Consider the following 115,343-nt stretch of genomic DNA (forward strand, 5'->3'; position numbering starts at 1 on the left):
GTGACCGCATCACAAGGAAAACGAAACGTTGGCGTTACCCCGCATGCCTTTGCCGAACAGGGTATTGCCATGCTCAGCGACGTCCTTAATTCTGACAAAGCCATCAATATGCCCGCCCGGCCAACGCCAGTCGGACGGAAATATCGCCATTATGCGTGCCTTCGTAGAAATAAGAAGGGTTGTTTTACAGCAGAGTGACATAAAAGAGCAATTAAAACAAATACAGCAGCGCATTGGCGAGTACAATGGACAATTATCCGCCATTTATGATGCCATTGAAAATTTATTAGATGATAAGACTGCACAAAGGAAATGGGAAGAAAGAGAAAGAATAGGGTTTAAAAAACAAAAGAAAATGAATCCATACCAGCAACTCATAAAAGCCCTGCATGCCTATCCATCCAAAACATGGATAAACCGGTATTTTGATCTGCAGCGTAAATTGTTACAAACCCTGGAAATTGAAAACGATGATCCAAGGCTGGGCCTTTCGCTGAATAAGAATGGCAGCATGCCGGTAAACCTTGGTCAGCGTTATGTGCTGCGGCCTATCCCCAATGGTTCTATCGGCTGCATTGTGCCCATAGACTTTGATGTTGAATATATAGAAGGTTCTGTGGTTTTTGAATTCAGCAGCGGAAAAATGAAGGATGCCATGTTTTTGCAACTGAACTTTGAAAAACATAAACCATTGCCCGCAATGCTATGGCAGGCCTGCCTGTTGTGCTGTGAAGATATTTTGAGACATTGCCATAAATCGGGATACAGAAAATTCCACCAGCCATTGTTGTATGATTTTACCATGGAACCGGCGGTACGATATGAAATTTTAAGCGGAGTAAATATTATGGAATAATTCGTTGAAAGAAGTTTATGGGATTATTTTCCCGCTTACTCTCCAATCCCTTCCAGCCTGAACAAAAACGCATATTCCAGCGCTACATCTTTCAGGTAATCGAAGCGGCCGGAAGCGCCACCGTGCCCAAAATTCATATTGGTATGCAGCAACAGAACGTTATTGCCAGTTTTCATAGCCCTGAGCTTTGCTACCCACTTTGCCGGCTCAAAATATTGTACCTGGCTGTCGTGCAGCCCTGTAGTTACCAGCATATTGGGGTAGTCTTTTTTTTCAATATTCTCATAGGGTGAGTAAGATTTCATGTAGTCATAAGCCTCTTTGCTTTTTTCTGGATTGCCCCATTCATCATATTCATTGGTGGTTAAGGGAATGCTGGTATCAAGCATGGTATTTACCACATCTACAAAAGGCACCTGCGCAATAACCCCGTGCCACAGATCCGGCGCCATATTTACAACAGCGCCCATCAGTAAACCGCCTGCGCTACCGCCCTGTGCATATAAATGTGCTTTAGATGTAAATTTTTCCCTGATCAGAAATTCACCACAATCAATAAAGTCAGTGAATGTGTTTTTCTTTTTCATCATCTTCCCGTCTTCATACCACTGTCTTCCCATTTCCTCTCCCCCACGGATATGCGCTATGGCAAACACAAAACCACGGTTCAGCAAACTCAGCCGGCTGCTGTTGAAAGTGGCATTCATACTATTTCCATAAGCTCCATAGCCGTATAGTAATAAGGGAGCTTTACCGTTTTTCACCAACCCCTTTTTATATACAATGGAAACAGGGATATTAACACCATCTTTTGCCGTAGCGTATAATCTTTCCGTTACATAGTTCGTTGCATTATACCCACCCAATACTTCCTGCTGCTTCATCAGTTTCTTTTCCCTGTTGTTCATATTATAATCATACGTAGAATTGGGTGTTACCAAAGAGGTGTAGGTATAGCGTAGTGTTGAGGTGTTGAATTCGGGATTAGCGCCGGTGGCGGCACTGTAAGCCGGTTCGCCAAAATCAATATAATGCTCCTGTCCCGAAGGGATACTGCGTATACGCAATTGAATCAAGCCGTTTTTACGTTCGGTAACAACCAGGTAGTCTTTAAATACGTCAATATCTTCGATCAATACATCAGCGCGGTGGGGAATAACTTCCTTCCATGTACCGCTGTCTGTTTTGTTCAGCGGGCATTCCATTAACCTGAAATTTTTGGCATCCAGGTTGGTAACAATGTAAAACTTATCGCCCAGGTCGCTCACATCATACAGTACTTCTTTCATACGGGGCTGAAAAACTGTAAATTCCTTATCGGGTTCATCAGCCTTTATGAAACGCATTTCCGTGGAAAGTGTAGCCTGGGAAACAATAAATATGAATTTACCCGATTTTGTTTTTCCCACACCAATATAATTGGAAGGATCCTTTTCTTCATACACGGTTACATCCCTGCTTTCATCGGTATTTAACCTATGCCGCCGGATCTTTTCTGTGAGCAGGGTTTGGGGGTTTTTGAGCGTATAAAAAAGTGTTGCATTATCATTAGCCCATGCAGACCCACCGGTGGTTTCTTTTATAGTGTCTTTAAAGAGTTGCCCTGTTTCCAGGTTTTTTATGTAAATCGTGTATTGCCTCCGCGACACGGTATCTACGCCAAAAGCAAGCAGCTTATTATCTTCGCTTACATTAAATCCCGTAGCGGCGTAATAGGGATGGCCCTTTGCCAGGTCATCTACATCCAATAAAATTTCTTCCGGTGCATCAAGGCTTCCTTTTTTGCGGCAGTATTTGTAATATTGCTTCCCGTCTTCTGTTCTGATATAATAAAAGTACCCGTTTTTAAAAACAGGAACGGATTCATCTTTTTCTTTTATCCTGCCTTTCATCTCTTCGTATAGCTTTTCTCTAAAAACTTTTGAACCGCTCATCATGGTATCAAGATAGGCATTCTCTTCTTCCAGGTAGTTTACAATTTCTGTGCTGTCTGGCCCCTTCTTAAAATAATCAATCATCCAGTAATAATTATCCGTTACAGTATCACCATGTATTATACGCTGATGTTCCTTAATTTCCGCTACCGGCGGCTTAATATCTTTGTTCCACATATTGGCTTTTTTTTCGTCTTTTGTTTGTGTATTGCATGCGCCCGTAAAAACGAAGGCTGCTAAAATAAAGATGGACAGATGTATGTTCATAACCCCCTTTTTATACATGTTATTTATTACAAAAATGCAAACAACAGTCATTGGCGCCGAACAATCTATCCGGTATACCAATGAAAATTTTATTAGAGGGGATGGGTTTTAAAGGATCCTTTTTTTTGCAGGGGAGCGCTGGGTTTGGCTCATCATTTCCCTTACAGCAACCGCTATCGCCGCGGCATCATAACCGCATTCCTTTTGCAGTTCCTTAGGTGTGCCCTGCTCTATTACAAGATCGGGTATTCCTAATACTTTCACTTCCGCATGATATTGATGCACTGCCATAAACTCCAGCACCGCGCTTCCAAATCCTCCCTGCACAGTGCCATCTTCAATGGTGATGATTTTATTAAACTTACTGCATATTTCGTGTAATAAATTTTCATCCAGCGGTTTCGCAAAGCGCATGTCATAATGTGCAGGGTTCAGCTCTTCCGCTCTTAATTCCCGGATAGCAGCGGCTGCAAAATTCCCGGGATGACCAAAAGATAGCAGGGCAATCTCTTCTCCGTCTTTTAATTTTCTTCCGGTACCCGGTTTAATCGCCTTCATCTCCGTTTTCCATTCCGGCATTACGCCTTCGCCGCGGGGATAGCGGATAACGAAAGGATGGGTATTTTCGTCTAACTGTGCCGTATACATGAGATTGCGCAATTCACTTTCATTCATGGGTGCACTTACAATCATGTTAGGGATGCAGCGCATATAGGCTATGTCGTATGCGCCATGATGCGTGGCGCCATCTTCTCCCACCAGTCCCGCCCGGTCAAGGCAAAAAATAACAGGCAGATCCTGGATAGCTACATCATGCACTACCTGGTCGTACGCCCTTTGCATAAAAGATGAATAGATATTGCAGAACACTTTCATACCCTGGGTAGCCATGCCGGCGCTTAGTGTTACGGCATGCTGTTCGCAAATGCCTACATCAAAAGCGCGATCCGGCATTTTATCCATCATAAATTTTAATGATGAGCCCGATGGCATTGCCGGTGTAACGCCTAATATTTTACTGTTCTTTTCCGCCAGCTCTATTATGGTATGTCCAAAAACATCCTGGTATTTGGGCGGCTGCGGAAGGTCGAATTTCTTTTTATAGATTTCGCCGGTTATCTTATCGAACAAACCCGGCGCGTGCCATTTGGTCTGATCTTTTTCTGCCAGCGAATATCCCTTGCCCTTTACCGTTAGAATATGCAGCAGCTTGGGGCCCGGAATTTTTTTCAGATCCTGTAAAACATCCACCAGCTTATTAATATTATGCCCGTCTATAGGACCAAAATAACGGAGGTTCAGCGCCTCGAAAAGATTACTGCTCTTGCTTACAAATCCTTTAATACTGTATTCCAGCTTGCCGGCCATTTCCCTGGTAAAGCGTTTGCCTACCGGCAATTTGCCCAGGGCATTCCAGATATCGTCTTTTAACTTATTATAGGTTCGGGAAGTAGTAATGTCTGTAAGGTATTCTTTTAGCGCTCCCACGTTCTGATCAATGCTCATACAATTGTCGTTGAGAATGATCAGCATATCGGCATCGGCCACGCCGGCATGGTTCATACCTTCAAAAGCAATGCCGGCAGTCATTGCGCCATCTCCAATAATAGCCACAGATTTCCTGTCTTCGTGCTTGTATTTGGCCGCCATGGCCATACCCAGCGCGGCTGAAATTGAAGTGGAAGAATGCCCTACGCCAAAACTATCGTACCCGCTTTCGGCCCTGCGGGGAAAGCCGCTTAGCCCTTTGTACTTACGGTTGGTATAAAAAGCGTCTCTTCTGCCTGTTAAAATTTTATGTCCGTATGCCTGGTGCCCCACATCCCATACCAACTGGTCGTAGGGCGTATTCAGCACATAATGCAGGGCAACAGTAAGCTCTACCACACCCAAACTGGCACCAAAATGCCCGCCATGCACACTTACCACATCAATAATATATTGACGGAGCTCATTACATACCTGGTGGAGTTGCTCCCGGCTTAGTGTTTTAAGATCTTTTGGATCGTTAATTTGTTGTAAAAGCGGACCCGGCGTTATATCCATGTAAAACAGGTTAAGTCAATAACAAAAGTAAGCTATAAATGCTTTTTAAGTGAAGTAATTATCATTCCGGAGGCTGGGCATTATCGTCTGAAAGTCAGCAGGTAAATAAATATATCTCCATTCACCTCCGCCGTTAACCCGCATTTTTCACCATTAGTAACACAGTATTTCCGGCAAGAGAGAGAAATGTTTAGATTTGATTATGCTATCTAAAATATCAAGATACTGGTGCTGTCAGATTTGCGGCTGGGGGATGTTTGCACTCATTAATATCTTTTTTGCCTATACATATGATAAAACGATATCAGAAAAATTAATTATCCGTCTTTTGATTGCTTTGTCGCTGGGTATACCCATTACCCATATACTGCGCAATGTTATTATTAAACGCAACTGGTTAGTATTACCTATCGAAAAAATTGTTCCGCGGCTTTTTATCTGCATTATTATAGCCAGCTTTATTTACTCGCTTAGCCTGCTTACCTTTTTTGAACTGTTCAATTTATCGGAAACAGATCCCAAAAAGAAGGTGGCTTTTATTAACAAACTGGTACTTAGAACTTTCGACAGTTCTCTCATCTTAATGGTATGGGTGCTGATCTATTATGTATACCATTTTTTCCAAAAAAATAAAAAGCAGGAAGTAGATACATTCCGCCTGCAATCGCTGGTAAAAGAGCTGGAACTAAAAACCATTAAATCACATATCAACCCGCATTTTATTTTTAATTCCCTGAATAGTATCAGGGCTTTGGTAGATGAAAATCCCCAGCGGGCCAGGCGTGCCATTACGGAACTGAGCAACATTTTGCGCAGCAGCATGCAAACAGAAAAAATGGAGACGGTTCCCTTAGAACAGGAGCTGAATATAGTAAGAGACTACTTAGCGCTGGAACAAATGCGCTTTGAAGAGCGCTTAAAAGTGCAGTTTAATATTGATGAAGATACGCTGTGCCAGCCCATACCGCCAATGATGCTGCAAACCCTCGCGGAAAATGCCATCAAACATGGCATCAGCAAACAGGTAAATGGCGGTGTGGTTACTATTATTTCGGATTTTGTAGATGGTCATCATGAAATCATTATACGCAATAGCGGATTTTTAAATGGTCGTGCAGGACACATGGGCTTTGGGCTGCAAAGCACGCAGGACCGCCTGAATCTTTTATTTGGCACAAAAGCTACCTTTGAGATTAAAGATATACCGGGTAATATGGTAGAAGCCAAAGTGATCATGCCTGTAAACAACCGATAAGCTAAACTTTACAATATGACAAAAAGAGCTATTATTATTGATGATGAAAGACTGGCCAGGAGCGAATTGAAAAAACTGCTCCAGGATCATCCCGAAATAGAAGTGATAGCCGAAGCCGCTAATGCTAATGAAGGCATAGAAAAGATTGGGAATATGGCTCCCGATCTGATTTTTTTAGATATTCAAATGCCCGGCAAAACAGGTTTTGATTTGTTAACCGAATTAGACAGGTTACCGCAGGTTATATTTACTACAGCATACGATGAATATGCCCTGAAGGCCTTTGAAGTGAATGCGCTTGATTATTTGCTAAAACCTGTTGAGCCCCGGCGGCTTGCAGATGCCTTACACAAACTTGAGTATATTGAAGAAAAAGAAGCATTGGGAACTTCCTTAAGTCCGCAGACGGTAAACAGGGGTATTCTGGGTGAAAACGACCAGGTATTTGTAAAAGATGGCGAAAGGTGCTGGTTTGTAAAGTTGAATGAAATAAGATTATTTGAAAGCGTAGGTAATTACGCCAAAGTATTTTTCAGTACGCATAAACCACTGATATTAAAATCGCTGAATGCGCTGGAAGAACGCCTGGATGAAAAAGTTTTTTTTCGCGCCAACCGCAAGCATATTGTAAACCTGCGCATGATAGAAAGAGTGGAACCCTACTTCAACGGCGGATTGCTGCTTGAAATAAAAGGAGGTGAAAAAATTGAGGTGAGCCGCAGGCAGGCGGTGAAGTTTAAGGAAATGATGAGTTTGTAGAAAAGTTTATGGTTTGTCGTCAAATTTCGTTTCGGATTTCCAATTTTATTCTTCAGATTTCATGGTTCGTGGTTTGAGACCTGACTGCCATTAGGTTGGTTTACAATTTAAGATTACTATGAAACGTACATTTTATAGGGCTTGAATAAGCAATGCCCCCCAGCCCGTTTCATACACGCTAACTGAATAACCGGGGGAATAATTCAATTTATTTAATATTTTTAACGCATCCATAACCAGGCACAAGCCTCTGCTTGTGCCTGGTTAGATAATGACAAATGAGAAACGATAAAAATGAAGAGCAATAGAGACATAAATAAAATCAGGAAAAGCCGCCCGAGCGAAATCGGCCCTTTGATTACCGCGCTTAATTTCTTCCATCCGCTAAGCGAAGAAATGATCCGTTATTTTGAACAGAAACTGGTATTAATAAAATGTACAAAACAAACCTTGCTGTTGCAGTCAGGCGATATATGTAAGTATATATATTTTATAAAAAAAGGGCTTGTGAGAGGATTCATCAAAGAAGGAGGAAAGGATATCACAACCTGGATCACTGCAGATAATGAACTGGTAACATCTATCCATAGCCTTGACCTTGAAGTGCCGGCCCTTGAAAATATGCAGGCTATCGAGGATTGTGAATTTTTGGCCTTAAGCAGCAGGCACCTTAAGCAATTGTATATACAGTACCCGGACTTTAACATCACCGCAAGAAAATTATTGCAGCACTATTACCGTGACGCAGAAAGGAGGGCCTTGCTCATCAGGCATGCCAATGCTGTATTTAAATACCATTTCTTCCTTGAAAATTACTCCCATCTTTCCAACCGGGTTCCCATTAAATATATTTCCTCATTTCTTGGAATTGCGTTCGAGACTTTGAGTAGGGTACGCAAAAAAATGGCTACTTCAGCCAAATAATAATTTTGGATTCCGTAAAATTACTGTGTTTTAAATCCTGTATATTTCTCCGCATTTTAAATTCTTATTTTATTGAGCAGCGATCTGTTTTATCCGTGCAACGCTTTGCGGCAGTGCATTTCGCATAACAAATACGCCATTGCATCCATTTGACAATCGTCAACTATTTTGATCTTAAGTATTTACCCTTATAGACTCTGATTGTTCGCCTGGATACTTTTACAGTATAAGAATAATGATCTGCTGTCTGCTTCCCAGGCACTTTCAAATGAAACAAATTAACAATCCATCATGAAACCTCAACTGTTATCCTGCTTTCTGTTTTTTTTCATTTTTTCAGGATTTGCACAAACCACTTATACAGCCGGCAACGAAACCCAACTAAATACGGCCATTAGCAGCGCCGCATCCGGCGATGTTATTAATATTACCGGTAATATCGTTATCACTGGTGAAAAGCTGATTTCCGGAAAATCGCTTACAATTAACGGTAACGGGTACGCTATTTCGGTGCCGGTAACAGGGGTGGATGACCAGGGGAAATTCAATACATCGCCTTCCAACTTCCGGGTATTTAACCTGGCAGGATCGGGCGTTACTTACACGATAAACGACCTTATCATTAAGGGAGGATCGCTGAGCGCTGCCGGCACAGCGCCCTACCATGCATCCGGCGGCACTGTGCTGGTACAGCAAAATGTAACGCTGCACATGAACCGTTCTGTTATTTCAAACGGAAGATGCAATGCTACTACCCCTGGAACTGCTTTCTCCAATCTTTCCGCCGGAGGTGCTATTGCCGTTTGGGGTACCGTGTTTATGGAAGATTGTTTTGTGGTAAAAAATGCAGCCCACTTTGCAGGCGCCTTATTTGTGCAGGGTACTTCTGCCGCTTTATATATGAACAAATGTACCATCTCACAAAACCGTAATACGAATACAGGCGGCGGCGGCGGGGCTGCCGAAATTCAGGGGTATGCCTATTTCAATAATTCTACTTTTTCCAATAATATCGCCATGCAGGGAGGTGTATTGCAGTCGGGCGGCGCTGTGTCTCCGGGTTATGTATATGTGTTGAACAGTAGTTTTACAGGTAACGTGGTGCTGTTAACAGGCACGTTTAAATCAGCAGCCGTGGCCAGTTATGTTGCACCAAGCGCCATGTATGTGGCTAATAGTGTATTTGCCTATAATTATGCCGGAAATTCGCATACCAACCCCACCACCTATACGCTGAGTGATTTCGGTGGCTTATATCCGCAATATACCAGGGCTTATTATTGCATTGTACACCAAAGTACCTGGGCAGACGCGAGCATGAATGTTACGGGCAATATCACCTACACCGGGGCTATAAATGGTTCCGACAATAGTATTTTTTCCGGGGGTATTTTATCCAAAATTACAGATGGAAATGGCACTGAAATAGGAACAGCGCAGGTATACAGGCCGTTATTATATACCACCGGCGGTTATAGCGCACCCACCTTAAAAACAGCCAGCTTTTTATTAGATGCCGCACGACTGGGCGTGGCTACACGATATAACAACAACAATAATCTCAACCCGGTGGTCGCCTACAATTCATCGGGCAGTACATATACCGCCATCGGGTCGCTCGCCAACATAGGAACCAGTACGGATCAGGTACTTATTGATCAGGCTGGTAATACCCGCAACGTTCCGCCTATCAGAGGAGCTATAGATGCTGGTGGTGTAATAAGCAACCTTTATTATGTAAAAGTAAATGCAGCAAGTAATGGTACCGTTAATGGCGGAACTATATTCGGCGATACCTATGCTGCGGACACACAGGTAACACTAACGGCCATACCCAACAGCGGATATAGTTTTACCCGTTGGGATTATGTAACCGGCGGTACGGGGGTTGCCTCAGCCAGCAATCCATACAGCTTTACAGTAACCGGGAATGTTACCCTGGTGCCCGTATATACGGTGCTTGGTAGTGGCAACTATGCCATTACTTATGTAGGCAACGGACATACAGAAGGGACTGCGCCTTCAGGAGGCATTTTCTCCGCAGCTACTACTTTGCCAGGCGCCGGAACCATGGCCAAAGACGGTTATATTTTCAACGGCTGGAATACAAACGCCAATGGTTCAGGAACCAATTACGCCAGCGGCGCCAACTACAACGCAGGCGCTAACATTACGCTGTATACCAATTGGCAGGAAGTGTTGTGGATAGGGGGAAGTTCCACTGATGGCAGTGTGGCGGCAAACTGGTCTACCGGATTGGTTCCTGCTGCAAATACATCTTTTGCTATTGCAGGTAATGCTAACCAAAACCTGGTACTGACGCAAAACATGCTGGCAAAAAATATCCGCTTCAGGAATGCTGGTAAAAAAATTCAGTTGGGCGGTTATGAACTTTCAGTCAACTCCGTTGCAAATGCTGATGCCAACAACTACATTAACACCAATGGCGCCGGAAAGCTAAAAAAGAATATTACACCGGGAGGCACTTATACTTTCCCGGTAGGTAACGGCAGTTATACCCCTGTAAGTATTACTAACAACAGCGGCGCTACAGACAATTTCTTTGTGCGGGTGCTGGATGAAGTATACCAGGGAGGACTTTCCGGGCTGGTATCAACGGCCCAACGCATTACCAAAAGCTGGGATATCAGTAAAACCAATGCAAATGGGGCATCGGGGGTAGATATGCTGTTTGAGTGGCCGGCTGCGCAAAATAGCGGTGTCACCGCTCCCGGATTATATCACTATAATGGAAGTTCGTGGCAGGAATTGTCTTCTGCAAATGCCTCTTCACCTACCCAAACATCATTCAGATATGCAGGTTATACCGGTACTTTTTCGCCATTTGCAATAGCGCAAATAAATTCCACCTTGCCGCTCACCTGGCTCAATTTTACAGCGGTTGTTAAAGATGAAACCGCTGTACTGCACTGGCAAACAACGGGAGAACAAAATACAAAAGACTTTATTATACAGTACAGCAGGGATGCTATTAACTGGCAGAATATTGGTACCACATCCGCTGCCGGGTCCGCAACAGGTATAAAAACATATCATTTTGTACACAATACCCCAGCAGAAGGTGTGAACTACTACCGGATACTACAGCTTGATGTAGATGGGCAATATAGTTTTAGTAAAACAAATAGTCTTAGATACATAACTTCCAACCCGGCATTGGTAGTTTTTGCCAATCCTGTTTATGGCGGAATGATGCGCGTCAATTTAAAACAGGCAACGGAAGCAGCTTTATGGGGTCCAGATGGTAAAAACATGTGGCGTGGCAAGTTATCACAAGGCGAAAACGCTATTGACGTAAGCCGCATTGCAAATGGAGCATACCTGTTACAAACCCCGCAAAAAACTATAAAAATTATTATAGTAAGATAGTTTGTGTAAAAAGAAAACCAACTTCCACGCTACAAATACCTGTAATTGATTTCGTGGAAATACCATTATTCCGGTAAAGCCCGTGCTGTTTGTTCAACCCTGAATTGCCGGGAGGATAGAGCGCAGTAACAGAAAACATATTTGGTTAGTACTTTTGCATTTCTTCGTATTTCAAGATTCGTACTTCAATTTTTTATAGCGCCTTATTTGTATCTTCCCTCACAATTTTATACGCAATCTCACTTTAAAGCTAAAGAAAGTATGAAGCCTGTTTATGTATCCGTAATACTCATGTTCACTGTGCTGTACGTATCTGCCCAGAAGATGGACAGGATTATAACCGTTAAAAAAGTGGAGAAAATAGAAAAAATCTTATCGGCCGATGATATGGGCGGCCGTGGATTATTCACCCCGGGCATAGATAAAGCGGCAGCATTCATTGCTAAGGAATTCAGGAAGGCAGGACTGCAGCCGCTTCCGTCCTCAGCAAATTTTTTCCAGGAGTTTACACTGGTTGCAGCCCGGCAAATCAGCGCTAAGGGAACCATTAACGGGCAGGAAACCGGCAGCACGGATATTATTGCTTTTACTTCAAAGGAATCACTAATTGTAAATGAGCAGTCGGGATATGAAACGGTAAAAATTAATGCGGCAGACAGGTTTTTCAACACAGCCTATGGCTATATCATGTCTGGTAAGAATTACGTAGTATGGGTAGATACAGCCCACAGCAAATCATTTCCTAATTTGAACCAACTCAAAAGAGAGCGCTTCAGGGCAAACAACAGTGTAATATTTGTGTTAACCGGCCGGCACCCTTCTAACTATTCCTTCTCTGTTGAGCACGAAATAACAGAAAAGAAACTCAAAAATGTGGTGGGAGTGCTGCCTGGAAAAAGCCTGCCTGCCGGACAGACGGGTAAAAAAGAGGACTATGTAATATTCTCCGGGCACTACGATCACCTGGGAACGGGCAAGCCCGATGCAACCGGCGATTCTATTTATAATGGCGCCAACGATGATGCCGCAGGCATAACGGCGGTAATTATGCTGGCAAAATATTTTAAAAAAATAAAGAACAATGAACGCACCCTTGTATTTGCCGCATTTACCGCGGAAGAAACAGGTGGATTCGGGTCGCAGTATTTTTCCTTGCAGCTTGAGCCGGATAAGGTAACCGCGATGTTTAATATTGAAATGATTGGTACCGACAGTAAGTGGGGAAAGAATTCAGCCTATATAACCGGCTACGAAAAAACAGATATGGGCGAAATACTGGCAAAAAATCTGCAGGGTACCGCATTTACATTTCACCCGGACCCATACCCCGATCAGCAATTGTTTTACCGGTCGGATAATGCTACACTGGCCAGGCTTGGCGTTCCCGCACATACCATCTCTACTTCAAAAATGGATAGCGAACCCTATTATCATACCCCCGGTGATGAGTTTTCAACGCTTGACATAAAGAATATGACGGAAATTATTAAAGCGATAGCGCTAAGTTCGGCAAGCATAGTTAGTGGGGCAGATACCCCAACGAGGGTGGATACATTACAACTCAGGTAATTATGACAACTTTTGATACCATATTACTTTTGCCCAACCGGTACCAAAATAATTTTTCTTACATCCAGCAAAGCCTGCTTAGGATCAAAATCTTTATATGGCTTGAATATGATTTTTTGTTTTCCCGGTTTTAATTTCATGACGCCTATTTTTTCTGATGCAAAGGTTTCCCAGGAACCGCTTTTTCCAACTTCTCCTATTATCCTGTCTTTACTGCTTTCCAATATAAATGATTTCCCAGCGTCTTCATTGGATACCGACCATTCTAAAATTACGGCATACTCCTTTTCTTCCCGTGGGGCTATTTCCCACTCTATTCTGTCTTTGTTGCGGAACCAGCCAAATGCTTTCCATTCCGGCATATATTTTATATCCGGACCTATACCTTTACCTTTTTCCGCAGTTAATTCAAGTACCCCTGTTACACCAGGCACGATCAATGAAGGCCGGTTCACAGAAACCCGGTCTGCTGATATTTTAGTTCGCAATTCTCCCTGCAGGTAATTCATTACCCCTTCTATAACATCTGCTTCCGCTTCGGTAGTATATGGAGATACCGTTTCCACTTCATAACCCCCATATTTAAATTCATCAGCCGTTGGCAGGTAGCCTAACCATCCGTTCGTGTACCCATAATAGAAAGTATACGGGTAAGGAGATTTGTCGCGGATTTCATTGGATATTTCACAAAATAGTTCAACCGGCAGACTCCAGATGGCAATATCATGGTTGATTTTCAAAAAGCCAACAGGCAGCCTTACTACGTTTTTTCCATCTCCGATGTTGCGGGTATAACTGCCCAAATCGGATGGCCAGCCCAGGTCTGCTTTTCGAGGTGTTTCAATGATGAATTTGCCGGTAAACAATTGCACCTTACCTGTAGTTGCTGCTATACGTTTATTGGCTTCCAGAATTTTATCGCCGAGCAATACCCTGAATTGTGATAAGTGTGCAGCGCCGGGATTAGGATAGGTACTGTAAATGGGCGCAATATTTCCTGCTGCCCCGTTTATGAAAAGCATAGGCACTCCTAATTTTTCTTCCACATATTCCGAAACAATACCGGGCACATCGCCGCTGATTTTAAGGTTAGGAGCGCCCAATGCAGTGCCGTGAATAGCATAGTTGGATATCAACGCCAGGGGAGTTCCATCTTCTTTGTCTATCCTGATCAGGCCAATTTTTTTGTCTATAGCGCCATCAGGGTTCATTCCCAGCCCGGCTTTTCCGTTAACGTCAATGGCCCTCCGGTTCATATTGGCATTGGAATGTCCCCATCCTACGCCCAGTTTTGCTTTTACCAATTGCTTCCTGGCCTGTTTTATTCCTTCTATTATTTTTTGCTCTACAAAATGGGTATAGGCAGTATCTACCGGGTGCTTATATCTTTCTCCCATAAATACTTCGGGCAATCCCGGTAGGCCAACTTCAGGCGCAGAATGGGTATGCGTAAGCGTCCACCAGAAATTTTCAGGAGCAATACCCAATTGCTGGTAAAGTAATGATGCAAGATGATCGTACTCCGATGGAGAAATGACACAGATATCGGAAGACACCAGACAAAATTCTGTGGTTCCGTCATTTAAGATAACTATACGATGATAAATGCGATCGTGTACACCGGTGGATTGACGGGCATTATAGCCAAGCAACATCTTTGGCTGGTCGGGGGTGATATCTATCTTAACTACTGCCGCACGAAATATACCGGCATTATTTTGACCAGGCAGATTGCCAAATGGATGCGCAAAAGCAGCAGGCATTACGGAGCAACACAAAATGATCATAGCAATCGTATACACAACGGAGATGCGTTTGTATGGAGTTGCTGACGGATGTAGAAAGTAAATTCCTGACAGTTTCATATCTATTGTTTTCTTATTTCAAAAATACTTTTCTCTTTCTTTTTTGCCCCGATATAAAATCGGGACAGGCTTTTTCCCAAAAAAGAAACAAAAAAGACACACGAAAACGATTACTGCCCGTTTTCGTGATTGTTCCCTGTTCCACTCTTATACTATGTGGCTTCAACAGTCGAAACACTATTGCTGGCATCGCATTTAACCTACCGATAAATTGTCATCCTCTTAACAAATGAAGATACAATCAGCATCCCTAATTTTGCCGCAAATAAGCAATCAGATCCGCCATGGCTTCCTTGCTGATGTTTTTTTCTAATCCCACCGGCATAGCAGATACGCTAAGCGATTGCAAAGATTTAATATCCTGCCGGCTGATGGTTTTTTCAAAGTTGCCCATATTTTTAATGGTAATTGCTGAAGATGTTTCAGCCGCAATAATACCCTGCAAAGACTCTCCATTGTTTAAGTTAATCTCCCAAAGATCATATCCCGCCATGATAGAAAGATTGGGGTCAAGAATATTAGCCAGGATATCCTCTCTTTTCCAATTATGTATAGTAGCGAGATCAGGCCCGAAAGCAATTCCATTTTCACCTTTTACCTGATGACAAACTGCACAGCTTTGCATATATATTGCTTTCCCCTTTTCCGGATCTCCCGGTAATTCAAGCGCAGCCTGGTATTCTTTATTGATCTTTTTTGCTTCTTCCGTATTTTTGGTAAATACTGCCCTGGCACGTTCCCGTAATTTGTCATCAGCTATCTGCATCAGACTAATACCTGTCCAAAAACTTACATTATTGGCAGGAATCTTATTTGCTTCCATTGCGGTAATGAGTATTCTCATCCTGGCAGTATCATGCATAAATACACGAATGGCGGCATCTCTTATTTCTTTGGTAAGCCCCGGCCACAAATCCACAAGGTATTCACTCACAGCCGTTGATGGAATTACATTCAATACCCGCAGTGCGGCAAATTTTACAGCAGGTTGCTCCTGTGGAGTAAGTAAGCCCTGGAGTAGGGTAAGATAATCTGACGGGTTACCAAAGCTGAGAAAATCAATAGCATCTGCTCTTTTTGTATCTGAAACAGCGGTGTTCTGTGCAATAGATGCTGCCCTGGCAACTGATGAGATGCGTAAGGCATCATTACTGATTTTTGAAGCCTGTAAAAATTGTAAGGCCGATTTTCGTAACCCGTCTGAAGGGCTGTCAAAAAAAGTGTTGACCAGCAAACGCTGCTCAGCTTCACTGATGGAGAGCTTATTTTTCCGGTAACGCAGTCCCTGTGCCAGCCCTTGCAGCATTGCTGTCTGCGATTCCTGTTCACGCAGAGTTTGCGCTACAATAGCTTTTTGAATGAGATGATGAACCTTTTCCTCCTCTTCTGTTGCCGCAATGATACCTGTGAGTCTTTGCACCATAGAGCCGTAGGACGGTACATCAGCCCTGTATTTTGCCAGCATCAGGTTAAGCAGGGAATTTGCATTTAATGAAGCGGCAGACAAAGCAGCTACCTGGAACCACTTGTTCTCCATATCGCGAAACAACAGGCCATTACGTGCATCGGAGGCCGAAGCCGTGTTTACATACCCCAATGTTAGCAGCAGCTGAAAGCGCACCTTTATGTCTTTATCATTTTGTAAAGCCAGTAGTGTTGTGCCTAATGCAGGATTATCTTTCAAATGTAATTCTGCCAGTTTAATGGCATTTTCCCTTATTCCTGCAACTGTATCTTTTAATGCATTTTTAATAAGATCAGTCTGCATCGCGTTCATGCCTTGCAAAGTCCAGAGCGCATGCAGCCGCCCCATTGCAGATTCGGGGTTTGAAGCCATCTTCACGAGTGCCGGTACTGCATTTTTATCTGCTCTGTCAACTAATAAGCGTTGTGCATTGATGCGCCACCAACCATTGGTGTTAGCCAATTCTTTTGCCAATGCGTCAATAGAAGCATCACCAAGTTTCAATCCCTTCATCCAGTCTGCCTTTTTTCCGTCAACGGGTGTAATGCGGTAAATTCTTCCTTTATCAATACCATCATACAAACTTCCGGCGGCAATGGCTTCCTCCGACATCCATTCGGGAGATTCAATCACTCTTCTGTAATAATCCAGAATATACAAAGCACCATCAGGACCTACATACATATTCACCGGGCGCGACCAGGCATCAGTAGAAGAGAAAAATTCTTTATTAGGAAATACCCGGCTTGCTGCATAACTCAAGCCGCTGTCTTTTATTACATCAACATGCACCAGGTTACTTACCGGCTCGGCAATAAAGGTGGCATTATGATAGGGTGCAGGAAAATCATCGGCCAGGTATGCGGTAAGTCCGGAGCCGGAAGTCATGGTACCCACATCGGTAAATATCTGCCGGTCTGGGTTGAGCGTAGTAGGAAATACCTCTGGCGCATTCAGGTGATCCGACATAGAATGATTAGGATCTGTTGGCGGCAGTTGGGGATTACGTTTTAAATAGCGCTCTGCAATAATCTCCTGGTATCCCTGGTTAGAATTGTTGCAGCCAAACCAATGTCCCCATTGATCAAAAGTATGTCCAAACTGACAACGGCTTGCCAGCTCTTCCAGTTGATACTGTTCGGGGCGAAAACGAACGGAAAGGCCATCAGCATTTTTCGGCAGGCGCACAGCATCCGGTTTAGCCGGATAGTAAATCTCCGTTCCTTCATCACCAAACTCCTCCACATAATCTCTTGATTTTACCGTTCCTTCATGGGCGGCATAAATCCAGTTATCAATACCATAAATGGGATTATTTAAATTGTGCTGCGGATTGGTTAACGCAAAACCCGTCAGCAATGTATCCATAATATCGGCTTTACCATCATCATCCGAATCTTCTAAGTAATAGATATTGGGAGAGTCGGTTACAACAAATCCCTTCTTCCATCTAAGGATACCCGTGGGCAGCAGTAGTCCTTCTTTAAAAAGCGTTCTTTTGTCCATAATGCCATCTCCGTTGGTATCTGATAGCATCACAATATTTCCACTACCACTTTTATCTAATGGATAGCCGTGCATTTCCACTACAAACAGGCGTCCGTATTCATCTATCTCCATATCTACCGGAGAAGTGATCATCGGCTCGGCGGCGATCATTTCAATTTTAAATCCGTCCGCTACCTGCATGGTTGCCAGGGCATCTTCTGCTTTTACGCCACCGGATGTTCCTGTTGGGGAAGATGGCTGATTACAGCTTAGCAAAAAAATCAAGGATAATCGAAAAAAACATCTGATAGGGGAGTTGAAAAAATATAACATGTTATTATTCTGAGATTTTAAAATTTATAAATAGTCCCCAATTCCAGGTACAGAATAGCCATGTATAATAATACACCATACGTGTAATGGATTTATTCCGTAACCTTTGTTCAATATGTAGCCACCATTATCATATTCTGACGAAGAATAAAGACACACATCGGATGACAGAATTGGGTCTTGTCATCCTCTAAAGCAACAATCATTTGATAAATGCGATGCAGCACACCCGTGGATTTACGTTCCTGGCATCCTGGGTTACTTCTAATCTCTTTTTTATAAACTCCTGTCGTAATTCCTCCACCTCCTATACCAGTCATTCTTAAGAAACTCCTTCTGTTACGTTGATCATTCGTTTTTTCCAGTTTTACCAGGGTCTGACTGTTGTACACCCATCATATTTTCCTGGCACAGGATGATAATCGAAATATTTTGTCATCCCTATTTCTGATGATAAATAAGCGGATACAATAAGATTCTTAAGCGTTTTATAGCCCCCGTGACCTTCTTCCATTTTTGAAACTAATTTCAAACGCTCACTCTCTTTACATTTCAAGAAATCATCACCAAAGGATTCGTTACATATTTTATTAATATCTGCTAATGTTATATTAAATTCTTTCTTTTCTTTCTCTGAAAAGCAATCCCGAACAACCACCGTAATAAATTCACCCACCCGGGCTGCCTTTGCTCCTGGTGTATCCGTTATTGGAATTATTATTTCTCCAATTTCATTGATCATATTCACTTCTTCCAATGAAAACTCCCCGTTGAATACAGCAGGCTCATGTGATTGGCAACTATATATTCCCAGCACCCCAAGACCAATTGCCCCAATGCTTTTGCCACCTTTGATGATAAAGGCTCGTCTTTCCATTGATTTATTTTTAAATATTTCTACGATTTAATTCTTTAACTGCATAATCTACCGCTCTCGCTGTTAAAGCCATATAAGTAACTGATGGACCGGGAGTAGTGCCTGAAGAAGCCATAGCCGCCCCATCTGTGATAAAGATGTTAGGTACATCATGCATTTGATTCCAGCCATTCAAAACTGAAGTCTTAGGGTTATTACCCATTCGGGCAGTTCCGGTTTCATGGATACAGGAGCCTGGTATTTTATTCCAGTTGTATGTTTCCACATTTTTTAATCCTCCGGCTTCGAGAATTTCCGCGGCACTATTCATCATGTCATCAACCATTGCCTTCTCGTTTTCTTTGAATTCACAATCAACACAAATGACCGGCATTCCATACTTATCCTTCTTGTCTTCATGTAAAAACATTCTATTTTCATAATATGGTAAGTGTTCAGCCCAGGCCGTAATAGACATACTCCAATGGTCTGCAGGCTGACTCATATCGTTTTTAAAATCCCTGCCGAATCCGGTACCCCCCTTTCTCCCTCTTCCTGCTCCTCCCTGGTAAGTAAATCCACGCAAATAATCTTTGTGCTCTGTTGCCTTATTAATATTCCGAAAGCGCGGCACAAAAATACCAGTGGGGCGGTTTCCAAAAGTAAATTTGTCCTTAAATCCTTCAAACACACCCTGAGCTCCCATACCATAAGGCATGTCCATTAAATTATGTCCTATTTGCCCACTGCTATTTCCCAGTCCATTTGGAAAAACATCAGATTTAGAATTGAGCAAAATAGCAGCAGTGTTTAATGTTGACGCATTCAGAAAAATAATCTTTGCATAAAATTCATACTGCTTCATGGTTTCCGTATCTACAACCCGTACACCAGTTGCTCTTCTCGTCTCCTTGTCATAATATACTTCCTGAACAATAGAATAGGGCCTTAAAGTCATATTACCGGTTCGGGCGGCTGCCGGCAATGTGGCCGAATTACTTGAGAAGTATGCTCCAAAGGAACAGGCGTGCCCGGCGCCGCAACTTCCCTTGTATTGACACTGCCCTCGCCCTTCCCCTATATTTCGCGTATGGTTTGCCGTACGACCGTTAATGATCATTCGGCCATCGGAAAATTTACCCTTGATTCTTTGCGCAACCTCACTTTCTACACAATTCATAGGCATCGGCGGTTGAAATTTACCATCGGGGAGATGAGGCAGCCGTTCTATTGAGCCTGCGATTCCCACAAAAGGTTCCACATAGTCATACCAGGGTGCAATATCCTTATATCGTATAGGCCAATCCACACCAAAGCCATCTTTGGCATTAGCCTCAAAATCCAAATAGCTCCTTCGGTAACTTTGCCGACCCCAAATCAAACTTCGCCCTCCTACCTGATATCCTCTGGCCCATTCAAATGGTTTTAGCTGAATATAGGGATTGTCTAAGTCGTTGACGAAATATTTCTTCGACCTTTCATTATAATTATATACACCACTTTGAACCGGACTTTTTGTGCGATCCTCATTTGTAATCCTGCCACGGTGAGGAAGTTCCCAATTTGGCAGCATATCATCATAGTCCTTTATGTGTTCTACATTTCTACCCCGCTCTAGAACCAAAGTTTTCAAACCTTTTTCACATAATTCTTTTGCAGCCCATCCACCACTTATTCCGGTGCCAACTACTATTGCATCATATAGATTTTTATCCTTACCATTCATATTTGTTATGTTTTACATTGATCCCTACATTCACTACTTCGTGTCTTCTGTCTGCATAATTTACTTTGACTGCTTAATCTGATCTTAATAGCCTGAATTTTGTACGATTTTTGGGTTCCGGTCAATTACTTCCTGCGGGATAGGACAGAAATACATTTTATTGGTAAATACATGGCCCATAGCCAGTTCAAATTTTTCATATATCCACGCTCCACTGTTATTATCTGGTTTAGAGTTATATATTTTCATGCCCATAGTAGGTTGATTTAATCTTGCATCGGCTTCTTTCCACCGCCATATATCCAAAAGCCTTTTTTGCTCATAAGAGAGTTCTATTCTACGTTCACGATGAATAGCCTTTCGCATCTCCTCTTTTGATAATCCTCCTGTTAATTCAGGCAAATCGGTTCCCGGCCTGGTACGGATAGCATTAATTGCCTCATAAACAGAAGCATCCGGGCCAACAGCTTCATTCTGCGCCTCTGCATAATTCAAAAGCACTTCGGCATAACGGTAAAACACGTAATTCTGACCGCAATCAACCAAATTCCGTGGATCATATTTCGATAATTGTTTGGTGAACCAGTAGCCGGTTTGCGTTGCATCATTTGCCCCGCTTAAATCAATTTCATTGTTTCTCGGATTTACTTTATCAATTCGCATCCATACCGTATCCGGTTTGCTCATCCATTCCCTGTAATAAGGGGCCCCATCATAACAAATAAAATCATAAAACCTTTTTTCCCGTCCTGCATATGGATTTTGTGGATTATAACCTGAAGAAGGATCTGTAATACTTTTTCCATTAGCCATTTGAAAATCATCTATGATACTCTGCGTGGGTTGATATTCTCCCCAGTCAACATTAATAATACCATCGAGGTTACAAGGTCCGCCATAAGCGCCATAAAGGTTTGGCATGGTTACCGGAACAAATTGTCTGTCCCAAACTACTTCTGAATTATATTCATTTTCTTCTCTCCAGAAATTCACCATATTGGAGAACAACTGATAAGTGCCATCGCCTTTATGCCCCCATGAATCAATAAATTGTTTGTTTGTAGCAGCGGCCGCCGCCCATCGTGCCGGGTCTCCGGAGCTAAAATGCTGCAGGTTTCCAGGATCAGCAACTGCAGGTGAAGACGAATTATAAGCAGGGCTTGCTGCAAATAACTGAAGCCATCCTTTTAAAATTAAAGCCGCCCCTAATGTAGCTCTGCCTGCTTCGGCATCAGCACTTTCATATTTAACTGGTAAATTACCATTATGCAGTATTTCATCTAATTCGCCAATGATGAAATTAAATGTTTCTTCAAAAGTATTCCGGGGTCTTTGAAGTTCTTCTAAAGTTGAAGACGATCTGCTCAGGACTACTGTATCAATAACAACACCACCAACCCGCATAAACAACTCGCTGTAGAAATACGCTCTTAAAAACCTGGCTTCATCTATTCGCTTTGCAATATACTCTGCTGAAAGATTTTGAGAATTACTTCTTACGTTCTCAATAAATGAATTTAGGTTTCTAACATTAGCATATGTTTTTTGCCAGCTATTGTTTCCATTTGACGGACCCTGTGCCACCCAACTCCCACCGGGTCGTACTGAAATATCAATAGTACCTTCTTTCCAGGCATAAGACCCAAAATAAACTCTGGCATGTGCATCATCAGAAAAATTATCCATTTGAGTATCCGGCCAATCAGCGCCGGTGGGATAAAGTTCAGCATAGCAACCATTTAAAAAAATATCAGCATTCTTTTCACTGATCCACATCGTTCCATCATCAAGATTTGCTTTATTTGTTGTGTCAAGAAAACCATCTTTCTTACAGGAAAGAGCGCTTATCAACACTAAACCTGTTAATAGGATATTGCGAATGATATATTTGTGTTCCATTTTATGCAGTTTTGTATGATAGAAAACTTAAAAAGATAAACCCGCTCCAAAAATAAATTGCTTCATTGTGGGATACATACCTGCGCCGCCGCCAGATACAATATTAGATTCAGGATCAGAAAATTTTACTTTACTAAAAGTAATTAGGTTAGTAGCTGAGAAGTAGACCCTTATATTTGAAACTTTCAGGTTTTTCAGAATATGCTTTGGGATAGTATATCCTACTATAAAGTTTTTCAACCTAAGATAATCACCGCTTTCATACCAAAAATCAGAATTTACATTATTATTATTTGCATTAGGGCCTATATATGCTCTTGGATATCTTGCATTTTGACGTTCTGGTGTCCAATGATTATTATAAAATTCATAATCAGTACTGCTTTGGGTATTAAATAAGGATATGGTCTGGAAGCGTTGATTAATATTAAATGAATTTCTCGCTACGCCCTGGAAGAAAAGTGACAAATCAAATCCCTTCCATTCTACTACGGAAGTAAAACCATAAAAAATCTGAGGATAAGATGAATAACCAACGGCAACCTGATCATTAGCGTCTATTTTGTCATCATTATTAATATCTTCATATTTAATATCGCCCGGGTGTAATTCGCCGAATTGTACAACATCATATCCATCAGCAGCATCAATAACACCATCTCCATTTTTATCATCGGCTGTACTAAATAAACCTAATGAGCGATAACCAAACGGGGTATTGATAGGTCTACCCGTTCTTCTACGATTTGGATTGTTAAACGTAGATTCCGTCTCGAATACTTTTACCATTTTGTTTTTAGCATAGCTGAAATTCCCGTTCAATCCTAATTTTAACCCATTTTGGAACTGGTATTTGCTTCCAATTGTCAGCTCAATCCCATGATTATCCATTATCCCCTCATTTTCATCTGACAGACCAATACCATATTCAAAAGGTACGATCGTAGCGGGAGGTAATAACATGCCTTTCCTCTTTTCAAAAAAATAGTCTGCCTCAATAGAAAGTAAATTGTTCCATAAACTGGCTTCGATTCCAATATCAGATTTATTGGATGTTTCCCAGGTGATATTTGGATTTGGCTCATTATTAGGATAAGCTGCAGGAACCATATTATTTCCAAAAGCATATTGGTTTGGATAGAAACCATATCCAGCCAGATATTGATATGCACTACCTGCCAGATTTCCGGATTTCCCCCATGAACCTCTTATTTTCAGGTTATTGATGAAAGTAAGCTGTTGCATGAATTTTTCTTCAGACAATCTCCAACCTGCCGAAAAGGAAGGGAAAAGAGCAAAACGTTTGCCGGGCGCAAAATAGTAATGTCCATCGTATCGCCCTGCAACCTCAAGCATATACTTACTCTCGTATACATACCCGGCTCTGTAAACATACCCAACATGGATAGATTCCCTTGTACTTCCACCTAAGGTATAGTCACTCGGATTAGAGCTACCCAGGTCATATTCGTCAATCTCCAGCGGTAAATTTTTCATTGAAGTATTTAAGTTTCTGAAATTACCTTTCTGGAGCTCAGCAACTCCAAGAAAACTAATCTCATTGCCTCCAAAAGTTCTCTTAAAATTCATAAACCCCTGGTATGTAAATACCTGCGCTTTATTGTAGGTTTCATAAAGGGCTGCATAAGGGGGGGAATTTTGTTCCATATTTGAGACCTGCCTGGTATAGGTATAAGGTGTTGTAGTCATATCCTGTGTCCAGTAATATGCCGGCTTTGAAAAACCCTTCGTAAAATCATTATATAAGTCATAACTAAAGACACCTTTAATACTTAATCCCTTAATAAATGGAATCTCCTGATCAACAGTAAATGTACTTAGCATGCTTGTTCCGTCAGTCTTATTATAACTTCCGCTATTCAGACCTCCAACTAATGAAACATTATTAGAATTACCCCACTTGCCATCTGAAAAATATAATGAATGGGTAGGCTTAACGAAGTAGAGCCATCTCATCATATTAGCACTTGAGTACTCGGGTGAGAGTTCATTCTTTCTCGTAAACGAATTAATAAGGCCCACATTAACTTTTGTAGTCTTTGTAACTTTTGAATTGATGTTTGCATTAAAGTTATAGCGCCTGAAGTTGAATTGATCAAATAAGCCGTCTTCTTTAAAGTATCCTGCTCCTAAAAAATAACTGGTATTTCCCGCGCCCCCGCTAACCTTAACATTATAGTCCTGAACCGGTATTATTTTATTCAATAAATCCATGCTCCTGGCATCCGGGTATTTATCAGGATCTAAAGCATGATTTGCATTATAACTATTTATAAAATCGGACGTATAAGGTGGTGTAGCGCTACTACTTACATTAGTCGTTGCTTCATTTTGCAATTTCATATAATCAACTGCATTTAAGGGACTGGGTAACCATATTGCCTTTTGTACCCCTCTATATGCGTTGACTGTGAATACAGGATGATCAACTTTTCCTGTTTTTGTTGTAATGAGCAGCACACCATTAGCTCCACCTAACCCGTATGGAGCCACGGCTGCAGCATCCTTTAATACAGATACTGACTCAATAATTGTTGGATCAATATCAGCAATACTATTTCTAACAATTCCATCAATTACAATTAAAGGAGCCGAAGATCCCGTAGTTCCAATTCCTCTGATATGAATTACAGGATTAACACCAGGCTCTCCGCTCACCGGTACTATACTTATACCGGAAATTTTACCAGCCATGGTGTGAGAAATGTTTGAGGCACCCGCTCTTTCCACATCATCACCTTTTACTGAACTGACTGCACCTGTAAGTGTCGTTTTCTTCTGCGTTCCATACCCCACTACCACCACATCATCCAAGCCCGCAACAAACGCCTTCATGACAATATTGAATATAGTTTGTGTTCCAACTTTTATAGTTTGTGCTTCAAATCCTATAAAAGAAAAAACCAGTTCCACGTTATTGGCAGCAGGAACAGGCAACAGGAATCTTCCATCTGCATTGGTGGTGGTGCCGTTTTGGGTGCCTCTAACCGTTACACTTACCCCCTCTAAAGGCTCCTGTTGTTCGTTAGTTACCCTGCCGCTCAGATTGATATCGGCAGGAGGAGAGAGCGTGCCTGAAATAGATTCAAGTGGAGCGATCTGATAGATTTCCTTCTTCCATTTAATAAAAATGGTATTTCCCTCGATGGAATAATCCAATTGCTGGTTTCGGAACACTTCGTTTAAAAACTGCTCTAAGGACATGTTCTCTCCCTGAACAGTAACAGGTTTTGCCTTGCGAAGCTGGCCGGCTTTATAACTTACAAAATAGCCGGTTTGCTGCTTTATTACAGTAAACACTTTTTCGATGGGAACATCTTTTCCTGAAAAAGTAACGGTTTGAGTAAACCCGGTGGCTGCAGCCTGCAGGCAGAGCCCTAAAAGCAGTGCAGTAGTAAGTTGCATGATGCGCAAGGTTTTGGGTAAAATTCCACGAATGCCCCGGCACCGGTGGTTAAAAGCAATGAATTGCATACTTTTGCTCAGTTTTGGGTTAATGAATAAATTGTCTGTTGATCCGGCATTTATAAGGTTAGCCTGAAATTTTGCCGGGTTTCTGTTGCGAGCAGAGCCCGGTTTTTTTGGTTACAAGGTATATGCTCAAGTTACAGGGTTCAGAACACATCTCAAGTTTCAGGGCGCAAGTTTCAGGGAGGTTTCAATTCAGTACCCTGTACCTTTAGACCTGTAACTTGTAACCGGCAACTTGCACCCTGCAACTTGCAACCTGTAACCTGCTTTAATACACTGTCAGTATTTTCCCTTCTAATCTGAAATGTAAATCCTTGTCCTGTAATCCGTTTAAAACTTGTTGTAATGTTAGATTTCTGCCTATTTCTCCGCCTAATTCAATATGGTCAACACTGCCTTCATATTTTATTTCCACATCATACCACCTTGCAATCTGCCGCATAGCATGCTTCAGCTTTACCTGGTTAAAATTGAACACGCCGTTTTTCCATGCCAGGTCTTTGTCTACATTCGTACGGGTTATTTCACCCCCCATATATGCATTACCCGGTGTTAACAGCGTACCGTTCACCTGCACCAATCCTTCTACAAGCGAAGTTTTTACACCTGCTTCATCTTCATAACTGTTTACATTAAACGAAGTTCCTTTTACCGTAATCTCATCTTTATAAGTTCTTACCGTAAATGGTTTCGCCGGGTTTTTAGCTACTTCAAAATAAGCCTCCCCTGTAATCGTTACCTCGCGGGTGTTCCCCGGGAAAGCGGTGGGGTAAGTAATGCTGCTCGAAGCGTTCAGCCACACGGTGGTACCATCCGGCAACTTTAATTTGTATTGTCCTCCTTTGGGAGTGGTCATGGTGTTATATACTACCACGTCCGTTTTACTATATGCCAAAGCCCCATCGCTGATACGAATAGCTAAGTTCCCATCAGTAATCACCTGCTGCCCCTTGTCGTTCAATTCCACTTTCTTTCCATCGCTTAAGGTAAGCACCGCTTTGTTAGTGCCGGGAAGCACATCATTTGCATCCATTGCCTGTACGGGTGCCGTAACTGTTGTCTGTTGGGCAGGAACATCTTTTTTTATGTTATAGTAAAGTAAGCCTGCTCCTACGAACAGCACAGCAGCCGCAGCATAACGCATCCATGGGAACTTCAGGAAACGAATTTTTCCACCACCGCCTGTCGTATACTCTATAGCTTCATCCTCAGTTGCATGGACTGTCTCCGTTTTCTGATCGCTTTCTTTCAAAACAAATGGATCTATTGATCCGGCATCATTGGTTACAATGATCCGTATCATTTCTTTCAGCTTTGCTTCATCATACACAAATACTTCCGAAACTTCCTTATGGTACAATTCCTCAACAATCCTGCTAAGTTTGTGTACGTTATCCGGATCGTTTAATGCTTCCAGTAATTGTTCCTTTTCTTCATCAGAAAGGGTATCCCTAAATCGCTTTTGCAATAAATAGTCAAAATTAATTTTGTCTTTCACATAGAGATTGACACCGCACCGGTGGTTATTGTACCATCAGTCAGGGAAATTTTTTTATTCGGGGGTTGCGCAAGGATTGTCAAATTAATTTTTAGAGTTAGGCACATAGGTCGAAAACATAGATAAAGACTTTGCGCTAACAGCTAATTGATTGTTCATTTTAAAATGTTAACTATTCCGTCAAAGCTAATATCTGCAATCAGGCTATTTCTTCTTTGTTACTTTTTGCGGAAAAAGTAACCAAAAGCCGCCCGAAAACGATTACAGCCCGTTTTTGGGAAGGAGCCTTGATGCAGCTCTCGTACTACTAGTGAATTCAGCTTCATTTCGCTGCTGCTTTCTCATTGCTGAACAGACTGAGAGAGCTTCAGTTTATTATAAAATAAAAATGAGCTATATTTCGAATCATTATGACCTGCGGGCTGATATGCTACGGCGCATACCGGACTCACCAACTAAATGACATTGGCCCTGCGGGGGTCGCAGAGTGGTTGATTTGAGGGCGGAAGTGAGCAGCGGCAAATCCTCCTGATATACTACCGAGGCAATTATTTTCTCACAGAATATCCATTAAAATCAATATCGCAGGAATAGTCAGCCCTCCTCTTTGTGTAAGATACTCCCTAACGAATTGCAGTGCCTCAACAAGCTGGTTGCGTACCGTGTTCTCAGATACGTTCAGGCGTGTTGCTATTTCTTTTCGGGAAAGCCCTTCCTTACGGCTCAGCAAAAACACCTGTTTTCTTTTTGCCGGCAACTTATTCACGGCTTCATCAATCAGCGACTGAGTAAAATTGGCGTCTAACTGTTCTTCCATACCTGCAGAAACAACTGATTGGCTATGGTATTTTTTAATTCTGAGTTCATTCCGGATTTTTGTTCTTAAATAATTGGAAGCCGTGTTCGCCACAACGGTATGTATCCATCCCATAGGATTTTCAATTGCGGAAAATGAACTCCTGTGCAGCCAGATTTTCAGGAATACCTCCTGAAGCACATCGTTGGCCTCACTTTCTGATTTGATAAGAGAAACGGCAAACGGGAATAATTTTTTATACAGAGTGTATACCAACTTTTCAAAAGCCTCTTCGTCTCCATGTACAAGGCGTTCAAATAAAGCATGGTCAATTTGATATGGTATATCCTGTCTCAAGGCTGAAAGTAAATGGCAGATGAAGGTAAGGGAAAAGAATATGGTTTCAAAAGCTGAAAAATTGGGTGCACATTCCAAATTAACCAAGCTGCCTGGCAGCAAAATATAGGATATAGCCTGGATGTTTAGCCGCAGATGCGCAGATCAGATCTGCACATCTGCGGCAATTTCCGTATGGAGGATATATATAATTGTTATACTGCATCGCCGGAAATTGTGACTTTAATAAAATATTAATTAATGGAGCAGTAAGTTTTGGATGCTCAGCGGATGTTAGCTCAATCCGGGTAAATATTCTGAAAGAAATGTGTGTACGTTGCAAACAATAATATTGCCTGTGGTTTTAAATTCACCTATATCCGGCACCACTATAAAATTTCTTTTGGTTTTAAGATCGGCCATACGCTGAGAATTACCTTTACTGATGGGAAGGAATGAATTAGAATTAATACAAAAACCTTACTTTTGCACTCCTTTTTACAATTCTGACAGGAATTTTTAATACACAATATATTTTATGGCAACGGTTACAAGGGAAAATATTGGATTACTGAACGATAAAATAACAGTTACGGTAAACAAAGAAGATTATTTTCCGCCTTTTGAAAAAGCGTTAAAACAATACGCAAAGTCTGCCAATATACCTGGCTTTCGGAAGGGAATGGTGCCGGCAGGCGTTATCAAAAAAATGCACGGGCCGGCAGTATATACCGAAGAAGTGCTGAGAAGCATTGAAAAGGGCCTGGTTGATTATTTAGATAAGGAAAAGCTCGACATTTTTGCGCAGCCACTTCCCGGAGCAGACAATGACCCCGGTAACTTAGACATGAACAACCCCTCTGACTATTCCTTTAATTTTGAAGTAGGACTAAAGCCGTCATTTGATTTACCGGATCTGAATCAAATACCGCTTACCCGCTATAAAATTGAAGTACCGGGTAATATGGTAGATGAAGAAGTGGAAAGACTGAAGGTAAGGCATGGTAAAATGACAGAGCCGGAAACCATTGCTACAGACGAGGATGTGCTGAATGTAAAGTTTGAAGAATCGGATGCAGCGGGTAACGTGGTTGAAAACGGTATTACTAAAGATAATTCGCTCCTGTTAAAATATTTTAACCCTTCCTTTAAAGAGCAATTAACCGGAAAGAAGAAAGACGATAGCATTGTGCTGCAATTAAAAGCCGCTTTTGATGATAAGGAAAGGGAATGGTTAGAAAGCGATCTGGGCATAGATAAAAACAATCCTGCCGACCTGGAAAAGTTCTTTAAGGTAACCATTACCAAAATAGGACTGGTAGAAAAGCGGGAATTCGGTGAGGAGTTCTATGAAGAAGTGTATCCCGGTAAAGCAATAAAAACAGAAGAGGAATTTCGCAACGCTATAAAAGCGGATATCGAAAAAGCTTTTGATGGTCAGAGCCGCAATCATTTTCACCACGAGTTGTACCATGCTTTATTAGACCATACGGTAATTGAGTTTCCCGAAAACTTTTTAAAAAAATGGATGGAAAAAGGGGGCGAGGAAGCCAAATCTCCCGAACAGATAGAAGAAGAATTTCCGGTGTTCAAAAACCAGTTAAAATGGACACTGATCAGCGATAAGATTATAAAAGAAAATCAATTAACCGCATCGCCGGATGAAATACGCGACCAGATCACTCAGGAAGTCCTGGGCTATTTTGGCGCCTCCGGCCTGCAGGGAGGAGATATGTCGTGGATTAACAGCTATGTTGACAGGCTTACCAAAGACAAGCAACAGGTAGAAAATACATATAGAAAAGTTATAAGCGAAAAGGTCTTTAACCAAATGGAAACCAAAGCTACACCGGTTGAGCAACCTATCAGCGTAGATGATTTCAAAAAGCTGCAGGAAGAACATCAGCACCATCAGCATTAAATTTGCAGTTTATCGTTTGTAGTTTATGGTTGCATTTCGCTTCGGATTTGGAATTTATTTGGTTCTTGGTGCTTTTTTAGGTTGCAGGTTCCAAGTTTCAGGATGCAGGGAATATCCGTTGCGCCAATTAACACTCACGTATCAGACCAGGTGAGTAGCTACTATAACGATAGAATAAATACTGCTTCTTTCATTTCTCTCTTTTCACCTCTCACCGCACTCTTCGTTATTGTCTTCGGATTTAGAAATTTTGTCTTCGGATTTAATATTTGATTTTTTTTGGTTCTTGCTTTTTGGTTCTTTATGCTTTCCGGCTGTATTCCTTCGAATTTTCTTTCGAATCTCATATTTTATACTTTCGACATTCTCCTTCAGCATGGCATTTTGTCTGTTTTTTTCTCTTGCATGATATTTGGGTTTATAAATGCCATAAATTGCCATCTATAAATTTAGAAACCGTTGATATTATGAATATTGGAAAAGAATTTGAAAAATATGCGGTAAAACACCGGGGCATTTCCAGCAACACCCTGAATGACTTTACTAAGCACACCGTTACCAATCTTACGCCTAATATTATTGAAGAGCGACCCATGAATGTGGCTGTAATGGATGTTTACAGCCGTTTAATGATGGATCGTATTATTTTCCTGGGCTACCCTATTTCGGAGGAGGTGGGTAATATTGTAACCGCCCAGTTATTGTTTTTAGAAAGTACCGACCGTACAAGAGATATACAAATGTATGTGAACAGCCCCGGAGGATCAGTATATGCGGGGATGGGTGTTTACGACACCATGCAATATATTACGCCGGACATTTCTACCATTTGCACAGGAATGGCTGCCAGTATGGGAGCCGTACTGATGTGCGCAGGAGCTAAAGGCAAACGCACCGCTTTAAAACATTCGCGCATAATGATGCACCAGCCCAGCTCAGGAGCGGCCGGGCAGGCAAGCGATGTGCTGATTACGGTAAATGAAGTAAAGAAGATAAAAAAGGAACTATATGAAGTAGTAGCCTACCATAGCGGGCAGGATGTAGAAAAAATAGCGAAAGATTTTGACCGCGATTTTTGGATGACGGCGCTGGAAGCTAAAGCATATGGGCTGGTAGATGAAGTGTTACTCATTAATCCTAAAAAACAAAAAGAAAAATAACCATATAATATTTGGATATGTATATACACAGCAACAGGAAACCTTTTATTTCGGATGACGAAGACAATCCAGAAACGCCTGAGATGCCTTCCATGGAAAAGATGCTGAGCGGCTGGCAGTTCGACAAAAAATTTATTGAACAGCGTAAGGTCTTTTTGTGGGGTGGGGTAGACGATAAAAGCGCGAAAGATATTACTTCCCGCCTGCTTTATTTAGACGCTATTGACCAGGGCAAGGAAATTACCTTTTATATTAACAGTCCGGGTGGCATAGTTACCAGCGGTATGGTGGTGTATGATGTGATGCAGATGATAAAATCGCCGGTAGCTACAGTGTGTATGGGAATGGCCGCTTCTATGGGCTCCCTGCTGTTAAGCGGCGGCAAAAAGGGTAAACGCTCTATTTTTCCGCACGGAGAAGTAATGATACACCAGCCCAGCGGTGGCGGACAGGGAACTTCTGCCGACCTGGAGATAATGGCGGAACAAATACGTAAAGTAAAGGAGATAAGCGCCCGGATACTCGCTGATAACTGCGGACAAACCATTGAAAAAATAATGGCAGACTTTGACAGGGATCACTGGATGGGAGCAAAAGAATCTGTGGAATATGGCATTGTTGACAAGATAATTGATAAGTTATAACCGGCTTACAATCAGCCGATTGAAAAGCCGCCCACATTGGAGCGGCTTTTTCATACAGCGAAAATTGACATATGTAGGCATTATAATACTGGATTTTTACAAAAAAGTTTCGGACTTTTGCAGCTTATCCTTATCCTTTTTGCCTTAGTAATAGTAAAACCGCTCCCGTATCCCTTGTCAGCCATCCCAAAATAGTTGAACATTAAATTTTTTATTGTATTACAATGGCTAAATCAATTTTACATTGCTCCTTTTGCGGAAGGAGCCGTGATGAGGTAAAAATTTTAATCGCGGGTCAGGAAGGACATATATGCGAAAACTGTGTAGACCATGCCCGGGAAATTATTGAACAGGAACTCATCTTAAAACATGAATCTTCTCATCCCCAGTTTAAGCTTACTGTTAAGAAACCGGTAGAGGTTAAAAAATTCCTGGATGAATATGTTATAGGCCAGGATGACGCTAAAAAAGTGCTGGCGGTGGCGGTATACAATCACTATAAGCGCCTGCAGCACAAAGCCGCTGAAAACGAAGTAGAGATAGAAAAAAGCAATATCGTAATGGTGGGAGAAACAGGAACGGGTAAAACCCTGCTGGCTAAAACCATTGCGCGTATGCTGAATGTACCTTTTGCCATTGTAGATGCTACTGTGTTTACCGAAGCCGGTTATGTAGGGGAAGATGTAGAAAGTATTCTTACCCGCCTGCTCCAGGTTTGTAACTACGATGTGGCCGCAGCAGAAAAAGGCATTGTATATATAGACGAGATTGATAAAATTGCCCGCAAAAGCGATAACCCATCCATTACCCGCGATGTAAGTGGCGAAGGCGTACAACAGGGTTTGCTGAAATTGCTGGAAGGAACAGAAGTGCTGGTTCCTCCGCAGGGCGGCAGGAAACACCCCGAACAAAAACTGATCAAAGTAAATACCCAGAACATATTGTTTATATGCGGCGGTGCATTTGATGGCATAGACAGGGTAATTGCCCGCCGGGTAAATACCAATGCTATTGGATTTAACGTAAATAAAGAACAGCAGGAATACATGAAGAAGAACCTGCTGCAGTATATTAATGCGCAGGACCTCAAATCATTTGGACTGATACCTGAGTTACTGGGTCGCTTACCGGTTGTTACCTACCTTAATCCTTTGGATACGGAAACACTCCGGTCTATCCTTACTGTACCTAAAAATGCCCTCATGAAACAGTATACCAGGTTATTTGAGCTGGAAGGCATTAAGTTAAAAGTAGATGAAGAAGTACTTGATTTTATGGTGAGTAAAGCCATGGAATACAAACTGGGCGCAAGAGGACTGAGAAGCATTTGTGAAAATATACTTACAGACGCCATGTTTGAATTGCCTTCGTCAACAGAAAAAGATTTTCACCTTACGCTCGACTATGCCCAGCGTAAGTTCGATAACAGTAAAATGAGTTTGCTGAAAGTGGCATAAGCCGGCGGCTATTGTCTTTCGTAATACGGATTTACCTTTCGGAACATAGCCCCGGAAGAATATATAGGGGCCATCTCAAAAGTAATATTTTGCCACGAAGTCACTAAAGCACGAAGAAAATAAAACGGGAAGATCAGAACTTTGGGTCCCTGCCGGCAGGCAGGTTTGGGTTTTATTGGCATACCTTCTATTCCGGCCCTTTTGAGATAGCACTGAAAGCTCATGGCTGACTGCTGATAGCCGGCAGCTGACACCTTTTCTCTATCTTCACCCATAAATTTACAAGCTAATTGTATGAAAGAATTAATAGAGCGTTTACAGGCAGAAGCAGGCTTAACTGAAGAGCAGGCTACAAAAGCCATTACACTGGTGAAAGATTTCGCAAAAGAAAAATTTCCCCTGTTTTCAGGAGCAATAGAAAAAGTATTTACCAAATATGCCCCAAAAGAGGACGAAGATTTTTTGCATTAATATCAAGTCTGTGCTTTAAGGCGGCAAGCAAGGCGCGTCTCTTATGGTGCAAAGGAACCCACCTTTAACCCCGTAATACCTCCCGGGCTATTACGATCTTTTGTATTTCACTGGTACCCTCTCCTATGGTACATAATTTACTATCCCTGTAAAATTTTTCCACCGGAAAATCTTTGGTGTACCCGTATCCGCCAAAAATCTGCACCGCGTCATTGGCCACCCTAACGGCTACCTCACTGGCATAGTATTTTGCCATTGCCGCTTCTTTAGTCATGGGCAAACCCCTGTTCTTTTTATCTGCAGCCTGCAATATCAGTAGCTCCGAAGCCATAATTTCCGTAGCCATATCCGCCAGCTTAAAAGATATGCCCTGAAAAGCAGCGATGGGCTGATCAAACTGGCGCCTTTCCTTGGCGTATTGCAGTGCCGCTTCGTAAGCCCCCTTAGCTATTCCAAGCGCCAGGGCAGCAATGGAAATCCTGCCACCATCAAGCACTTTCAGCGATTGCTTAAACCCGTCTCCCACATTACCTAACCGGTTGGCATCCGGGATCCTGCAATGATCAAATATCATTTCCGCGGTTTCACTGGCCCGCATACCCAGTTTATTCTCCTTCTTCCCCCCGCTAAATCCTGCTGTGCCCCGCTCCACTATAAATGCCGTAGCATTATTTTTTGTTCTTGGCTCGCCTGTTCTGGCAATTACTACCGCCACATCCCCCGACTTACCATGCGTGATCCAGCACTTTGTTCCATTTAGTATCCAGTCTTCGCCATCTTTTATGGCAGTAGTTTGCATATTGCCTGCATCACTTCCTGTGCCGGCTTCTGTTAAACCCCATGCGCCTATCCATGCTGCAGTGGCCAGTTTGGGCAAATATTTTTGTTTCTGCGCTTCATTACCAAAAGCAAGAATATGCCCTGTACACAGCGAATTATGCGCGGCAAGGCTTAACCCTACCGATCCGCAAACCTTTGCCACTTCGGCAATAATGGTTGCATATTCCACATAGCCCAGTCCGGCACCTCCATAGGTTTCGGGAACCAGTATACCCATTAAGCCCAGTTTCCCCATTTCCTTAAAAACGTGTACGGGAAACTCCTGGGTTTCATCCCATTGCATTACATACGGCTTTATATATTGCCTGGCAAAGTCACCCGTTGTTTGAGCAATTTGTAACGTTAATTCGTCTTTTTTAAAATCCATACTTATTATAGCAATTATGCAAATTAAAGGAAAATTTTATAAAGCTAACGATTGTTAGTAACTAATATAAGGCTCCAGTTTTTGTAACAGGTCATCAGACAGCATATGAATTTGCTTCAGATCGTCTGCATTTCGAAAGCGGCCATGCTGTAGCCGGTACTGGATAACGGCATTCCCTACCTGATATTTTATATAAGGATGCGCTTTTAACTCATTTATGCCGGCCGTATTGATATTGATCTTTTTTATAGCTCCCGCATCACACTGCAGATGAGGCTTGACTTGCTGAAAAACGGAGTCACTGAGGCCATACACTTCCGCAATCTGTTTCACACTGTAAAAGCCGCCTAATTGCTCCCTGAAACTAATAATGCGGTTAGCCAGCTTATTACCAATGCCCGGCAGGGCAATAAAGGCCGTTGTGTCGGCCGTATTAACAGAAACAATGCGCACACTATATTTCAGGCTGCTGCCGGTATAGGCAGCAGCCTCAGCACTTTTCTCCTTTTTATGCTCCTCCTTTTTTTTAGCAATACGCACATAAGGCAGCAGTCTTTCATAATCCTGCTTCCTTAATCCATATATTCTGCCCATGTCTTCCGCTTTATAAAACCCGCCGCCCTTAGCGGTGAAATTTTGTATGGTTTGAATGGTTTTACCGGATATGCCTAACCGCTGCCACCCTGCAGGCGTTAATGTATTAGGGTCAAAATAAAAGAGGGTTGTACTTACCGGCTCACTGTAGGAAGCCGCAGCTAAAGATGGGTAAGATGCTTCAATGGAATCTTCGTTCTGCTTATGGCGTACTGCCTGTTGCTGCAGTTGCTCCATATCCTGCCTGAACAGGGCATATCCTTTTTCACCGGGCTGCTCATCAGCAACAAACAGCAGCGGTGCAAACCACAAAAGGATCAGCACGATCAATAATGCAATAATTCCATTGCGTTCTTTTTTGCTGAAATTAAAATAGGCTTTCAACCGGTTAGTGCTCATAGGTGCTGTATATGCGCAGGAAAGTTACATAATAAAGATAAGAAATGGTTGTGGAAGAAATTATCGCAGAGGTGTGCGTAGTGAGTGGTCAGAGGTGAAGGCCGCAACTTCAAACCTGATACCTATCCCTGTGGATCACAATGTAAGGCTCAGCCCATCATAAGCCAAATGTATGCCTTCCGGCAATTCATTACTCACATCCGCATGTTTTCCCAACTGGTGGCTGATATGCGTAAAATAAGCGGTTGGTATATTAAGTTCCTTTACTTCCGCTATGGCTTCACTCAGGCTAAAATGAGAAATATGCTTTTCCTTCCGTAACGCGTTTAATACCAATACCTCGCTACCCCTTATTAATTCCCTGCTGTTTTCTTCTATGCGGTTGGCATCCGTAATGTAGGTAAAGTTTCCAAACCGGTAACCCAGCACAGGCATCTGCATATGCCAGACCAATACAGGGGTAATAACAAGGTCATTGATCTGAAAGGGTTCTGAACTAATGGTATTCAAATGGATATTGGGAGCACCAGGATATTTTTTTTCCGTAAAGGCATAAGGAAATTCCCTGATGATCACTTCAAGGGTCATTTCATTGCCATAAATTTCCATGGGTTTTCGCATGAAATAATTGAAACCCCTTACATCATCCAGCCCCGCCACATGATCTTTATGCGGATGTGTAAATACAACAGCGTCTAAACGCTTCATACCGGTTCGCAACATCTGGTAACGAAAATCGGGACCGGAATCTACAACGACACTGGTATGTGCCGACTGCACCAGTATGCTGGAACGCAGGCGCTTATCCTTCTTATCTGTTGAAGTACAAACTTCACAACTACAGCCAATCATAGGCACACCACTGCTGGTGCCCGTACCCAGAAATGTAATTTTTATATCAGGATAACTCACCTGTCAAAGCTAAAAGAAAATGTATAAAGGCAATTGTAAATTTTTCATCAAAGCAATTACTTACTCATTGGCCGGCTTAGCCATCAGCTCTTCGTACAACTTTTGCGATTCGTGGGTAAGCGCATCAAACGTTATTTCCAACTGGGGCATAAGATCGGCTAAGGTATTAATACGGCCTTCGAGCGTAAGAAATTTATTGAGTACCACTACCTTTCTTTGCTGCAAAATACAATAGCCGCTTTGAAAAGTTCCCCTTTCATACCGTATCACATAACCGGCTTCCTGCAGGATGGCTTCAATTTTATTTAATGTGGGTTGGTTAATTTTCATATTGCCGTTTTCCACCGGCAAAGATAACCAATTTGAAATTTGAAATCTAAAATTTGAAACCCGAAGTAATGCACATCCCTTCCTGTGTTTGTTATCTTCAACACACAGGCACAATAGGATCATAGGAAAACATAAGGTATATTAATAACTATGTGTACCGATATTTCCCCTATGCGGCAAATGTCCAGAAACAATAACAAACTGATTGTCATTTCCGAACATCCAAAATTCACGTTATTACAGGTGAGGGACCAATCTTAAATCTCAAATTCATTTATTTGTCATTCGTATTACCGGCACAATCATTTCCTCAATGCTTACACCGCCGTGCTGAAAAGTGTTCCTGTAATAGTTAGAATAATAGTTGTAATTATTGGGATAACAGAGATAACCATCCCCTTTGGCAAAAATAAAAGAAGAGTTAACGGAAGGCACAGGCAGTCCCGCTTCTTTGGGATCACGAAAAGCCAGTACTTCCCGGGGCTCATAGTTTAGATTCCGGCCATGCTTATAGCGCAGGTTGGTGGTTGTTTGCTTGTCGCCAATAACCTTACAGGGCGTTTTTACCCGCACGCTGCCATGATCTGTTGCCACGATCAGCGTAAGGGGTTTATCGGCTATTTTTTTAAGCGCCTGGTGCAAAGGCGAATGCTCAAACCAACTGGCGGTTATACTCCGGTAGCTGGTTTCATCGCTGGCCAATTCTTTCAGCACTTCCATTTCCGTTCTGGCATGGCTCAGCATATCTACAAAATTGTATACAATAATATTAATATCATTTTGCAGCAGGTTATGAATATTATCTACCAGCTTCTGCCCGTCCTGGTGATTAACCACTTTAGTATAGGAGTATTTAATATCGCCCTTGTATAAACGCTTTAGTTGCGCTTTCAGAAATTCTTCTTCAAACAGGTTTTTCCCTCCTTCCTCTTCATCGTTTTTCCATTGTGACGGGAAATGCTTTTCAATGTCCATCGGCATCATGCCCGCAAAAATGGCGTTACGGCAATATTGCGTGGCGGTTGGCAGAATCGAATAAAACGTTTCCTCCTCCTGTATGCGAAAGGTTTCCGCAAAAGCCGGCTGAACGCTTTTCCACTGGTCGTAGCGGAGGTTATCAATTAAAGCAACAAACAGTGGTTTACCTTTTTCAATATGCGGTAATATTTTATAGCGGAATAAAGTATGGCTCATAATAGGCGCGTCTGTGCTTTTAGGATCTACCCATGAAGCATAGTTTTTGCTGATAAACTTAAAAAACTCTGTATTGGCTTCGCTTTTCTGCGATTGAAATACTTCCCGCATTTCGGGGCTGTCGCTTTTTTCCATTTCCAGCTCCCAGTACACTAATTTTTTATACAGATCCATCCACTCGTTGTAATTGGGATTGCTGTTCAAAGCCATGAAAAGATTGCGGAATTCCTGCTGGTAAGCGCTTGTTGTTTTTTCGGCCACCAGCCTGCGGTTGTCAATAATTTTCTTTAAGCTCAGCAATACCTGGTTAGGATTAACCGGTTTAATGAGGTAATCACTGATTTGCGAACCAATAGCTTCATCCATCAGGTTCTCTGTTTCATTTTTGGTAATAAGCACTACGGGCAACTGCTGATTGATCTCTTTTATCCTGGCCAATGTTTCCAGTCCGGTAATGCCGGGCATGGTTTCATCAAGCAATACCACATCCACAATATTTTCTTTCACATAATCCAATGCATCATAGCCATTGGTGAGTGTTTTCACTTCGTATCCTTTATTTTCCAAAAAGAGTTTTTGCGACAGGAGGCTCTCCATTTCGTCATCAACCCACAGTATTTTTGCCAAAGACATGAATAATTATTTTTATGTTTAGCTAATCAAATGTAGTTATTCATTTCCCGCTTTTTACCTTTGCGCCGGTTACCTTATTTTTTTAACATTTTATGCATGGCTTTCAGAAAAATCATCAACGACCCGGTATATGGATTTATTACAATAGACAACCCGTTGATATTTGAAATTATTTCTCACCCCTGGTACCAGCGTTTGCGCCGCATTAAACAAATGGCACTGGCGCATTTGGTGTATCCCGGCGCCGTTCATACCCGCCTGCACCATTCTTTGGGCGCCTACCATTTAATGTGCAACGCCTTGCAGGTATTAAAAGAAAAAGGAACAGCCATTACCGGAGCAGAGGATACAGCCGCAAAAATTGCTATTCTTTTACACGATATAGGACATGGCCCCTTTTCGCATGCGTTAGAAAATGTACTCATGAAAAACGTTCATCATGAGGAATTATCGCTTTTGCTGATGCAGGAACTGAACAGGCAGTTCAACGGGCAGTTGCAAACCGCTATTGATATTTTCACCAATACTTATCCCAAAAAATTTTTACATCAATTGGTAAGCGGACAATTAGACGTGGACCGGATGGATTACCTTACCCGCGATAGTTTTTTTACCGGCGTAAATGAAGGTGTTATAGGTTACGACCGGATTATAAAAATGCTTATTGTACATAATGGCGCGTTAATGGTGGAAGAGAAGGCGATCTATTCTATTGAAAAATTTTTAGTGGCGCGCAGGCTGATGTACTGGCAGGTGTATTTGCACAAAACCGTATTGAGCGCGGAAATGATATTAGTTAAAATATTAGAAAGAGCAAGAGCAACCGGGCTTAAAAACAGCGCCGATTTGCCGGACAGCATATTGAAAAGCTTTTTACTGAACCTGTATAAAGGAAATATCGCAGAACATCTTGAAGCGTTTTGCCAGTTGGATGATACGGATGTAGTGGCTGCAATAAAAAGCTGGCGCCATCACCCGGACAAGGTGCTTTCCCTGTTGTGCAACAGCATTATGAACCGTACTTTGTTTAAAGTAAAATTACAAAGCGCGCCCATTCCCGAAGCAGAGGTGAAACAACTGAAAAAAAATATAATGGAGCGGTTGCACATTAATGAGCAGGCTGCCTCCTATCTTGTATTTACGGGAGAAGCGGTAAGCCGTACCTACAATCCCTTTGATGAAAAGATCAATATCCTTTTTAAAGACGGGGAAGTTAAGGATATATCGCAGGTGGATAATGCCCTGATCCAACATAACCTTTCCGGGCCGGTGAAAAAATTTTACATTTGTTACCTCAAATAATCTTTATGACTTTCACGGCCGCACAGATAGCTTTGCTGATTAACGGAAAAATTGAAGGCAACGCCGATGCCGGAGTACACTCGTTCAGTAAAATTGAAGAGGCAAAAGAAGGCCAGTTGGCTTTTCTTGCCAATCCCAAATATGAAGATTACCTGTATGCTACCCAGGCTTCAATAATCATTATTAATGAATCGCTGGAACTAAAAGAAAAAGTAGCCGGAACGCTAATAAGAGTGCCGGATGCATATAGCGCTTTTGCCGCCTTATTAACGAAATACCAGGAAATGATGTCGCAGCAGTTAACGGGTATTCAACAGCCCTCGTATATTGCTGCTTCCGCCACATTAGGAACAAATGTTTTTGTTGGCGCTTTCGCTTATATAGGCGAAAACGCGGAAATAGGGAACGATGTTAAGCTCTATCCCCACAGTTTTATTGGCGATAAGGTTAGCATTGGCAATCATTCCATCATTCATTCTTCGGTAAGCGTATATCATCATTGCCGGATAGGAAAGCATGTTACCATTCATGCCGGTACGGTTATAGGGAGTGATGGTTTTGGATTTGCTCCCCAGGCAGATGGAAGTTTTACCAAAGTGCCGCAAATTGGAAACGTGGTAATAGAAGATAATGTTGAAATTGGCGCCAATGCCACTATAGACCGTGCCACCATAGGTTCAACTATAGTAAGGGCAGGCGCTAAGTTAGACAACCTGATACAGGTGGCGCACAATGTGGAAGTAGGATATAATACTGTAATTGCGGCACAGGCAGGCGTAAGCGGAAGTACCAAAATAGGCAATAACGTTATGATAGGCGGGCAGGCAGGTATTGTGGGGCATATTACTATTGCGGATGGCGCCAGGATAAACGCCCAAAGCGGGGTAAGCAAATCTATCAAACAACCTAAAGCGGCTGTAACCGGGTCGCCGGCATATGATTATACCAGCACGTTGCGCAGCCAGGCCATATCCCGTAAACTACCGGATTTTGAGAAAAGGATACAGGAACTGGAGCTGCTTGTTAAACAACTAATGGCGGAAAAAGTATAATATCTGCCCATATACACATAGCGGATAACTCACTATACGCCGTTCATCCCTATCTTTGCCCGATAACAAAAACGAATAATGAACGCAAACTTTAATCCAGATAAACAACATACGCTTAAATCGGTAGTAAGTATTTCCGGAACAGGTTTACACACAGGCATTAAAGTGGATATGATATTAAACCCGGCCAATGCGGGTTTTGGCATCCAGTTTCAACGTATTGACCTGGCCGGACAGCCCATTATTAAAGCGGATTGCGACCTGGTTACCGATACTTCACGCGGAACAACGCTGGAAGATAAAGGCGTTAAAGTAAGCACGGTAGAACATATACTGGCAGCGCTGGTGGGTATGGGTGTTGACAATTGCCTTATAGAAATTAACGGGCCGGAAATACCTATTATAGATGGCAGCTCGGCCCCCTTTGTAGAAATAATTGAAGACGCGGGCATACTGGAGCAGGAAGCCACAAAACTATGGTATACCATTGACAGCAATATTACCTATTACGATGAGGAAAAACGGGTAGAAATGGTAGCTATGCCGGCTATCGAATATCAAATTACAACCCTCATTGATTTTAACAGCCCGGTTCTGGGAACGCAACACGCGGGTTTGAAGCACCTCCGGAATTTTAAAACGGAAATTGCGCCCTGCCGTACCTTTTGCTTTCTGCACGAGCTGGAAATGCTGCTGGACAATAACCTCATAAAAGGCGGCGATATTAATAACGCTATAGTAGTGGTTGACAAACCTATAAGTGAGTCCGAAATGGAACGCCTGCGCAAAACTTTTGGCAGGGATAAAATGGAAGTGAAAAGTAGCGGGTACCTCAATAATCTTGAACTGCGCTTCCCCAATGAGCCCGCACGCCATAAATTATTGGATATTGTGGGCGACCTTGCCCTTATAGGCACGCCCATAAAAGCACACATTATTGCCAATCGTCCCGGGCATGCTTCAAATGTAAGTTTCGCTAAAAAAATAAAGCAGCATATTAAGGTAAACAAGCAAATGCTGGATATACCTATATATGATCCTAACCAAACGCCTGTATATACTACACAGCAAATTGAAAAAACGCTCCCGCACCGTTATCCTTTCTTATTGGTAGATAAGATTATTGAACTCACCGATACCCGGATCGTAGGCATCAAAAATGTAACGTTTAACGAACCTTTCTTTGTAGGACACTTCCCTGGTAACCCCATAATGCCCGGTGTATTGCAGATAGAAGCCCTGGCACAAACCGGCGGTATTTTAGCTATTAATGCCTTACCTCCCGGGGAATATGACACTTATTTTGTTAAAATGGATAATGCCCGTTTTCGGCTCAAAGTAGTTCCCGGAGACACAATGATCCTGAAAATGGAGCTGAACGCCCCTATCCGCAGGGGAATGTGCGAAATGCAGGGAACAGTTTACATCGGAAATAAAATTGCTACTGAAGCCACCCTGATGGCACAATTAGTGAAGCGTTAACGATGAATATTATCTTTTCCTTACTTTTGCCCTCGTCAGGAAAACTACCTGACGTTTTTTGTATATATATGAAACGCTGCCTGCGAGGATACCAAACAAGAAATAATCATCCATGATTCATCCCCACACATATATTCATCCCAACGCCAAACTGGCCACGAATGTAAAAATTGACCCTTTTACCGTAATCCACCATAATGTAGAAGTAGGAGAAGGTACATGGATTGGCAGCAACGTAACCATTATGGAAGGTGCAAGAATTGGCAAAAACTGCCGCATTTTTCCCGGAGCGGTTATTTCTGCTATTCCGCAGGATCTGAAATTTGAAGGAGAATATTCTCTTGTTGAAGTAGGGAACAATACTACCATCCGAGAATTTGTTACGATTAACCGCGGTACCAAGGAAAGAGGAAAAACTACCGTGGGCGATAACTGCCTGATACAGGCTTACAGCCATATAGCGCATGACTGCTCGGTAGGCAATAACTGTATTATAACCAATAATACGCAAATGGCCGGGCATGTGGTAATGGGCGACTGGTCTATACTTGGCGGTATGTGTGCGGTACACCAGTTTGTAAAAATAGGCGCCCATTCTTATGTAGGCGGCGGTTCACTGGTAGGTAAAGATGTGCCACCTTATATTAAAGCGGGCCGTCAGCCTCTCAGCTATGCCGGTGTAAATTCTATCGGGCTCAAACGCCGGGGCTTTACTATAGATAAGATCAATCATATATTAGATATTTACAGAACTATTTACAATAAAGGTTTAAATACTTCCCAGGCAGTAGAAATTCTGGAAGAAGAATTTCAGGCCACGGATGAAAGAGATGAGATCGTAACTTTTATCCGCGAAAGCGGAAGGGGCATCATTAAACGCTACACTAAAAACAGCGTGGATGACGATATCGTTGATTAATGCAGGCAAAAGATTTAACAGAGACTGGATATTCCGGCATCTTACCTGTCAATTCTCCGCGGGCGTGGCTTACGCTATTACCGGGCCAAACGGGTCGGGTAAATCCACGCTCCTGCAGGTTATAGCAGGCGCTATTTCCCCCAGCGAAGGGAAGATTGAATACCATCCAAAAAGCAATCAGCAGCATAGCGGCAACCCGGTTAACACTGATAATATTTACCTGCATATCTCTTTTGCCGCACCTTACCTGGAGCTTATAGAGGAAATGACCCTGCAGGAGTTCCTGCATTTCCATCAGCAGTTCAAGCCCTTGCTGGCATCGCCTGCCATTCCGGATATCATTCGTTTAATAGGATTAGAAAAAGCAACCCATAAGCAAATCCGGTATTTCAGCAGCGGTATGAAGCAAAGAGTAAAACTGGCGCAGGCTGTTTTCTCAGATACCCCGGTGTTATTATTAGATGAACCCTGCACCAACTTAGACGCAGAAGGCGTTGCGCTTTACCAGCAGTTAATAGCTGCCTATTGTAAAAACCGGCTCATTATTGTAAGCAGCAACGACCAAATGGAATATGCCTTCTGCACCGAACAATTAAATATCAGTAATTACAAATAACCGCCCTGTTTACACCCGTCCCGTTTTCTCCTTTTTAACGGTCTGTTATTGCCTTTGAGCGGGGCATTCGTGTAAAAAACCTGATCCGGAACATCATTATAAGAGGCATTCAAATATGTTTTTTTAAATTTACCTGACTTTTAAACTCGATGCCGGTTGGAACTCTACTACTCGTTTTCCGTTTTAATTGTATTGGCTTCTTTTTTCGCTTACCTGAATTTGCGGATATTAAAACTGCCTTCCACCATTGGAATTATGCTCATCGCCATTTTCGTTTCTCTCCTGATCAGGATAGCAGGCGCCAATATTTTTCCCAATACAACACTTAGCTTTTTTAATCTTATATCTGAGTTTGATTTTACAGAAGTCCTTATGGGCGCCATGCTTAATTTTCTGCTTTTTGGCGGGGCTATTCACGTAAACTTCGCCGATCTCAGGGAACAGCGATGGCCTATATTCATTTTTTCCACAGTAAGTGTTATTATCTCCACTTTTGTGGTAGCCTTGCTCCTGTATAATGTAGCCCCGCTTTTTCATGAAAATATTCCTTTCATCTATTGCCTCCTGTTCGGCGCTTTAATTTCCCCAACCGATCCTATTGCCGTGCTGGGTATTTTAAAGCAGGCAAAGGTTCCCAAAACCCTTGAAACGAAAATCGCGGGTGAGTCGCTTTTTAATGACGGAGTGGCTGTAGTGTTGTTTGCCGTTGTTCTGCAGCTTACCAAAACTGATGCTGTTGATATTTCTATAGGTTCCATTTCCTGGCTGCTGGCAAGAGAGGCATTGGGTGGATTATTATTAGGCGCCCTGCTTGGCTTAGGAACTTCCTGGGCTATGAAAAGGATAGATGATTATAAGGTGTCGGTACTAATGACGCTTTCGGTGGTAATGGGCGGATACCTTATTGCACATGCAATGCATATTTCCGGCCCGCTTACTATGGTTGCCGCAGGACTTATTATTGGTAATTATGGAAAGAAAGCCGCCATGTCGTCAGAAACAAAAGATTACCTGAATAAGTTCTGGGAACTGATAGACGAGATACTCAATGCCATATTGTTCCTGTTTATCGGCTTCGAATTATTACTGATCCCGGATTTGATCAGCCACCTGGCGCTTGGCGTTTTTGCTATTGTTATTGTACTGCTGGCAAGAATGCTTTCCATCTGGATACCTTACGCTATTGTACCCTTTAAAAACAAGTTTCTCAAAGGCGCACTTACTGTAATGGTATGGGGCGGGCTGCGTGGCGGCGTATCCATAGCGCTTGTTTTATCGGTAGATAACGGGGAACACAAAAACCTGCTGCTTGAGATCACTTATTTTGTAGTCGTATTTTCTATCGTGGTACAGGGACTTACCGTGGGCAAAGTAGCTAAAAAAGCGCTGGCGAATAACTGATAACACATTTACTTCTTCCTTCTTTCCACTTTCTTTACCTCCTGCTGGCAATCAGCAAATTCAGGTCGGTGTATTTTAAATTGAAGCGCTGGCTGAGGTAGATATTGGTTAACGCGCCCTTAAACAGGTAGATACCGCTGCGGATATTGAACTTATGCCATACTAATTTCTCCAGTCCGCCCTCATCGCCTATCTCAAGCAGCAAGGGCATCAGTACATTGCTGATGGCCTGAGATGCCGTGCGGGCAAAACCGGATGGTATATTGGGTACGCAATAATGAATAACACCGTGCTTAATAAATACAGGACTTTCATGCGAAGTGATCTCGGAAGTTTCAAAACAACCGCCACGATCAATACATACATCCATTATTACGCTACCCTGCCGCATAATAGATACCATTTCCTCCGTTGCCACTATTGGCGTGCGCCCACCGAAAGAAGATAAGGCGCCTACCGCCACATCGCAGGTTTTTAATTGTTTGGCTAAAATCTTGGGTTCTATTACAGAGGTCCACATCCTTACCCCTATATTGCCCTGCATACGCTTAAGCTTATAGATGTTATTATCAAATACTTTTACACTGCTACCCATAGCCAGGGCGGTTCTTGCCGCGTACTCTCCAACAATGCCGGCACCTATAATAACTACCTTGGTAGGGGGAATGCCCGAAATACCGCCCAGCAGCATTCCTTTGCCATTGTTGGCATTACTTAAATAGTTACCTGCCAGCAGCATAACGGCGCTGCCGGCAATTTCACTCATACTGCGTACAATAGGATTATGGCCGGAATCGTCTTTAAAGTTCTCAAACGATAAGGCGGTAATGCGCTTTTCCATCATGCGCTGTAATATTTCCGTTTTCATTACGGGCAGGTGAATAGGCGATATGATCGTTTGATTATATTTCAGTAAATCCACTTCCTCTTCATTCACCGGAGCCGATTTCATGATCAGGTCGCATTGAAATACTTCCCGCTTATCATATGCAATTTTAGCGCCTGCATCGCTGTAATCCTTTTCAGAAAAATGTGCACCTTCTCCCGCGCGATGCTCTACCACTACCCGGTGGCCGTTGTTCGTAAGCACGCTGATAGCATCAGGCGTTAATGCAATCCTGTTCTCCTGGAAAGAATTTTCCTTTGGAATTCCAATCAGCAACTGCGCTTCACGTGGCTTAATATCTAAAGTTTCTTCTAAAGTTTCGTAGTTAAACGATGTCCCTACAAATGGCTTCTCTGCCGGCATAAACTGGATAGGTTTGAGCGAACAATTTACAAAAAAATTACCTGCGAAAATCAATTTTCAGTAAACGGGTATTGGTATTTACAGGATGCAGGTAAATATCAATCCTGTTTTCGGGTAAAAGAGAAGGTATTTTCTCCGGCCATTCCACAAAACAAATGTCGCCTGAATACAAACAATCTTCTATACCGGCATTTACAGCTTCTTCTTCATCTTTTAACCGGTAAAGATCAATATGGAACATACGGGCCGGCAATCCCTCTTCCTCATAGGTATATTCATTGATCAGCGAAAAGGTAGGGCTGCTTACATGCCCTGCTATGCCTTTAGCAGCACATAACGCCGCAATAAAAGTAGTTTTACCCGCTCCCATTTCCCCATGAAAGGCAAACACCCTGCCCTGCACCCGCTCCCAGAAGTAGTAAGCGCATTGCTGTATATTTTCTAATGTAACTGTTATCTCCATAATAATATGGCGTATCTGAAAAAGTGAAAAGATGAGGGGTAAGTTGCATAGACATACCTGCATCCTAATACCTGATACCAGAAACCTGGAACCTGCACCCTGAAACCTCCCCGCCTCGCTGTTGCAAAGATATTGGCTGTTTTATGGCTTTACTGATACGGCGTTGCAAAGATATTTGCAATTGTAGTTAATCATCATTATGTTGGTTGGTAATTTTACAGCATGGAAAATATAAGATGGAAAGTGGAAGGCATGGACTGCTCCAATTGTGCGCTCACCATTCGCAAATACCTCGAAAAAGAAGGCGTTCAAAACATCAGGGTAAATTTCGTTGATGGCGATGTGGCATTTGATATAAACGGCAGCAGCTCTGCACAACAGATACAAAAAGGCATTGATGCACTGGGTTATAAGGTAGCCGGCGTTTTGGAAGCGGATGGAGCGGCCATTCCCGTACAAAAAATGAATATTCATTTAAAATATACACTAATTTGTTTGCCTTTTACATTAGTGTTACTGTTGCACATGGCGCACGATTGGCTGGGCTGGCACTGGCTGATGAACCCCTGGATACAGCTCACGCTTTGCCTTCCGGTATATGTAACTGGCATGTCTTACTTTGGTAAAAGCGCGGTTAAAAGTCTTCGTAATGGCATCCCCAATATGAATGTATTAATTGCCTTAGGCGCCACAGCAGCTTTTGTTTACAGCCTTACGGGAACATTAATGAACATGGGTGAAGCGTATCTTTTTTATGAAACCGCCGCCACCATTATTACCCTTGTATTTTTTGTCAACTACTTGGAAAGCACATCCATACAGTCTACACAAAAAGCATTGTAGGGTTTGGCAAAATCACAAAAAACAGTGGCCAACATGATTGCTTTTGATGAGCATCACCAGGAAGTGATTATGCCTGTTGACAACAAAGATCTCCGCTCCGGCGATCTCATCCTGATCAAAAGCGGCGACCTCGTGCCGGCCGACTGCAAAATTCTGTGGGGTCATGCCAGCGTAAATGAATCCATTATTACCGGCGAAAGCCTGCCACTTGAAAAACATCCAAAAGATTTGCTTATTGGGGGCAGTGTACTGGCAGACGGAACAGTGAAAGCCCAGGTTACCGCAGCGGCTGATGATTCGGCGTTAGCTAACATTGTAAACCTGGTAAAACAGGCGCAGGGTGAAAAACCTCCGGTACAACAAATGGCAGACAGGATCAGCGCCATATTTGTGCCTGCAGTAATTGGCATTGCACTGCTTACTTTTATTATTAATTATTTTGTGCTGCAGGATTTTACCGATTCCTTAATGCGCAGTATTGCCGTACTGGTTATTTCGTGCCCCTGTGCACTGGGGCTGGCAACACCCGCCGCCGTGGCGGTAGGGCTGGGGCGTGCGGCCCGCAATGGCGTGCTTTTCCGCAATGCTAAAAGCCTGGAGCTTTTTAAAGATATCCGGCAGGTAGTGTTCGATAAAACGGGAACCCTTACCACAGGTGAATTAACCATTGACCGCTTTCAAACCGTTAATGACAGTATTACTGAAGAAGAATTAAAACGCATTGCATTTTCACTCGAAAAATATTCCGGCCATCCTATTGCAAAAAGTGTAGCCGCCGCATGGAAAACCAAAAACGATATACGCTGGGCCACCATAGAAGAAATTAAAGGACTGGGAATAAAAGCTACCGGTAAAGAAGGAGATGAATATTGGGCAGGATCGTACAAAACAGCATCAGCGCTTACTGCCGATAATACACATAATGTGTATATCATCAAAAATAACGAACTGATAGGATGGATAGATGTAAAGGACGATATACGGCCGGAAGCCAGAAGTGTTGTAAGCTACCTGCACAAAAAAGGGATCACCACGTATCTTTTAAGCGGCGACAGTAAAATTAAATGTGAGCAACTGGCCGCAGCGCTTGGTATTGATAAAGTAATGGCAGAACAAACACCCGAACAAAAACTGGCTGTTATTGAATCGCTTTCCCGGCAGGCGCCAACTGCTATGGTGGGCGATGGTATTAATGATGCGCCGGCGCTTGCAAAAGCAACGATCGGCATTTCGTTGAGCGATGCATCGCAAATTGCTATTCAAACAGCCGATGTGGTGCTTATGAATCATGGGTTAAAAAATCTTCCTTTATCATTGGGCTTAGGTAAGCATACGTTCATTACCATAAAGCAAAATTTGTTCTGGGCATTTTGTTATAACGTTGTGGCCATTCCCGTAGCGGCAGCAGGTTTGCTTAATCCTATGTTTGGCGCACTGGCAATGGGGCTCAGCGATGTGGTGCTGGGTATTAATTCGGGAAGACTGTTTGTGAAAAAGGTGATATGATAATGTGAAAATGGGGTAGTTCGGATTTCAAAATTAAATATTCAGGATTTGTAATTTATAGGGTTCTTGCTTTTTATTTTTTGGTTCTTTGCATTCCTTCGGGTTTCAGCCTTCTAATTTGAGATTTATTTGTTTCTTGTAATTTGGCTTCTTGGTTCTTTAACTGATATTTGCCCTATACATTCATTTTTGGCAGATATACATTCCATATTACAATCCAACTGGGGTTATACCGCTTTCCGCCCGATGCAGGAAAGCATTATACAATCTGTATTAAGCGGAAGGGATACATTAGCCATTATGCCTACCGGCGGAGGTAAATCTATCTGCTTCCAGGTACCCGCCTTAGCTTCAAAAGGTATTTGCCTGGTTATAACGCCATTAATTGCATTGATGAAAGACCAGGTACAAAACCTGAAGGAAAAAGGAATACTGGCACTTAGTATTCATTCGGGAATGCAGTTCGCCGATGTAAAAAAAACGTTGGACAACGCGTTATACGGCAATTATAAATTCCTGTATGTATCGCCTGAACGCCTGGAGACGAATTTTTTTAAAGATTATTTGCCCGCTTTGCCCATTAACCTCATTGCGGTAGATGAAGCGCATTGTATTTCGCAATGGGGTTACGATTTTCGTCCTGCTTACTTAACCATTGCGGCCATCCGCGAAGAAAAACCTGGCGTGCCTGTGCTGGCGCTTACGGCATCGGCAACAAAAACCGTACAGGAAGATATTTGCGATAAACTGCTGTTCAGGAAAAAACAAATATTTCAGCAATCGTATGAAAGACCCAATCTTTCCTACAGCGTGTTTAATACAGATGTAAAAATAAATAAGTTACTCCAGGTTATTCAAAAAGTGCCGGGTAGCGGAATGATATATTGCCGCAGCCGCAAACGTACCAAAGAAATAGCCGCATTATTGCAACTGCATCATATTAGCGCTGATTATTATCACGCCGGTTTATCGCATGATGACAGGAACGAAAAGCAGCAAAACTGGCTGAAGAACAAAACCCGTATTATGGTATGCACCAATGCTTTTGGAATGGGCATAGATAAACCGGATGTAAGAACAGTGGTACATGCAGATATTCCGGATTGCCTGGAAAGTTATTACCAGGAAGCCGGGCGGGCGGGCAGGGATGGTCAAAAATCGTACGCTGTATTATTGTACACAGACCAGGATATTGATGATCTGCAAAAACAGCCTGATATCCGTTTCCCCTCTTTTGAAGCAATTAAACATGTTTACCAGTGTCTTGTAAACTACCTCCAGTTGCCGGCAGGCTCGGGCAAGGATGTTTTTTTTGATTTTGATATGGAGGAGTTTACGAAGCTTTTCAAACTGAATATGCTATCTGCCACTTATGCTATCAAGGCGCTGGAACAGGAAGGCATCATTCAATACAATGAACAGCTTTTTATTCCTTCCACAGTAGTTTTTTGCTGCGGAAAAGAAACCCTTCAACAGGCAGAAAAAGATTATCCTGCGCTAACGCCCTGCATTAAACTCTTACTCCGTTCATACGGAGGCATATTTGACCTCCCGGTGCCGGTAAGTGAAAAGCAAATGGCGAAAAGTTTAAAAAAAGATAATAGCGAAATAAAAAATATCCTGCTGCAACTACAGTCCCGGGGGCTTATTCAATACGAGCCTCAGAAAGATAAACCCCAGCTCCGGTTTTTGAGTAACAGGGTAATAACAGATAACCTTACGATTAATACGGTCAATTATAAAAAAAGAAAAGCCGTTTTAATACAGCAAACGGAAGCTATAAGCCGTTATGCAAAAAACATACAGGATTGCCATGCGCAAATTATAGCCAACTATTTTAATGATCATACCGCAAAGCCATGCGGAATTTGTGATAATTGTATTCAAAAAAAGAAAACGAAGCTTTCTAATGACGTTTTTCTACTATTGCAGGCTGATATTACAAGGGCACTTGGGCAGGGACCTTTAACTATACATGAACTGATGCAGCAACTCCGGATGGCGGATGAGCAAAAAATATGGAAGGTAATTGATCATTTACTGGCTGAAAACTACATAGAGATGAGTGAAGCAGGGTATAGCGGAAAAGTAAGTATAAAAAAAAAAGGGCCAGGATAGAAATCCAGCCCGTTTTTAAAATCCAATATCCTATGAAAAACCGGGTCAAAGATAACAAGGATACTTGTTCCAACAATACCCTTTTAGTGGTATTCACTTAATATTTTCTTCTACTTACCTTTAAGGCTTTTATTAAAAATGGTATATCTTTTTATCTTTTCTTAATGAAGATTTCTTAAAGTGTTCAAAACCAGCTTGTTTTCTTTTTTGAACTGCTCCTTCCTCCTAATCCCAACGCGCCTAATAAACTCCTGGTAATAATAGCAGCGGCCGTTCTCTGCACCTGCCTTGATACAGGATTATCTAAAACCTTTTCAATAACAGAAGGTTCGGGCTTTGAAGCAGGTTTGGTTATGGCTTTTTCAGCGGAATTTTTTTCTGCTTCATCTAATTTGGCGGATAATATTTCATAAGCGCTTTCGCGGTCAACCGGTTGCGCGTATTTTTTTACTAATTTAGACTGGGCTGTTAACGTACCAATCTCCGCATCTGTTAATACATCCATTCTCGACTGAGGCGAGGTAAGTAAAGTATGTACCAGGGGAGTGGGTATTCCCTTTTCATTGAGCATGGTTACCAATGCCTCGCCAATACCCAGCTCCGTTATCAGGTCGTTTACCTTATAATAAGCAGTTTCGGGATAGTTTTCCGCTGCCTGCTTAATAGTTTTTCTGTCGGCGGCAGTAAATGCCCGCAAAGCATGCTGCACTTTTAAACCTAACTGGCTTAAAACGGATGCGGGTACATCCTGCGGGTTTTGCGTACAAAAGAAAATACCCACCCCTTTTGAGCGTATCAGCTTAATAATGGTTTCTATTTGCTGCAGCAAGGCACTTGTTGCCTCCTGGAATACTAAGTGGGCCTCATCAATAAATAATACCAGCTTCGGCTTATCCAAGTCGCCGGCTTCAGGTAAAACCGCATATAGTTCAGCAAGTAGCTGCAGCATAAAAGTGGAAAACAGCTTGGGGCGGTTCTGCATGTCTGTTACCCTAAGAATATTGATGATCCCTCTGCCGTCATCGCTAATACGCATTAAGTCATCCACTTCAAAAGAAGGCTCCCCGAAAAACACATCAGCGCCCTGCTGCTGCAGCTCTATAATCTTCCGCAATACAGTACCCGTGCTGGTAGTAGATATTTTACCATATTGCTTTTCTATATCAGCCTTTCCTTCATCGCTGATATACTGAAGCATTTTAATAAAATCCTTCAGGTCAAGCAAAGGGATTTTCCCGTCATCGCAATATTTAAAGATCAGCGCCACCAGTCCCTGTTGCGTATCGTTTAATCCGAGTATCTTTGAAATTAGAACAGGACCAAACTCACTAACTGTAGCCCGTAACCGAACGCCTTTCTCTTCGCTGAGGCTCATCAGTTCAACCGGAAAAGATGCGGGAACATATTCCAGCGCCATTTTACCGTACCGTTCCTTAATCTTATCATTAAGTACACCCGGTTCCGCTATACCGCTTAAATCGCCCTTAATGTCCATCACCAATACTGGCACGCTGGCGTTGCTTAATCCTTCCGCAATAACCTGCAGCGTTTTGGTTTTCCCTGTTCCTGTAGCGCCTGCTATTAATCCATGTCTGTTCATTGTTTTTAGCGGCAAATGAACAATGGCTTCACTCAGCACTTGCCCATCCAGCATGGCAGCGCCTAATACAAAGCTTTCACCCTTAAAAGTATAACCGGCATTAACGGATGGTATAAATGCGTTTTTATCGGGCATAGTAATAATTTTCAGGAAAGTTAAAGGATTAAGGGAATCCGGCTATAATTATTCCTATATATCTTCTTCTCTTTCCAGCATTAATATAGCGCTTTGCGGAATAATGAAGTACCTTTCATTTTCATACATTACCTCGGTTGCCCCGCTTAATAAAAAAATGGCCAGGTCGCCCTCCCTTGCCTGGAGTGGAATATATTTTACCTGCTCCTCTTCGGTTTTCCAGGGTTCACTTTCAACAGGCATTGGAATTGCATAACCCGGCCCATGTTTAATAACATAGCCCTGCTGCACTTTTTCTTTTTCCTGCACGCCGGGCGGAAGATATAAGCCGCTGGCAGTTTTTTGATCAGATTGCAGGGGTTTTATCAAAAGCCTGTCTCCTATTACAATCAGCTTTTTAAATTTGTTTTCCGGTGTTAACCGCATGATCTTTTATATTTAGCTGCAAAAATAAAGATTCGTATATTTAATACCTTTTAACAAAAGATTATTCGCTTTTTATCATGAAGCGGAAACTAATTATATTTATTTGTCACTAAATGTTTGAATTATGGAAGCACAAAAGCACAAAATATTGTTATGCGAAGATGATCAGAACCTGGGGCTGGTATTGAAAAATTATCTTGAGCTCAACGATTACGATGTAACATTAGAAAGGGATGGACGCCTGGGGTTGGCTGCTTTTCAGCGCGAAAAGTTTGAGCTTTGCCTGCTCGATGTAATGATGCCTAACATGGATGGCTTTAAGCTGGCGGAAGAGATCAGGGACATCAATCCTGACATTCCATTGTTTTTCCTTTCAGCAAAAACAATGAAAGAAGATATTATACAGGGTTATAAATTAGGGGCGGACGACTATATAACCAAGCCTTTTGACAGTGAGGTACTGCTGCTGAAAATTAAAGCCATACTTAAACGCAATGACGACCTGAACAAGGATGCCGCCAATATAGAATTTGATCTGGGCAACTATCATTTCAATCCTAAACTACGGGAGCTCATTATTGCCGGAAAAACACAAACCTTATCGCCCAAAGAAAATGAATTGCTGAAAATGCTGGCAGAATATAAAAATGATTTGCTGCCCAGGGAAATTGCATTAAAGCGCATATGGGGCAGCGATACCTATTTTAACGGAAGAAGCATGGATGTGTATATTGCCAAGCTCAGAAAATACCTTAGGGAAGACCCCAATATTGAAATAGTGAATATACACGGCAATGGTTTCAGGTTAGTAGTGAGTGAATAAGAAGTGGTGAGTACTGAGTGGTGAGTGGTGAGTTCCTGCATGGGAAAAGAAAAAACGCAACCCACAATTAGATTGCCAAATATAAAGGGGCAATGACAAGGCAACCTCCGACTGATATTGACAACCAGTTAAATGAACCGCGTAACGCGTGGGAATAAAATATTTGTGGAAGCTGTAACATCACTGTATATGCTATGGCTTCCAGTCTGCCATCAACTGCAGATGCCACTCACTTCTCACTGCTGACCTTTCACTTTTAATAATCAATCAACTGCTCCTCAATTAATTCAGGTATCTCGCGCCATCCGTATTGCTGGTTCCGCAGTTGTGGTTCAAAGCCCGCTTCCCGTATGGCATCCTGAATGGATTTGTAGGTAAACCGGTGAGGCGCACCCGCAGCGCTAACCACATTTTCTTCTATCATAATGCTGCCAAAATCGTTGGCGCCTGCATGCAAACAAATTTGCGCTGTTTTTTTACCTACCGTAAGCCATGAGGCCTGTATGTTTTTTATATTGGGCAGCATAATACGGGAAAGTGCAATCATGCGTATATATTCCTCTGCAGTAGTAAGGTTATGTACACCACGTATGCGGGTAAGCAAGGTATCCACATCCTGAAAAGTCCACGGAATGAACGCTAAAAACCCTTTCGCGTCTGCAGGTTTCCTGCTTTGCACTTCACGGATCTTTACCAGGTGCTCAAATCTTTCCTGCAGGGTTTCTACATGACCGAACATCATAGTGGCGCTGGTAGTGATATGCAATTTATGCGCTTCATGCATAATATCAAGCCATTCCTGCGCGCCACATTTTCCCTTGCTGATCAGCCTTCTCACCCTGTCTGTTAATATTTCCGCACCGGCGCCCGGTAAAGAATCGAGTCCTGATTCCTTTAATGCTTTCAGCACATCGTGGTGACTCATTTTTTCGAGCTTGCAAATATGTGCCACTTCAGGCGGACCAAGCGCATGCAGCTTAATATCGGGAAATTCCGCTTTTATGGCACGAAAGGTACCGGTATAAAAATCAAGGCCTAATTTGGGATGATGCCCGCCCTGTAGCAGCAGTTGATCGCCTCCGTATTTAATGGTTTCTTTTATTTTTTTGCGGTAGGCAGGCATATCCGTTATATACGCGTCTGCATGACCCGGAATACGGTAAAAATTACAAAATTTACAATTAGCAATACATACGTTAGTGGTATTTACATTGCGGTCTATCTGCCAGGTAACTTTTCCATGAGGAACTTGCAGCTTGCGCATTTCATCGGCCGTATACATGAGTTCCGTTAACGCAGCGTTCTCATGCAAAAACATTCCCTCTTCTACTGTAAGGAACCCGAATTGCAGCGCTTTTTGTAAAACATCTCCAACATTCATCATAGTTTATAGCTTCTTCACGTAAAAAATGAGCATAGCACTGTAATGCATAGTCTTAACAGGCATACCAGCCTGTATTTGCAAAAGTAATAAGATTATGTATGATGAACGGGCGGATTTTCTATACAAAAAGAATTAAATTTATGAACTACATATGAAAAAAATAATTGCCTGTTTTTTATTTGTTATCGTTCTGCTATCCTGCACGTTACCTATTGCCAGCCAGGGATCCTTTTCAGGTGAACCTGCAAAGCTCATCACTCAATTCAAATTTCAGCAGTTTAGCGGCGGTGTGGTCATCATCCAGGCCCGCGTAAATCATTATCCCGATACGTTGAATTTTATATTAGACACAGGAAGTGGCGGCATCTCGCTTGATTCCGCTACCGTAAGCGCATTATCCATACCCACGCAGCCATCAGAAAGAACCATACGCGGCATAGCGGGTATACGCAAAGTGAATTTTTTATACAATGCCACTCTTCATTTACCCGGATTATCATTAGACAGTCTTAATTTTCATGTAAATGACTATGAAATTCTTTCCAGTGTATACGGTTTTAAAATAGATGGTATAATAGGATACAGTTTTTTCAGCCGGTTTATTGTTCATCTTGATTATGATAACCTGCTCCTGTCGGTATATTCGCAGGGAGATTTTAAATACCAGCGTGGCGGCTACATTTTAAAGCCTTTGCTCACTTCTATCCCTATTATGCATGCAGATTTCAGAGATGACAGGCGGTTTAATTCGAGATTTTATTTTGATTCCGGGGCAGGATTGTGCTTTTTGCTTTCCGATAGCTTTAGCAGGGACAGCGCTGTACTCAATCCAAACAAGACGCCTGTGCTTACACAGGCAGAAGGCCTCGGCGGTAAAATGGAGATGCGCTTAACCACGGTAAAGGAAGTGCGGATAGGTCCTTATCGTTTTCGTAACGTGCCTACCTATATTTTTGAAGATATCTATAACATTACGGCTTATCCCTACCTGGCAGGCCTGGTAGGAAATGATTTGCTGCGGCGCTTTAATGTAACGCTTAACTATGCCAGGCGCGAAATACATCTTATCCCTAATTCACATTACCGTTCTCCCTTCGATTACGCATACACGGGTTTAGGTATTTATGTTGTTGAGGGCAAAATACAGGTGGAAGATGTAATAACCGGCTCACCCGGAGAGGAAGCAGGATTTAAAACCGGCGACATTTTAGTAAGCGTGGGCAATAACCTTTCCAATAATATTCAAGCGTATAAAAACCTGCTGCAGGTGCCCGGTCAAAAAATAAAAATTATTGTAAACCGCAGCGACAGTCTTGTTGTGCTTACGCTGAAACCTGCCAGCATTCTCTGATTTAAAACCATTTTCCATATATTCCTCCTAATTTTGCAATCCTTTCTAAGCTACAGGAATTTTTAACTATGATACAATTTGAACAGTTTGTTCTGCAAAACGGATTAAGGGTTGTGGTGCATGAAGATCACGCCACACCTATGGCAGTAGTAAATGTAATGTATGATGTTGGGGCAAGGGATGAGGATCCTGCAAAAACAGGATTTGCGCATTTGTTTGAACACCTGATGTTTGGCGGCTCTGTGAATATACCATCGTATGACGAACCACTGCAGCGTGCCGGAGGAGAGAATAACGCATATACCACCAACGATCTTACCAATTATTACTGCCAGTTGCCCGCAGAAAATATTGAAACCGCTTTTTGGTTAGAAAGCGACAGGATGCTGAGCCTGGCCTTTGGCGAAAAAAGCTTAGAAACACAACGCAAAGTAGTAAGCGAAGAATTTAAAGAGCATTACCTCAATAAGCCCTATGGCGATGTATGGCATAAAATGCGCAGTCTTGCCTATAAAAAGCATCCTTATAGCTGGATGACCATTGGAGCGGAGCTTAGCCATATTGAAAACGCAACGCTGGATGATGTTAAGCGCTTTTTCTTTAAGCACTACCGCCCGGCAAATGCCATACTTACGGTAGCGGGGCATGTTACCACTGAACAGGTAAAACAACTCGCAGAAAAATGGTTCGGTGATATTCCTTCCGGGGAAAAATACATCCGTCATCTTCCGCAGGAGCCCGAACAAACCGCTCCGCGCAAATTAGAAGTTCACGCTAATGTGCCTGTAGACGCATTTTATAAATGCTGGCATATTTGCTCACGCACAGACCATAGATATTATGCAACGGACCTGCTTACAGAAATATTGAGCGGCGGCGGATCCTCACGGCTGTTTCAATCGCTGGTAAAAGAAAAACAGTTGTTCAGTAATATTGGCTGTTATCATTTTGGAAGCATAGACGCCGGGCTGGCAGCCATTGAAGGCAAATTAGTGAAGGGAGTGAAAATGGAAGAGGCAGAAGCGGCCGTAGAGGCGGAACTCCAAAAAATAAAAGATACCCCTGTTGAAGAAAAAGAATTACAGAAAGTAAAAAATAAAACGGAAAGCCTGATTGCTTTTGAAGACATGAGTTTGATGAACAGGGCAGGCAGCCTTTCTTTTTACGCCCTGCTGGGTAATACCAACATGATCAATGAAGAGTTAGACAGGTACCGGCTGGTTACCGCCGCAGAGCTGCAGCGGGAAGCGGTGCTAACGTTTGACCCCAATAACAGTAGTACCATGTATTACTTCGGTAATCATTAAAACAGAAAGCTTTTAGTATGGTGAACAGACAATTGGTACCGGCAATTAAAGACGCAATAGACTATACGCTTGAATTAAAGCCTTTCCGGAAATTTATTTTAAACAACGGTGTGGCTGTATATGCCATTGATGCGGGTGCCGAAGAGGTAGTACAATTAGAGCTGGTTTTTAAAGCAGGTAACTGGTATGAACCTAACAACCTGGTTGCTTCCACTACCAATCACATGCTCAAGAACGGCACTTCCGGCAGGAACGCGTTCGGCATTAACGAGCACTTTGAGTATTACGGCTCCTACCTTAACCGGGCCTGTTATAATGAAACCGCTATCCTTAGCCTGCACAGTTTAACCAAACACCTGCATGAGCTATTGCCTGTTATACAGGAACTGATCACCGATTCTGCTATGCCTGAAACGGAACTGGATATTTACAGGCAAAACATGAAACAAAAACTTGAGGTAAACCTTAAGAAATGCGACTTTGTATCTAACCGGTTAATTGATGAGTATTTGTTCGGTATTAATCATCCCTATGGCAAATACAGCTCTGCCACAGCATATGACGCGCTGGAGCCGGAACAACTCCGCCGGTTTTTTGATCAGTATTATGTAAACGGGCACTGCACTATATTTGTTGCCGGCCAACTGCCACATAATATTGAATGGCTATTGAATGAAAGTTTCGGAAGCTTACCGTTAAACAAAGCGCAGTTACCGCATATCACCCACCCTGCAGAAGCCGCTGCAGAAAAAAAATACCGGATCATTAATGATAAGGAAGGCATCCAGGGCGCCATTCGTATAGCCAGTCATTTCCCCGGCAGGCATGACCCGCATTTTACCAAAGCGCAGGTACTGAATACGCTGTTTGGCGGTTATTTCGGTTCGAGGCTCATGAGCAATATAAGAGAAGATAAAGGGTATACCTACGGCATACACAGCTATATACAAAACCACATGCAGCAAACAGCCTGGATGATCAGTGCCGAAGCCGGCAAAGAAGTTTGTGAAGCCACCATTAGCGAAGTGTATAAAGAAATGCAGGTATTGCGTGAAAAAACAGTGCCGGAGGAAGAATTGCTGCTGGTAAAGAATTATCTCATCGGAACTATACTGGGCGATCTTGACGGCCCATTCCATATTATAGGCAGATGGAAGAACATTATACTGAATGAGCTGGACGAAGATTATTTTTATACATCTGTTGCCGATATTAAAAGCGTTACGGCTAAAGAGATACAGGAATTAGCCAACCAATACCTCCACCCGGACAGGTTTTATGAACTGGTGGTAGTGTAGCAAAACTTTGGATATATTAATATTAAAAAAAGACCGTTTTGCAACGGTCTTTTTTTAATATTAAATGAGCTTTAAGTGCAGGTAAGGCGTTCTGCTATATGTATGTATATAGCAATTATTGCGCCCACCACACAGGATCTGTAATAGCAGGTGTAGGCGCATTGGTATTAGTCGTACGTTCTGTCAATGGAGTAGGAAATCTCTTTGGAATAATATGGCCGCTTGTTGCCCCTAACGGATTAGGTGTTAAATTAGGATACCCTGTTCTCCTGTAATCAGTATATACCTCAACCTGCCCGAACATAGCCAGCCATTTTTCGTACATAACCCTGCTTACAGTGGTATTTGCAGTTGTATAAGTGGCGATGGAAGAACCATCATATGCTCCGGCGGTTACTTTTTTACAAGACGCTTTAATAGCATCATTTAAAACATCAGCAGCATTGGCGCTTCCCTGGCGGGCCAATACTTCCGCTTTAATAAAAAGCGCTTCAAAATAGGTAACAAGCGGAGTTGGTGTATTTGCTCCTGCTGCAAGGTAAGAACCCCAGTAAGAAACATCTACTTCCGGTACCGCTACCGGGCTGCCTACAACGGTATTACCAAACCCGGAAGAATCAAAATAATAAAAAATACGTGTATCAGCAGGACGCAATAACAAGGAATCTACAAAAGGGGCAGAAGCGGTGACATACGCTCTTTCATTTAAGAAATCGTACCATTGGTTATGGTCATTATCTCCATCGCCATGCTTACCCATACAATCATCATCCTGGCTGGCGATACCTTTCGATAAAGCATCCAAAATATCTGTTGGATTATAGTCGCTTTTATTGGAAAGCCTGTTTAAATAACGGGCCTTTAGCGTCCACGCGGTTTTAGACCACAGTTCAACATCTCCTCCAAAAATAATATCGTCAGCCCCCGGCAAAAAAGCATTCTGATCAGCCGCTGATGCAAGGTCAGTAATCCCTTCTGATAACAAGGTTTGAATACCTGCCAACACACTTTCCTGTGAATCATATTTGGGAAACTTTATTCCCGCAACCGCTTCAGTATAAGGAATGTCTCCCCATAAGTCGGTAAGCAGTCCCCAGTTCATGGCCATCACTATTTTGGTTATCCCCCGGTAACGGGGATTCTCATCTCCCCCTGAAATCGCTAATAACTGATCGCCTGAATTTATAGCCTGGTATATTTGCGACCATTGATTATCGAATGAATTTTCTGAAAGGGTATACCCATTCACTTGCGTTGCCTGCCCCTCTACACCAACGCCATGTTGAACTAACATACCTGCGGTACGGGCAAGGTCGCCTTCATAACTGTTTATAGTGGAAACTTCTAAAGCTGCCAATAAGGTTGGAAGCGTTGCGGAAGTTGGGTCGTTAGGGCTAACAAAATATTTATCATCTTTTTTACAGCCAATAAGCAAAATAAACAAGATACTTATTAAGCTTATTCCCTTTATTTCAGCGTATTTCATTTTATTAAATTTTAAATTGATAGATAAGCAAAGAGGCGGGATATTTAAGAAATTATAACCCCACTTTCAGCGTAACTCCATAATTTTTTACTCCGGGGTTATTAAAATAATCCCATCCGCCAAGGTTCGATCCGCCACCGGTAAGGCTCGTTTCAGGATCAACACCCGTATATTTTGTATTTAGCCAGAGATTTCTTCCGGTAAAAGCGATATCTAAATAATTAATTACGCTGGATGCTTTGGTAAAATTAAACCTATACCCAAGGCTTACGGTCCTTAAACGAAACCATGATCCATCCTGGATGGCATTTTCAGCCGCATAGTTACCTCCATCACCCTTAAAGGTTTGGAAATAATAAACAGCGGAAACAGGACTCGTATTTTTTTCTCCGGGTTTTGCGGTACCGTCCGCATACACGCCATCTATCACATATTCCTGCTCGCGATTTACAGATTCATCAGTTACTCCAATCCTTTGTAAACGCGCCCATGTGCCATTCCATATTTTACCTCCGCGGCGAATGTCAAAAAGAACGGATAAAGCAACTCCTCTAAAGTTTAGATTGCTTGAAATGCCCATCAGCCAGTCGGGGTTAGGGTTTCCGATACCAACCTGCACTTCTTTTTTTACCGCTCTTCCATCATCAAGCACCAAAATCTTTCCCTCCGCATTACGCTCCCAGGCTGAACCATAAAATACACCATATGGCTGGCCTACAATAGCATACGCGCCAATTTCACTAAAACCGCTTTCCACGGGAATTTCTGTTACACCGTCTGCCAGGGATAATACTTTAGACATATTTTTACTCCAGTTGCCACCAATGCTCCACTGCACATTTTTTCCTTTTACTACATCAAATCCCCATGCAAGCTCATACCCCTTATTTTCCACTTCGCCGGAGTTAGCAATTTCATACTGGTACCCGGTGCTGGGTGCAACAGGCTTGGTAAGTATATTGTCTTTGGAAATTTGGTTATAATATGTTGCTTCTATAAAAACCCTGTTTTTTAAAAGGCGGAGTTCTAATCCAATCTCTTTTCCGGTTACATGCGCCGGAATTAATCCTCCCGGATATTGAACATTGGAGGGTGCAAAACCGCCTTGTCCCAGGTAAGGAAAAGAGTTCCCGTTTGTAGCCCCATCAGTTATAAACGGTTTTATAAAATAAGTTAGCTTACTGTATGTATAAGGGTCAGGACCCGTTCCGGCATCAGAATAGGCCATTCTTAACTTGCCATAACTTAGGATATCATTAGCAGGAATATGCTCTGAAAATATCCATGCCAGGTCAACTTTTGGATAAAATACAGAAGTTCCTCCCCTGCCGAATGCTGTTGTCCAGTCATTTCTTCCCGCAACAGTCAGGTTAAGAAAAGCATTATAGTTAAAACCAATTTCTCCATATAAGCCATTGGTTTGTTCATATATTTCGGTATTGCTGCCATACAGGTTTGCCGTATTCCCCAGGTTATATAAGTTAGGAACCAGAAACTGGCTTCCCCTTTGAAAGTAGAATTTACTTTGGTTATCCCAAAGGTTGTAACCACCTAAAATATTAACTTCTAAATTTTTGGTTATAAATGTTTTATATTTCACATTTAGGTTAGAAGATATTTGCCGGTTAGCATTATTGGATAAGTTAAGCTGGCCTGTTCCATCGGCAGCGTCATTTCCCGTAGAAGACAAATCGTATATCTGTTTTGAATCGGTATTATAATAGTCAACCCCCACTCTCCAGTCAATGCTTAAATCCTTTAAAACTGAAATAGTAGTATAGACGTTTCCATATAATCTATTTGTATTATCTGTATATGGATTTCTATATGCGGTGAATTTTGGGTTGTCATAAACAGAATAATATTGCGTTTGCCTTCCTGTTAAGGGATCAATGTAGTCATCAACATTATAGTTAATAGGTGTACGAAGCAATGTTAGCATAACCCCGCCGGTTGTACTTCCGTTTTGAACCCTTCTGCCATCCGAATTAACATAATTGGCGGAAGCGCCCACCGTTAGCCAGTTTTTCAATTTGGTTTCTCCAGAAAAGGAAATATTTGTGCGGTTGAATTTTGAATTGGGTATAATCCCTTTGTTTTGGGAATTACCAATGCCAAGACGAAAAATGGAAGTTTCACTCCCTCCGTCTATTGCTATATTATTGGTATAATTGGTTCCGGTTTGAAAGAACTGCCCGTATTTATCATCATAAATGGGTAATCCCGCGTTTTCTTTTTTGGGTCCCCAACTATTGGGTGTCCCACTACTATAAACGCCACCATTGCCCTGAACATACTCCTTCTGGTATTCGGGCAGCTTATTAACTTTAGACAGTTCAACACTTGAACTTGCCGTAATACCAAGTTTTCTGCCCGTTCCATACCGTCCCTTTTTTGTGGTGATAATGATAGCTCCGTTACCTCCCCGTGCGCCGTATAAGGAAGCGGCTGCCGGTCCCTTTAAAACAGATATTGATTCTATATCGGCAGGATTAATATCAATACCACGATTGGATTCGTTTACGCCCGAAAGATTAACGTTAAAAGGATAATCCGCGCCAATGGGCTGCGAGGTAGAGTTATCTACGGGTATTCCATCAACAACCATTAAAGGAGAATTATTCCCCGTAAATGTAGAGTTGCCTCTTAATAATATTTTAGAAGAAGCGCCCGGAGTGCCGCCACTGCTTGTTATTTGCGCGCCCGGAACCTTCGCTGCTAAAGCTTCTATTACATTCGTTTCTTTCGATTTTTCAATATCATCGCCACTAACTTCTGTTATAGAATACCCTAATCTCTTTTTTTCTTTCCTGATTCCTAAAGCGGTAACCACCACTTCCTGCAGGGCGGAAGCCGCTTTTAAGCTAACCGTTATGTTAGTCTGATTTCCAACCGCCACTTCCTGTTCCTCAAAACCCACGGCGCTTATGGATAGTATTGCTTTAGCGGGTACCGTAATACTGAAATTGCCACTTTGATCTGCTGCAACCCCGGTGCTGGTTCCTTTTACTGTTATAGTAGCAAAGGGAACCGGGCCGCCACTTTCATCGGTAACGCGGCCGGTTACCGTTTTTGTTTGAGACCACGCTATTACCGAAAATAGCAATAGCACAGTAAGCAGTGATAAATTTTTTCTCATGTTTTTTTGTTTTAAATGAAGCTGTAAAGATACAGAGAATTGAGAAAATAAAATTTTTGTTAAATTTTCAAAATTTAATACTGTATACACTTTCAGACAACAATCCATAAGGTTTTGCTGCTTTTAAGCCGTTATGCTGCTCCCGGCCAAAGAACGTTAATCCGGCGGGGTGGCCATTAAAAACACTGCCTCCATTTACACTTAATTTAAATGATCCGCAGCAATGCTATTCAGCCCAACCGGGTTCCTTTGGGAAACTTACATAGATTTTGCCTGCTTTGGCCGATGTAAAATAGCCAGCAACACGGGCAGTAGTACCAGGTTGGTTACCGTAGCAGAAAGGAGCGTAAGCGATGTAAGCCACCCGAGCGCTTTGGTGCCGCCGAAGCCACTGAAAATAAAAATACTGAAACCTGCAATTAATACCAGGGAAGTATAAATAATACTGATACCTGTATGGCGGATGGTTTGCAGGATAGTAGGTTTTACCATATTATGGTTTGCCGGCAGTTCCTGCCTGTAGTTTACCAAAAAGCGAATGGTTACATCTATGGCAATACCCAAAGCAATACCGAATATTAAAACCGTTGATGGCTTAAGCGGAACACCCACCCATCCCATAATACCGGCAGTAAGCATAAGCGGAACAATATTGGGGATGAGGGAGCAAATCAATATTCTTACCGATTTAAAAAGATAAAGCATGCACAGGGAAATGAGCAGAAAGGCCCACATAATACTTTCCTGTAAACCGCTGATGATAAAACGGCTTCCTTCTAAAAATGTAACGCTGGTACCGGTAAACTCTACATTGTATTTTGTTGAATCAAAAAGCTCATCCGATCTTCTTTTGATATCGGCCAGTATGGGCGGCAGCTTTTTGCTCCCTACATCGGCCATATTAACACTAATACGGGTTTTTTGCCGGGTACTGTCCATAAAAGCGTTCATGAGCTGCTGAAATGTATTGCCGGCATTATCACTTCCTTTATTCACTTTCAGGTAGTCATTTACAAATGCACCGTCAAAAGCATTGGGCAATGCATAATTGGCGCTGTCGCCGTCATAAAACCCCTGCTTTGCAAATTTCAACCCTTCAACAAGCGATAAAGGCCGGGCCATTTCGGGCTTGGCAGCAATGTACCGGGAGAGCGAATCTATTTTCTGAAAAATATCCAGCGCCTTCATACCCACAAAGCCGTATTTCTTTTTTGTATCCACAATAATCTCTAAGGGCATAATGCCTTTGAAATGCTTTTCAAAGAATTTCAGGTCAGTATAAATTCTATCGGTTTGGGGTATGTCATCAACCATATGCCCCACCGATACCAGCCGGAACATCCCTGAAATGGAAAACACAATAATCAAACCGGTAACTATATAAATTATTTTGGTATGATTGAATACCCAGCTTTCTACACGGGTAAGCACCTCGTCCAGCCACCTGGTTTCCAAATACTGTATATGCCTGGTTTTGGGTGCAGGTAAATAACTTAACACAGCGGGAATAGCAGCCAGCGAAATAAAAAATATAGCCATTATGCTAATGCCGGCAACCATACCAAACTCCTTTAGTATAGCACTTTTGGTTAAAGCAAATACAGCAAACCCGATAGCGGCAGAAATGTTACAAAACAAAGTTACAATACCCATGCGGCTTACCATTTCCACTAATGCCCTGTGCTTCTCCCCCGTATGAAGCCATGCCGTATGATACTTATTGAGAAAGTAAATACAATTGGGGATACCAATAACCACAACAAGCGGAGGTATTAATGCCGTAAGCAGGCTAATATTATATCCAAAAAGATGCATGATACCCATACTCCATATTACACCTGCTATTACTACCCCCAATGAAAGCACCGTAGCGCTCACCGACCTGAAAAACAACAGGAGAATTACAGCAGAAATTAAAACGGATCCAACCAGGAACCAGCGCATTTCCTTTTCCACCTTAATGGCCATGTTGGTGCGAATAAGTGGCAGTCCGCTGATATGTATATCAATGTTATGTTTTTCGCCAAAATGGTAAGCCAGGGATTCTATTTGTGCAATTACTTTTTCCCTTGCTTTGGACCCCAGCACATCTTTATTGATACGTACACCTATAAGATAGGCCTTTGTTTCAGGGTTATACAGCAATCCTTTATAAAAAGGGAGGGAATAAAAAACGTCAACAGCACTATCCAGGTTGTGCTGGGATAATACCTGCCGAGGGAATACCGGTTGCACATCTAATTTTAGGGTACTGTCATTTTTAACGAGGTTAACCGCCCCGGCCACACTCAGCACACCCTCCACTTTATCTACCGCTTTTAATGCCTTATACAACCCGGTGTAATCATTAAACACTTTTTTTTCAAATAAGCTATCCGTTTTGCAGCCAATAACCAGCATATTCCCGTCATCGCCAAACTGTTTTTTAAAAGCCAGGTATTGTTTATACAGCGGGTTATCAACAGGAATGGTTCTCACAAATTCGTAACTGATTTGCACCTTCAAAGCATGATAGAGCATAAAAGCAGTACTGCCAAATAGTACAACTAACAGCGCCAGGCGATAACGCAATACAAATTTCCCGAGCTTTTGCCACATAATGTTGCTGTTGAATTTTACGAAAATGCAAAGAAACTTATTTTTTGGGGGGATGGCTGATTTTTTAAAATGGAGGTGTCAGGTGCGTAAATACTAACAACAGGATGAATACGCTCTCTTTTGACCGCTCACCGCACTCTTGGTCTTTAGGTTCGAATTTTGACCTTTCTGCTTCGGATTTGAATTTATCGTATTATTTGCTTTCTTCACCCTCACTCTATATTACCCATTTGCTTTGTATAGGCCTTAATGAATAACGCACCCAGGTTTTTATAAGGCGGTATATAATTATCAAACCTTTCTTTAGCATCGCCTGTTGGAAACTGGGCGGCCAGGTCTTTCCATATAGGCAGCCATTCAACGTCTTTCCCTTCTTTCAGATTGTCATTGATGGCTTTAAGAATGGGTTCATTGATAACTCTTGTACCCACTTCCTTTGAAGAAATAATATGCGCATCGGGGCATGTTTTCAACACATCGTCTAAGTTGTGAAATCCGCCGCAGGAGCCTAATATAACTATTTTAGAGGAGGGAGGAAGGTTCCGGATAGTAGACCCCACCCAGTAACTGTGTCCCCTGTGTATGGTTATACCGGGTTCAAGATTATTTTTTTCGAGGTACTGGCGCAGGTGCGTTTGAGCTATAGAGTCTAATCCCTTTTCATAATCTAATGGTAAATTAGCATAAATAAAAACCGGTTTCCCCCTGGTTGATTTTATTTCCACCCATTCGGCATTACGCTTCACTTTCCAGTCGGCGCCCGTAAACATCGTCATAAAATTGGTATAGGATTCTTTCCCATCCTGGTCTCCATAAAAGAAAACCTGTTGTACAATCCGGCCGCTATCATCTAAAAGATCTTTATAGCTCACACGGTATACAGGCGGTATATTGAGTTTCGCGGAAACATCAATCGTACTATCCTGTGATGACTGGAAAATAATTTGTAAAATATCATATATGGCGATAGCCCTTTTTTCGTGTTTGCGCTGAGCCTGTAACAGGTTCTTTTCAATTTCCTGGTCTATCAGCTTTTTTACCAATGGGTTTTTTATACTCCCGTACGAATCCGCCACATCCACCGCGTCTTCAAGGGTTCCGCTTTTTTCGAGCCCTCTCACAAAAGCCATCATTAAACGCTGCGAATTACTGTCTGGCATGGTTTGCAAAAATTCATCCAGTTTATTATACCCGGCAGCCAGCCTGATGAATTTCTTAAAACGGTCAAACCTGACGCTCATCAGTAAGCTATCTCCTGAAGGAACAGCCATACGTTGCATCATGCGGTTAAATACGCCTTTATAGCTCGATGTATACATGACATCCTCTCCCAAAACAATCAGGTAATATAATTCCTGCGGGGTAAGCGGATCGGTAATTTTAAACCTGGCATTGTCCGGCAGATCGTGCAGGGCGTTAACCTGGTCTATAAATACATTTTTAGCCCGGTCCTGCAGCTTAAATAATAATTTATCGTAAGCCAGCGGCGTATCTTTTTTGATGAGCCTTTCTGCATAACCAACCTGCGTTTTCACCAGCAAACGGTAATACAGCAGGTTATCATCCATAGCATGAAATATATCGGGCATGGTTAAGCGCCCGTGTACAATTTCATCAAGAAAAGGATAATACTGCTGGCCGCTTTTACTGCTGGCAATGGCCACTATAGCCCTAACAAGCGAATCATTATTTCTCCTGATCAGGCGGCCTGCCTGGGTACGCGTGGCCGCGGCGTAATCGTATAGCTGATTGGGGTTCCGGTAGGCCGCCGCCTTTACAAGACTATCTGCAAAAGGAACGTGGTAATACTGCTCCAGCATGGCAAGCGTTTTATCAGGATATTTCTGGCAGAATTTCCTGAACAAAATGATCCTGGACGCCTCAAACCCCTGGTTCTCATACATGGCGCTTCCGCTGCCGTTAATATTGATATTGCCCACTTCATAGGAAGCATTTTGTACAATAGAGCGAATATCCTGGTTTTTAATATCCGCTGCCATCAGGGCTTTATAGTTTTCTATCAATTCCTCCGCAAGTGCCGCATGGAAGGTTCTGGTACGCCAGCCGGTATTGAATCCCCGGAGAAGATTTTCCAGTCCGCTCAGGTATTTCACTTTTAGCCTGTGATCAATCCGGGTACCCGATTCTATGGAATCTTTTAAAATATCTACTTCTTTTATTAATGCATGCGTAACCAATGCATTAACAGCCTTGTTTGCAGAGGCATTAACCCATTCGCCGTTTCCGCCGTTAAAATGAAGGGCAAGTTGCTGCTCTTTTTCAATATTTTCATGATAGCGAATCCGGGCTATATTTACTTTCTTTTTTAAAGTATCAAGATGGGCGGTTGCCGCTCCGGCAAAAAGAAACAGTAATAGAAGTGTAAATATCGTTTTATACATAGTATGTTGAACTGCTGCAAAATTAAGGATAATAGCTGAAGGAGGTTACTGCCTGGTTCATAACGGAAGGTATGTATTTAAGCTAACCAATAGCTCTACCACCTAACGTTAACCGGGAGAATTTAGTGCCAAAACCGGAAAATGGATTAACAATTTCATAATCCGGGCTATTAGGTGCGTATACCCGCCGGGATTATTTTTGCGTAAACATATTGTTAATGGATCAGAAAGGGAAAAAAATACTGATAGCTGATGACGAGCCGGATATCCTGGAAATTATCAGTTATAACCTGAGAAGGGAGGGGTACGAAACACTTACGGCAAAGGACGGAGAGGAGGCGCTACACAAGACAAAGCTTTTTAAACCCGATTTGATTGTGCTGGATGTGATGATGCCTAATAAGAACGGCATGGAAGTTTGTAAAACACTACGTGCATTGCCCGCCTACCACGATACGCTTATTGTATTTCTTACCGCCTTAAATGATGAACTATCACATGTCAGGGGACTGGAATATGGCGCAGACGACTATATAAGCAAACCGGTAAGCCCCAAGATATTAGTTTCCAAAGTAAACGCCCTGTTCAGGAGAATACAGCAGCCTGAAAATAATAAGATTTTGCAGGCAGGAAATATTACGATTGATCCCCAGAAATTTATTGTGCTGGTTGATGACAGGGAGGTTATATTAGCCAAAAAAGAATTTGAACTGCTTCACCTGCTGGCCACTAAACCAGGGAGGGTATTCCTCCGCAACGAAATTTTAAGCCAGATATGGGGAACCGAAGTAATTGTAGGCGACAGAACAATTGATGTACATATCAGAAAAATACGCCAGAAGCTCGGCATAGATTGCATCATTACCGTAAAGGGAGTAGGGTATAAGATTATAATATAAAAACTACTCAAGCCCTTAACCCGCACCATGTTATGTATTATTTTTTGCCGGCTGTATATAATTAGGTATATTAAAGCAACGCCTCCAAAATAAAGCGGAGGAATAATATTGCCCGAATACTAATCATAACTTTACGGTATGCTCACTACAAAAAATATATCGCCCGGTCAGTTGGCGGGTTTTACGGCTTTCTTTATCGCGCTTCCGGTTGCCGCCGGCATATTTTTTCTGAAGCCCTTATGGTGGGTGTTTTTTTTGGCTTTTGGTATAGTGATGCTTGGAAGCTACCTGCTCATATTGTATACGCTTCAACGATTTATTTACCGCAAAATAAAGCTCATCTATAAATTCATTTACCAAACAAAAGCCAGCAAAAGAGAGGAGTTCTATTACAAAAGCCTGCTTCCGCAAAAAAGCATGGATGAAGTAAGCGCAGATGTAGAAAAATGGGCGGAGCAAAAGAAAAAAGAAATAGAAGTGTTAAAAGCAAATGAGGCTTTCCGCAAAGAGTTTTTACAAAATTTTTCGCACGAGTTAAAAACGCCCATTTTTGCCATACAGGGATATATAGAAACCTTATTGGGCGGAGCGATCGAAAATCCGGAGGTAAGTACAAAATTTCTGAATAACGCTTCCAAAAATACCACCCGCTTAGTAAACATGCTGAGCGACCTGGACGCCATTACAAGGCTGGAAAGTGGTGAACAAATATTGTATAAAGAAAATTTTGTAGTACAGGATCTTATACGCGAGGTTTTTGACTCCCTTTCATTGCTGGCAGCTAAAAGAGATATAAAACTGGCCATAAAGAAAGGCTGCGAAACACCTATTACTGTTTTTGCCGATAAAGAAAAAATAAGGCAGGTGCTTATTAATCTTACAGACAATGCCATAAAATACGGCAAGTTCAACGGTAATGTAACCGCCAGTGCATATATAACAGATGAAAAGCATGTGCTGGTAGAAGTGAGCGATGATGGCATTGGAATTGGCGAAGAGCATATTCCGCGTATATCTGAAAGATTTTACCGGACCGATGCGGCCAGGAGCAGAAAAGAAGGAGGCAGCGGGCTGGGACTTGCTATTTGTAAACACATTATTGAAGCGCATGGCCAAAGCATCCATATCCGGAGCAAATTAGATGTGGGTACCACATTTGGATTTATATTGAACGCGAGAAAAGAGTAAGAACGGGAAGGAAAATAAAATCAGGTAAAATGTCCATGTGAAACTACGTACGTTACCGTAAAAATACGGCGCAAAGGCTTGACAGGCCTCATTTTAAACATGAAAATTCTTGCAAAAATCAAAAAAAATTGTAATTTAGTCCTAGTTTTCATAGGGTACGGATTAAAAACGGGCCAGGGTTTCCACCCAGGCCCAATTTATTAATATGTTTTTTTTCTACATTTATTCTTTATGTGAAAACAAGGTTTTTACAAATTAATTTTCTCAAACCTGTATCCCCGCTCTGAAAAATGCATTAACACTTTCGGCAATGCATAGGCTATGTTGCGCCACGCTTTTTCACTGTCGTGAAACACAACAATACTGCCCGGCTTAGCGCCAAGCATTACATTTTTTAAACAGGTTTCCGGCGTAACCTTCGCATCAAAATCAGCGCTCAGCACCGACCACATTATTACTTTCATTTTAAAAGCATCCGTAAGATGCCTGACTTGCCATTTGGTTATCTTTCCATAGGGCGGCCTGAATAAACCGGAATCAATATATTCCCTTGCGGCGGCAATGTCTTTTAAATAGGCTGTATCATTAGCCTTCCACCCGTTCATATGATGGAAAGTATGGTTGCCTGTACGATGTCCTTCATGTACAATACGGCGGTATATATCGCTATGCCGGGCTACGTTTTTGCCAATGCAAAAAAAAGTGGCTTTTGCATCATGCCTCTTTAATTCATCCAGTACAAAAGGCGTAGCCTGCAGATGGGGTCCATCATCAAAAGTAAGATAGATCACCTTTTCATCAGTCTCCATTTCCCATATACATGCCGGGTATAGCTTTTTTAACCACCACGGTGGCTGTATAAAATAAAACATTACTTATTTTTATTTGCTTCTTTTCATGATAAATAGTTTAAGGCTAAGGTAATTGTATTCCTGCAAGATTGATTTATCCCCCTTACTTTTGCGGTCTATGCCAGCAACAAAAAAAGTACGTGTACGATTTGCACCCAGTCCAACCGGCGGACTGCACCTGGGGGGTGTAAGAACTGTTTTATATAACTACCTGTTTGCAAAGCAGCACCAGGGAGATTTCATCCTTCGTATTGAAGATACCGACCAGGGCCGTTATGTGGCCGGAGCGGAGGAATATATTTTTAATTGTTTAAAATGGGCGGGGCTTGAGCCTGATGAAAGCGCCATACATGGCGGCGCGTACGGGCCTTACCGGCAAAGTGAAAGAAAAGCCCAATACAGGCAGTATGCCGAACGGTTAGTAAAAGAAGGCTATGCCTATTACGCGTTTGATACATCCGAAGAACTCGAAAAAATGCGGGCAGATTTTAAAACAGCGCAAAATCCTTCTCCCCAATACGATCTTACTATACGTGCTAAAATGCGCAATTCCCTTACCCTGCCGGAAGACGAAGTAAAAAAATTATTAGCTGAAAATACCAGGCATGTAATACGCATTAAAATGCCGGAAAATGAAACGGTAACTTTCACCGATATGATCCGTGGGGAAGTAAGTTTTAATACTTCGGTTGTTGATGATAAAGTATTACTGAAAGCCGATGGTATGCCAACCTACCACCTGGCAGTGGTAGTAGATGACCGTTTAATGGAGATCAGTCATGTCTTTCGTGGCGAAGAATGGCTGCCCAGCGCTCCCGTACATATTTTGCTATGGAAATATTTATTTGGGCTGGATGCCATGCCGCAATGGGCGCACCTGCCCCTGATATTGGGACCAAACGGGAAACTCAGCAAAAGGGACGGCGCTAAATATGGCTTCCCGGTTTTTGCCATGAGCTGGACCGATCCAAAAACCAATGAGCTTACGGAAGGCTTTAAAGAAAAAGGATTTTTATCCGAAGCCTTCATTAACCTGCTGGCTGTACTGGGCTGGAATGACGGCACGGAGCAGGAAATATTTACCAAAGCCGAACTGATTGAAAAATTTTCTATAGAAAGAGTACACAGCGGCGGCGCCAAATTTGATTATGAAAAAGCGAAATGGTTCAATCATGAATGGATAAAGAAGTTGCAGGTTACAGGTTACGAGTTACAGGTAAAGGAGCTATTGGAAAATAAGGGCATAGCCATAACAGACCAGGCGCAATTTATACAGGTATTGGAATTGGTGAAAGAACGCTGTGTTTTATTAACCGATTTTGTGGAGCAGGCTGGTTTCTTTTTTAAGGCGCCTGAAAAGTATGATATAGACGCAGTAAAACCAAAATGGAATGAAGCCAAACAGGTGTTCTTTGCCGAACTGATCCGCAGCTTTGAATTAAACGGCAACTGGAATGCGCATGACTTAGAAACCGGCTTTAAAGAAATGGCTGCGGCGCATCAAATAAAACCCGGCGAACTGTTGTTGCCACTTCGCATTATGCTGGTAGGCGGAAAATTTGGCCCGCACGTGTTTGATATTGCTGAAGTATTGGGAAAGGAAGAAACGGTTGTAAGGATAAAACACTTGCTGGCATTGTTACAGTAAAGACATACAGGTTTTTTCGTGGGACTCAGGGGCCTGGGAACATAAAAAAGTGAAAACCTCCGGTGCCATCTATATCCACCGATATGAATAGCTACTGCTAATCTTCACCATATAAAAAGTAATATTTTGCCACAAAGCAGTCACGAAGCCACGAAGAAAATAAAACGGGAAGATCAGGACTTTGTGTTTTAGTGGCATATCTTCTATACCGGCACTTTTGAGATAGCTCCCCGGCGGTTGAGTTTTGTTTCTACCGGTATTTACTATACTAAAGGATTATCATTGTAATCTAACCTGTCAGATACAGAAAAATAAAATAGGGTTCCACAAATAAAGAAGTCTTGGCCATACAACCTTCGGCACTGAAGAAGAACAGTGGCTCTGCAGCAATATAGAAAAATCATATATACTGCTGAACAGGGCATTATGTTATCCTGTTGCATTGAAAGTGATCAGCCAATGGGTAAAGCCAATTACCTGAATGACGCTTACAGAAAACGCAGGGCAAAAATGGCCGGCTGATGAGTGAAGCCACGGACGGATGAACAAACCCTGGCAGATAATTTTGAATACCTGAATAAAAAAGGCAGGGAAGCAACCAGCCACAGCTTCTTTTATATCTGCCGGCGCTTGCAATCTGTTGAACTCCTGCAATGGTTAAGAGCGCAATAACATAACAGGGAATCCGTTTTAACATTTTTGACCATCGCTTAATGATAACCAGTCATGTCCCTTACATAAATCATCAGACGCAAGCATGTATTTCGTATCTTCAAAATTACATTTGTCAATTAAACTATATATTCATGAAAAAGATCATTGCCCCGGTAGATTTTTCCGAACCTTCTGTAAACGCGGCTAAGTACGCTGTTCAGTTAGCGTCAGACCTGCCGGACAGCACCGTAACGTTATATTATGTGTATGAAACGATTATCGCGGGCTCTGATGGCACCCCTTTACTGATTGATCCGGATGCCAGGAAGAATGTGGCTATTATGGCTTTAAATAACCTGAAAAAGGAGTTAGAAGGCCTGGCAAAAATACCGGTTGATGTTGTAGCGGAAGAAGGTCGCCTGGCGCCCTGCCTCGAAAAATATGTAAAGCAAAATGCGGCAGACCTTATTGTAATGGGCATTACCGGCAGCAGCAAGATAGAGCAATTGATTATTGGCAGCAATACACTGAATGTGATCAGTAAGGATATTTGCCCGGTTTTTATTATACCCGGCAATGCTTCCTACAAAAAAATTGATCGTGCCATTTTTACTTCTGATCTGAAAAATGTGGAATCAACCACCCCTTTACGACCGTTAAAAAAAATTCTGGATATGCTTCATCCCGAACTCTACGTAGTGCATGTAACCGCAACCCACACGGCAGTGCCCGAAGCGGAGATGACAGAAAAAAGAAAGCTGGAACCTTTACTGAAAGATTATAACCCGCATTACTTTTTTGTACTGGAAGAAAATTTTACAGCGGCAGTAGATAAGTTCGCGGAAGAGTATAGCGCGGATATTATTATTACCGTTCCGCGTAAACACTCCTTCCTGGCGAGCCTGTTCAAAGGCAGCAATACGAAAAAGCTGGCTTACCACAGCAGCTTACCTATACTGGCTTTGCATTCCTGGGAATAAATGGCCTTGCTACAGATCCGCTTTGCAGTTCAGGATAACCTGACTGCTGAGCCGTTATACTCATCGGGGAGGGCATGCTGGATAAAAAAGCCCATAACAGGCAAAATTCAAACCCTAAATCCGAAGTCAAATGCAACCGGGAGTGGGTGAGCGCTGAAAAGAGCGCTTGTAATTTGGCTTCGGATTCTTTGTATCTCCTTCGGATCTTTTACTTTTCGCTTTGTATTTCCCAATCTCTTATCCCTTTAACCGTATACCCTTTTTCCCGCAACAGGTTAATCACACCCCTGGGTCCCGCGAGATGTCCGGCGCCTACGGCAAAAAATATTTTTTCTTTTTGTATGGCATTTTCCATAATGGGAATCCATTTCTGGTTACGGTTATATAAAAGGGTTTCTTCCGAACCCGAAATATCCGGTGAAGCCATAATATGCCGGTATAAAGCATCTAAGTTTTGCTGCTTGTACACTTCAACCATTTTTTCAAATTCTTTTTTCTGCTCATCAAATTCATTGACATAGCGCATTACCATCTGCACCTGTATGCTGTCGGGCATATCGTCAAATATTTTCATCTGCGCTTCAATGGTTTCCAATCCCTGTATTTCTTTGCTTTGCGCTTTCGCCATTTCTACAAATGTCATTTCATATGATTGAGGGTCTGAACAGGGAAGACTTTTAAGTGTAAGCATGCTCAACAGCACAAAGGGCTTCATGGTATTCAGCAAAGTGAGCGGCATGCCAATGGTATCGCGAAAAAAAATATTCAGTTTATTATAATCGCTGTCGCTGAATATATCGCTCAGCTTTTTACCCTGCAACAGGGAAAGCTGCATCATTTTCATATTCATGGCCGGATCGTCCATGTCTACTTCAAGAAAAACCTTATGTGCGGCCTTAAATTTTTCTTTAAGCTGTTCGCCCATTACAAAATCCTCAGAACAGATCATATGTACCGTACCATACAAATAAGACGGGCTGCTAATGCCATTTCCGGAAATTTCCCAGAGCAGCGCCTTATACTCATTTGTTTGTGCATGAACAGCGGGAACACAAAAATGCTGTACAAAAAAAGCAGTAAATAAAACAGAGAGTTTTCGCATCGTTAATAAATTTCTTTAACCGTAATCCACTTCATTCTTCCATTTCGAGCAACAGGGTTTTTAGCTTTTGAATATGCCTTCCGTATAAATGGCTTATATACCACCTGTTTAGCAAATAAAAGAGCATGGTAAAAATACCGGTAATCAGCAGATATAGCAAAGTAAATGCCGAAGGTTCTTTCCCGGCATATACCGAAGGAAAAATAACGAGGTGTTTGTAATGTAACAGTACATAAAAGAAAAGCATAACAACCGGAGCCATTGCGGTGCCCGCAATAAGGTAAAGCCGTACGTATTTTTCCAGTGTTGCCAGTTGTAAGCTGAGGTTGTGTTTTACCTGGCATGCCGGACATTGCATGTCTTTGAGTAATTTATTTTTTTTATGAAAATAAATTATGAAAACAATAGCCAGCAGTATATATGTCCAGCTTACTTCTTTTAACTGACCACCAAATGATACAAAATAGAATATGGCTATAACGGCAACACATACAAGAACGATAAGCAACTCATAAAAAAGATTGCGTCTCATTTTTGAAACAAGGTTTTGAGACGGGGCGCCGGGTAAGTTCAGCAGCTGCTGCTTTCCCGCAACGGCTATCGCCTTATCTTCACCCGCATCCTTCCATATTTCCTTTAAATATTCTAATTCCACTGTTATTGCTATTTTATATACCTACAGTAAAAAAGCTATTATGCCTGCCCGGTATGCCGGCGCAGCTTTTCTTTAATACGATTCATTTTAACCCGCAGGCTGGATTGCCCGATACCCAATACTTCTTCCATTTCCTGGTAGCTCCTCTCTTCAAGATACAGCATCACTATAGCTTTTTCAATATCAGATAAGCCGGTAACAGCCTGTTGCAATACCGCCAGCCGTTCTTTTTGCTCCAGTATGCCGTGCTCCTGCAAATCTGCAGATTCTGCCGGTAATTCGCCAACGGTTATGATCCTCCGCTGCTGCTTACGAAAGCCCGAAATAGCGGTATTTAACGCGATACGATACATCCAGGTACTGACTTTTGACTCATCCCTGAATTGGGAGTAAGCTTTCCAGAGCTGTGCTAAAATTTCCTGAAAAAGATCCTGCCTGTCCTCGGTAGAATGACAATACAACCGGCATACCTTATGTATGAGGCCCGCATTATCCTGTATTAATTCCAGGAACTGTTTTTGTATTTGATCTGTAGCCAAGCTGTTATTATACCTGCAAATATATTAGTCGGCGTAACAGGAAAATTGTTACAGGCGCAGAAAACCGGTTTACCGTACAATATTACAGCCTGTAGGCCCTGTGCAGTATCTTTACAGGATAAATGAAAGGGATATTATATTTTGTGGTGACTGTATTTACAATGCTGTGCATGTGCTGTAATTGCGGACTGGCGCAAATGCCATATAACGGCGGCATATCAAAATATGCGAACCCGGCTCAACATAATGGCTATACATCAAACTATAACCAGCTTTGGCAACAGCAGCCGGTATACGCAGATAGTACAGCAATGCTGCGCAGCATGCTGCGTTTAAAAAAGATGGAAAGCGTGCTGCCGGGTGCATTACCTGCAGGGTATTATAGTTCCTGCATGGGCTTTTTTGCAAAAAGGAATGGCAGTTTGAAAAAGCTACAAAAGTTCCTGTGCGGCTAAGATTAGGATCACTTGATTATTGCGATAAACTGGAAGGAAAATGATCAGTTTTTATTGCAAAGAAAAATGAAAGGCTTCAGTTCAGTCTGGTACATCATCTGCACCAGGAACTTCTCATCCTGAAGTACCTTATACTTATTCATGTCAATAACTTCATTTGCCCTGCAAAAAGCATCGGTAGACTCGGCATGAAAAAGAAGATCATTTAATTGCTCTACTTCATGTTCTATGGCCTGGTTGGTCATAGCTTCATCTTTCAACAATACAAGTAAATCGCGATTGGATGTTTTCATACTTATAGGATTTCAATTATAGATAGTGTATTCGCTCCGTTAATAACCTACCATTCCCTTTTTACTGGGACAACCACAACCCTTTTGCCCGCCTTTAAAAACACCACAGCCTGCAGTTGTAAGTGCGATCAGCAGAAACAACATTAAAAAAATTTTATAGCTTCCTTTCCTCATTATTTCCTGAATTGCTAAGTAGTGTAAATTTAAACTAAATTATCTTTAAATTATTGTTACAGCAAAAGCGTTTTCAAAAGCATTAACAATAATACTACTTTAACAGTAACTCCGGTATGGATACTCCAAAAATATTAGTGGCGCCTTTAGACTGGGGATTTGGACATGCTACCCGGTGTATACCCATTATAAATGAACTGGTTAGCCGGGGTTGTACCGTATGGATAGCATCAGGCGGAAGCTGCCTGCAACTGCTTCGTAAGGAGTTCCCCTTAGTACCCTTTTTACGTTTGGACGGATATAATGTTATTTACCATAACACAAAATCTAATTTCAGGTGGACTATAGCCAAACAAATTCCCAAAATAATAGCTGCTGTAAAGCGCGAGCAACATTGGCTGAAAAAAATAATGGACGAGCACCATTTTGATATTATAATAAGCGATAACCGCTATGGGCTTTATTCCGGGAAAGCAGTTTCTGTTTTCATTACCCACCAGTTGACTATTAAAACCGGCATCGGACCCGGGGCAGATAGGTTACTGCAAAAGATGAACTACAGGTATCTCAAAAATTTTGATGAATGCTGGGTGCCTGATTTTGAAGGGCAGGAGAATCTGGCAGGCAAATTATCGCATCCTGCTGCAGTACCTCCTCATACAACATATATAGGCGCGCTGTCGCGGTTAAAAAAAAAGGAGGAAAGCAGGAAATATGATCTGCTGATCGTGTTGTCCGGCCCTGAACCACGGCGTACCATATGGGAGCGGCTGCTATTGGAGGAACTAAAAACATATAAGGGGGAAACATTGATAGTACGCGGACTTCCGGATAATAATGACACCATAAATACGGATGCGGGTATAGCCATAGTGAACTTCCTTTCATCGGATGAGCTGGGTACTGCCATACAACAATCCGAATGGGTGATCTGTCGTAGTGGCTATACTTCCGTTATGGACCTGGTACAATTAGAACATAAAGCTATATTAGTTCCTACGCCGGGCCAGCCGGAGCAGGAGTATCTTGCACAATGGCTTCATCAGCATAAATTTTTTTATACTGTTACAGAAGATTCATTTTCCTTACAGCAATGCCTTCGGGAAGCCGCCGGTTTCCCCTTTAACTTTTCTGTGTTTCAACCCTTTCTTTCCAATTATAAAAAGCAGATCGAAAGATTAATACAGCAATACCTAATGCGAAACCGCTTTTAATCCGATAATAGAACCTATAAGTGTAGTGATGAAGAAAACACGCCAAAAATCGGCGGGGTCTTTAAATAAAAAAATACCAACCAAAGCGGTACCAACAGCTCCAATACCCGTCCATACCGCATACGCTGTGCCAATAGGTAAGGTTTGCGTGGCTTTTACCAGTAAATACATGCTGATGGCCAGGCATACAAAAAAACCAGCATACCACATATTAGCTGAGCTGCCGGATGATTCCTTTGCCTTACCCAGGCACGATGCAAATCCAATTTCAAACAACCCCGCGATAATTAATAGTACCCAGTTCATAGTAGTTTATCATTTATTAAAAGTATGCAATTTCTTTGCGCCGGTGATGGCATAACCGGCAGTATTATTTGGGGAAGACTGTATATAAAGTGAAATTATAAAAACTCCACTGCCCTTTTCAGATCTTCGGGTGTATCAATACCAACACCTTTATAATCAACGATAGTCATGCGCAGGGGTATGCCATATTCAAGAAAGCGCAGGCATTCAATTTTTTCGGCATCTTCGAGCGGCGTTACCGGCCATTTTGTAAATTGTAGTAGTGCCTGCTTCGTAAAAGCATATATTCCTATATGCTCATAGTGAATGATAGGGATGGATTCGTTGCGTGGATAAGGAATGGGATTTCTGCTGAACAGCAGGGAGTTCATATTAAGGCTGGTAACAACTTTTACGATATTAGGATTTTGGATCATTTCTTTTTCCTCAAGCGGCCGCATCATAGAAGCCACTTCCACCGTATCGTCTTTAAATAATTCAATAAGTTGCTGCAATGGCTTACGCTCAACAAATGGCGTATCGCCCTGCACATTCACAATAATATCAATATCCATTTGCGCAGCGGCTTCCGCAATCCGGTCGCTGCCGCATTCATGCTCTTTTGTACTCATCAGCACGCTGCCGCCGTGCGCTGTTATTTCATCATAAATGATATCGCTGTCGGTTACTACCCAAACTTCATCAAACAAACCCGTGGCAACCGTATTGTCATGTGTGTGCCTTATTACACTTTTATCGCCCAGCATTTTCATCAGCTTTCCCGGGAAACGGGAAGCGGCATAGCGGGCAGGAATCATGGCAACGATCTTCATAGCAGTATTTTTTTCAAAGATAGGATGATCATTAATAATCCGTCTTTATCGTTTTATCAAAAGGAATCCTGAACTGGTAGCCAATATCTTCATCATTCCTGCCCTCCAGCACATCCAGCCCATAGGTAAGGTTACGCGGATCTTCATAGGCAAATGTGCCAAACATCCTGTCCCACAGCGAAAAGATATTCGCAAAATTGGTGTCGGTAAAAGGCCGCTTAAAATGATGATGGACCTTATGCATATTGGGTGAAACGAATATCCAGCTAAATGGCTTATCCAGCCACAAAGGCGCCCGTATATTGGCGTGGGTAAAATGGGTAAAAAAACCAGATACGCTGCGGTAAAGAAAGTAATAACCCACAGGAACGCCCAGTACCAATACCCCGATAACAGTAAAAGTTTCGCGAAACAGCCACTCACCGGGGTGGTGGCGCGTGCCGGTGGTTACATCTACCTTGGTATCGCTGTGATGCACCATATGAAATTTCCACATCCATTTTACTTTATGCATGAGGTAATGCGGGGCATACTGTCCAAAAAAATCGAGGAAGAAAAGTATAGCTATTATTTTTACCCATACCGGCATAGCAAATAAATACAGCAAGCCCAACTGATGCGCTGTTACCCAACTGCATACTTTAACAGTAGTATAGCCAAAAATAATATTAAGCGCCAGCGTACAGGCTAAAAAAACAAGGTTAACGCCGGCATGCCGGTATCTTTTAAATGAAAAACGGAATAAAGGATAATAACCTTCTATCAGCCAGAAAATAATCATTCCTCCCACCAATATCAGCACCCGGTGAGCGCTGGGTATATGCTCCCAGTATTGAAGAAAATCATTCATACAGAAAAGTTACGAAGATTTTTTGGAGATCAATTTGGAGAAAAAGCAGGAGAAGGGGCATCGGGTAATTCATCAAATTCGAAGCCGCATGTAAAACAATGGTATACCTTTTTGATACTCATGGCATAGCTGCCAAAAAGAAAGGTAAGTACAGCGCTTAACCAGTTGCCCGATTTTTGTGGATTGCTGATATACTCTACATTATGTGAATGACAATTAGGGCATTCCATGTGTTTTCTTCTTTCTTTATCGAAAAGCGCCAGCAGGTCTGCGGCCTGTTGCGCATCGGCTTCAGGAACCATTAGTTTTATTCCACCAATGGCATTGGTTAGTATGGGATCAATGGTTACAGTATATTCATCGCGTAAAAAACAAGTTATGCCTTCATGCTGCAATTTTCCAAGTATAATATTGGCATCAATATAGTTATCAAAACTGCTTACCGTAATGAAGTTCATACGCCATAAAAATTAATAGGCTATTGGTTCAGCATCAGTGGCATGGCCAGCATCAGCAGATCCTCGTTCTCTTCTTTTTCCGCAGGCGTTATAATACCGGCTTTTGCAGGGGTTGATAACTGCATTACTACTTCAGCACTATCTGTGGCATTAAGCAGCTCAATTAAGAATTTTGCGTTGAAAGCAATCTGCATATCCTCTCCTTCGTAACGGCAGTTCATCCTTTCATTACCTTCAAAGCTAAAGTCAATATCCTGTGCGGCTAATTGCAATTCGGCACCGGTAATACTAAGCGACACCTGGTTGGTACTTTTATTACTGAATACGTTCACCCTGCGAAGCGCGTTTTGAAAATCGGTACGGCTTACCGTCATTTTATACGGGTTTTCCGCGGGGATCACTACTTTATAGTCCGGGAAGCGGGCATCAATAAGGCGGCAAACCAGTTCGGTAGTACCATGATCAATAAAAAGATGGTTACTGTTATACGATACTTTTAGCTCGTCTTCATTATCGGGAAGAGCGGTTTTTAAAAGATTCAATGGCTTTTTGGGAACGATAAAACTGTCTTTCTGCGGGCAGCTCACATCCGTTTTGCGGTAACGTACCAGCCGGTGCGCATCTGTGGCTACAAGCGTAATTCCCTGGGGATCCAATTCAAAAAATACGCCTGTCATTGCCGGGCGAAGATCATCGTTGCTTACAGCAAAAAGTGTTTTATTAATGCCGGTTACCAGGGCGGAAGCGCTCATGGTAAACATATTGGTATCTTTTGCCGCCGGTTCTTTGGGGAAATTGTCAGGGTTTTCGCCCATTACCTTATACTTACCATTGTCGCTGGTAATTTCCACTCCAAAGTTCTTGTCAATAGTAAAAGTAAGCGGCTGGTCAGGAAGGTTTTTAAGGGAATCTATGAGAATCTTCGCGGGTATGCATATGCGTCCATTATCGCGGGCTTCAATTTCAAGATGTATTTTCATTACCGTTTCCAAATCGGTAGCCACCACGGTGAGCCTGTTCTTGTCTATTTCAAATAAAAAATCTTCCAGGATAGGTAAAACCGTGTTGGCGCTGATAACGCCGCTAATTTGCTGTAACTGCTTTAGCAATGCTGATGAGGAAACAATAAACTTCATAAATCGGTTAAAATTAGGATTATGGCAAATATAGAATTAAGGCAATAAAACTACCCTTATTTTTTTAAACAATATCAACTACTAATCCACTAACTTCCGGCATCGGCCAACAGGCTGATAGATTATAGTTATATGATACCACGCGGTAAGGTTTCCAAAGAACAGGCGCTCCCCAAAATAAAGCACTACTGCGCTTACCAGGAGCGAAGCCATAAAGAGGTGATGGGCAAACTATACGATTTGGGCTTATTCAAAAACGAAGCGGAGCTAATGGTTGCGCAGTTGATAGAAGAAGGGTATTTGAATGAAGAGCGGTTTGCCATACAATTTGCAGGCGGCAGGTTCAGAATTAAACAATGGGGCAAAAAGAAAATAGAGCAGGCCCTGAAAGAAAAGCAGGTAAGCAGCTATTGCATTAAAAAGGCCCTGGCGCAAATTGATGAGGAGCATTACCGGCAAACACTGCAAAAACTATCCGCTGCTAAATGGAAGCAATTGAAAGGGGAAAAGAATATTTTTATAAAAAAAAGAAAATTACAGGATTACCTGCTGCAAAAAGGTTATGAATATGAACTGGTAAAAGAGGAGGCGGGCAGGATGGAGAAAGCGTGAGGGGTAAATGGCAAGAAGTAAGTGGTGAGTACGTGACGGGTGACGATAAACCGTTAACAGGTATTACAGGCATTTATTTCCGGATCATGAAAATAGCTGCCTTTACAAAAATCCATGCATTGCCGAATAATTCATTACCGAATAAGTAAAAATGCGCGAATACCCTCCACTGCGTTGCCCGGGAAAATACCCAGCCAGCATAATATAATCACCATTATTATTAATGTGGCATGCGTAGCAATATAGAAGAAAGGATGCAGGGTTTTGGGTACACTGCCTGTTGATGGAGCTGCTGCAAATAAAGTACTGATAACGCGCAGGTAATAATACAAACCAATAACACTGGTAATCACCAGCACTATAACCGGAGGCCATAATCCCCGATGAACACCCGATGCCAGCACGAAAAACTTTGCAATAAAACCGGCAGTAAGCGGAATTCCTGCAAGTGATAAGAAGGAAATGATCAGTACCGTGCTTAATACAGGACGTTTATACAATAATCCTTTGTACATAGCCAGATCCTCAGCATCTTTCATACGGGTAGACAATACTGAAATAACACCAAATACGGCCAGCAAGGTAATGGAATAAGCAACCAGGTAAAAAGCCGCCGCTTCCACTCCTGCGGCATTACCGGGCAGGAAGGCTACCAGGAGGTAACCAAAATGCGCAATGGAAGAATACCCCATTAGCCGCTTTATATTTTGCTGCCGCAGTGCCAGCAGGTTACCCACTATCATAGAGGCTATGGCGATAACAGAAAAGGTATTCATCATCAAAGGGTATTGCTGCAGGTTAACCGATTGGGCAAAGCGCAGCAATACGGCAAACACGCCAATTTTTGAAACCGTAGCAATAAAAGCGGTTACCGGGGCAGGAGCGCCCTGGTATACATCGGCCGCCCATAAATGAAAAGGCGCCAATGCCAGTTTAAACCCTATGGCCACCAGCATAATACCAAAGCCCATCATGAACAGCACGGAAGAAGCAGATGCTCCAATGCTTTGCGCAATGACTGTAAATTCCATACTGCCTGTTTCCATATAAATAAGCGCCATGCCAAACAAAAGAAATGCGGAAGATACCGCCGCCAGCACCAGGTACTTCATGCCCGATTCTACGGCATGATTGCGGTTGCGCAGGTAGGCGATCAGTGCGTATAAGCTTACGCTCAGCACCTCAAGCCCTATAAAGAAGGAAATAAAATGAACACTGATGGTAAGTATGGCGGCGCCCAGTGTGGCGAGGAATAACAGTATGTAGTATTCTTTGGGATTCTCTTCCCGCTCTTCAAAATAAACATAGGAAAACAGGCCAACGGCCATCATGGAAAAAATAATCATGCCCGTAAACAATGCGCCAAACCCATCTACTACCAGTAATGGCAATACCTTCTGCGGCAGGGTATCTTTTACATACCACATGGCAAGGATTACCAGGCATGCCATAAGGAATGCCGCTACCTGTATAACGGTATGGCTCATACGAAACGCAATGAGCAATATCACTGCCATGGAAGCCGCTGCCAGCACCATGAAAGGAAGAAGCGCTTCAAATTGAAGTTCATTCATACAACAGTTATATGTTTGATACGCCGGGTACCGGGAAATCAGTGCGCAGGCGCCTGCTTTATCACTAATACTCCTGCTATATCTTTCACCATATTTATAACAGGCTGCGGAAACAGCCCTAATACAATAATGCTGATGGTTAATGCGGCCATCATGATATATTCTCTTGCACTCATATCTTTGAGCGGTACCGTTACCGTAGGAGGACCAAGAAAAACCTTCTGCATCATCCGCAACGCGTAAAAGGCAGAAAAGATCAATCCAAGGGTAGCCCAAACCGTTAGTGCGGCATTAGTGGAAAACGCGCCCATGAGTACCAGGAACTCGGCAATAAAACTACCCAGCACAGGCAATCCCAACGCCGCCATCGTAAACACCATAGTCATACCACCCATCAATGGTATAGCAGTCCATAATCCCCCCATCTGGTTAATATCCCTGGTGTGTAATCTTTCTTTGAGCATGCCGGCAATTACAAATAAAGCGCCGGTGCTGATACCGTGGGTAAGTATTTGCATAACCACCCCATCCATAGCTATTTCATTAAAAGCAAAAATACCAAGCAGCACAAATCCCATATGACTAACGGAGGTGTAGGCAATCAGCCGCTTCAGATCGGTTTGAGCAAAAGCCAGGAACGCGCCATACAAAATACCAATGGCGCCCAGCAGCATAGCCCACCACGCCAATGCCTGCGCCTGCTGGGGAAACAGCGTTATTACAAAACGAATAATACCATAGGCGCCGGTTTTTAACAATAGCCCGGCTAAAATTAAACTTCCGCCCGTTGGGGCTTCGCCATGCGCATCGGGTAGCCAGTTGTGCAGGGGTACAACCGGCAACTTCACCATAAAGGCGAACAGAAATCCCATCATGATCCATTTTGCAGCAGCCCCGGGTGAAGTATGTAGGAGATCGAAATAATCAAAAGAATAGATGCCGGTTTGTGCTGCATGCATAAAATACAAAGCCAGTATAGCCAGCAGCATCAGTAAACCACCTGCCTGCGTAAACAGAAAAAATTTATAGGATGCATAGCGCCGGTTGGCATCTCCCCATATAGCAATCAAAAAATACATGGGCACAAGCATTACCTCCCAGAAGAAGTAAAAAAGAAAAAGATCCATCGCTACAAATACGCCGCAAATACCGGCAAGCGTCCACAGCAGGTTGAAAAAATAAAATCCTTGCTTTTCTTTGATCTCATTCCATGAACAAAGCACCGCTAAAATACCCAGGAAAAAGGTTAACAACAGCATCACCAGGCTTAAGCCGTCTAAAGCCAGGTGAAAGCTGATGCCGAAAGAAGGGATCCAGCTAAGCTGGTAATTGATGAACCATCCGCTACTGTTCCGTACTCCATTTGTATATTGCAAACAGATAAACACCGTAAGTAAAAGACCGCCGGTAGCAGAAAATAAAGCGATCCATTTAGGAAGCACTTTGTTCCACTGTTCCAGCAGCCAGCACAGCAGCCCGCCAATAAGCAATAGGATTATAAGTACTGCCAGTATCATAATAATTGCATGGTTATAATGAATAAGATACCTATCAGCACACCTGCTACATACCACCGCAATGAACCGTTTTGCGTAAGCGACAACAGGCGGTTGATATTAATATTAACCTGTGCGATACCATTATACAATTGATCAAATACATCTTTTTTATTGATGCGGGTAATGAAAAGAAAAGGCCGCACGAACAATGTCCTGTACAATGCATCAAATTCCCACCCGTTCAGCAAAAAGCCTCTCACTGCCTGCATCCCTGCTGAGCGCTGCCAGCCTTCCAATATTGTTTTGTTGCTGTAATACAAAACGTAACCGGTGTACAGTCCTGCAAATGTTACAAGCGCTGCTATGCACTGGAAAATAAATTCGGAAGGAAGCTGTTGCTTTACAACAACCGCGGGTAATACTTGCTGCAACTGGTCTGAAAACAACGTAAAATGCATAAGATTGTGCGGCCATTCTATATAGCCTGCCGCAACCGAAGCGATGGCCAGTATAATAAGCGGCGCTGTTATCCATTTCCCTGCAGGTTCGCCAGCAGGCGTTTTTCTTTCGCCCCAAAAAACAACCAGCATCAGCCGCGTGCTGTAAAAAGCGGTAATAAAAGCACCGGCAATGGCCAATATCCATAAAAACGCATTGCCGTTTCCGGCACTCCAGGCATACCATAATATAGCATCCTTGCTGAAGAATCCTGCCGTTACCAACGGCAATGCCGCCAGCGAGGCGGCGCCCGCCAGGAAAGTGAGAAACACTACCCGCATGCTGTTCTTCAATCCGCCCATCTTAAAAATAGCATGCTCATGATGCAGGGTTTCTATTACCGCTCCTGCAGCCAGGAATAGCAGGGCCTTAAAAAAGGCATGGGTAAAAAAATGAAATACGGCGGCACTCCATGCGCCTACGCCTAAAGCAAGGAACATGTACCCGATTTGACTGATAGTAGAATAGGCCAGTATTCGTTTAATATCCGTTTGTACCATAGCGCTGCAACCCGCTACGAAAAGGGTTATTGCCCCTGTAACAGCAACAACGGTCATGGATACCGGCGAAAGCTCAAACAGGGTATGCATGCGTGCAATAAGATAAACGCCGGCCGTTACCATGGTAGCGGCATGGATCAAAGCGCTTACCGGGGAAGGACCGGCCATGGCATCGGGTAGCCAGGTTTGTAAAGGCAACTGCGCCGATTTACCCATTCCGCCCGCCAGTAATAAGAGGGCAATAACCGTAATAGTTGTATCCCCGGTTTCAAAATGTTTTGGCGCCTGTTCAAGAATGGAAGGAATATGCAATGTGCCCAGCTCTCTGAACAGCAAAAACAAGCCGATGATCATAGCGGTATCGCCGATACGCGTAATATAGAAAGCTTTATTTGCCGCATGGCAATTGGCCGGCGTTTCATACCAGAAACCAATGAGCAAATAGCTGCACAGGCCTACGCCTTCCCATCCCAGGTACAATAGCACCAGGTTATCGGCCATTACCAGTACCAGCATAGAACATACAAACAAATTCATGCAGGCAAAAAAACGGGCATAGTCGCGGTCTTTACGCATAAAAGCCGTGGAGTAAATATGAATAAGCGCTCCTACAAAGGTGATGACGAATATAAATATTAGTGTTAAAGTATCCACAGTAAGGCTAACGGGAACGGATAACCTGCCGGCACTAAACCAGTTCCACAATAATTGTGTATAAGCTACTGAAACAGGAGGATTTTGAAAAAATTCAATGCCCAGCACAATGGTAATAAGCGCCGCTATACATATTGTGCCGGCGCCAATGCACGCTATAGCTTTTTGATGCAAATGCTTCCCCGCCAGGGATAAAATGAGGAACCCGAGCAATGGCAGTGCAGGTATAAGATATAAATACTGATTCATACAATAACCAGTTATTGAATTAAAAGTGAAACCGGTACTTACTGTAATGTCCGTTTATCATTTAAGCCATTTTATGTTTCCATTTCTTCAGGCAAAGGCTCGTCTTTTAATGCCGTTATATTTCCCACGTCCAAGCTCTTATTCTGGTGATAGATCTGCAGCACCAATGCCAGCCCTATCGAAACTTCCGCGGCAGCCATAGCCAGTATGAACAGGAACATCACCTGCCCGTCTGGCTGCTGCCATTTTGCTCCTGCTGCTACAAAAGCAAGTCCTGCCGCATTTAACATGATCTCTACCGATATAAGCATGAAAACCACATTCCTTCGCGTTAGCACGCCAATCAATCCTAATACAAAAAGTATTGCGGAAACAATTAAAACGGTATGCACATTGAAGGGAGGCATTGATGATTTTTAGTTTATAGTTTGTGTCCGACACCCTGCTCACATTTTTTCGCTCTTCTTAAACTTCTAAGGGTTTCCTATAGGGCAATTAATTTACAGCAAAACCCGGTACATCATTGCCTGCTGCCCAGCACTTGTATATTTTCATTTCCACATTTTCACATTCTCATATTTTCACATTCTCCATTACCTCTTCCTGCAAAAACCGGTGAAGCCGCTTTTTCTTTTGCTTTCCTATATGCGCCGCGCCTACAATACCCGCCATAAGCAGGAAGCCCGCCAGTTCCAGCGCAATAATATATTCACCAAATAAAGCGAGCGATACTTTACGGGGATCAACCACTGTAACCTGCATTGCTGTGTCTTCAGTTTTAAGCAGCAGCACAATCATTTCAACCAGTAATATCAATACCAGCAACGAAGGCCCTATCCACACTTTGGGGCGAAGCCAGTTTTTTTCCTGCAAAGCGGTGTCTTTACCGAGGTTAAGCATCATCACCACAAAAATAAACAGCACGATAATTGCCCCTGCATACACAATCACTTCCAGCACCGCTATAAAGGGTGATCCAAGAGATAAAAAGATCAATGCCGCTGCCAGAAAGGAAACCACGAGATACAATAAAGCATGTACCGGGTGAAAGCGGGTGATGGCCAAAATAGTTGCAGCAACAGCCACAAAGGATGATATGTAAAACAGCAGGATCATCTGTTACAAATAGTTGTTACTGCATTTATGGTAATAAGCTTTTGGTATCTACCGGGAGCTCTTCATTGTCGCCTTTTCCTTTTGCCTTAACCCCGGCATTCATTCCAGCTACTTTATAAAAATTATAACCGGGATATTTCCCCTCGCTGTTAATCAAAAGGTCTTCTTTTTCGAATACCAGGTTTTGCCGGTTGTATTCACCCATTTCAAAATCAGGGATAAGCTGTATGGCATAGGTTGGACAGGCTTCCTCACAATAGCCGCAAAAAATGCATCTCGAAAAATTAATGCGGAAGAATTCGGGGTACCGGCGGCCATTTTCATCTTCCGTTGCCTGTAGTGCAATACAATCTACCGGGCAGGCTGCAGCGCACAAATAACAGCCCACACACCGTTCGCCACCATCCGGATCTTTTGTTAGCACAATACGGCCGCGCCACCGCGGATGCAGCTTTATCTTTTCTTCGGGATACTGAATGGTTTCTTTTTTACGAAACAGGTGTAAAAAAACCAGCCACATTGTTCTGAGATTACTGAACATAATTTCTACTCCGTCTCCTGGGAAAGTACCCTGCCGGCACCCGGAGAACTATTTTAAATTATAACTAAAGCGTGCTCTGTTTAAACCTACGAGGCTTTTTTCACCCTGCTATTGCCATCCCGCAAACCTCATGAGTTTTGCTGCATTCATTCTCAAATTTTCACACTTCCCACATTTTCATATTAGTCTCCCCTCACCCACAAAGCAATGGCGCCGGTGATCATCAGGTTTGCCAGTACAACCGGCAGTAGTATTTTCCACCCATATTCAATCAACTGATCATAGCGCGGCCGGGGCAGCGAAGCCCGCAGCAATATGAACACACCAATAAAGAAAAAAGTTTTTAATACAAACCATGCCAATGGCGGAAGAAATGAAGGTCCCAGCCATCCCCCGAAAAACAGGGTTACCATCATGGCAGAGATGAGTGTAATACCCAGGTATTCGCCAATAAAAAACATACCGAACTTCATGCCTGAATACTCGGCATGATAGCCTGCGATCAATTCACTTTCGGCCTCAGGAATATCAAAAGGCAGGCGATGCGTTTCGGCAATACCGGCAATAAAGAATACAAAAAAGCCCACCGGTTGTGTTACAATAAACCATATGTCTTTCTGTGCTTCTACAATAGCGCCCATATTAAAAGATCCTGTCAGCATTACTACACCCATCAGCGATAAACCCATAAATACTTCATAGGCTATCATTTGCGAAGCGCCGCGCAGGGCGCCCAGTAAGGCATATTTATTGTTGGATGCCCAGCCACCCAATACAATACTATATACGCCCAGGGAAGACATGGCAAGAAAAAACAGCAACCCGGTATTCAAATCGGCTACAACAATACCCGGAGCAAAGGGAATGATCACAAAACTCAGCAGCACACTTCCCACAACAATGGCAGGCGCTGTAATAAATATCCATTTATCGGCAAAAGGCGGTATCCAGTCTTCCTTAAAAAATAATTTGAGCGTATCGGCCAGCACAATAAACAGGCCCAGGGGGCCGGCACGGTTGGGTCCCAGCCTGTCCTGCCACAGTGCCAGCAGCCGGCGCTCTACCCAAATAAGCCCGGCGGCAATGTTGAGCAGTACGAACAGCACGCCTAATACGATCCATATGTGTTGCATAACGCTCATACTATAATTTTAACCCATGCGCCCCATGGTAAAGCCGGTATTCCCCGGTAGCCAAAAGGCGCCAGGATAATACCGCTGCATAGTTCATGGTGAATTTTCAGGGGTAAGGTATAATGGAGATCATTTTTTTCTATAGTAACGGACGCACCATTTACCACACCTAACTCTGCAGCATCTTTTGCTGATAAAATGATGCATGCCTGCGGAACCAGTTCTTCTATTGCTGTGCTGTAAATGCTCAGCTCACCTGAGCCAAAGAGCTGGTATTGCGGCAGCAGCAGGTACTTACCCTGCCGGGCGGAAAATGATTCAGGGCTGTCTTTAAAAAAATGAAAAAAATCCTGTTCTTTTTGCTGAAACAAACATACCTGCCGATCCTGCTCACGCAACTCACCGCCTGTTTCTGCCTGGTATTTATTAACAGCCTGTCCGGAGTTCCAGCCGGGCATCCAAAAATAAGGCGTCATGGATGCGGGTGGTATTCCGGGATATCCTTCCATAGTATAGGTAAGCGGTGAATCATTATCCTGGAGAGGGCGGGGCTCACTTACCGAAATATTGGCCAGCATTGCCGTACGTCCGCTATACCGGTGCGGTTCCCGCGGTATGGGCTGGCCGTTAATACGGAAGCTATGCGGGGGCGTTACCTTAGCGATGTTTTGAAACTGGGGCAGGGCGGTTTCTAATGCCGCCAGCCATTCATCCGGGTGATGCGGCAGACCGTTGGTGATGGCTGCCTTCATGGTTTGAATGTTCCCAAGCCATTTCCAGCTTTCCTTTATACAGTTATTAGCCGGCATATACACCTGGTAAAAATGCTGCACTCTTCCTTCATTGTTCACCAGGGTGCCGTCTGCTTCGGCAAAAGAAGCGGCAGGTATCAGCACCTGTGCCTGTGCGGTGGTGCGGTTGTGCAGCACATCCAGCACAATAAGGTTTTTACAATGCCTAATGAAATCATCGGCCCTGCCTTCCGGTATGTGCCTGTACAAATCATTTTCCAGTATAATAACGGTACAATTGTTTGCTGCTTTTACGCTTTGCATAGCTGCTTCAAAAGGGGGCGCCTTCATCATGGCAAGGCCCATGCTGTTGCATTCGGGAAGCACATAAGCTATACCCGCTTTTCTTTGGGGCCGGTTTAACAACAGGCTGATATTGTAAGCCGCTTTAATGATCCCTTCATTATAGCAGGAAGTACCGCTGATGACCACCGGCCGCTTTGCTCCTTGCAATGCCCCGGCAATATGCTTTGCTGTAAGCGCCTCCTGCTCCGTTAAACCCGGAACAGGAGGAACAGCAGCAGCATTGAGCAGATGTGCAATAGCAAAACCCAGCCGGGCGATATGATCAGGCGCTTCCTGCACCGCAACAGTGGAGACCGCATCCAGCGGAGATGCTATAACCGTAATATTGGCGAGAAATCCTTTTTCGTTTTGAACGAACTCCTTTATTGCGGCATCATGCCAGGCAGCTAAGGAAGTTTGTTGTACGGCTTGTGTAGCCGCCGTTTTCATTACTGCCTGGCGCACAGCAAGTGCCATTACAGGCGCCGTGTTCCAGATATCTTCTCCCAGCACCAGCACCACATCGGCCATTTCTATTTCTTTTAATGAAACGCTGCTCACCGCACCGGTTTGCAACAGTTCTACCATACGCCGTTCCAGATATGCCGTATCCTCGCTTATACCCTGGTAGAAATTGTCTTTCCCTACCAGTTGCATTAACGCGAAATTACTTTCCATTGAAGCCCGCGGAGATCCTATTCCAATAACGGGAGAATCTGTTACAAGCCTTTTTAAATGGCCCAGTACAGTTGCTTCATCCACTGCTTCAACAGGAAGGGTACGGATTAATGGGATTGTTACCCGGTTTACACTATTAACGAATTCATATCCGTAACGGCCTTTGTCGCAAAGAAAATAGCCATTCACATTGCTGTTGTACCTGTTTACAATACACCGCAGTTGCCCGTAACGTTCCCCGGCAATAATATTGCATCCCAGGCTGCAATGCTGGCAAATGGAGGGTGAGGTGGTGAGGTCCCATTTACGGGTATAATGTTTTTTAAGCGTTTTGTCGGTAAATACGCCCGTTGGGCAAACTTCCACCAGGTTGCCGCTGAACGGACTTTGCAATGCGCCATCCTGCTCCCTGCCGAAATACACATGGTTATGGGCGCCAAATACATCCAGGTCATCGCCTCCCGCATAATCGCGGTAAAACCGAACACAACGGTAACACTGTATGCACCTGTTCATTTCATGATGAATGAGTGGCCCGAGGTATTGATTGGTGTAGGTACGTTTTTTAAATTCAAAGCGCCGGTAATCATGCCCGGTCATTACCGTCATGTCCTGCAAATGGCAGTTGCCTCCTTCATCGCAAACGGGGCAGTCGTGCGGATGATTGGTCATGAGCCATTCAATCACCTGTTCCCTGAACGCTTTTGCCGTACTATCGGTAATGGACATACGTAACCCATCCTTCACACTTTCCATGCAGCTCATTACCAGCCGCCCGTTGTTATCCTGCTCATCTTTAAATACTTTTACCGCGCACTGCCTGCATGCGCCTACGCTTCCCATAGCAGGGTGCCAGCAAAAATAGGGAAGATCGAAACCAAGACTGAGACTGGTTTCTAACAGGTTTTTCCCTGCTTTTACTTCATATGGTTTGTTATCAATATAAATAACAGGCATGATGCCTTTATTTTAATATGAACATTTTTTTTCCCTGATATGCCGGTCAAAATCCTCCCTGTAATATTTGATGGCGCTTTGCAGCGGCTCCATAGCGCCGGGCGCCAGGGCGCAAAACGTGTTGCCCGGTCCAAGCAATTGCGTATGCATTTGTAATAGTTCTATATCTTCTTCTTTTCCGCGGCCCTCTTCAATAGCCCATAATATTTTTTCCACCCAGGGTAGCCCTTCCCTGCAGGGTGTACACCAGCCACAGCTTTCCTGCGCAAAAAAATGCTGCAGGTTATGAACAAATCCCACGGGGCAGGTTGCGTCATCCATAACTACCATGGTGCCTGTGCCCAAACGGCTGCCTGCTGCAGTTACCGATTTAAAATCCATTTTAATATCTAAGTGTTGCTCCGTTAAAAAATCGGTGGAAGCGCCACCGGGCAACACGCCTTTTAACCGGTATCCCTTTTTCATTCCGCCTGCATGTTCTTCAACAAGTTCGCGCATCGTTACGCCCATTGGGAGCTCCCATGCGCCGGGGTTATTTACTTTACCGCTAACACCATATATTTTTGTTCCGCCATCTTCACTGTAGCTCAAGTTTTGAAACCATGCTGCCCCTTTATTTACAATGTGTGGAATGCAGCAAAGCGTTTCTACATTGTTAACAATAGTTGGTTTCCCAAATAACCCGCTCACCTGCGGAAAAGGAGGCTTGGCACGCGGTGTAGCTCTTTTACCTTCGAGTGCGTTCAGTAAAGCGGTTTCCTCGCCGCACATATATCTTCCTGCGCCGGTATGCAGGTACATATCAAGACTAAAGCCGGCGTTCATAATATTTTTACCCAACCAGCCTGCATGATAAGCTTCCCGAATGGATTGTTCCAGGGCCTGTGCGGCTTTTTTGTATGCCCATCGCAAAAAAACATAAGAAATGTTTGCCTGGATAGCATAAGCGGCAATGATCATTCCTTCAATTAACTGGTGCGGGTTGCCTTCCAGCAGCAAGCGGTCTTTGAAAGTTCCCGGCTCCATTTCATCGGCATTGGCGATCAAATATTTTGGAGAGGGAGCATCTTCACCCATTGGAACAAAGCTCCATTTCATACCCGTATTAAACCCAGCTCCGCCACGGCCTTTCAGCCTGCTTTCCTGTACTAATTGCTGCACTTCCCCCGGCGTCATATTTTTTAACACCTGCTGCAAAGCGGTGTAGCCGCCGGTGGCAGTATATTCTTTAAGCGTGAGCGGCTGCCGTCCGGCATGGATATTTTGAGTAAGCGGACGTTCCATTGAATAAAATTTTGATCAGTTATATTCCGATAATACATCGTCTAACGCTTCAATGCTGATATCTTTATAGAGGTTTCCGTTAATCATTAACGCCGGTGCATGATCACAGCAACCCAGGCATGCATTGGGCAGCAGGGTAAAACGCTGGTCAGCGGTTGTTTCTCCAAACTTTATTTTTAACTTCTGTTGTAATGCTTCATATATATTTTTATATCCCATCACGTAGCAGGAAATACTATCGCACAGCAAAATAACATGCCGCCCCACCGGTTTACGGAAAATGAGGTTATAAAAAGTGGCTACGCTGTCTACTTCGGCCGGGCTCATTTCAAGACAATCCGCAATATCACGCACCGTTTCATCATTGATCCAGCCGCGCCGCTGCTGCACGATCTTCAGCGCCTCAATTACTGCCGCTTTTTTATAAGGCAGCTTTGCCGCTTCATGATCAATGTCCTGTATTTCTTCTTCCGACAGCATAATTTATTAATCAATAGTTACAATAGTTAAGGTTTAAAACCTTTATGGCCCGTCAAATACGAATAAGCGTTTGAAATTCAATTATTCGCCTCAGCCCAACCCTCTCCTCACGGAGAGGGAGCAGAACTCGCTACCGCAAATGATTTCATCAACTTTATACATTTTTTACCGGGCAATGCTGGTTTAAACTTTTCAGTGTCTCCATTTTCAAATTTTCATACCGGCCTTCCGACAGGTTTTCACATCATAATATCTTTACATTTTCATATTCTCACATTTACACACTTCCATATTATCTACCGGTCTATATCCGCCAGCACAAAATCAACACTTCCCAGTATCGAAAGCAGGTCGGCAACCGTATAACCCTTACTGATATAGGGTACCATCTGCATATGCGGAAATGACGGGGTTCTGATCCTCACCCGGTATGCCGCCGTACTTCCATCGCTGGTTAAATAATAACTATTGGCGCCCTTGGTGGCTTCAATACAGCTCATGGCTTCGCCGGCAGGAATTACGGGTCCCCAGCTTACATTCAAAAAATGGGTGATCAGGGTTTCAATATCCTGCATCGTATATTGCTTCACCGGCGGCGTGGTAAGCGGATGATCTGCTTTATAACTGCCCTCCGGCATATTGTTTATGCATTGTTCTATTATGCGCAGGCTTTGCCGCATTTCCTCTACCCGCACAACCGACCGGTCATAACAATCACCATTATGCGCAACAGGAATATCAAAGTCAAACATTTCATAACCCGAGTAAGGTCTTTTTTTCCTGAAATCCCACTCAAAGCCGCAGGCTCTCAGCCCTGCTCCAGTTACTCCCCATTCAATGGCTTCCTCCAGCGTATACACGCCAATACCCCTGGTGCGCGCCCTGAAGATGCTGTTGCGTATCACCATGTTATTGTATTCTTTTAATTGTTTGGGGAAATGATCAACAAAGGATCGTACTAATTGTTCCCATCCTTTAGGAAGGTCTTGCGATACTCCGCCAATGCGGAACCAGTTGGGATGCATCCGGCCACCGCAGATGGCTTCAATGATGTCGAAAATTTTTTCACGGTCGGTGAACATATAAAATACCGGCGACAACTGTCCTACATCCTGTGCAAAAGTGCCAAACCATACCAGGTGGCTGGCAACACGAAATAACTCGCATAGCATTACCCTTATCACTTTCACCCGGTCGGGTACTTTAATGCCTGCCAGTTTTTCAACCGCCAGCAGGTAGGCCAGGTTATTCATTACACCGCCCAGGTAGTCTACCCTGTCTGTATAAGGAATATAGGTATGCCAGCTTTGCCTTTCGCCCATTTTTTCGGCGCCGCGGTGATGGAAGCCAATTTCCGGAACGGCGTCAACAATATCTTCCCCGTTCAACTGCAGTATGATGCGCAGTACGCCATGTGTGCCGGGATGCTGGGGGCCGATATTCAGGAACATGAAGTCGGCATCATCGCTTTCGCGCTGCATACCCCATTCTTCAGGTTTAAACTGTAATGCTTCCTGCTCAATGTCCTGCTTTTCATCCCACAACTGGTAAGGTTCCATTTCCGTTGCTCTTGCCGGATGTTCTTTGCGCAGGGGATGCCCCTCCCAGGTGCGGGGCATAAGAATGCGCTGCAGGTGGGGGTGACCTTCGAAGCGAATGCCAAACATATCATATACTTCCCTTTCGTACCAGTTGGCATTTTTATATACGGAACTGAGAGACGGAAGACAGGGATAAGCGCCCCGCAAGGCCACTTTAATCCGGATAAAATGATTTTGATTGTATGAAAACAAGTGATAAACAACTGTAAAATCTGAAGGCGGGGCGGTTGTTTTTTTTGTTTTGTTGCGTTCATCTATGCCACAGAGGTCATACAGAAAAGAGAAAGACTGATGCTTGTTTGATTTGAGGTATTGTATTACGGGTATAATTTTTTCCTTAGCCACCCAAACCGTGGGTATTTCATCAACAGTGATTTGCTGCTGAAGCACATCCGCGCTGAAATGATCCTGCAGATGCTGTAGTATGCTATTGGCAAACCGCATGCAGTTTGTGATTTTATTGCTGTTGTACAACAACTCCTGCTACACTTCATCAATACCCCTGAATTGTACTGTATTCATTCTTTCTTCTCTTTTCCGATCTTTCATTGAAGTAAGCTGCGGTTTAATAACACCCTGCGCTCCTATTACCCAGCTTAACGGCCGTTTTTCTTTTCCTACTGCATCAGCAAGTAATAACAATCCCTGCATAAAAGCATCAGGCCGGGGCGGGCACCCCGGTACATATACGTCAACCGGTAAAAACTTATCTACCCCCTGCACCACGCTGTATATATCATACATACCCCCGCTATTGGCGCAACTGCCCATTGATATTACCCATCTCGGTTCCATCATTTGCTCATGCAACCGTTTAATAATGGGTACCATTTTTATAAATACGGTTCCCGCAATCACCATAACATCTGCTTCACGTGGTGTGCCCCGGATTACTTCCGCGCCAAAACGGGCTACATCGTATTTGCTGGTTATGCTGGTTGCCATTTCTACAAAACAACAACTCAGTCCAAAATGAAAAGGCCACATTGAATTTTTGCGGCCCCATGCCACCAGGTCCTGCAATGAGGTAAGCATAATGCTTTTACTCACGGCTTCTTCCATCGTTCCCGAACCGGAAATATTGCCTGTGGTATCGCCTGCTTTACTTACCCACCATTTCATTGGCTGCTGTTTAATTTCCTGTATTGCATCGCTTTTAATAATTTCTTTCCGTTGATACCAATATCCAGCGCTCCTGTTCCCCATTCATAAATTAATACCACTACCAGTTGCGCTATAAATACGGAAGCCCCGATGTAGCCCGGCCAACCCAGCTCATAAAACCCCAGTGCCCATAGCATAATAAATACCGCTTCAATATCAAAAATCACGAAGAGCATGGCTACCAGATAAAATTGCGCTGAAAAACGAAGCCGGGCAGATCCTGTTTGTTCAATACCTCCTTCATAGGGCTTATCCGTTGCCCTGTCTTTATGATGTTGCCCTAATACGTAAGACAAACTAAGTATTATAGCCAGCAACAGCATTACTATTCCCGCGTACAGGAATAAAGGCCATAACGGCGTACTATATATTTTATGCCCCGGCATAATATATAATTATATTCACCCGTGAAGAACAAACACTATAAGGTTCGGATTTGCCGTACAAAGGGAGGGATAGGAACGTGTTCCCAATTTTACACTGCTTTTCCCCCTGCGTTCCGCTTTTTGCGGGAAGCGGTTAAAATGACATTAACAATGCAGCGAAAATCCGGATTCGTTCCCTATACACTGAACTGCTGTATTAACTTGAAATATAATGCTCAAGATTTTCAATAATAAAATCCTTTTGATTGATGATATAATTGACCAGGTCGCCAATAGATACCAACCCAACTAATTTACCATGCTCAAGCACAGGCAAATGGCGAATGAATTTTTGGGTCATCAGCTTCATGCAATCATTAATCTCTGTTTCAGGAGTAACAAATACGGGACTTTCGGTCATAATATCCCGAACCAGGGTTTCTTTGGAAGAACGCCCTTTTAGAATTACTTTACGGGAATAATCGCGTTCCGTAAATATGCCATGAAGTTTTCCATCATCTTCCACCACAACAAGAGAACCAAGATTTTTCTCTTCCAGTATCTCAAGCGCTTCATATACAGATGTATCGGGACACACCGAATAAACCAGGTATCCCTTTCGCTGCAGGATATGTTTAACAGTATCCATCACATAAAAATTGAACACGCTTAATTGTACTGTTAAGTTAAATCTTTTAATTAAAAAATGCAAGCATTTTCACCCCGAAATTTCACTTCTCTTTTTCACCTCTCCCCTGCTCCTTGTTTCAGGCTTCATGCTTGCCATTTGCCCGCAATGCAGTATTTAATAATTCCCCTGTATCATCTATATAGCTGTTATCATCAAATTTTTTTTGTCTGTTATTTTTTGTAAACGTATCTCCTTGAGGCTCCTATACCACATAAAGGTGATTAACAGGCAGGGCTTCATTGTGCAAAATAATAAGCCCCGGCCATTGATGGCTGATACCAGGAATAGTTACAAGTGGCCATTGCCCAACAGCAACACGCGAAAGGCAAATGCTATCTTTGCACCTAAGTAGTATGCCCCATAGGTATAAAAAGTATAGCATAAAAAAAATTCCCGGCACAAAAATCAGTGCTGTATTAAAAACATTGTTCTGGTTATATGGTTTTATTAAAGGTATCAGCGATCAGGAAGCAGGAAGGACATGATGATGTATTGCGAAATATTAGTTTTACACAACAACATCTCCAAAAAATTGCTATTGCAGGCGCATCCGGTTCAGGCAAAAGTACTTTGCTTAAAATTATAGCAGGATTGATACAGGCTGACGCAGGCGAGGTATTATTTGAAAATAAAAGCGTAAAAGGACCGTATGAAAAGTTGATACCGGGGCACCCGGAAATCGCATATTTATCGCAACATTTTGAACTGCGTAACAATTACCGCGTAGAAGATATCCTGACGTATGCAAATGCATTATTGCCCTTACAAGCCGCTGCTTTATATGATGTGTGCCGGATCGGCCATTTGCTGAAGCGAAGAACCGATGCCCTATCCGGCGGGGAGAAACAGCGGATTGCCTTAGCCAGGCTACTCACCGCTTCACCCAAACTTTTATTGCTGGATGAGCCTTTTTCCAACCTCGACCTGATACATAAAAACATATTGAAGTCCGTTATCCGCGACATTAGCGAAGCACTTCATATTACCTGTACGCTGGTTTCACACGATCCCGGCGATACACTTCCCTGGGCGGATGAAGTTTTTATAATGAAGGAAGGACAAATCATCCAGAAAGGATCGCCTGAAGCCATTTACCGCTTTCCTGTTAACGCCTATGCGGCCGAATTGTTCGGTACATATAATATCATTCGCGATGCACAGATAAAATCTTTATTAGGTATGCCCGGCAGCCAAATCAATAACAAAGAGCTATTTATACGCCCGGAAGCTTTTAAAATGGGAAGCAGCAACGAAGCGGATGCACTTAAAGGGAAGGTAAATGCGGTATACTTTTGCGGAAGTTATTATGAAGTGGAAATATTGCTTTCCAACAGCAGGATCACGGTAAGAACGAAAAAATCTCCTCCCGCCATTGCCGATACGGTATACGTATCATTAAGAGCAGGAGGAGACTGACCCGTATTATTTTAGTCCATACGCAGAAGGAAGCACTCCTTTTTTAAACAAGTCGTAGCCAAACATAGTAGGATTGTATTCTCCTATAATATCCACATCCGCTTTTTCCGGTATTTTACTTTCCAATCCTGTACACCATAAAGCAGCGTTTACCAGCAGTCTGCGGAGGTCTTCGCTTTTAAAATCAATCGAAGCGCCCATGGTAGTGGCAAAAACACGGCCTGTTGCCCCGTTTTCTCCCTCGTAATTTTTAATCCAGGCAACCGGCATAATAGATTTATGCAGGTTAACGCTGCTGTCTGGCGACAATCCATTGGTTGATTGTCCGTATACCAGCACCCTTGCATTGCCGGAAAGTTGTCTTACGGTATATACATCTGTTGGCCCCCATATATCGGAAACGCCATTGAGGATTGGATTTTTTTCATCCTTTATGATGCCGTTAATTAGCCCGCGGGTGCCTTCGCTTCCATGCTTTCCATGATGGTTGATCCAGGTTTCACCTAATATTTTTCTGCCAAAACCATCTTCCCAGCCTTTTATCTTACTGTTAAAACTATGCTTTGCATATTTATTTTTAGGGTCTTTCTTGTAATAAAACGCATGGGTTGCTGTACGCAAACCAATGACCGGCTTGCCTTTCCGGATATATTCATCAATATATTTCATTTGCTGATCGGGCAATTCCCTGAACCGGGTGAAAATCACCATCAGGTCGGCAGTTTGTAAGTTTTCCAGTCCCGGGATATTATCCAGCGTTTCCACGTTGATATAACCGGTTTTAGGATCAACAGCAAACAAAACCGTACACTTAAATCCATATTTTGCGGCCAGTATTTTACCCAGCATAGGCAATGCTTCTTCGGAACGGTACTCTTCATCGCCGCTGATCAGCACAATATGTTTTCCTTTGCCCGGGCCTTCCCCTCCGGCATACGTAACCCACTGCTTTGACTGTTGCGCCAGAGTGCACGAAGTACAAAAAATAAGAACCGCAAATACGCGGGAGATGCATAAGCTTAAAGAAGAGAGAATTTGTTTCATGTTATGAATTTATAGAACTACGGCAAATTACATGTTTATTTTTTAAACAAATTAAACCCGGACAATTGTTTTAAACGCCACCCTATTTTCCTTAAAAAATGGGAAAGTGATTTTGTAACTTTAGGAAAACACATTTTATGAAACAGATATGTACCAGTTGCTGCGCAATTTTTTTGCTCATTTTATGCGGCCGGTTAATGGCCCAGGATGACGCTGCCTCCAAAGCCTGGATGGCCTATATGACGCCGGGTGAAATACACCAAATGCTGGCAAAAGACGATGGGGAATGGAACGAAGAAATAACAACATGGATGGCTCCGGGGGCGCCACCCACTAAAAGCAATGGCGTTGTAGTAAATAAAATGATAATGGGCGGACGCTACCAGGAAGCAAAGCATACCGCTAATTTTATGGGGCAGCCATTTGAAGGCTATGGTTTGATGGGCTATGATAATGCTAAGAAAGCTTTTCAAAGCTCCTGGATAGATAATATGGGTACCGGCATTATGTATATGGAGGGCAAATGGGATCCGCAAATGAAAACGATCGATTTTACCGGCACATCCGTTGATCCGTCTACCGGCAACGAGTTACAGGTGAGAGAAACGTTCAAATGGATAGATGATAACACGCAATTGATGGAGATGTTCATGCAGCAGGACGGAAAAGAATTTAAGAGTATGGAAATTAAGTTTACCCGGAAATAAAAACTGGTAAGCGGCTATTATAAACCCTGAAGTATCTGAACTTCAGGGTTTATTTTTGTTATACCGGCTTTAGCCACTTCATTACGTCTAAACCATTTGCAGGTTAAAACTGAATGGCTACACCAACGTTCACCAGGTAATCGGCAAAAGCGGCATCGCCTTTGGCATAGGTACCGGTTACAGCTGTGCGAATTTTATCCGGCACACTTTGCGTACGATCGCGCACAATAGCTACCGGCACAAAAGCATACAACATACCTCTCCTGATATGATATTGTAAACCAGGCTCTGCGGAAATAATATACCCCGGTCTGCGAAAACCATTGCTGCCGCCAATAACATCGCGGGCAGGTACACATTCGTTGCGCACGCCTGCCGAAATAGTGAGCTTGTTGAAGTTAACATTAACGCCTGCCCTGAGCATATACTGGTCGGGTACGCTCATCACATCGCTGCGGTATAACAAGCTGGTTGCAGATGTGGCGCCGCCTCTTGAAGTAGAAACGCCATTTTGCTCGCGTGGGTTAAACAAATAGTATACATTACCATACAACCCGATTTTATGGCTGATATTATAATACGCGTTTAGCTCTGTAGTAAAACCAGTACCGCCATCGCCCAATTGTATGGACTGATCTACCGGGCCCAGCAGCCTGGTACTGTCGTTCTTAATAAAATAATCCTGGTATTTATAATCGCCTGTGGGCAATTTAATGCCCAGTCCTACCTGCACATTAGCTTTGGCTGTGGCAGGGTCCAGTAACCACTTATATACGGTTAACCTTATATCGCCTACGCCAAAAGAATGTGTTTTGTGTCTTGCATCCGCTCCGCCTCCATTGCCGCCATGCTCATACATGGAAGAGCGGATATTGGCATTAACAGGAAGATTAAAACCAAGCGACCAGCCATTATGCAATTGCCTTAACAGCGTTAGATCAAGGCTATAACTATGGTTGATCACTTCTGTGCCTGCTTCCACACGCTGCTTCTGTTCTTTTGTACCAACAAAATGGCGATAGGACCGGAAATACCGGTTATTAGCATATAATTCCCAGTTGGTTTTAACGGTATCGTGTGATGCGCCCAGCATACAAACGCCGCCTGTGCTGCGTACAGCCACACAACCCTGCGCATGCACTTTCAATGAGGCAAAAAATATAAAGGATGCGGCCAGCGCAACGATTTTTTTCATATAAAAAATTTTAACAGCAGTAAACAAATGAATCTCCGGGAGAAAACGAAAGTAATGGGAAGGCGTTTTTATGTTCCGCCTTTAACATAAGTATTCCGGCGGCTGTTCGGGTGTGGTGGTATTGCCCGGACAAAGAAAACAAGGTTTTGCATTATTATAAGCCGCGCGGCTGATCCCCGGGGCTGTGATGGTCCAGTTATTCTTTTCCTGCCGGTAATCATTAAAGCAAAATTTCTGAACGGATGAATTACCGGAATTTGTTTTTTGGTGTGCTGATTCCTGCTGCAAATCGTTTACAAGCTGAAAGAACAGTTCCCGTGCAGACTGGATGCGCTGCTTTGCATTATCGGGAAGGCACAATAATACCAACTCACCGTTCTCTATTTTTCTTTTTACATACCTGTAATGTATGCCCTCAATCTCAATCTCTCCATCATATGGCTCATAGTGTTTCCAGTTATTATAATAAGGAAGGTTTAGCGGTATTCTCAGTTCTATAAGCCGCGATGCATCGTAATCATTATTATCCAGCTCTTTATCTAACTGTATGCCGGCCTGGTATTGCACATAATCTGTTATGAACCGGTAACCGTACCAGTTAAAGAATAATAAGGCAGACAGTAGTATAGCAGCAGTTTTTTTCAACACACCCTGTAAAGTTTTGGCAGTACAAATTAAGACAATGATCAGCAGGATTCGCTGCTTACAGGTTTTTTTTTGAAAAAAAACCACTGATCCGTAATTCGTATACTTAAAAGGAGTTATTGTAAATGCAAACAGGAATATAAAAGTAAAGCCATCCCGCATAAGGATGGCTTTACCAAAAAAACACTATAATTATTTATTGCTTGGGTTCAAGCAGTTTAAAGAACTGGTCTAATTGCGGAAGTACAACGATCCTTGTTCTGCGGTTGGCTGCTCTTCCCTGTGCTGTATTATTATCAGCAATAGGAACATATTCACTGCGTCCGGCTGCGGTTAGCTGGGCAGCAGTAATGCCATATTGTTTTTGTAACACTCTTACTACCGAGGTAGCGCGTTTCACACTCAGATCCCAGTTGTCTAACAATACACCTTTACTGTAGGAAAGGTCATCGGTGTGTCCTTCAACCATATATTCAAGGTCGGGCTGGTTTTTCAGAACCTGCGCTACTTTACCCAATACTTCTTTTGCTTTGTCGGTAATAACGTAGCTGCCGCTTCTGAATAATAATTTATCAGAAATGTCAATGAACACCACGCCTTTATCTACCTTAACATTAATATCCTGGTCATCTAAATTACCAATCGCCCCTTTCAGGTTCATTACCAATGCCATATTCAGTGAGTCTTTGCGCGCCATAGCCGATTGCAAATCCTGGATATAAGCATCTTTGGCGCCTATATTGTCAAGCGATTTCTTTATGCTTTGGGCCTGGGCAGTAGAGATCACAGAAAGATCTTCCAGTTGCTTTAACGCCGTGGTGTTGTTTTCTTTAAGGAATGCGAGTTGCTTATTCAGTGCTTCAATTTCACTTTGATAAGCTGCGATCTTACGGGCATTTTCTGCTTTGTCGTCTTCGCAAATTTTAAAATCACCTTGTAGCTTTGTGTGGGCCTGATTCAGAGAATCTAACTGAGCCTGTGCCGCTTTAAATTTTTTACTGCTTACACAGGAAAATAGAAAAGCCGGAGCAAGGGCCAAGAGTAAAAAATGCTTCAATTTCATTTTGAATTGTTTTTTGAGATGTTATTGGTAAAGATATGTTATGAAAATGATTAAAATCGTTTCGGGGGTTGAAAATATCACACAAAGCTATCATTTTTAATAAAAAAGAGAAAGAATATATTGATATTCTCTCTCTTCTATGCTTTATAGCTCAATATTACAAATAAAATTACCCTCTTCTTCCACGCACTTCATTGTTATCAGAAGATCTGTTGCTGCTTCTGCCTTCGCTTCTGGTGGGAGGAGCGTTATTAAATGACCTTTCTACGTTTCGTGGTGCAGAAGGACGCGCCTGCTCAGCATTTCTGCGTACAGGCTGTGCTCTTTCCATATTTGCATTGGGTACTCTTCTTTCTGAACGTATAACCGGCTGTTGCGCCCGGGGGCGAGCGGTTTCTCTCCTTATCACCGGCGCTGTTGCTGCAGGCGATCCATTATTATTTTCCCTGCGTTCAGCCAGTTGCCTGTTCACCGGGTTACTATTATTCGCGTTATTTGTTCTTGCCGCAGGACGTTGCGGTGTAACGCGTTCATTATTGCCTGTTGCCGGAGCCTGCCGGAAATTCCTGGAAGGTCTTGCTGTGTTTGGATTATTAACAGTTCCGTTAGTACGGTTATCCGTTGCACGCCCGGATGGGTTCCGCGGAGAAACGGCGCCCTGGTTATTGATCCTTCTTTCGGAAGGACGGGCGTTGTTATTTGCATTCCGGCCTGCACTCCTTTCTGAAGGACGGGCATTATCAAATCTTCTTACCGGAGCCGATTGTGCGCTTCTATTGTATGATACCGGTCTGCGATTGTCTCTTGTAACCACATCCCTTCGATTATTATAAATATTATTGTTATGATAAACATTGATATTATTTACAATAACAGTATTTCTGCTCCTGTAATAGCTGTTGCCATAATAACCGTGCCTGTATCCGCCGTAATAGGGCGTCCAGCAATATGATGGGCGGTATACTGCCGGTCCCCACCATCCACCCCAACCCCAGGGACTATAGTTTCCTGCATGCATATTAAACCACCCCGTATTATAGTTAAATCCAAAGCCCCATCCTGCCCAGGGATTATAGTGCATATTAAAACCCCATGTGTAGGGCCTGGCGTAATAATGATTGCCATACCAGGGGCGATAATAATATCCTGTTCCATATACAACAGTGGGTCCGTAAACAAAGGTATTCAGGTAGCCGGGGGTATAGCCCATATAAATATAATCCGGCGTTACATCATATATATACACATACTTCATGGCATATACGGGATAACGCGGGGGGATAAGCGAAACCTCATACGGACGAACTGTGCTTACTACCCAGGGACCGTTTGCATTGTAAGACTGGAACCATACCCCATTATCCACTGCATAATAGGTGCCTCTCCAGCGTATTACATAATCCGGCGTATTAACGGCATAAGCCATATCAGTACCATCAATATCATCAAACCGGGGATTACCGTCATACTGAATATCAGCATTAGCATTGTTACGGTCAACCTTAGCCGTTTGCGGAACCTGCGCATCCATCACTGCATTAGTGGCTGCCACTGTGCCTGCCACACTTGTTAATACATTGTCTTTAGGCGACCCTTCCGGTATTTTTGCAAAATCGGCAGGCAGTTTGTCGGAAGCAACATAATTCCATTTACCACTTAAAGCGGTTGATTTATACCAGCGGCCAGAAAGCAATACGTAATACTGCTGGCTGGCAACATCCATAAATATATCATTGCCGGAGTTTCTTACATACAACAGGTTGGTTTGCTGCACCGGCGTAAAATTGGGCTCGCCGTTCGACTGTAAGAGCTCTGCCGGCTCCGTACTTACAATGATGTTGGAAATGGTGTAATCATTTTCTTCCTGCTGTGTATTGTTGTCTTTGTTAGCCTGTACAATTTTTGATTGTATTTTTTCGAGATTAGAAGGAACACGGGTTGTAATAGCATAAGGCCCGGTAGCAGATGGAGCCATATACCAGTGTTTGCCTCCGTACAGGTAATATTTATTACCGCTTTTTACGATAGTAAAGGGCGTATTAATTACCGTTTCCACACCCCAGTTGCTGTTTTGCCGCAACTTAGGCGCCCCGTCTATTACTATAAGCAGGGAAGGCTTGTCGGCATATATAATTTTTGGCGGTGTATTATTAAGATCGCCGGAAATTTTTTGCTGTTCCTGTGTGATTTGCAAAGCTGTATTGATTTCGTTTGCAGCAATGGAAATGTTCCGGTTCGACATGCCGGCGGCAATACTGTTTTGCAGGGCTGCCAGCTTATTTTCATCGGTTTCATTGGGGAGCTTGATGGCGTTTACTTCAACAGAGCGAATGATTACCTGTTGTCCATTAGCGTTTGTTGAAGCCGTTAACCAGATCATCCCAAATGAAGGTTCGCTTTTTCCGTTTTCACTAACCGAGATAGCGGCGTTAGCCTGCAGTGTTCCGTTTGAAAAAGATTCGGGCTGCCATTGATATACTTTTATCAACTGCCCATCCTGCGTGGTAATGGTTTTGGGCCACTCATTTTGAGCAGTAGCGAAAACGGGCAGTACCATGCTAAAAAGTAAGACGGTTATTATGGCGTAAAATGCTTTCATATTGTAAACATTTAGTAGTGTAACAGTAAGACTAAACTTATACCTGTTAGTTTAATTTAAAATTACCGAATCGCAGATTGCTTTTGTAGTGCGTTTTGTTAATGTTTTGCCATACCCTGCGGCTATATTCAAACCTAACAGACAGCCATATGGTATAACGCGTTGCACTGTAAAATGTTACAATTGAATATAAGCCATATTACCGGCCTATCCATTCTTCAAAGGCGGCTACATTTCATCTTTGCCATCTCACCGCTCACAAAAATATACAACACACTATAACTAATGGAGATACGATTTACACCAGCCTTATTTATTAACGTATGTCAACGCGCAACCGCTTGCAGCATTAAAGATGTACAATATTTCCTTTTAGCATTGTTCCCCGGGAAGAAGCATTCCGGATTGTACACTCCCGGGCGGGCGGCAAAAAACAGTATATGGAAAAGCTACAGGCAGTAACTATTTTTATTAACTTTAAATTTCCAGGCAATGAAATGTAACCGGCATATCTTTTTTAAAAGAACCTCCTGCGCTGCATTTGCAAAGGGTTCACTGTTAAAAAAGAATATTTTACTGTTTTTAATTATAATCTTTACCCAATGTAACCGTAATGCTGTTAATGAAAAACAACACGCTGCTAAGGCCGCTTTCAATGAAAAGGTAAAAAGAATTTCAAAAGACTTCAGTTCATATTACAACTATAGGTATTACAATATAAAATTATCCCGGGACTTTGTTGGAATAGATAGTTCTTTTACGCCTATAGAAAAAGGATCATTTTTGCGTTTGTTATTAACAGGAGAATTTATGCCTGTGAAGATTGATACTGTGCCGACTTATATGCTTTTCAAAATGCCCGGTGATGCCAATCCGGAAATCATCAGGGATATTAAATATTATGCGGGGAAAACGTCATTTTATATGGGAATGGAAGGCAAGCCAATGCCAACGTTTAATTTCAAAGACATCAATGGAGATGCATACAGCAATGCTTTTTTTAAAGGAAAAATAGCTGTAATAAAATGCTGGTATATAAGTTGTGTAGCCTGCATCAAAGAGTTTCCGGAGTTGAACAAACTTGTTGAGCAGAATAAACCTTATAAAGATGATATTGTTTTTATAAGCTTTGCTTTTGATTCAAAAGAAAGACTTAAGTCGTTTCTTTCGCAGAGAAAGTTTGATTATTTAGTGATCCCCGATGCAGAAGATTTTATATCAGACGCTTTGCATGTAGATACCTATCCTACCCATATTCTGTTAGATAAAAAAGGTAAAGTAGTAACCTATGTTAACGATGTTCATGATTTAATACCGGCGTTGGAGAAACTTAAAAATAAGGGGAAATGATTTTTTAGTAATTCCACGATGAAACTACTATTTTCCCAGCGCAATGCGGTTGTGTTGTTTGAGAAAAATATTGCGTTTCAGTTTCAGGATTATTATTGCTCAATAGCTTTACATGAAAACCCTGGCACGGCACACTTCTTTTCATCTCTGCCTTCTCACTGCTCACAATGCTAATTTGTAAATTTATACCCCACCCCTCTTATAGAATGAAAATAGCGGGGGTTACGGCTGTCTTCCTCGAAATATTTTCTAAAACTCAGTATAAAATTATCAACCGTTCGGGTGGTGGGATATACATTGTAGCCCCACACTGCCTGTAATATTTTTTCCCTGGGTACCACATCATTTTTATTTTCCAGCAATAACTTCAGCAGCATGGCCTCTTTACGGCTCAGCTCAATAACCTTATTCTTGAAGTTGGTAGCCGATTGCGCTTTAAAGTCTATGGTATTTTTGCCAAACTGATAGTGATCCCCTATTGTTTCCTTATCCTGTAACCGCTTGTTTTTATTGATGAGCTTTTTTACACGCAATAAAAGTTCTTCCAGGTTAAAGGGCTTGGTAATATAATCATCCGCCCCCTTTTTTAAGCCCAGCACCTTCTCCGCGCTGCTGCTTTTGGCGCTTACCATTAATATGGGCGTATCATTATTATTTAAGCGCACATTTTCGGTAACCGCAATGCCATCTATTTCAGGCAGCATTACATCCATAATGATCAGGTCGAAATATTCTTCGCTTATCCTTTTCAGCGCCTGAACACCATCACCTGCACAGGTAACTTCATATCCTTCCAGTTCAAGATTGAGTTTTAACGCTTCCTGCAGGTTTTCTTCATCTTCTACCAGCAAAATATATCCATGTTCAGTGGCTTTACTCATGATGCATCGTCTGTTATGTGTAATGATATTACAAAAATACATCCGGAAGGAATATTATCCTGTACGGTTATACTGCCGTTATGATCTGTAATGATCTTTTTGGTAAGATACAATCCAAGTCCTGTTCCTTTTGTATTCCGGGTGTTTTCATTGCCGGCCCGGTAAAATTTCCCGAATATTTTTTTCTTTTCCTTTCCGGCTATCCCTTTTCCCTGGTCTTTTACCTGCAATTGCACCGCCGCACCGCTTTTTTGCAGCGCAACGGTTACTGTTTTTTGTTTCTCCGAATATTTAATAGCATTTTCAATAAGGTTATTCACCGCTAACTGAAGCAGCAGGCTATCGCCTTTTACATATATACCTGCTTCAACTGTTTCTTCAATTAACTGGTAAGGGAACCGTGTTTTAAAATAAGCGGCGCTTTCCTGCACCAGTGCGCTCAGGTTGATCACTTCTTTGTCTGGCAGGTAATCGCCGGCATCTATCCTGGAGGCAAGCAAAATATTATCGCACAAATCATTAAGCCGGTTTGACTCCTGCAGGGCATTGTGTAAAAGCTTTTCCTGCTGCGATTCCCCCAGCTTTCTTTTCAGCAGGGTTTCAATGTTGAGCTTAGTGATGGCAATAGGCGTTTTAAGCTCATGGGTGATGGCCATCATAAAATTTTGCTGCTGCGTGTTAAGCTGTATCTGTCGCCGTGTAGCCCGGTAAACAAAAACCGCCCCCACCAGTATCAGCAACATAAAAGTAGATCCCTCACCCACGTACTGGGCTATTTTCCTGTTTTCCTCCTTCTCAATTTCAGCTACTTTAATACTGTAGTCGGGCGCGTCCTTTTTTAACTGCAAGAGCTTATATTCCGACATCTGCGTGCTTTGCCTTACCAGCGAAAGGAACCAGAATACCAGGGCGGTAATAATGTAGGTGAGCAGGAACCAGTATGCAATGGTAATAACCGCGAGTCGTTTTCTTTTGTATAGGCTTGCCATTACCGTTCTACCTTTTCAACGCGAATGCCCGCATTCATAACATGCTTCAGGGGGTTCTCGCGCATGATCTGTTCAAGTGTAAAAGCACATGTACCGGAATTTTTAAACCGGTAAGGCTGCGGGGTGATGAGCCTTCTTACTTCATAAATATCATCCATACCCGTACCCAGCCATCCTTTGCTGTTATCCGCAAGCGGGATATCTACTCTTTGTTGTTTTACCGTATCTCCCGGAAGCTGGTAGTTAACGTTTAGCCAGATATTATTATAATTATAGGCATGGGTATGCCGGAGGGTTACATATATATTATACAGCGCAGCCGTGTCGGTAATATTAAATACAATAACCGGCTGAAAAGAGCGGTCCCATTCCTGTCCGGGAATACTGCTGTTCTTTTCAAAAACATCAATGGTTTTGCATGAAGTGCCACACAAAATCATACCTCCAATAATTACGGCAAAGAGAACTGCTGAACCCAATTTCTTTTTCAAGCACATATAATTTTACTTACAAAACATTTAGCACCTGCTCCTTGGCCTTTTCCAGCTCATCTTTCATGAGCACCACGCATTTTTGAATAGTGGCATCGTATGCTTTGGCTCCGGTGGTATTAATTTCCCTTCCTATTTCCTGTAAAATAAAGGAAAGCTTCTTTCCTTTGGCCTCGCTATTTTCACGGAGCAATGATTGAAAATAGTCGCAATGGTTTTTCAATCGCACCTGTTCTTCGGTAATGTCAATCTTTTCAATATAGTATATCATTTCCTGCTCCAGGCGGTTGCTGTCAAAATTATCTTTTCCCACATTATCTTCCAGCAACTTCTCCAATCCTTCCCGTATCTTTTGCTGTCGTAAGGGTTCCAGTTCAATCACTTTTTTTTGCTGCTCCCGGATATTATCAATGCGCTGTGTGAGATCTTTTTCAAGAACAGCACCTTCATTTATCCTGTGGGCATTAATATTTTTTATTGCACTGAGCATTACCTGCTGAAACCCCTTCCAGTCATCCTCATCCAATACTTCAGTGGAGGGTACTACCACTTCAGGTAGTTTAAGCAATGAACTTAAAATGGAGCCGGTATCGAGGTTCAGATTTTCGGCCAGTTCCGCTAACGACTGGTAATAAGCCTTGGCCAGTTCGGTATTGATCACAACGGGTCTGGCCGCGCCATTTTGTTTAAGTGTAATCATGCAATCAATGCTGCCCCTGAGCAAATTTTCCGAAAGCATGTTCCTGATATCAAACTCGTAGGGCCGGAGTAAAGATGGCATCTTCAGGGAAATTTCAAATTGCTTCCCATTCAGGGATTTGATCTCCACTAAAAATGTTTTTTTTCCAATGGCTTGTTCTGCACGCCCAAACCCCGTCATTGACTTTAGCATACTCCAATATGTTTAGTTGGCAAGGTAATTTATTTTCCGAAGAGTTGACGATAGATTGTAGGTTGCGATAAGGATTTGATATCTCCCGGCTGCATACCTTCCGCTATAATATCTTCAATACGGATGCGAATTAACCGGAGTACCGGGAAGCCTGTGTAAGCCATCATTTTACGCACCTGCCTGTTCTTCCCTTCTGTAAGGATCAGCTTTATCCATGAGGCAGGAATATTTTTACGGAAGCGTATAGGAGGGTTACGATCCGGAACGTTGGGCGCTTCTTTCAATAGTACCGGCCGGCAGGGTTGGGTATGATAACGAACGCCATTGATATTGAGCGGTACGCCTGCTGTTAACTGCTGTAATGCTTCCGTGGTTATTAGTCCTTCGCACTGGGCCAGGTATTCCCTTTCGTGTACGAACTTTGGATGCAGTAAACGATGATTCAGTGAAGCATCATTGGTTAAAATAAGCAGGCCTTCACTATCATAATCTAATCTTCCCACCGGGTACACATCTTTTTCAACCGTAAAAAAATCTTTCAGGCATGCTTTGCCATCGGCAGCACTAAACTGCGATAACACCAGGTAAGGTTTATAAATAATGTAGTAT

Annotated in this window: 95 protein-coding genes and 1 pseudogene (1 of these 96 running past the window's edge); 36 read left to right on the forward strand and 60 right to left on the reverse strand. The window is 42.8% G+C overall.

All coding sequences use genetic code 11. The features are described 5' to 3' along the window. Together VL121_RS13575 and VL121_RS13580 are read left to right on the forward strand one after the other, a co-directional pair. Positions 1 to 198 (forward strand): annotated as a pseudogene (locus VL121_RS13575) (hypothetical protein); the annotation flags it as partial. Then, positions 152 to 856, forward strand: coding sequence for a hypothetical protein (locus VL121_RS13580; protein WP_325406165.1), 705 nt, complete (start codon positions 152 to 154; stop codon positions 854 to 856). The pseudogene VL121_RS13575 and the gene VL121_RS13580, both read left to right, overlap by 47 nt. 35 nt (positions 857 to 891) lie before the next feature. Here VL121_RS13580 and VL121_RS13585 read toward each other — a convergent pair whose 3' ends face one another. Then, entirely contained in the window at positions 892 to 3,057 is a 2,166-nt protein-coding gene (locus tag VL121_RS13585) for a S9 family peptidase (RefSeq protein WP_325406167.1), read from the reverse strand. Positions 3,058 to 3,165: 108 nt separating this feature from the next. Further along, positions 3,166 to 5,103, reverse strand: coding sequence for a 1-deoxy-D-xylulose-5-phosphate synthase (gene dxs / locus VL121_RS13590; RefSeq protein WP_325406169.1), 1,938 nt, complete (start codon positions 5,101 to 5,103; stop codon positions 3,166 to 3,168). Between the two features lie 202 nt (positions 5,104 to 5,305). On the opposite strand from dxs, the gene VL121_RS13595 reads away from it, so the two are divergent. The 5 genes from VL121_RS13595 (at position 5,306) to VL121_RS13615 (ending at position 13,000) form a co-directional block, all read left to right on the forward strand. After that, a complete protein-coding gene (locus tag VL121_RS13595) occupies positions 5,306 to 6,358 on the forward strand; it encodes a sensor histidine kinase (protein WP_325406171.1) in 1,053 nt (350 codons plus the stop codon). A 15-nt stretch (positions 6,359 to 6,373) separates the two neighbouring features. Then, positions 6,374 to 7,117: a LytR/AlgR family response regulator transcription factor gene (locus VL121_RS13600; RefSeq protein ID WP_325406174.1), complete on the forward strand. Its 744-nt coding sequence runs from the start codon at positions 6,374 to 6,376 to the stop codon at positions 7,115 to 7,117. Positions 7,118 to 7,411: 294 nt separating this feature from the next. Next, the gene (locus VL121_RS13605) at positions 7,412 to 8,041 is read left to right on the forward strand and encodes a Crp/Fnr family transcriptional regulator (protein WP_325406177.1); all 630 of its coding nucleotides are present in this window, start codon (positions 7,412 to 7,414) and stop codon (positions 8,039 to 8,041) included. A 291-nt stretch (positions 8,042 to 8,332) separates the two neighbouring features. After that, positions 8,333 to 11,431 carry an InlB B-repeat-containing protein gene (locus VL121_RS13610; protein ID WP_325406179.1) on the forward strand — a complete coding sequence of 1,033 codons (3,099 nt, stop codon included), beginning with the start codon at positions 8,333 to 8,335 and terminating at the stop codon, positions 11,429 to 11,431. A gap of 261 nt (positions 11,432 to 11,692) precedes the next feature. Further along, positions 11,693 to 13,000 carry a M20/M25/M40 family metallo-hydrolase gene (locus tag VL121_RS13615; protein WP_325406181.1) on the forward strand — a complete coding sequence of 436 codons (1,308 nt, stop codon included), beginning with the start codon at positions 11,693 to 11,695 and terminating at the stop codon, positions 12,998 to 13,000. Between the two features lie 23 nt (positions 13,001 to 13,023). Here VL121_RS13615 and VL121_RS13620 read toward each other — a convergent pair whose 3' ends face one another. From VL121_RS13620 to VL121_RS13660, 9 genes are all read right to left on the reverse strand, one after another. Next, entirely contained in the window at positions 13,024 to 14,865 is a 1,842-nt protein-coding gene (locus VL121_RS13620; RefSeq protein WP_325406183.1) for a neutral/alkaline non-lysosomal ceramidase N-terminal domain-containing protein, read from the reverse strand. Between the two features lie 250 nt (positions 14,866 to 15,115). Continuing rightward, complete coding sequence (locus tag VL121_RS13625; protein WP_325406185.1) at positions 15,116 to 18,094, reverse strand: PVC-type heme-binding CxxCH protein; 2,979 nt, start codon at positions 18,092 to 18,094, stop codon at positions 15,116 to 15,118. A 424-nt stretch (positions 18,095 to 18,518) separates the two neighbouring features. Further along, positions 18,519 to 19,028 (reverse strand): gluconate 2-dehydrogenase subunit 3 family protein, encoded by a 510-nt coding sequence (locus tag VL121_RS13630; RefSeq protein ID WP_325406187.1) that lies wholly within the window; start codon positions 19,026 to 19,028, stop codon positions 18,519 to 18,521. Between the two features lie 10 nt (positions 19,029 to 19,038). Then, positions 19,039 to 20,733, reverse strand: a complete 1,695-nt coding sequence (locus tag VL121_RS13635) for a GMC family oxidoreductase (protein WP_325406189.1) — start codon at positions 20,731 to 20,733, stop codon at positions 19,039 to 19,041. 84 nt (positions 20,734 to 20,817) lie between these two features. Next, positions 20,818 to 22,632, reverse strand: coding sequence for a RagB/SusD family nutrient uptake outer membrane protein (locus VL121_RS13640; protein WP_325406191.1), 1,815 nt, complete (start codon positions 22,630 to 22,632; stop codon positions 20,818 to 20,820). 27 nt (positions 22,633 to 22,659) lie between these two features. Continuing rightward, positions 22,660 to 26,127 carry a TonB-dependent receptor gene (locus VL121_RS13645; protein WP_325406193.1) on the reverse strand — a complete coding sequence of 1,156 codons (3,468 nt, stop codon included), beginning with the start codon at positions 26,125 to 26,127 and terminating at the stop codon, positions 22,660 to 22,662. 265 nt (positions 26,128 to 26,392) lie between these two features. Further along, positions 26,393 to 27,592: a FecR family protein gene (locus tag VL121_RS13650; protein ID WP_325406195.1), complete on the reverse strand. Its 1,200-nt coding sequence runs from the start codon at positions 27,590 to 27,592 to the stop codon at positions 26,393 to 26,395. Positions 27,593 to 28,178: 586 nt separating this feature from the next. Beyond that, a complete protein-coding gene (locus VL121_RS13655) occupies positions 28,179 to 28,775 on the reverse strand; it encodes an RNA polymerase sigma factor (protein ID WP_325406197.1) in 597 nt (198 codons plus the stop codon). Between the two features lie 273 nt (positions 28,776 to 29,048). Beyond that, on the reverse strand, positions 29,049 to 29,177 hold the full coding sequence (locus VL121_RS13660; protein ID WP_325406200.1) for a hypothetical protein: 129 nt from the start codon (positions 29,175 to 29,177) through the stop codon (positions 29,049 to 29,051). Between the two features lie 115 nt (positions 29,178 to 29,292). Between VL121_RS13660 and tig the strand changes: the two genes are divergently transcribed. Further along, positions 29,293 to 30,675, forward strand: a complete 1,383-nt coding sequence (gene tig / locus VL121_RS13665; protein WP_325406203.1) for a trigger factor — start codon at positions 29,293 to 29,295, stop codon at positions 30,673 to 30,675. Between the two features lie 204 nt (positions 30,676 to 30,879). Here the strand turns inward: tig and VL121_RS13670 are convergent, their stop codons facing one another. Then, positions 30,880 to 31,116 (reverse strand): hypothetical protein, encoded by a 237-nt coding sequence (locus VL121_RS13670; protein WP_325406205.1) that lies wholly within the window; start codon positions 31,114 to 31,116, stop codon positions 30,880 to 30,882. Between VL121_RS13670 and VL121_RS13675 the strand changes: the two genes are divergently transcribed. The 4 genes from VL121_RS13675 (at position 31,110) to VL121_RS13690 (ending at position 34,407) form a co-directional block, all read left to right on the forward strand. Further along, positions 31,110 to 31,835, forward strand: a complete 726-nt coding sequence (locus VL121_RS13675; RefSeq protein WP_475365508.1) for a ClpP family protease — start codon at positions 31,110 to 31,112, stop codon at positions 31,833 to 31,835. The two genes, VL121_RS13670 and VL121_RS13675, sit on opposite strands and share 7 nt — an antisense overlap. A gap of 17 nt (positions 31,836 to 31,852) precedes the next feature. Next, on the forward strand, positions 31,853 to 32,479 hold the full coding sequence (locus VL121_RS13680) for a ClpP family protease (RefSeq protein WP_325406207.1): 627 nt from the start codon (positions 31,853 to 31,855) through the stop codon (positions 32,477 to 32,479). A gap of 224 nt (positions 32,480 to 32,703) precedes the next feature. Beyond that, a complete protein-coding gene (clpX, locus tag VL121_RS13685; protein ID WP_325406211.1) occupies positions 32,704 to 33,936 on the forward strand; it encodes an ATP-dependent Clp protease ATP-binding subunit ClpX in 1,233 nt (410 codons plus the stop codon). A gap of 294 nt (positions 33,937 to 34,230) precedes the next feature. Continuing rightward, on the forward strand, positions 34,231 to 34,407 hold the full coding sequence (locus VL121_RS13690) for a hypothetical protein (protein WP_325406214.1): 177 nt from the start codon (positions 34,231 to 34,233) through the stop codon (positions 34,405 to 34,407). Positions 34,408 to 34,471: 64 nt separating this feature from the next. Here VL121_RS13690 and VL121_RS13695 read toward each other — a convergent pair whose 3' ends face one another. From VL121_RS13695 to porX, 5 genes are all read right to left on the reverse strand, one after another. After that, positions 34,472 to 35,614 (reverse strand): acyl-CoA dehydrogenase family protein, encoded by a 1,143-nt coding sequence (locus VL121_RS13695; RefSeq protein WP_325406217.1) that lies wholly within the window; start codon positions 35,612 to 35,614, stop codon positions 34,472 to 34,474. 54 nt (positions 35,615 to 35,668) lie between these two features. Then, positions 35,669 to 36,607 (reverse strand): ComEA family DNA-binding protein, encoded by a 939-nt coding sequence (locus VL121_RS13700; RefSeq protein WP_325406220.1) that lies wholly within the window; start codon positions 36,605 to 36,607, stop codon positions 35,669 to 35,671. Positions 36,608 to 36,742: 135 nt separating this feature from the next. Next, on the reverse strand, positions 36,743 to 37,519 hold the full coding sequence (locus VL121_RS13705; protein WP_325406223.1) for an MBL fold metallo-hydrolase: 777 nt from the start codon (positions 37,517 to 37,519) through the stop codon (positions 36,743 to 36,745). Between the two features lie 60 nt (positions 37,520 to 37,579). Then, positions 37,580 to 37,849 (reverse strand): hypothetical protein, encoded by a 270-nt coding sequence (locus VL121_RS13710; RefSeq protein WP_324559900.1) that lies wholly within the window; start codon positions 37,847 to 37,849, stop codon positions 37,580 to 37,582. Between the two features lie 270 nt (positions 37,850 to 38,119). After that, positions 38,120 to 39,676, reverse strand: a complete 1,557-nt coding sequence (gene porX / locus VL121_RS13715) for a T9SS response regulator signal transducer PorX (protein ID WP_325406226.1) — start codon at positions 39,674 to 39,676, stop codon at positions 38,120 to 38,122. Between the two features lie 96 nt (positions 39,677 to 39,772). Here porX and VL121_RS13720 point away from each other — a divergent pair, with 96 nt between their 5' ends. The 6 genes from VL121_RS13720 to VL121_RS13745 all read left to right on the forward strand — a co-directional run bounded on the left by VL121_RS13720 (position 39,773) and on the right by VL121_RS13745 (position 46,448). After that, positions 39,773 to 40,978, forward strand: coding sequence for an HD domain-containing protein (locus tag VL121_RS13720; RefSeq protein ID WP_325406229.1), 1,206 nt, complete (start codon positions 39,773 to 39,775; stop codon positions 40,976 to 40,978). Between the two features lie 5 nt (positions 40,979 to 40,983). Further along, positions 40,984 to 42,030, forward strand: a complete 1,047-nt coding sequence (lpxD, locus tag VL121_RS13725; protein ID WP_325406232.1) for a UDP-3-O-(3-hydroxymyristoyl)glucosamine N-acyltransferase — start codon at positions 40,984 to 40,986, stop codon at positions 42,028 to 42,030. A 78-nt stretch (positions 42,031 to 42,108) separates the two neighbouring features. Next, the gene (locus VL121_RS13730; protein WP_325406235.1) at positions 42,109 to 43,512 is read left to right on the forward strand and encodes a bifunctional UDP-3-O-[3-hydroxymyristoyl] N-acetylglucosamine deacetylase/3-hydroxyacyl-ACP dehydratase; all 1,404 of its coding nucleotides are present in this window, start codon (positions 42,109 to 42,111) and stop codon (positions 43,510 to 43,512) included. Positions 43,513 to 43,624: 112 nt separating this feature from the next. After that, entirely contained in the window at positions 43,625 to 44,431 is an 807-nt protein-coding gene (gene lpxA, locus VL121_RS13735; protein WP_325406237.1) for an acyl-ACP--UDP-N-acetylglucosamine O-acyltransferase, read from the forward strand. Continuing rightward, a complete protein-coding gene (locus VL121_RS13740) occupies positions 44,412 to 45,047 on the forward strand; it encodes an ABC transporter ATP-binding protein (protein WP_325406240.1) in 636 nt (211 codons plus the stop codon). Before lpxA ends, VL121_RS13740 begins: the two co-directional genes overlap by 20 nt. Positions 45,048 to 45,203: 156 nt before the next feature. Further along, a complete protein-coding gene (locus VL121_RS13745; RefSeq protein WP_325406243.1) occupies positions 45,204 to 46,448 on the forward strand; it encodes a cation:proton antiporter in 1,245 nt (414 codons plus the stop codon). A gap of 34 nt (positions 46,449 to 46,482) precedes the next feature. Here VL121_RS13745 and VL121_RS13750 read toward each other — a convergent pair whose 3' ends face one another. Further along, positions 46,483 to 47,697: an alanine dehydrogenase gene (locus VL121_RS13750; protein WP_325406245.1), complete on the reverse strand. Its 1,215-nt coding sequence runs from the start codon at positions 47,695 to 47,697 to the stop codon at positions 46,483 to 46,485. Between the two features lie 37 nt (positions 47,698 to 47,734). Then, positions 47,735 to 48,160: a tRNA (adenosine(37)-N6)-threonylcarbamoyltransferase complex ATPase subunit type 1 TsaE gene (gene tsaE / locus VL121_RS13755; RefSeq protein WP_325406247.1), complete on the reverse strand. Its 426-nt coding sequence runs from the start codon at positions 48,158 to 48,160 to the stop codon at positions 47,735 to 47,737. Positions 48,161 to 48,382: 222 nt separating this feature from the next. On the opposite strand from tsaE, the gene VL121_RS13760 reads away from it, so the two are divergent. The 3 genes from VL121_RS13760 (at position 48,383) to VL121_RS13770 (ending at position 52,627) form a co-directional block, all read left to right on the forward strand. Next, on the forward strand, positions 48,383 to 49,003 hold the full coding sequence (locus tag VL121_RS13760) for a cation transporter (protein ID WP_325406249.1): 621 nt from the start codon (positions 48,383 to 48,385) through the stop codon (positions 49,001 to 49,003). Between the two features lie 3 nt (positions 49,004 to 49,006). Beyond that, positions 49,007 to 50,509: a heavy metal translocating P-type ATPase gene (locus VL121_RS13765; protein ID WP_325406251.1), complete on the forward strand. Its 1,503-nt coding sequence runs from the start codon at positions 49,007 to 49,009 to the stop codon at positions 50,507 to 50,509. A gap of 189 nt (positions 50,510 to 50,698) precedes the next feature. Then, positions 50,699 to 52,627 carry a RecQ family ATP-dependent DNA helicase gene (locus tag VL121_RS13770; protein ID WP_325406253.1) on the forward strand — a complete coding sequence of 643 codons (1,929 nt, stop codon included), beginning with the start codon at positions 50,699 to 50,701 and terminating at the stop codon, positions 52,625 to 52,627. Between the two features lie 184 nt (positions 52,628 to 52,811). Here VL121_RS13770 and VL121_RS13775 read toward each other — a convergent pair whose 3' ends face one another. Beyond that, entirely contained in the window at positions 52,812 to 54,362 is a 1,551-nt protein-coding gene (locus tag VL121_RS13775; protein WP_325406255.1) for a helicase HerA-like domain-containing protein, read from the reverse strand. Positions 54,363 to 54,416: 54 nt separating this feature from the next. Further along, complete coding sequence (locus tag VL121_RS13780; protein WP_325406257.1) at positions 54,417 to 54,788, reverse strand: co-chaperone GroES; 372 nt, start codon at positions 54,786 to 54,788, stop codon at positions 54,417 to 54,419. Between the two features lie 124 nt (positions 54,789 to 54,912). On the opposite strand from VL121_RS13780, the gene VL121_RS13785 reads away from it, so the two are divergent. Then, entirely contained in the window at positions 54,913 to 55,611 is a 699-nt protein-coding gene (locus tag VL121_RS13785; protein WP_152269359.1) for a response regulator transcription factor, read from the forward strand. Between the two features lie 256 nt (positions 55,612 to 55,867). Here the strand turns inward: VL121_RS13785 and mqnC are convergent, their stop codons facing one another. Further along, the gene (mqnC, locus tag VL121_RS13790; RefSeq protein WP_325406260.1) at positions 55,868 to 56,995 is read right to left on the reverse strand and encodes a cyclic dehypoxanthinyl futalosine synthase; all 1,128 of its coding nucleotides are present in this window, start codon (positions 56,993 to 56,995) and stop codon (positions 55,868 to 55,870) included. A 151-nt stretch (positions 56,996 to 57,146) separates the two neighbouring features. Between mqnC and VL121_RS13795 the strand changes: the two genes are divergently transcribed. From VL121_RS13795 to VL121_RS13805, 3 genes are all read left to right on the forward strand, one after another. Continuing rightward, a complete protein-coding gene (locus tag VL121_RS13795; protein WP_325406262.1) occupies positions 57,147 to 58,346 on the forward strand; it encodes an aspartyl protease family protein in 1,200 nt (399 codons plus the stop codon). A 68-nt stretch (positions 58,347 to 58,414) separates the two neighbouring features. Further along, the gene (locus tag VL121_RS13800) at positions 58,415 to 59,653 is read left to right on the forward strand and encodes a M16 family metallopeptidase (RefSeq protein ID WP_325406264.1); all 1,239 of its coding nucleotides are present in this window, start codon (positions 58,415 to 58,417) and stop codon (positions 59,651 to 59,653) included. 17 nt (positions 59,654 to 59,670) lie between these two features. Beyond that, positions 59,671 to 60,951, forward strand: coding sequence for a M16 family metallopeptidase (locus VL121_RS13805; protein ID WP_325406266.1), 1,281 nt, complete (start codon positions 59,671 to 59,673; stop codon positions 60,949 to 60,951). 115 nt (positions 60,952 to 61,066) lie between these two features. Here VL121_RS13805 and VL121_RS13810 read toward each other — a convergent pair whose 3' ends face one another. The 4 genes from VL121_RS13810 to VL121_RS13825 form a co-directional block, all read right to left on the reverse strand. Further along, positions 61,067 to 62,437, reverse strand: coding sequence for a SusD/RagB family nutrient-binding outer membrane lipoprotein (locus VL121_RS13810; RefSeq protein WP_325406268.1), 1,371 nt, complete (start codon positions 62,435 to 62,437; stop codon positions 61,067 to 61,069). 52 nt (positions 62,438 to 62,489) lie between these two features. Continuing rightward, a complete protein-coding gene (locus VL121_RS13815; protein WP_325406270.1) occupies positions 62,490 to 65,576 on the reverse strand; it encodes a SusC/RagA family TonB-linked outer membrane protein in 3,087 nt (1,028 codons plus the stop codon). A 258-nt stretch (positions 65,577 to 65,834) separates the two neighbouring features. Next, entirely contained in the window at positions 65,835 to 68,174 is a 2,340-nt protein-coding gene (locus tag VL121_RS13820; RefSeq protein WP_325406272.1) for an efflux RND transporter permease subunit, read from the reverse strand. A gap of 212 nt (positions 68,175 to 68,386) precedes the next feature. Continuing rightward, on the reverse strand, positions 68,387 to 70,576 hold the full coding sequence (locus VL121_RS13825) for a hypothetical protein (RefSeq protein WP_325406274.1): 2,190 nt from the start codon (positions 70,574 to 70,576) through the stop codon (positions 68,387 to 68,389). A gap of 218 nt (positions 70,577 to 70,794) precedes the next feature. Here VL121_RS13825 and VL121_RS13830 point away from each other — a divergent pair, with 218 nt between their 5' ends. Both VL121_RS13830 and VL121_RS13835 read left to right on the forward strand, forming a co-directional pair. Continuing rightward, a complete protein-coding gene (locus VL121_RS13830; RefSeq protein WP_325406276.1) occupies positions 70,795 to 71,475 on the forward strand; it encodes a response regulator transcription factor in 681 nt (226 codons plus the stop codon). Between the two features lie 138 nt (positions 71,476 to 71,613). After that, positions 71,614 to 72,663, forward strand: a complete 1,050-nt coding sequence (locus VL121_RS13835; RefSeq protein ID WP_325406278.1) for a sensor histidine kinase — start codon at positions 71,614 to 71,616, stop codon at positions 72,661 to 72,663. Between the two features lie 248 nt (positions 72,664 to 72,911). Here VL121_RS13835 and VL121_RS13840 read toward each other — a convergent pair whose 3' ends face one another. Then, complete coding sequence (locus VL121_RS13840) at positions 72,912 to 73,535, reverse strand: polysaccharide deacetylase family protein (protein WP_325406280.1); 624 nt, start codon at positions 73,533 to 73,535, stop codon at positions 72,912 to 72,914. Positions 73,536 to 73,632: 97 nt separating this feature from the next. On the opposite strand from VL121_RS13840, the gene gltX reads away from it, so the two are divergent. The 3 genes from gltX (at position 73,633) to VL121_RS13855 (ending at position 76,796) form a co-directional block, all read left to right on the forward strand. After that, positions 73,633 to 75,162, forward strand: coding sequence for a glutamate--tRNA ligase (gene gltX / locus VL121_RS13845; RefSeq protein WP_325406282.1), 1,530 nt, complete (start codon positions 73,633 to 73,635; stop codon positions 75,160 to 75,162). Between the two features lie 525 nt (positions 75,163 to 75,687). Continuing rightward, a complete protein-coding gene (locus VL121_RS13850; protein WP_325406284.1) occupies positions 75,688 to 75,834 on the forward strand; it encodes a hypothetical protein in 147 nt (48 codons plus the stop codon). Between the two features lie 134 nt (positions 75,835 to 75,968). Further along, the gene (locus tag VL121_RS13855) at positions 75,969 to 76,796 is read left to right on the forward strand and encodes a universal stress protein (protein WP_325406286.1); all 828 of its coding nucleotides are present in this window, start codon (positions 75,969 to 75,971) and stop codon (positions 76,794 to 76,796) included. 208 nt (positions 76,797 to 77,004) lie between these two features. Here the strand turns inward: VL121_RS13855 and VL121_RS13860 are convergent, their stop codons facing one another. From VL121_RS13860 to VL121_RS13870, 3 genes are read right to left on the reverse strand one after another with little or no spacing between them, the layout of a single operon-like run. Beyond that, complete coding sequence (locus VL121_RS13860) at positions 77,005 to 77,898, reverse strand: TraB/GumN family protein (RefSeq protein WP_325406288.1); 894 nt, start codon at positions 77,896 to 77,898, stop codon at positions 77,005 to 77,007. A gap of 31 nt (positions 77,899 to 77,929) precedes the next feature. Then, positions 77,930 to 78,553: a hypothetical protein gene (locus VL121_RS13865; protein ID WP_325406290.1), complete on the reverse strand. Its 624-nt coding sequence runs from the start codon at positions 78,551 to 78,553 to the stop codon at positions 77,930 to 77,932. Positions 78,554 to 78,591: 38 nt separating this feature from the next. Then, the gene (locus tag VL121_RS13870; RefSeq protein ID WP_325406292.1) at positions 78,592 to 79,092 is read right to left on the reverse strand and encodes an RNA polymerase sigma factor; all 501 of its coding nucleotides are present in this window, start codon (positions 79,090 to 79,092) and stop codon (positions 78,592 to 78,594) included. A 170-nt stretch (positions 79,093 to 79,262) separates the two neighbouring features. Between VL121_RS13870 and VL121_RS13875 the strand changes: the two genes are divergently transcribed. Next, a complete protein-coding gene (locus tag VL121_RS13875) occupies positions 79,263 to 79,547 on the forward strand; it encodes a hypothetical protein (protein WP_325406294.1) in 285 nt (94 codons plus the stop codon). Positions 79,548 to 79,591: 44 nt separating this feature from the next. On the opposite strand, the gene VL121_RS13880 is transcribed toward VL121_RS13875, so the two are convergent. Beyond that, positions 79,592 to 79,840 carry a hypothetical protein gene (locus VL121_RS13880; protein ID WP_325406296.1) on the reverse strand — a complete coding sequence of 83 codons (249 nt, stop codon included), beginning with the start codon at positions 79,838 to 79,840 and terminating at the stop codon, positions 79,592 to 79,594. Positions 79,841 to 80,130: 290 nt separating this feature from the next. Here VL121_RS13880 and VL121_RS13885 point away from each other — a divergent pair, with 290 nt between their 5' ends. Beyond that, positions 80,131 to 81,228: a glycosyltransferase family protein gene (locus tag VL121_RS13885; protein WP_325406298.1), complete on the forward strand. Its 1,098-nt coding sequence runs from the start codon at positions 80,131 to 80,133 to the stop codon at positions 81,226 to 81,228. Here the strand turns inward: VL121_RS13885 and VL121_RS13890 are convergent. The 5 genes from VL121_RS13890 to dnaN all read right to left on the reverse strand — a co-directional run bounded on the left by VL121_RS13890 (position 81,208) and on the right by dnaN (position 84,790). Next, positions 81,208 to 81,534: a DMT family transporter gene (locus VL121_RS13890; protein WP_325406300.1), complete on the reverse strand. Its 327-nt coding sequence runs from the start codon at positions 81,532 to 81,534 to the stop codon at positions 81,208 to 81,210. The two genes, VL121_RS13885 and VL121_RS13890, sit on opposite strands and share 21 nt — an antisense overlap. A gap of 95 nt (positions 81,535 to 81,629) precedes the next feature. Continuing rightward, a complete protein-coding gene (gene kdsB / locus VL121_RS13895; RefSeq protein WP_325406302.1) occupies positions 81,630 to 82,346 on the reverse strand; it encodes a 3-deoxy-manno-octulosonate cytidylyltransferase in 717 nt (238 codons plus the stop codon). 31 nt (positions 82,347 to 82,377) lie between these two features. Next, positions 82,378 to 83,196 carry a sterol desaturase family protein gene (locus tag VL121_RS13900; protein WP_325406304.1) on the reverse strand — a complete coding sequence of 273 codons (819 nt, stop codon included), beginning with the start codon at positions 83,194 to 83,196 and terminating at the stop codon, positions 82,378 to 82,380. A 29-nt stretch (positions 83,197 to 83,225) separates the two neighbouring features. After that, complete coding sequence (locus tag VL121_RS13905) at positions 83,226 to 83,654, reverse strand: putative signal transducing protein (RefSeq protein ID WP_325406306.1); 429 nt, start codon at positions 83,652 to 83,654, stop codon at positions 83,226 to 83,228. A 20-nt stretch (positions 83,655 to 83,674) separates the two neighbouring features. Continuing rightward, positions 83,675 to 84,790: a DNA polymerase III subunit beta gene (dnaN, locus tag VL121_RS13910; RefSeq protein ID WP_325406308.1), complete on the reverse strand. Its 1,116-nt coding sequence runs from the start codon at positions 84,788 to 84,790 to the stop codon at positions 83,675 to 83,677. Positions 84,791 to 84,922: 132 nt separating this feature from the next. Between dnaN and VL121_RS13915 the strand changes: the two genes are divergently transcribed. After that, on the forward strand, positions 84,923 to 85,402 hold the full coding sequence (locus tag VL121_RS13915; RefSeq protein WP_325406310.1) for a regulatory protein RecX: 480 nt from the start codon (positions 84,923 to 84,925) through the stop codon (positions 85,400 to 85,402). 134 nt (positions 85,403 to 85,536) lie between these two features. Here the strand turns inward: VL121_RS13915 and VL121_RS13920 are convergent, their stop codons facing one another. From VL121_RS13920 to VL121_RS13985, 14 genes are all read right to left on the reverse strand, one after another. Further along, complete coding sequence (locus tag VL121_RS13920) at positions 85,537 to 86,976, reverse strand: NADH-quinone oxidoreductase subunit N (RefSeq protein WP_325406312.1); 1,440 nt, start codon at positions 86,974 to 86,976, stop codon at positions 85,537 to 85,539. A gap of 38 nt (positions 86,977 to 87,014) precedes the next feature. Next, positions 87,015 to 88,493, reverse strand: a complete 1,479-nt coding sequence (locus VL121_RS13925) for a complex I subunit 4 family protein (protein WP_325406314.1) — start codon at positions 88,491 to 88,493, stop codon at positions 87,015 to 87,017. After that, the gene (gene nuoL / locus VL121_RS13930) at positions 88,490 to 90,376 is read right to left on the reverse strand and encodes an NADH-quinone oxidoreductase subunit L (protein ID WP_325406316.1); all 1,887 of its coding nucleotides are present in this window, start codon (positions 90,374 to 90,376) and stop codon (positions 88,490 to 88,492) included. The genes VL121_RS13925 and nuoL overlap by 4 nt, the downstream gene beginning before the upstream one ends. A gap of 71 nt (positions 90,377 to 90,447) precedes the next feature. Next, positions 90,448 to 90,783, reverse strand: coding sequence for an NADH-quinone oxidoreductase subunit NuoK (gene nuoK / locus VL121_RS13935; RefSeq protein ID WP_325406318.1), 336 nt, complete (start codon positions 90,781 to 90,783; stop codon positions 90,448 to 90,450). A gap of 166 nt (positions 90,784 to 90,949) precedes the next feature. Beyond that, the gene (gene nuoJ / locus VL121_RS13940; protein ID WP_325406320.1) at positions 90,950 to 91,492 is read right to left on the reverse strand and encodes an NADH-quinone oxidoreductase subunit J; all 543 of its coding nucleotides are present in this window, start codon (positions 91,490 to 91,492) and stop codon (positions 90,950 to 90,952) included. 25 nt (positions 91,493 to 91,517) lie between these two features. Next, positions 91,518 to 92,033 carry an NADH-quinone oxidoreductase subunit NuoI gene (gene nuoI, locus VL121_RS13945; RefSeq protein WP_325406322.1) on the reverse strand — a complete coding sequence of 172 codons (516 nt, stop codon included), beginning with the start codon at positions 92,031 to 92,033 and terminating at the stop codon, positions 91,518 to 91,520. 182 nt (positions 92,034 to 92,215) lie between these two features. Further along, positions 92,216 to 93,175: an NADH-quinone oxidoreductase subunit NuoH gene (gene nuoH / locus VL121_RS13950; protein WP_325406324.1), complete on the reverse strand. Its 960-nt coding sequence runs from the start codon at positions 93,173 to 93,175 to the stop codon at positions 92,216 to 92,218. Then, positions 93,172 to 95,877 carry an NADH-quinone oxidoreductase subunit NuoG gene (gene nuoG / locus VL121_RS13955; RefSeq protein WP_325406326.1) on the reverse strand — a complete coding sequence of 902 codons (2,706 nt, stop codon included), beginning with the start codon at positions 95,875 to 95,877 and terminating at the stop codon, positions 93,172 to 93,174. Before nuoG ends, nuoH begins: the two co-directional genes overlap by 4 nt. Before the next feature lie 12 nt (positions 95,878 to 95,889). Then, positions 95,890 to 97,161: an NADH-quinone oxidoreductase subunit NuoF gene (gene nuoF, locus VL121_RS13960; protein ID WP_325406328.1), complete on the reverse strand. Its 1,272-nt coding sequence runs from the start codon at positions 97,159 to 97,161 to the stop codon at positions 95,890 to 95,892. Positions 97,162 to 97,176: 15 nt separating this feature from the next. Then, the gene (gene nuoE, locus VL121_RS13965; protein WP_325406330.1) at positions 97,177 to 97,641 is read right to left on the reverse strand and encodes an NADH-quinone oxidoreductase subunit NuoE; all 465 of its coding nucleotides are present in this window, start codon (positions 97,639 to 97,641) and stop codon (positions 97,177 to 97,179) included. 296 nt (positions 97,642 to 97,937) lie between these two features. Then, positions 97,938 to 99,686 carry an NADH-quinone oxidoreductase subunit C/D gene (gene nuoC / locus VL121_RS13970; RefSeq protein ID WP_325406332.1) on the reverse strand — a complete coding sequence of 583 codons (1,749 nt, stop codon included), beginning with the start codon at positions 99,684 to 99,686 and terminating at the stop codon, positions 97,938 to 97,940. Positions 99,687 to 99,725: 39 nt separating this feature from the next. Further along, complete coding sequence (gene nuoB / locus VL121_RS13975; RefSeq protein WP_325406334.1) at positions 99,726 to 100,364, reverse strand: NADH-quinone oxidoreductase subunit NuoB; 639 nt, start codon at positions 100,362 to 100,364, stop codon at positions 99,726 to 99,728. Next, a complete protein-coding gene (locus tag VL121_RS13980; RefSeq protein ID WP_325406336.1) occupies positions 100,361 to 100,792 on the reverse strand; it encodes an NADH-quinone oxidoreductase subunit A in 432 nt (143 codons plus the stop codon). The genes nuoB and VL121_RS13980 overlap by 4 nt, the downstream gene beginning before the upstream one ends. A gap of 196 nt (positions 100,793 to 100,988) precedes the next feature. Beyond that, positions 100,989 to 101,420: a CBS domain-containing protein gene (locus VL121_RS13985; protein ID WP_325406338.1), complete on the reverse strand. Its 432-nt coding sequence runs from the start codon at positions 101,418 to 101,420 to the stop codon at positions 100,989 to 100,991. A gap of 480 nt (positions 101,421 to 101,900) precedes the next feature. Here VL121_RS13985 and VL121_RS13990 point away from each other — a divergent pair, with 480 nt between their 5' ends. After that, entirely contained in the window at positions 101,901 to 102,878 is a 978-nt protein-coding gene (locus VL121_RS13990; protein ID WP_325406340.1) for an ABC transporter ATP-binding protein, read from the forward strand. 6 nt (positions 102,879 to 102,884) lie between these two features. Here VL121_RS13990 and VL121_RS13995 read toward each other — a convergent pair whose 3' ends face one another. Beyond that, entirely contained in the window at positions 102,885 to 103,922 is a 1,038-nt protein-coding gene (locus tag VL121_RS13995) for a ThuA domain-containing protein (RefSeq protein WP_325406342.1), read from the reverse strand. A gap of 137 nt (positions 103,923 to 104,059) precedes the next feature. Here VL121_RS13995 and VL121_RS14000 point away from each other — a divergent pair, with 137 nt between their 5' ends. Next, the gene (locus VL121_RS14000) at positions 104,060 to 104,629 is read left to right on the forward strand and encodes a DUF1579 domain-containing protein (RefSeq protein ID WP_325406344.1); all 570 of its coding nucleotides are present in this window, start codon (positions 104,060 to 104,062) and stop codon (positions 104,627 to 104,629) included. 103 nt (positions 104,630 to 104,732) lie between these two features. Here VL121_RS14000 and VL121_RS14005 read toward each other — a convergent pair whose 3' ends face one another. The 4 genes from VL121_RS14005 to VL121_RS14020 form a co-directional block, all read right to left on the reverse strand. After that, positions 104,733 to 105,824, reverse strand: coding sequence for a hypothetical protein (locus VL121_RS14005; protein ID WP_325406346.1), 1,092 nt, complete (start codon positions 105,822 to 105,824; stop codon positions 104,733 to 104,735). A gap of 81 nt (positions 105,825 to 105,905) precedes the next feature. Further along, positions 105,906 to 106,472: a hypothetical protein gene (locus VL121_RS14010; RefSeq protein ID WP_325406348.1), complete on the reverse strand. Its 567-nt coding sequence runs from the start codon at positions 106,470 to 106,472 to the stop codon at positions 105,906 to 105,908. 193 nt (positions 106,473 to 106,665) lie between these two features. Further along, the gene (locus tag VL121_RS14015; RefSeq protein ID WP_325406349.1) at positions 106,666 to 107,532 is read right to left on the reverse strand and encodes an OmpA/MotB family protein; all 867 of its coding nucleotides are present in this window, start codon (positions 107,530 to 107,532) and stop codon (positions 106,666 to 106,668) included. A gap of 169 nt (positions 107,533 to 107,701) precedes the next feature. Continuing rightward, the gene (locus tag VL121_RS14020; protein ID WP_325406351.1) at positions 107,702 to 110,131 is read right to left on the reverse strand and encodes a hypothetical protein; all 2,430 of its coding nucleotides are present in this window, start codon (positions 110,129 to 110,131) and stop codon (positions 107,702 to 107,704) included. A gap of 492 nt (positions 110,132 to 110,623) precedes the next feature. Between VL121_RS14020 and VL121_RS14025 the strand changes: the two genes are divergently transcribed. Next, positions 110,624 to 111,481, forward strand: coding sequence for a TlpA family protein disulfide reductase (locus VL121_RS14025; RefSeq protein ID WP_325406353.1), 858 nt, complete (start codon positions 110,624 to 110,626; stop codon positions 111,479 to 111,481). Between the two features lie 170 nt (positions 111,482 to 111,651). Here the strand turns inward: VL121_RS14025 and VL121_RS14030 are convergent, their stop codons facing one another. The 5 genes in view from VL121_RS14030 to VL121_RS14050 are tightly spaced (at most 29 nt apart) and all read right to left on the reverse strand, a layout consistent with a single transcriptional unit that may run on beyond the window. Then, positions 111,652 to 112,362 carry a response regulator transcription factor gene (locus VL121_RS14030; protein ID WP_325406355.1) on the reverse strand — a complete coding sequence of 237 codons (711 nt, stop codon included), beginning with the start codon at positions 112,360 to 112,362 and terminating at the stop codon, positions 111,652 to 111,654. Then, positions 112,359 to 113,351, reverse strand: coding sequence for a sensor histidine kinase (locus VL121_RS14035; protein ID WP_325406357.1), 993 nt, complete (start codon positions 113,349 to 113,351; stop codon positions 112,359 to 112,361). Before VL121_RS14035 ends, VL121_RS14030 begins: the two co-directional genes overlap by 4 nt. Next, positions 113,351 to 113,842, reverse strand: coding sequence for a gliding motility lipoprotein GldH (locus VL121_RS14040; protein WP_325406359.1), 492 nt, complete (start codon positions 113,840 to 113,842; stop codon positions 113,351 to 113,353). Before VL121_RS14040 ends, VL121_RS14035 begins: the two co-directional genes overlap by 1 nt. A gap of 16 nt (positions 113,843 to 113,858) precedes the next feature. Then, positions 113,859 to 114,734: a YicC/YloC family endoribonuclease gene (locus tag VL121_RS14045; RefSeq protein ID WP_325406361.1), complete on the reverse strand. Its 876-nt coding sequence runs from the start codon at positions 114,732 to 114,734 to the stop codon at positions 113,859 to 113,861. 29 nt (positions 114,735 to 114,763) lie between these two features. Then, on the reverse strand, positions 114,764 to 115,343 hold the 3' portion of the coding sequence (locus VL121_RS14050; RefSeq protein WP_325406363.1) for a pseudouridine synthase. Its footprint extends 11 nt past the window's final position; only the last 580 of its 591 coding nucleotides appear in the window; the start codon falls outside the window, past its right edge; the stop codon is at positions 114,764 to 114,766.

This window comes from Agriterribacter sp., from assembly GCF_035497235.1.
Classification (GTDB): Bacteria; Bacteroidota; Bacteroidia; order Chitinophagales; family Chitinophagaceae; genus Agriterribacter.

What these genes read in the sequence shown, in the direction of transcription:
- VL121_RS13640 (WP_325406191.1), bottom strand. Translation starts at nt 22,632, where the DNA reads ATGGAACACAAATATATCATTCGCAATATCCTATTAACAGGTTTAGTG.
- VL121_RS13645 (WP_325406193.1), bottom strand. Translation starts at nt 26,127, where the DNA reads ATGCAATTCATTGCTTTTAACCACCGGTGCCGGGGCATTCGTGGAATT.
- VL121_RS13795 (WP_325406262.1), top strand. Translation starts at nt 57,147, where the DNA reads ATGAAAAAAATAATTGCCTGTTTTTTATTTGTTATCGTTCTGCTATCC.
- VL121_RS13860 (WP_325406288.1), bottom strand. Translation starts at nt 77,898, where the DNA reads ATGCGAAAACTCTCTGTTTTATTTACTGCTTTTTTTGTACAGCATTTT.
- VL121_RS13800 (WP_325406264.1), top strand. Translation starts at nt 58,415, where the DNA reads ATGATACAATTTGAACAGTTTGTTCTGCAAAACGGATTAAGGGTTGTG.
- VL121_RS13980 (WP_325406336.1), bottom strand. Translation starts at nt 100,792, where the DNA reads ATGCCGGGGCATAAAATATATAGTACGCCGTTATGGCCTTTATTCCTG.
- VL121_RS13855 (WP_325406286.1), top strand. Translation starts at nt 75,969, where the DNA reads ATGAAAAAGATCATTGCCCCGGTAGATTTTTCCGAACCTTCTGTAAAC.
- VL121_RS14035 (WP_325406357.1), bottom strand. Translation starts at nt 113,351, where the DNA reads ATGGCAAGCCTATACAAAAGAAAACGACTCGCGGTTATTACCATTGCA.
- VL121_RS13900 (WP_325406304.1), bottom strand. Translation starts at nt 83,196, where the DNA reads ATGAATGATTTTCTTCAATACTGGGAGCATATACCCAGCGCTCACCGG.
- VL121_RS13740 (WP_325406240.1), top strand. Translation starts at nt 44,412, where the DNA reads ATGACGATATCGTTGATTAATGCAGGCAAAAGATTTAACAGAGACTGG.
- VL121_RS13595 (WP_325406171.1), top strand. Translation starts at nt 5,306, where the DNA reads ATGCTATCTAAAATATCAAGATACTGGTGCTGTCAGATTTGCGGCTGG.
- nuoJ (WP_325406320.1), bottom strand. Translation starts at nt 91,492, where the DNA reads ATGATCCTGCTGTTTTACATATCATCCTTTGTGGCTGTTGCTGCAACT.
- VL121_RS13700 (WP_325406220.1), bottom strand. Translation starts at nt 36,607, where the DNA reads ATGAGCACTAACCGGTTGAAAGCCTATTTTAATTTCAGCAAAAAAGAA.
- VL121_RS13890 (WP_325406300.1), bottom strand. Translation starts at nt 81,534, where the DNA reads ATGAACTGGGTACTATTAATTATCGCGGGGTTGTTTGAAATTGGATTT.
- VL121_RS13880 (WP_325406296.1), bottom strand. Translation starts at nt 79,840, where the DNA reads ATGAAAACATCCAATCGCGATTTACTTGTATTGTTGAAAGATGAAGCT.
- VL121_RS14025 (WP_325406353.1), top strand. Translation starts at nt 110,624, where the DNA reads ATGAAATGTAACCGGCATATCTTTTTTAAAAGAACCTCCTGCGCTGCA.
- tig (WP_325406203.1), top strand. Translation starts at nt 29,293, where the DNA reads ATGGCAACGGTTACAAGGGAAAATATTGGATTACTGAACGATAAAATA.
- VL121_RS13620 (WP_325406183.1), bottom strand. Translation starts at nt 14,865, where the DNA reads ATGAAACTGTCAGGAATTTACTTTCTACATCCGTCAGCAACTCCATAC.
- VL121_RS13925 (WP_325406314.1), bottom strand. Translation starts at nt 88,493, where the DNA reads ATGATACTGGCAGTACTTATAATCCTATTGCTTATTGGCGGGCTGCTG.
- nuoE (WP_325406330.1), bottom strand. Translation starts at nt 97,641, where the DNA reads ATGCTGTCGGAAGAAGAAATACAGGACATTGATCATGAAGCGGCAAAG.
- mqnC (WP_325406260.1), bottom strand. Translation starts at nt 56,995, where the DNA reads ATGATGAATGTTGGAGATGTTTTACAAAAAGCGCTGCAATTCGGGTTC.
- VL121_RS13820 (WP_325406272.1), bottom strand. Translation starts at nt 68,174, where the DNA reads ATGTGGCAAAAGCTCGGGAAATTTGTATTGCGTTATCGCCTGGCGCTG.
- VL121_RS13680 (WP_325406207.1), top strand. Translation starts at nt 31,853, where the DNA reads ATGTATATACACAGCAACAGGAAACCTTTTATTTCGGATGACGAAGAC.
- VL121_RS13615 (WP_325406181.1), top strand. Translation starts at nt 11,693, where the DNA reads ATGAAGCCTGTTTATGTATCCGTAATACTCATGTTCACTGTGCTGTAC.
- tsaE (WP_325406247.1), bottom strand. Translation starts at nt 48,160, where the DNA reads ATGGAGATAACAGTTACATTAGAAAATATACAGCAATGCGCTTACTAC.
- VL121_RS13580 (WP_325406165.1), top strand. Translation starts at nt 152, where the DNA reads ATGCGTGCCTTCGTAGAAATAAGAAGGGTTGTTTTACAGCAGAGTGAC.
- VL121_RS13760 (WP_325406249.1), top strand. Translation starts at nt 48,383, where the DNA reads ATGGAAAATATAAGATGGAAAGTGGAAGGCATGGACTGCTCCAATTGT.
- nuoI (WP_325406322.1), bottom strand. Translation starts at nt 92,033, where the DNA reads ATGTTCAGTAATCTCAGAACAATGTGGCTGGTTTTTTTACACCTGTTT.
- VL121_RS13835 (WP_325406278.1), top strand. Translation starts at nt 71,614, where the DNA reads ATGCTCACTACAAAAAATATATCGCCCGGTCAGTTGGCGGGTTTTACG.
- VL121_RS14000 (WP_325406344.1), top strand. Translation starts at nt 104,060, where the DNA reads ATGAAACAGATATGTACCAGTTGCTGCGCAATTTTTTTGCTCATTTTA.
- dnaN (WP_325406308.1), bottom strand. Translation starts at nt 84,790, where the DNA reads ATGAAGTTTATTGTTTCCTCATCAGCATTGCTAAAGCAGTTACAGCAA.
- VL121_RS13805 (WP_325406266.1), top strand. Translation starts at nt 59,671, where the DNA reads ATGGTGAACAGACAATTGGTACCGGCAATTAAAGACGCAATAGACTAT.
- VL121_RS13775 (WP_325406255.1), bottom strand. Translation starts at nt 54,362, where the DNA reads ATGCCCGATAAAAACGCATTTATACCATCCGTTAATGCCGGTTATACT.
- VL121_RS13605 (WP_325406177.1), top strand. Translation starts at nt 7,412, where the DNA reads ATGAAGAGCAATAGAGACATAAATAAAATCAGGAAAAGCCGCCCGAGC.
- VL121_RS13920 (WP_325406312.1), bottom strand. Translation starts at nt 86,976, where the DNA reads ATGAATGAACTTCAATTTGAAGCGCTTCTTCCTTTCATGGTGCTGGCA.
- nuoB (WP_325406334.1), bottom strand. Translation starts at nt 100,364, where the DNA reads ATGAAATGGTGGGTAAGTAAAGCAGGCGATACCACAGGCAATATTTCC.
- VL121_RS13915 (WP_325406310.1), top strand. Translation starts at nt 84,923, where the DNA reads ATGATACCACGCGGTAAGGTTTCCAAAGAACAGGCGCTCCCCAAAATA.
- VL121_RS13840 (WP_325406280.1), bottom strand. Translation starts at nt 73,535, where the DNA reads ATGTTTTATTTTATACAGCCACCGTGGTGGTTAAAAAAGCTATACCCG.
- VL121_RS13600 (WP_325406174.1), top strand. Translation starts at nt 6,374, where the DNA reads ATGACAAAAAGAGCTATTATTATTGATGATGAAAGACTGGCCAGGAGC.
- VL121_RS13815 (WP_325406270.1), bottom strand. Translation starts at nt 65,576, where the DNA reads ATGAGAAAAAATTTATCACTGCTTACTGTGCTATTGCTATTTTCGGTA.
- gltX (WP_325406282.1), top strand. Translation starts at nt 73,633, where the DNA reads ATGCCAGCAACAAAAAAAGTACGTGTACGATTTGCACCCAGTCCAACC.
- kdsB (WP_325406302.1), bottom strand. Translation starts at nt 82,346, where the DNA reads ATGAAGATCGTTGCCATGATTCCTGCCCGCTATGCCGCTTCCCGTTTC.
- VL121_RS13905 (WP_325406306.1), bottom strand. Translation starts at nt 83,654, where the DNA reads ATGAACTTCATTACGGTAAGCAGTTTTGATAACTATATTGATGCCAAT.
- lpxD (WP_325406232.1), top strand. Translation starts at nt 40,984, where the DNA reads ATGACTTTCACGGCCGCACAGATAGCTTTGCTGATTAACGGAAAAATT.
- VL121_RS13985 (WP_325406338.1), bottom strand. Translation starts at nt 101,420, where the DNA reads ATGGATACTGTTAAACATATCCTGCAGCGAAAGGGATACCTGGTTTAT.
- VL121_RS14030 (WP_325406355.1), bottom strand. Translation starts at nt 112,362, where the DNA reads ATGAGTAAAGCCACTGAACATGGATATATTTTGCTGGTAGAAGATGAA.
- VL121_RS13990 (WP_325406340.1), top strand. Translation starts at nt 101,901, where the DNA reads ATGGTTTTATTAAAGGTATCAGCGATCAGGAAGCAGGAAGGACATGAT.
- VL121_RS13660 (WP_325406200.1), bottom strand. Translation starts at nt 29,177, where the DNA reads ATGGCCGATCTTAAAACCAAAAGAAATTTTATAGTGGTGCCGGATATA.
- VL121_RS13995 (WP_325406342.1), bottom strand. Translation starts at nt 103,922, where the DNA reads ATGAAACAAATTCTCTCTTCTTTAAGCTTATGCATCTCCCGCGTATTT.
- VL121_RS13825 (WP_325406274.1), bottom strand. Translation starts at nt 70,576, where the DNA reads ATGTATAAAACGATATTTACACTTCTATTACTGTTTCTTTTTGCCGGA.
- VL121_RS13875 (WP_325406294.1), top strand. Translation starts at nt 79,263, where the DNA reads ATGTGCTGTAATTGCGGACTGGCGCAAATGCCATATAACGGCGGCATA.
- VL121_RS14020 (WP_325406351.1), bottom strand. Translation starts at nt 110,131, where the DNA reads ATGAAAGCATTTTACGCCATAATAACCGTCTTACTTTTTAGCATGGTA.
- VL121_RS14005 (WP_325406346.1), bottom strand. Translation starts at nt 105,824, where the DNA reads ATGAAAAAAATCGTTGCGCTGGCCGCATCCTTTATATTTTTTGCCTCA.
- VL121_RS14045 (WP_325406361.1), bottom strand. Translation starts at nt 114,734, where the DNA reads ATGCTAAAGTCAATGACGGGGTTTGGGCGTGCAGAACAAGCCATTGGA.
- clpX (WP_325406211.1), top strand. Translation starts at nt 32,704, where the DNA reads ATGGCTAAATCAATTTTACATTGCTCCTTTTGCGGAAGGAGCCGTGAT.
- nuoC (WP_325406332.1), bottom strand. Translation starts at nt 99,686, where the DNA reads ATGCGGTTTGCCAATAGCATACTACAGCATCTGCAGGATCATTTCAGC.
- VL121_RS13635 (WP_325406189.1), bottom strand. Translation starts at nt 20,733, where the DNA reads ATGAATGGTAAGGATAAAAATCTATATGATGCAATAGTAGTTGGCACC.
- VL121_RS13750 (WP_325406245.1), bottom strand. Translation starts at nt 47,697, where the DNA reads ATGCCGGCAGAGAAGCCATTTGTAGGGACATCGTTTAACTACGAAACT.
- porX (WP_325406226.1), bottom strand. Translation starts at nt 39,676, where the DNA reads ATGTCTTTGGCAAAAATACTGTGGGTTGATGACGAAATGGAGAGCCTC.
- VL121_RS13830 (WP_325406276.1), top strand. Translation starts at nt 70,795, where the DNA reads ATGGATCAGAAAGGGAAAAAAATACTGATAGCTGATGACGAGCCGGAT.
- VL121_RS13710 (WP_324559900.1), bottom strand. Translation starts at nt 37,849, where the DNA reads ATGAAAATTAACCAACCCACATTAAATAAAATTGAAGCCATCCTGCAG.
- dxs (WP_325406169.1), bottom strand. Translation starts at nt 5,103, where the DNA reads ATGGATATAACGCCGGGTCCGCTTTTACAACAAATTAACGATCCAAAA.
- VL121_RS13585 (WP_325406167.1), bottom strand. Translation starts at nt 3,057, where the DNA reads ATGAACATACATCTGTCCATCTTTATTTTAGCAGCCTTCGTTTTTACG.
- VL121_RS13730 (WP_325406235.1), top strand. Translation starts at nt 42,109, where the DNA reads ATGAACGCAAACTTTAATCCAGATAAACAACATACGCTTAAATCGGTA.
- VL121_RS13810 (WP_325406268.1), bottom strand. Translation starts at nt 62,437, where the DNA reads ATGAAATACGCTGAAATAAAGGGAATAAGCTTAATAAGTATCTTGTTT.
- lpxA (WP_325406237.1), top strand. Translation starts at nt 43,625, where the DNA reads ATGATTCATCCCCACACATATATTCATCCCAACGCCAAACTGGCCACG.
- nuoH (WP_325406324.1), bottom strand. Translation starts at nt 93,175, where the DNA reads ATGAGCGTTATGCAACACATATGGATCGTATTAGGCGTGCTGTTCGTA.
- VL121_RS13695 (WP_325406217.1), bottom strand. Translation starts at nt 35,614, where the DNA reads ATGGATTTTAAAAAAGACGAATTAACGTTACAAATTGCTCAAACAACG.
- VL121_RS14015 (WP_325406349.1), bottom strand. Translation starts at nt 107,532, where the DNA reads ATGAAATTGAAGCATTTTTTACTCTTGGCCCTTGCTCCGGCTTTTCTA.
- VL121_RS13630 (WP_325406187.1), bottom strand. Translation starts at nt 19,028, where the DNA reads ATGGAAAGACGAGCCTTTATCATCAAAGGTGGCAAAAGCATTGGGGCA.
- VL121_RS13610 (WP_325406179.1), top strand. Translation starts at nt 8,333, where the DNA reads ATGAAACCTCAACTGTTATCCTGCTTTCTGTTTTTTTTCATTTTTTCA.
- nuoK (WP_325406318.1), bottom strand. Translation starts at nt 90,783, where the DNA reads ATGCCTCCCTTCAATGTGCATACCGTTTTAATTGTTTCCGCAATACTT.
- VL121_RS13780 (WP_325406257.1), bottom strand. Translation starts at nt 54,788, where the DNA reads ATGCGGTTAACACCGGAAAACAAATTTAAAAAGCTGATTGTAATAGGA.
- nuoL (WP_325406316.1), bottom strand. Translation starts at nt 90,376, where the DNA reads ATGAATCAGTATTTATATCTTATACCTGCACTGCCATTGCTCGGGTTC.
- nuoF (WP_325406328.1), bottom strand. Translation starts at nt 97,161, where the DNA reads ATGGAACGTCCGCTTACTCAAAATATCCATGCCGGACGGCAGCCGCTC.
- VL121_RS13690 (WP_325406214.1), top strand. Translation starts at nt 34,231, where the DNA reads ATGAAAGAATTAATAGAGCGTTTACAGGCAGAAGCAGGCTTAACTGAA.
- VL121_RS13785 (WP_152269359.1), top strand. Translation starts at nt 54,913, where the DNA reads ATGGAAGCACAAAAGCACAAAATATTGTTATGCGAAGATGATCAGAAC.
- VL121_RS13885 (WP_325406298.1), top strand. Translation starts at nt 80,131, where the DNA reads ATGGATACTCCAAAAATATTAGTGGCGCCTTTAGACTGGGGATTTGGA.
- VL121_RS13720 (WP_325406229.1), top strand. Translation starts at nt 39,773, where the DNA reads ATGGCTTTCAGAAAAATCATCAACGACCCGGTATATGGATTTATTACA.
- VL121_RS13670 (WP_325406205.1), bottom strand. Translation starts at nt 31,116, where the DNA reads ATGGCAATTTATGGCATTTATAAACCCAAATATCATGCAAGAGAAAAA.
- nuoG (WP_325406326.1), bottom strand. Translation starts at nt 95,877, where the DNA reads ATGCCTGTTATTTATATTGATAACAAACCATATGAAGTAAAAGCAGGG.